Source organism: Serratia sp. Res13-Sevr-LER1-36-b, assembly GCF_015673035.1.
GTDB classification, from domain to species: Bacteria; Pseudomonadota; Gammaproteobacteria; order Enterobacterales; family Enterobacteriaceae; genus Chania; species Chania fonticola_C.
This window is the reverse complement of the sequence record NZ_JADACK010000013.1, coordinates 57,672-171,944: the sequence shown is the minus strand read 5'-3', so window position 1 is coordinate 171,944 and position 114,273 is coordinate 57,672. Positions and strand designations below refer to the sequence as shown.

Below are 114,273 nucleotides of genomic sequence, written 5' to 3'. Positions count from 1 at the left end.
CGATTATCTTTCTACGCAAAGCGGTAAAATCATTGCCTCACTGCTGTATCACCGCAAGCTGGACGAACAATGGCAGCAAGATGCCACTGCGCTGCGTGACGCGTTACGCGCAGACGGCTTCGATGTGCAGCTGATTGGCCGCGCCTCGAAGATGAAAATCATGCTGGATCAGGATTACGTCGACGAAGTGCTGCCGGTCGCTGGCCGCGAAATGATTTATCGCCAGGTTGAAAACAGCTTCACCCAGCCCAACGCAGCCATGAACGTGCAAATGCTGGAATGGGCGCTGGATGTGACCCAAGGTTCAAAAGGGGATCTGCTAGAACTGTATTGCGGTAACGGCAACTTCTCGCTGGCCTTGGCCCGCAACTTCGAGCGGGTGTTAGCCACTGAAATTGCCAAGCCTTCGGTGGCGGCGGCGCAGTACAACATCGCGGCCAATCATATCGACAACGTGCAGATTATCCGCATGGCGGCGGAGGATTTCACTCAGGCAATGAACGGCGCTCGCGAGTTCAACCGGTTAAAAGGGATCGATCTGAGCAGCTATAACTGTGAAACGATTTTCGTCGATCCGCCGCGCAGCGGGCTGGATGAGGAAACGGTGAAGATGGTGCAGACCTATCCACGCATCCTTTACATCTCCTGCAACCCGGAGACCCTGTGCGCCAATCTGGATACGCTACAGGCCACGCACAACATCACTCGCCTGGCTCTATTCGATCAGTTCCCATACACCCATCATATGGAATGTGGCGTATTACTCGAACGCCGTTGATCTAGACGGGCGCTGCGCCCTACATCGCGAGCTGGCTGCGGAGTATCCGCACCACTGTAAAAACAAAAAAGGCACTCCGCGGAGTGCCTTTTCTCGATGAAACCATTTTTAATGCTGAACAGTGACGGTATTGCGTTTCTTTAATTGGAAACCAATCCAGAGCACCAGCACCACGCAAACAATCGAGGGCAGGAAGTTCGAGCCGATCTGCGGATATTCCGCACGCACGATCGCGCTATATCCCAGGACGCCCAACAGGAAACAGCCGGCCGCCAGTTTTGGCATGCCATCCGGCATTGGCTGGTTCAGATAACGCTGATGCAGGCAATATACCGCCAACACCAAAGCAATCAACGGGAAGGCTGAAAACGACACCACCGAGCTGAACAGCGCGGCAAAGGAACCGTTTACGGACAGGCCGGCAATCAACGCCAGCAGTAAAGTACCATTCTCACGGCTTAGTTTTTCCATGACTTTCACCTTGTTATACGTGGGATACAGATGCTTTTTCTTGTTCGCGGCGATACCAGTAATAGGCTCCTTTGGAGATCATCCGCAGTTGCAACACTAACCTTTCTTCGAGCTGCCGCCGTTGTTCAATATCAATATCCAGCGCTTCCGCACCGGCACTGAAGACAATCGTCACCATAGCTTCCGCCTGCGCCTCGGTAAAGCTGCGAGGCATATGGTTTTCCAGCTCAAGGTAATCTGCCAGTTCGGCGATAAAATGTTGGATTTCCCGTGCTACCGCCGCACGAAATGCGGCCGAGGTGCCGGAACGTTCTCGCAGCAACAGCCGAAAGGCGTTGGGATTATTGCCGATAAACTCCATAAAGGTCGATACCGACGTGCGGATCACGCTGCCGCCTTTGGCAATACGCTGGCGTGCCTGGCGCATCAATTGGCGCAGCATCAGGCCACTTTCGTCAACCATGGTGAGTCCAAGCTCATCCACATCGCGAAAATGGCGATAGAAAGACGTGGGCGCGATGCCCGCCTCTCGTGAGACTTCACGCAGGCTCAGGCTGGCAAAACTGCGCTCGGCACTCAGTTGGCTGAAAGCCGCCTCAATGAGGGAACGACGAGTGCGTTCTTTTTGTTGTGCTCTGACGCCCATTTGCATATCCGGATGACTTCCCTTCTTCAGTCTAACGCCGCAGAACTGGCAATATAGCAAATTTATTGCAACAGCATTTATACAAACGCGCTTTGTCACAGTTCTAGGCCACACCGATTGTGCTTTGCCACAAAAAGGCTAATGGTAATTGGGCACGCAGCGCTATGATGTTAAGATACCGTTGTAAATTTGTATAAGAACAGGTCTCTCCTACATGCAACAACACTATCAATTTGATGCCATTATCATCGGCTCCGGCCCTGGTGGTGAAGGCGCAGCCATGGGTCTGGTGAAACAAGGTGCCCGCGTGGCCGTGATCGAACGGTACAATAACGTGGGCGGCGGCTGTACTCACTGGGGAACCATCCCCTCAAAAGCCCTCCGCCACGCTGTCAGCCGCATTATCGAATTCAACCAGAACCCGCTTTACAACAACTCCCGCACCCTTAGCGCCACCTTCCCTGACATTTTACGCCACGCCGACAGCGTGATTAACCAGCAAACGCGCATGCGCCAAGGGTTCTACGAGCGTAACCAGTGCAAGCTGTTCGCCGGTAACGCCAAGTTTATCGACGCCAACACCGTCAGCGTAAGCTATATGGATGGCACGCAGGATACCATCCGCGCCGACCATATCGTGATCGCCTGCGGTTCACGCCCTTATCATCCGAACGGCGTTGATTTTAACCACTCGCGCATTTATGACAGCGACTCCATCCTGGAGCTGAACCACGAGCCACGCCACGTGATTATCTACGGCGCCGGGGTGATTGGCTGCGAATATGCTTCTATCTTCCGTGGCTTGAACGTGAAGGTGGACTTGATCAACACCCGCGATCGGTTGCTGGCGTTCCTCGATCAGGAGATGTCAGATTCTCTGTCTTATCACTTCTGGAATAACGGCGTGGTGATCCGCCACAATGAAGAGTTCGAGAAGATCGAAGGCACCGACGATGGCGTGATTGTGCATCTGAAATCCGGCAAGAAAGTGAAGGCCGATTGCCTGCTGTACGCCAATGGCCGTACCGGTAACACCGATGCGCTTGGCCTGGAGAACGTGGGTCTGGAATCAGACAGCCGTGGCCTGCTGAAGGTCAACAGCATGTATCAGACCGCCGTATCCCACATTTATGCCGTAGGTGACGTGATCGGCTATCCGAGTCTGGCGTCTGCCGCTTATGACCAGGGACGCATCGCCGCTCAGGCCATCTCTTCTGGGGAAGCCAGCGGGCATCTGATCGAAGACATTCCAACGGGCATTTATACCATTCCAGAAATCAGCTCCGTCGGTAAAACCGAGCAGGAACTGACGGCAATGAAAGTGCCCTACGAAGTGGGCCGCGCCCAGTTCAAACACCTGGCCCGGGCGCAGATTGCCGGCATGAACGTGGGTAGCCTGAAGATCCTGTTCCACCGCGATACCTTGCAGATCCTGGGGATCCACTGCTTTGGTGAGCGTGCGGCAGAGATCATTCACATCGGTCAGGCGATCATGGAACAGAAAGGTGAAGGTAATACCATCGAGTATTTCGTCAATACCACCTTCAACTATCCGACCATGGCCGAAGCCTACCGCGTGGCAGCGCTAAACGGCTTAAACCGCCTGTTTTAAGTTCGCTTTCAGGTAGTTCTGCATGTGTTCGCGAATAGCCTCGGCCAACTGCTCATAGCGGCTACGCAGCGGGGAGCCGGGGCGATACACCAGAGCAATGGTGCGCTTCGGTTCCGGTTTGTAGCACTCCAGATAGCAGACGCCGTCACGCTCGCGTTCACGCGGTACTGCCAAGGCGGGCAACAGCGTTATCCCACTGCCTGCGGCAACCATATTACGCAGCGTTTCCAAACTGGTCGCGCGGAAGTGGGTATCCTCATCAGCACCGGCCTGGAAGCAAAAGCCCAGCGCCTGATCGCGTAAGCAGTGGCCATCTTCCAGCATCAGCAGTTTTTCACCCGCCAAATCGGCCATCGCCACGCGTTCGCGCTGCGCCCACGGATGGTCGGAATAGACAGCCAATTGCATCGGCTCATCGAACAAAGGCACTTCGATAAAGGCTTCGGTTTCTTTCACCAGGGCAAGAATAGCGCAGTCCAACTTGCCGCTGTCCAGCTGTGCCAACAGTTGATGGGTTTGTGCTTCGTGCAGGTACATTTCCAGCTTGGGAAAGGATTTATGCAGCGTCGGGATAATCTGCGGCAGCAGATAAGGCCCCACGGTAGGGATCAGGCCGATATGCAACGGCCCGGACATCGCCTCCCCCTGCTGGCTGGCCATTTCCTTCAAGACTTTGACTTCGCGTAGCACGGTGCGCGCCTGCTCCACCAGCAGTAAGCCTGCCTGCGTGAAAAGCACCTTACGGCTGGTCCGCTCGAGCAGCATCACGCCCAACTCGTCTTCCAGCTTGCGGATCTGTCCACTCAATGTTGGTTGACTGACATGGCATGAGTCGGCAGCACGCCGGAAGTGGCGGTGCTCGGCCAAGGCGACCAGATACTCTAAATCACGAATATTCATTGTTGTTTCCCTCCTGGCCATGATAGCTCATGGCGATAGATAAGATAGCAACGAGTGATTAGAACTATCAAGCCCCGCAGTGAATAATGTCCCCCAACGAAGCGCAACGGCGCCAACATAAAAAATTCATTTTTCTAATTAAGGGGTTAATTCATGTTTACCAGTCAAGAAGGCAAAAAAGTCCCTCAGGTTACCTTCCATACTCGCCAGGGCGACCAATGGATCGATGTCACCACGGATGACCTGTTTAAAGACAAAACCGTGATCCTGTTCTCCTTGCCGGGCGCGTTCACCCCAACCTGCTCATCAAGCCATTTGCCGCGCTATAACGAACTGTCTAGCGTGTTCAAGCAACACGGCGTTGACAGCATCCTGTGCGTCTCAGTGAACGACACCTTTGTGATGAACGCCTGGAAAGCCGATCAACACGCCGAAAATATTACCTTCGTGCCGGACGGCAACGGTGAATTCACCAAGGGCATGAACATGCTGGTTGAGAAAGCCGATCTGGGCTTTGGTCCACGTTCATGGCGCTACTCCATGCTGGTGCGTAACGGTGTGGTAGAAAAAATGTTCGTCGAACCAAACAAGCCGGGCGACCCGTTTGAAGTTTCTGACGCCGACACCATGCTGAAATACCTGGCACCGGAATTCCAAGTGCAGGAATCGGTTTCCCTGTTCACCAAACCGGGTTGCCCGTTCTGTGCCAAAGCCAAACAAATGCTGCAAGAGCGCGGGATCCAATATGAAGAAATCGTGTTGGGCCAAGACGCGACCACGGTCAGCCTGCGCGCTGTCAGCGGCCGCGCTACCGTGCCACAGGTGTTTATCGGTGGTCGCCACATCGGTGGTAGCGACGATCTGGAAAACTTCCTGTCAGCCTGAATGATAAAAATAAACCCGATGGGCCTCAGGCACGGTTCAACAATCTGTCGCCTGAAAAAACCAACGGCATAGCAGTAATGTGACTTTTGGCGGGTGCTAACCCGCCCTTTTTTTATTCCCTTCAGGAGCGGATATGAAACTGTTGAATGTCGACGTCGCCGTCATTGGCGGCGGCACAGCCGGACTAGGCGCTTACCGCGCAGCAAAACTTTCTACCCCGAGCGTGGTGATGATTGAGGGCGGACCTTTTGGCACGACCTGTGCCCGCGTTGGCTGTATGCCTTCCAAATTGCTGATTGCTGCGGCAGAAGCGGTGCATCAGATCGAACGGGCTCCAGGGTTTGGCATCCATCCTGCGGGAAAAACCACCATCAATGGCCGTGAAGTGATGGATCGCGTCAAACGCGAGCGCGATCGCTTCGTCGGTTTTGTACTGGAAGGGGTCGATAGCATCCCGGCCGCAGACAAAATTCAGGGCTATGCCCGCTTCATTGACGACAACACCTTGCAGGTTGACGAACATACGCGCATCGTCGCGCAGCGTATCGTAATTGCCACCGGCTCCCGCCCTAGCTGGCCTGCGCCGTGGAACGATCTGGGCGATCGCCTGATCGTCAATGACGATGTATTTAACTGGGATGATTTGCCGCAGTCCGTCGCGGTATTTGGCCCAGGAGTGATCGGTTTGGAACTGGGCCAGGCGCTGCATCGCCTTGGCGTTGCCACTAAAGTGTTCGGCGTTGGCGGCGCGGTTGGCCCGCTGACCGATAGCGTAGTGCGGGAATATGCTGCTAAAACGCTGGGTGAAGAGTTCTATCTCGACCCGGATGTCAAAGTAGACATCATGCAGCGCGAAGGCGACAAAGTGTTTATCCGCTACCAGGATCTGCACGGCCAAACGCAGGAAATGATGGTGGATTACGTGCTGGCCGCCACCGGCCGCCGCCCGAACGTCGACAAGCTGGGATTGGAAAATACCACCCTGGTGCTGGATGCCAAAGGCGTGCCACAGGCCGATCGCTTAACCATGCAAACCAGCGTGCCGCATATTTTCATCGCCGGGGATGCCAGTAACCAGTTGCCACTGCTGCACGAAGCCAGCGATCAGGCTCGTATTGCCGGGCACAATGCCGGCAGCTTCCCAGAAGTAACGCCAGGCCTGCGCCGTAGCGCGATTTCCGTGGTGTTCTCAGACCCGCAAATCGCCATGGTCGGCTCGACCTTCCGTGAACTGAACCAGAAATTCAGTGCCTGTGGCTGCTTTGAAGTGGGTGCCGTATCGTTCGAAAACCAGGGCCGTTCCCGGGTAATGCTACGCAATAAAGGCATCTTGCACGTCTATGGTGAGCAAGGGACTGGCCGCTTCCTGGGTGCTGAAATGATGGGGCCGGACGTGGAGCATATCGCCCATCTGCTGGCCTGGGCACATCAGCAGCAGATGACCATCGACCAAATGCTGGATATGCCGTTCTACCATCCGGTGATCGAAGAAGGGTTGCGTACCGCGCTACGCGATCTGCAAGCCAAGCTGAAGCTGGGTGAGTCTGAGGCAGAACGCTGCCAGCGTTGCCCTGGCGAATAAACCTTTCGCTATTGTGTCAGTCAGCACAACCGGGCCTCCGCGCCCGGTTTTTTGCGTATGGCATTCCAGCCTTGAATCCCCCTGCTTGCCGAGTTTTGGTTTTAGCGTCATTTTTATGCTCCTTTATCTTGAAATGATATCAATATTGATACTAATATGGGGCACTAAATGAAAGGACTCAGAGAAACCATTGACGATCTGCAACAGCGGCAAGCCAATATCAAATTCAACACATTGGTAAAGATCTGCACTTACTGTGTTTGGCCCACCTCGCTTGAACGGTGGTAGCCACAAGGTTTACAAGATGCCTTGGCCGGGGGATCCACGTGTGAACATTCAACGTGCAGATAGCGGGATGGCAAAGGGATATCAAGTCAAGCAGGTGATCAGCGCGCTGGCTAAACTGGAGGAAGAAAATGGAAAAACATGAGCATTACACTTACCGCATAACCTGGTCAGCGGAGGATAGCGAGTATGTCGGCCTCTGTACGGAGTTTCCCTCTCTGTCATGGCTGGCACCTACCCGTACCGCTGCGTTGGACGGTATTGAAAAGCTGGTGAGCGATGTGATTGCCGATATGCTCGCCCAGGGCGAAACGCCGCCAGAGGCAGTGGCAGAGAAAAACTTCAGTGGGAAACTGGTGCTGCGGATGACCCCGGAACAGCATCGCCGTCTGGCGATGAATGCTATGGATGAAGGCGTTAGCCTGAACCGTTATTTGTGCGCCCGATTGGCAGGATAAGGGCAGCATTGCGCTGCCCTCAAGCGTAGCTTAGAACAGGCGTTTTTTCGCCTCGGCGATCGCATAGGCAACCTGCTGTGGAGAAACGCCGCCCTTGGCCGCGCGCTTATCCAGGCAAGATTGCAGCGACAGGATCGGATAAACGTCGTCCCCAATCACGCTGTTGAACTTCTGCAAATCGCTCAGCGGCAGGTCTTCCAACGGCTTGCCCTGGCGGATCGCTTCCACTACTGCTTCACCCACAATGTGATGCGCTTCGCGGAACGGCACGCCTTTGGCAACCAGATAGTCGGCCAGTTCGGTGGCGTTGGCATAGCCTTGCTGTGCTGCTTCCTGGCAACGCGGGCGCTTCACCTGAATGCCGTCCAGCACCAATGCCGCCATCTGCAGGCAATCCATCCAGGTGTCGAGCGCGTCGAACAGCCCTTCTTTGTCTTCCTGCATGTCTTTGTTGTAAGCCAACGGCAGGCCTTTCAACGTCATCATCATGCCGGTCAAGGCCCCTTGCACACGGCCAGACTTGCCACGGATCAGCTCTAACGCGTCCGGGTTTTTCTTCTGTGGCATCAGGGATGAGCCTGAGGTCACGCGATCCGAAAGCTCGACAAACGCCGCTTCGCCGCTGTTGAAGAAGATCAGATCTTCGGCAAAGCGCGACAGGTGCACCATGCTGATGGCAGCATTGGACAGCAGCTCCAGCACGTGATCACGATCGGAGACGCTGTCCAGGCTGTTGCGCGTGGCAGAGGCAAAACCCAACCAGCCAGCCAGTTGTTCACGGTCGATCGGATAAGCAGTTCCGGCCAAGGCACCGCTACCCAGCGGGCTGACGTCCAGACGTTTCAACGTATCCTGCAGGCGGCTTTCATCACGCGCCAGCATCTCAACGTAAGCGAGGCACCAGTGGGCAAAAGTTACCGGCTGGGCACGCTGGAGGTGGGTGTAACCCGGCATCACCGCATCCTGATTGGCTTCGGCGGTTTCTACCAGCGCCTGTTGCAGCTGTACCAATGCCTGATGCAGTTCACTAACCTGATGTTTGCACCACAGTTTCAGATCGGTGGCTACCTGATCGTTACGGCTACGGCCGGTATGCAGCTTTTTACCCAGATCGCCGACTTTATCGATCAGCTTCTGCTCGACCCAGCTGTGAATATCTTCTGCGTCGCTGTTAACGATTGCCAGAGGATCGGCCTGCACTTCTTCCAGCAGCACGTTCAGTGCCTGCTCAAGCTGCTGTTGCTCTGCTGACGTCAGTACGTTGACGGTCACCAGCGCTTTTGACCAGGCGACGGAGCCCACAATATCCTGTTCCGCCAGGCGATAGTCGAAGCGCAGGGAATCATTTAACTGTTTGAACCGCTGATCCGCTGCCTGACTAAACCGTCCGCCCCAAAGTGCCATAATCTTGCTCCTGAATAAGTATGCGAAAGGGCGCAGCATGCTGCGCCCCTCAAATTGACGCTAAACCAACGACGTTACTTTTTCTTCTCGTTCAACGCGCGGATACGGGAAGAGAGCGAGAACAGACGGATAAAGCCACCCGCATGGCTGTGATCGTAAACTTCGTCTTCGCCAAAGGTCGCAAATTCTTCTGAGTACAGGCTGTTGGCCGATTTCTTCTGGATCGCCGTCACCTGGCCTTTATACAGTTGCAATACCACTTCGCCGTTAACTTCTTCCGCCAGCGCTTGTGCGGAAGCCTGAATGGAACGACGCAGCGGAGCAAACCAGCGGCCATCGTAGACCACGTAGGACATTTCCAGGCCCAACTGCTCACGCCATTTAAAGCTATCACGATCCAGTACCAACTGCTCGACCCCACGCAGCGCAGCGACCATAATGGTGCCTCCTGGGGTTTCATAGCAACCACGGGATTTGATGCCTACCAAGCGGTTTTCCACGATATCGATACGGCCCACGCCATGTTTGGCACCCAGCACGTTCAGGGTTTCCAGACATTTGTACGGGCTCATGGCTTCACCGTTAACGGCAACCACGCAGCCTTTCTCTACGGTGACGGTCACTTTTTCTGGCTTGTCCGGTGCTTCCAACGGATCGACAGTCCAGACCCAGCAATCTTTGTTTGGCGCATTCCACGGGCTTTCCAGCACGCCGCCTTCGGTAGAGATGTGCCAGGCGTTTTCGTCACGGCTGTAGATCTTCTCCAGCGAAGCGGTGGTTGGGATATTACGCACTTTCAGGTAATCCAGCAGGGCCTCACGGGAACGCAGGTTCCACTCACGCCAAGGCGCGACCACCTTCAGGTGCGGAGCCAATGCGGTATAGGTGGTTTCGAAACGCACCTGATCGTTGCCTTTACCGGTGGCCCCGTGGCACAGCGCATCGGCACCCACTTTCAGCGCCAGCTCAACCTGAGCCTTGGCAATGATCGGACGTGCCATTGAGGTACCCAGCAGGTAGCTGCCTTCGTACAGTGCGCCGGTCTGCAGCACCGGATAAACATAGTCACGGATAAACTCTTCACGCAGATCGACAACATGACACTCAGAGGCACCGGATTGCAGAGCTTTCTGCTCAACGCCTTCCAGATCGCCGCGCTCCTGGCCGATGTCTGCCACGAAGGCTACCACTTCACAGCCACCGTAGTTCTCTTTCAGCCACGGAATGATGGCCGAAGTATCCAGACCGCCGGAGTACGCCAGAACGATTTTCTTGATGCCTTTGTTTTGCATTGTGTTATTCCTTTTTAATTCTAAATTTAAGCGAGGATCCGGGTGCCAATCGACACACCATTAAACAGAGCAGGGAGCTTTTCGGCATTACGCCAGCTGGCGATATCTACCGGGCGGCCAAGGGTACGTGCAGCATCCAGCGCCGCATTGACCTTCACCACCATACCATCGGTAATGATGCCTTGAGCAATCAGTTGCTCGGCTTTTTGTGCGGTCATTTCCGCGATGCGCTGCCCTTTGCCGTCGAGAATACCGCTGACATCCGACAGCAAGATTAAATCCGCCCCCAGCGTGGCGGCCAGGGCCGTCGCAGCCTGATCGGCGTTCACGTTCATCAGTTGGCCTTCGGCAGTGATGCCGATGGAGCTGACCACCGGCAGGTAGCCAGCGCCCAACAAGGTATTGAGCAGCGCAGGCGTTCCTGGTACTGCGTGGCCCACGTGGCCCAACGCTGGGTCCAACTGAGTTACCGCAACACTGCCACCGTCCGCCAGGCTCAGGCCAACCGCATTAATTTTGTGCTTCACCGCCCAGGCCAGCAGGGTTTTATTGGCCGTTCCTGCCAGTGCGCCGGTGATGATGTCGATTTGATCGGCTGGAGTAACGCGCAGGCCGTTCTTCTTCACTACCGGCAGGGAGAGCTGTTTCATCAATTCATCCACCACGCAGCCGCCGCCGTGAACGATCACCAGCGGGCGCTGATGTTCCTGGCGATAGACATCCAGCGCGGTAAACAAACGCTCCAGCGCTTCTTCACTGTCCAGTAGCACGCCACCTAGTTTGATAATCAATGGATTCATTGCTGTTTACTCACGCTGATTTAAAGTAAGGATTGGGTTTCAGGGAAGCCGAAACGGATATTCAGACACTGCACCGCCTGAGCGGCTGCACCTTTCAACAGGTTGTCTTCTGCGGCTACGGCGATCAGATGCTCGCCCTGCACGGCAAAGCCGATATCGCAGAACGGCAGGCCCACCACGGATTTCAGTGCTGGCACCCCTTGGTCATACAACCGCACCAACGGTTTGTCGTCATACGCCGCATGGTAAGCCGCTGCCACGTCCTGCGCGGTGACGCCCTTGTTCAGGCGGCAGGTGATGGTTTCCAGAATACCCCGAGGGAAGTTACCCAAATGTGGCGTAAAGATAACTGGCACCCCAAGATGGGCAGAAATTTCTGGCTGATGACGATGATTGAACAGGCCATAAGGTTGCAGGCTGACTTCACAGAAACTGGTCGTGACGCTGGCTTTACGCCCTGCACCACTCACGCCGCTAACGGCGTTGATGACCGGCCATTGATCCAGGTTCAGTAATTGCTTGTCGAGCAGCGGTTTGAGCGCCAGCTGCGCAGCCGTTGGGTAGCAGCCCGGCACGGCAATCAACTGCGCCTGCTTGAGTTTTTCACTCTGCCACTCCGCCAGGCCGTAAACTGCCTGCGCCAGCCAGTCGGCATGCTGGTGTGTAAAACCATAATACTGTTGATAAAAATCAGCATCCTGCACGCGGAATGCGCCGGAGAGATCGAACACCACGCAACCCGCGGCCAGGAATGCTGGCGCGATGTCGTGGCTCACCTCATGGGCGGTCGCGAGGAAAACAACGTCGATGCCTTTGGCCGCTGCGGCAACGTCAACCAGCGGCTGTAATGGCAGATCGACGATGCCTTTTAATTGAGGGTGCAGCTCGGAAAGCAATTTTCCTGCATCTGCACTTTGCGCTGAAACCGCTAAAGCGGTTATGTTCATGTGTGGGTGGCGATTCAGGTAAGCCGTGAGCTCTGCTCCGGCATAACCGCTGGCACCAACAATCAGCGTATTCAACATGTGGCCTTTCACCTTCTTGGCTAGCAATCTAAGAGTCACGGCGACCCCGGTAGCAGGGCTTGGTCGCGTTGTTGCGCGGTTCACCCACGTGGTTGAGCGTGATGTTTTTATCAACATCCGGGTTACAGGTTCCCTTACGCTCTAGCTTACTGTATTTTTATTCAAAATAAATGCATGAATATTGATACTATCCTAACCAAAGGCTGTCAACAGTGAAGATGAAATTACCTCCATTTATTGAGCTGTACCGGGCGTTGATCGCCACTCCGTCGATCAGCGCCACCGATGGCGCCCTCGATCAGAGTAATGAAGCATTAATCAACTTGCTGGCTAGCTGGTTCAACGATTTGGGCTTTCGCGTCGACGTGCAGCCCGTGCCGGACACCCGCAACAAATTCAACCTGCTGGCCAGCCTCGGTGAAGGCAGCGGCGGCCTGCTGCTGGCGGGCCATACCGACACGGTGCCTTACGATCAGGGGCGCTGGACACGAGATCCCTTTACCCTGACCGAGCACGACAACAAGCTGTACGGGCTGGGGACCGCCGACATGAAGGGCTTCTTCGCCTTTATTCTGGATGCGGTACGCGATATCGATGCCAGTAAGCTGACCAAGCCGTTGTACATTCTGGCTACCGCCGATGAAGAAACGACGATGGCTGGCGCACGTTACTTTGCTGCCTCCAGCAAAATCCGCCCGGACTTTGCCATCATCGGCGAGCCAACCTCGCTGCAACCGGTGCGCGCGCATAAAGGCCATATCTCCAGTGCGATCCGCATCGTTGGTCAGTCGGGCCATTCGAGCGATCCGGCGCGCGGTGTCAATGCTATCGATCTGATGCATGAGTCGATTGGGCATCTGATGGAATTGCGCAAAACCCTACAGGAGCGCTACAACAACCCGGCGTTTGCGGTGCCTTACCCAACCATGAACTTTGGCCATATCAGCGGTGGCGATGCGGCCAACCGTATCTGTGCCTGCTGTGAACTGCATATGGATATCCGCCCGCTGCCGGGGATGACGCTGGATAACATCAACGAACTCCTGCACGAAGCGTTGGCACCGGTAAGCCAACGTTGGCCGGGCCGCTTGACGATCGATGAGCTACATCCGCCGATCCCTGGTTACGAATGCCCAACCGACCATCACATGGTGGCAGTGATTGAAAAACTGCTGGGTTCACGCACCGAAGTGGTCAACTACTGCACCGAAGCGCCGTTCGTCCAGGAAGTGTGCCCAACGCTGGTGCTCGGCCCAGGTTCGATCAACCAGGCGCATCAGCCGGATGAGTATCTGGATACCGCATTTATTGAGCCAACGCGTAAGCTGCTGGGTCAGTTGGTCGACCATTTCTGCCGGCAATAAACCTTAATAACAACAGGGGAATGGGTTACCATCCCCTACCTCTTAAGACGTAGTAATTTAAGCCGATAAGCCAGACTGATAACCGGCCGCGCGTAATTAAATTTCAGAAAATACGCCGAATTTGATGTTTTTTTGCTAAAAATAGTGTCAATTGATGATTGGACAGGCACGTGACCAGATAAAACCGGCAGGCTGCGACGGCACGTGAAATTTACTTACAAGATGAAAAATCACGTACTCATCGTGTTCAGGTCGTGGCGAAAAACACCGCGATCGGAGGATGATAAGTATGCAAAGAACTGGGTCAGGGATTATATGAACGAACAATATTCGGCAATGCGAAGTAATGTCAGTATGCTCGGCAAACTGCTAGGCGATACCATTAAAGAAGCGCTGGGCGAGCATATTCTCGATCGCGTTGAAACTATCCGTAAGCTTTCCAAATCTTCACGTGCCGGTAACGAGGCGCATCGTCAGGAGCTGCTCTCCACGCTGCAGAACCTGTCCAACGATGAGCTGCTGCCCGTTGCCCGCGCCTTCAGCCAATTCCTTAATCTGACCAACGTTGCCGAGCAATACCACAGCATCTCGCCACACGGCGAAGCGGCCAGCAACCCGGAAGCCTTGGCGCAGTTGTTTACCAAGCTGAAAGACAACAAGCTGGATAACAAACAGCTGCAAAAGGCGGTGGACGATCTTTCCATCGAGCTGGTCCTGACCGCTCACCCAACGGAAATCACCCGCCGCACCCTGATCCACAAGCTGGTTGAGGTGAACACCTGCCTGAGCCAGCTGGACCATAACGACCTGGCCGACTACGAGCGCAATAAAATCATGCGCCGTCTGCGCCAGCTGGTCGCGCAATCCTGGCATACCGACGAGATCCGCAAGAATCGCCCATCCCCGGTTGATGAAGCCAAATGGGGCTTTGCCGTGGTGGAAAACAGCCTGTGGGAAGGTGTACCGGCCTTCCTGCGCGAGTTCAACGAACAGTTGGAAAACTCCATCGATTACCGCCTACCGGTAGAAGCCGTGCCTATCCGCTTTACCTCCTGGATGGGCGGCGACCGCGACGGCAACCCGAACGTAACTGCTGAAATCACCCGTCACGTGCTGTTGCTGAGCCGCTGGAAGGCCTGCGATCTGTTTACCCGTGATATTCAGGTGCTGGTCTCCGAACTGTCGATGACCGAATGTACTCCTGAGCTGCGCGAACTTGCCGGCGGTGACGAAGTACAAGAACCTTATCGCGAACTGATGAAGCAATTGCGCAGCCAGTTGATGAGCTCCCAGGCCTATCTTGAAGGCCGCCTGAAGGGTGAACGCGTGCTGCGTCCGCACGACCTGCTGGAAAATAACGAGCAGTTGTGGGAACCGCTGTACGCCTGCTACCAATCTTTGGTGGCCTGTGGCATGAGCATTATCGCCAACGGCCAACTGCTGGACACGCTGCGCCGCGTACGCTGCTTTGGCGTGCCGCTGGTGCGTATCGACGTGCGCCAGGAAAGCACCCGCCATACCGAAGCCATTGCCGAACTGACCCGCTATCTGGGCCTGGGGGATTATGAGAGCTGGTCAGAAGCCGACAAACAGGCATTCCTGATCCGTGAGCTGAACTCCAAGCGTCCGCTGGTGCCACTGAAGTGGGAGCCGAGTGCAGACACTCAGGAAGTGCTGGAAACCTGCAAGGTGGTCGCCGAAGCGCCACAAGGTTCGATCGCCGCCTACGTCATTTCCATGGCTCGTACCCCGTCCGACGTCTTGGCCGTGCACCTGTTGTTGAAGGAGACTGGTTGCCCATTCGCGCTACCTGTGGCCCCACTGTTCGAAACCCTCGACGATCTGAACAACGCCGAAGACGTGATGACCCAGTTGCTGAACATCGACTGGTACCGCGGCTTTATTCAGGGCAAACAGATGGTCATGATCGGCTATTCCGACTCGGCAAAAGATGCTGGCGTGATGGCGGCCTCCTGGGCGCAATACCGTGCACAGGACGCCCTGATCAAAACCTGTGAGAAGGCCGGAGTAGCGCTGACGCTGTTCCATGGCCGTGGTGGCTCAATTGGCCGTGGTGGCGCACCTGCGCACGCCGCTCTGCTGTCCCAACCACCAGGCAGCCTGAAAGGTGGCCTGCGCGTGACCGAACAGGGCGAGATGATCCGCTTTAAATTCGGCCTGCCAGAAGTCACCATCAGCAGCCTGGCGCTGTACGCCGGTGCGGTGTTGGAAGCCAACCTGCTGCCACCACCGGAGCCTAAGCCAGAATGGCGCACGCTGATGGATGAACTGTCCGAAACCTCGTGCAACATGTATCGCGGTTACGTGCGTGAAAACCCTGAATTTGTACCTTACTTCCGCGCCGCTACGCCAGAGCAGGAACTGGGGAAACTGCCATTGGGTTCACGCCCGGCCAAACGCCGCCCGAACGGCGGTGTTGAAAGCCTGCGTGCCATTCCGTGGATCTTCGCTTGGACGCAGAACCGCCTGATGCTGCCAGCCTGGCTGGGTGCCGGAGCTGGCCTGCAGGAAGCGGTGAAAGCTGGCAAGCAGGACCAGTTGGAAGCCATGTGCCACAACTGGCCGTTCTTCTCTACCCGTATCGCGATGCTGGAGATGGTATACGCTAAAGCCGACCTGTGGCTGGCGGAATACTACGATCAGCGTCTGGTAGACAAGTCCCTGTGGCCGCTCGGCCAACAGCTGCGTGATCAATTGGCCAGCGATATCAAGGCGGTGCTGACCATTGCCAACGACGACCATCTGATGGAAGACCTGCCGTGGATCGCCGAATCTATCGCGTTGCGCAACGTCTACACCGACCCGCTAAACGTGTTGCAGGCTGAACTGCTGCACCGTTCACGTCAGCAGGAACACCCGGATGCCCGCGTTGAGCAGGCGCTGATGGTCACTATTGCTGGCGTGGCGGCCGGGATGCGCAACACCGGTTAATATTGCTTCATCATTTGCTGCAAGCACCGATGCGATCGGCATCGGTGCTTATTTCCCCCCGGTTATCCCCCGTTCCTAATCTGCGAATTTTGTCCCTGCGGTCACCCATTGCGGGTTATCAATACTATTATTGCTGACTCTCATTCTGAGTCCATGCTCCGTTTGGCCACACCTTTTGTGTTGATTACGCAAAGAATTCCGTCAGGATTACCGGTACTATTCGTTACTGGTGATAGACAAAGACCTTACCTTCTTGAAAATATCTTCACAGAAAGATATTTATCATGAAGATTGATGATGGCAGGGAAAGTAAATGGATGTAGCACTATTAATCAGCTTGGCAGTACTCGTCGTGGCCGGTTACGCCATTGCCAAGAACTACGACACCAAGCTGGTGTTGTTTAGCTCAGGGATCGTACTCATGTTGGCGGCAGCCACCTTGGGCTTGCCGATTTTGAGCGCCGGAACGGGGACGGGAACCGTCTGGTTGGATCCGTTAAAACAAATCGAGCTGGATTTCATCAAGCAGTTTAGCCGGGCGGGCATCATCATCATGGTGCTGTTCGGCTTTTCCGCTTATATGTCGCACATTGGCGCAAACGATGTCGCGGTTAAAATCATGTCAAAACCCATCGCGAAGATCCGCTCCCCCTATATTCTGGTGCCGATCGTATTCTGGATAGGGTCACTGTTGTCGTTGATTATTCCCAGCGCCGCCTCCCTCGCCGTGATTTTAATGGCCACGCTTTACCCCATTCTGCGCGTGGCAAACATGTCCTCACTCAGCGCCGCCGGGGTCATTGCCACCACCGCCACTATCGTGCCTACACCGCTGGGTGGCGATAATGTGGTGGCAGCCAAAATCCTGGGTTTCGAGCACGTGGTGGACTACGTCACCCTGCACCATGCCGTTATCTCACTGCCGGTGCTGGCCATTATCGGCATCGCGCACTATTTCTGGCAAAAGTACATGGATAAACGCCAGGGTGCAGCCGCGTTCACCGACGTCGATGAGAGTAAATTGGCCACCAACAGCCAGCTTCCTCCGGCTTACTACGCCCTGTTCCCACTAATCCCGTTACTCCTGATCGTGGTATTTGGCCTGTTCTTCCGCCAGATCAAAATCGGCCTGGTGGAAATTACCCTGTTCTCGTTTGCCCTGGCCTTTATTGTGGAACTGATCCGCAAGGGCGACCTGCGCGAGCAAATGAAAAACTCGTCGCTGTTCTTTACCGGCATGGGGCAAGGCTTCTCACAGGTAGTGGTGTTGATCGTGGCTGCCAGCACCCTGGTAGCCGGGTTGACCGCCATCGGGGCCATCGGCACCGTGGCCTCGCTGGTTAAAGAGGTCAATAACGCCGGGATCGGCCTGATGTTTATCTTCTCCGGCCTGACCGCGCTGATCACACTGATCAGCGGTAGCGGTAATGCGGTGTTCTACTCCTTTATCGAGCTTATTCCTTCGATAGCCACGCAGGCTCACGTCGATCCGGTGATGATTGCCCTGCCGATGCAACTGACCTCAAACCTTATCCGTGCGATGTCGCCAGTCTCTGCGGTGGTGATCATCGTGGCATCAGTAGTCAAAGTCAGCCCGATTGAGGTGGTCAAAAGAACCTCGGTGCCGTTGCTGGCCGGGTTTATCGCCACCCTGATTTTCACGCTGATCCGCTATTCGTTCTGAGGAGATGCCAATGAGCACTATCGCCAGCTATTTTGACCTTCAGCGCTAACGCCTGATCCATCCTGTATGGGAGATATTATGTCCTCTAGCTCTGCACCTATTGCCATGATCCTGGATACCGATCCCGGTATTGATGACGCCGTCGCGCTGGTTGCCGCGCTGTTTCATCCAAAAATCGACCTGCGCCTGGTGAGTACGGTGGCTGGCAACGTCAGCGTGGATAAAACCACCAACAATGCGCTACGCCTGCTGCATTTCCTGGGTGCATCCACGCCCGTAGCTCGCGGGGCAGCGGCTCCGCTGGTGCGTAAACTGGAGGATGCCAGCCATATTCACGGCAACTCCGGCCTGGATGGGTACGAGTTTGAAGAATCGACACGGCAGATCGTTGGCGGTCATGCCGTTGAAGTGATGCGCGACCTGCTTCTGGCCAGCAAGGAGCCGATAGTCTTGGTGCCGATTGGCCCGTTAACCAACATTGCCCTGTTGCTCACGCTCTACCCGGAATGTAAGCCATCTATCGCGCGGATCGTCATGATGGGAGGCTCCGCCAGCCGTGGCAACCATACGCCAAACGCGGAGTTTAATATCTACGTGGATCCCGAGGCCGCCAGCATGGTGTTTGCCAGCGGTATCCCGATTGTCATGTGCGGGCTGGACGTCACCAACCGGGCTACGCTCACCGCCGAGATGATCGCCAGCTTACCCATGCTGAACCGCACCGGGGCCATGCTGCATAGCCTGTTCCAACACTATCGGGGTGGGAGTATGAGCCGTGGGCTGAAAATGCATGACCTATGCGCTCTGGCCTATCTGGCAAACCCCGAGCTGTTTACCACTCAAGCCTGCCATGTAGCGGTAGAGACGCAAGGTGAGCTGACCAGAGGAACGACCTGCGTCGATCTGGCCAACCGTCTGAAACTGCCAGCCAATGCCGAGGTCTGTCTGGAAATCGATGTTGAAGGATTCCGGCGGTGGTTCCTGGAGATGCTCACGCACCCGGCCGTTCCCTGATGATGGCGCGGTTGCCGCAACGGCAACCGCTATCTATCAGCCAACCACTGCACCAGGACGCACGCCCAGGGTATGGCAGATGGCATAGCTCATTTCCGCACGGTTGAGCGTATAGAAGTGGAAATCTTTGACCCCTTCGCGGCTCAGGATCTTCACCATATCCATAGCGATATTGGCGCCGACCATCTTGCGGGTTTCCGCATCGTCATCCAGCCCGGCAAACATGCTGGTCATCCAGCTTGGCACCCGCACGTTGGTCATGGTGGCAAAGCGCTGGAGCTGTTTGAAGTTGGACACGGGCAGAATGCCCGGCACGATTTCTACGTCGATGCCAGCGGTCACACAGCGGTCACGAAAACGCAGATAGCTTTCTACGTCGAAGAAGAACTGGGTGATGGCACGGTTGGCACCGGCATCGATTTTACGTTTCAGGTTGATCAGGTCTGACTGGGCGCTTTTCGCTTCCGGATGCACTTCCGGGTAGGCCGCGACAGAAATATCAAAGTCGCCGACGTCTTTGAGCAGCGTGACCAGATCGGCCGCATACATTTCCGGCTTGCCACCGCCTGGCGGTAAATCACCGCGCAGCGCGACAATATGGCGGATACCGCTGTTCCAGTAATCGGTAGCGATCTCACGCAGCTGCGCCGGGCTGGCATCAATACAGGTCAGGTGAGGGGCCGCTTCCAGACCAGTACGCTCTTTGATCCCCTTGATGATGCTGTGGGTACGGTCGCGCTCACCCGAGTTGGCACCGTAGGTCACAGAAACAAACTTGGGTTTGAGGCTGCTCAGGCGATCGATCGACTGCCACAAGGTATCTTCCATCTCGCTGGTGCGCGGCGGGAAGAACTCGAACGACACGTTAATCTGGCCGTTTAACTCTGCCAGACTCTGATTCAGCGCTTCCCGCTGGTTTGCGTGATAAAAACTCATACCCTGTCCGCCTCTTATCGATCACTGTTTTGCTTCGTTATAATAAGCGTCTATACGTTTAGACGTCTAGATAGAAAATGCCGGATGTTGCCTGAAGAGTCAACAGGAAAGTGAGGGAGATACGATGATTAATCCTCACGCAAGATGAGAGAATTTCATGTTGAAGGATTGAACGGGGGGCAGCGCAGCGCCACCCCCGAGGTTAAAGCGAGGATTTAAAGCAGTTGTGCCAAGCGATTAAGGTCGGACTGGATGGCTCCAGCAGTCACGTCGCGACCGGCCCCTGGCCCACGGATGACCAGCGGGTTGTCGCGATACCAGCGGCTCTCGATGGCAAACACGTTGTCACAAGGCAGCAGCGAAGCCAGCGGATGTTCTGGCCTCACGGCCTCAACGCCAACGCGCGCTTTGCCATTGGCATCGAAACGCGCCACGTGGCGCAACACCAGGCCCATTTCGTTGGCCGCTTCGAAACGCTGTAGCATTTGCTGATTCAGCGCATCGCCGTTCTCGAAGAACTGATCGATGGAGCCTTGCTCCGCGCCTGCAGGCACCAGCGACTCCACCCGCACCTGGTTAGGTTCAATGTCATAACCCGCCTCACGCGCCAGGATCACCAGCTTACGCATCACGTCTTGTCCAGACAGGTCAACACGCGGATCCGGCTCCGTCAGCCCCTGCTGCCAGGCTTGATCCACCAGCTCGGTGAACGGCACCGTGCCGTCAAACTGCAGAAACAGCCAGGAAAGCGTGCCGGAGAAGATGCCGCTGATCGCCAGGATGCTGTCCCCGCTGTCGCGCAGATCGCGCACGGTATGGTTCACCGGTAGCCCGGCCCCCACGGTGGCGTTATACAGCCAGTGGCGGCCCGTTTTGGCAAACGCATCGCGGATCTGGCGGTAATTGGCGCTGCACGAGGCCCCCGCCAGCTTGTTGGCGCTGATCACATGGAAGCCATAGCTGGCAAAGTCCAGATATTGCTCCGCCAACTCCCCGCTGGCGGTGACGTCGAGCACCACCAGATCGTCGAACGGGTGCGCCCGCATCCACAGGAACAGCGACTCTTCGTCCAGTTCCTGGGCTTCATCCTCAAAGAACGCCAACGCGCGGCTGGCATCCAACCCTTCATAATTGAGCAGGCTGCGACGGCTATCCACCACCCCTGCCAGGCTAAACTCAAAGCCGCTGCGCGCAGAGATATTCTTCTGTTCGCGAGCAAACAGTTCCAGCCAGCGAGAACCAATATTGCCTTTGCCAAACAGCACCAGGCCAATACGCTTTTCCGCGCGGAACAACGTTTGGTGCAGGCCCTGGATCAGCAGACCGGTCGGCCCCTGACGCAGCACTGCCACCAGGCTGATGCCATCCTCGGCCTGCCAGATGAACTCCACCGGCTGGTCCTTTAACTGCTGATAGAAACGATGGCTATGCAGTGGATTCTTGCACACGCCCGCGCCCACCAACGCTACCAGCGCCAACCCTTCACGCAGTTGCAGTTCACCCGGTAATCCGGCCTCCTGCAAAATGCGCAACACGCTGCCCACCACTTCCGAGGTGTAGCACAGTTGGAGCAGGTTACGGTCAGGATGAACCCCTACGGCCAAGGGTTTGATCTGCGCGCGCTTGAGCACCAGATCCAACTCTTTCTGCGCCAGCTTGAAGTCATGCTGCGGCGCAACGCTGAGTTCGATCAGGCAGACATCATCGTGGCTGGTGACAATTTTGGCACCGGTGCCGGAAGCCAGCACGCGCTCGATACGGGTCGACCCCTGCTCAGGCTGATAGCTGCAACGCAGTTGCAGATCGATATCGCTGCCAGACACCGGCTGCAAGGTACGAGTATGCAGCACCGGAGCCGCCAGACGGGCCAGTTCGCTGGCCTCATCCAGACGCAACAGCGGCAATAGACAGGCATCTTTCACTTTGCGCGGATCGGCGCTGTAAACCCCGGCCACGTCGCTCCAGATGGTGACTCGCTCCACACCGGCCAATGCGCCAACCTGCGTGGCGGAATAGTCACTGCCGTTGCGCCCCAACAGCACGGTTTCACCGCTGTCATTACGCGAAATAAAGCCGGTCACTACCAGACGTTTGCCCGGATGTTGTGCCAGCAGTTGCTGCAATAACGGATAGGAACGGCCTTCGTCAACCTGCGGTTGCGCCGCGCGTTCGGCACGCAGGAAATCACGCGCGTCCAGCCATGCCGCCTGCATGTCCTGCTTGTTCAGCACCGCAGCCATCAGGCGGGCTGACCAGATCTCACCGTGCCCCACCACTTCGGCATACACCGCATCATCAACCTTGCCGTCCAGCAGGATCGCCAGGCGTTCAAGATCGTGGATAAATTCGGCAATCAGCGGTTCCGCCGTTTCTACAGGCAACAACCCGCCGATCAGCTCACTGTGATAACGGCGCAGCGTTTGCTGCACCTGATGCGCGGAAAGACGATCGCTCTGGCTGAGCTTCAGCCAGCCGATCAGTTGGTTGGTGGTGCTACCCGCCGCCGACACCACCATCATGTCACCCGGCTGGCTGTATTCGGCCATGATCCCGGCCACCCGCAGATAACACTTCACATCTGCCAGGCTGCTGCCGCCAAATTTGTGCAGTTGACGCCCGCTAACCGGCCCTGCTACCGCAATTGCATTCATGACTTACCTCGTAGCCGCCGCCTGGAAGGCTTGTTCCAGATCGGCAATCAAATCTTCGCTGTCTTCAATCCCCACGGAAACACGCAGCAGGCTTTCGGAAATCCCCGCTGCGGCACGCGCTTCTGGCGCCATACCGGCGTGAGTCATGGTTGCCGCATGTGAGATCAGGCTTTCTACACCACCCAGGGATTCCGCCAGCGTAAACAGCTCCAGAGCAGACAGGAAGCGGCGCAGCAGCGCTTCATCCCCATCCAGTTCAAAGCTGAGCATGGCACCGAACCCACGTTGCTGACGGCACGCAATCTCATGGCCAGGGTTTTCTGGCAAGGAAGGATGATACAGCTTTTTGACCAAGGGTTGCTGCTGTAAATAGCCGACAATCGCCTCGGCATTATGTTGTGCAGCCTTGATACGCGGCGACAGGGTACGCATCCCCCGCAATAACAAATAGCTATCGAATGCCGCGCCGGTGACGCCAATATTGTTGGCCCACCAGGCCAGCTCGACCGCCAGATCTTTATCTTTAGCGATCACCGCGCCCGCGACCACGTCGGAGTGGCCGTTGAGGTATTTGGTACAAGAGTGGACGACCAGATCGGCACCCAGTTCGATCGGCTGTTGCAGCGCCGGGCTGAGGAAGGTGTTGTCCACCACGGTCAGCGCACCAGCTTCGTGGGCCGCTTTACAGATGGCGGCAATATCCACCACGCGTAATAACGGGTTGCTTGGGCTTTCGATCAGCACCAACTTCGGCTTTTGAGCCAACGCATCGCGCAATGCGGCTTCATTCCCCTGATCGACAAACAGCACCCGATACGCCCCGCGTTTGCTCAGGCTATCGAACAGGCGGTAGCTGCCACCGTAGCAATCATGAGGGGCCACCAGCAGATCGCCCGGTTTGAGAAATACCGTGGTCACCAGATGGATCGCCGACATCCCGCTCCCGGTCATCACCGCACCCGCACCTCCTTCCAACTCTGCCAGCGCACGCTGCACGACATCACGCGTAGGGTTACCACGACGTGAGTAATCATGAGCTCGGGGCTGGTTGAAATCGGTGAAGTTATAGGTGCTGGAAAGATGGATCGGCGGGACGACACAGCCGTACTGTTCGTCATCATTCAGACCGCTACGTACGGCAATCGTGGCTGGTTTACGCGTCATAGGGTGGCTCGGCTCTCGGAAAGTGGGGGAATAAGGTCTAAAGATTAACCGCAGTGGATATAGACGTCAATACATCTGGACATCTAAACTTCTTTGCGTATAGATTGAGCAAAGGGACAATACCCGCTAAAATTATGGCGGTTTGTCATGACGATAAGATGTTAGCCCAATAATGCATAGGCATAGCCTATTAAATCATCAGATTCAGTGACCCTTATCGCGTAAAGTAGACATTTATTTAGTGAGCACAGTGAAGATCGGGCATAATTGGCCGGTTTTTAGAATTTTGTATTTTTCAGACAAATTTAAGGTGTCCCATGGCTGAGTGGAACGGCGAGTATGTCAGCCCTTACGCTGAACACGGTAAAAAGAGCGAGCAAGTCAAAAAAATCACGGTATCTATTCCGCTGAAGGTGCTGAAAATCCTGACGGATGAACGGACTCGTCGCCAGGTCAACAACCTGCGCCACGCCACCAACAGCGAACTGCTGTGTGAAGCATTCCTGCACGCCTTTACCGGCCAGCCGCTGCCGAACGATGAAGACCTGCGCAAAGAACGCAGCGATGAAATCCCGGAAGCCGCGAAAGTACTGATGCGAGAATTGGGTGTCGACCCTGATACCTGGGAATATTGATCCTGCCTGTACCGAAGGCAAAAACGAAAAAAGGCGCCCGAAGGCGCCTTTTTCATCTGACGATAAGAAAACTTATTTCTTAACGCCTGGTACGCTGAAACGCTTGTTGAAGCGGTCAACGCGGCCACCGGTAGCAACATCACGCTGCTTGCCAGTGTAGAACGGGTGGCATTCGCCACAAACGTCCAGGTTCAGATCGTGACCCACGGTAGAGCGGATTTTGATCACGTTACCGCAAGAGCAGTTTGCAGTAACTTCTTCGTATTTAGGGTGAATACCTTTTTTCATGGGAGAACCTCAGTTAAGGCCGTGTCGCTATCCAGCCCTGTTCCGCCAGACACCACACGTGGTTGATAATAGGTTTTGATATGGGATTATACCAAAGGCGGCAAATTATACAGAATAAAATGTAGCGCGCAATCGGATCCGTACATTTGCCAGCCTACCGTGTAAACTAGCCAACACTTTTTTCTACCTGGACAGCCACATGCCTGTTGTACACGTTGCTCTACCGGTTCCCCTTGCCCGCACCTTCGATTATCTGCTGCCCGCCGGCCTGCAGCCGGTCATCGGCGCGCGCGTCAGTGTGCCTTGGGGAAAGCAACGGGCGATAGGCATCATCACTGGCAGTAGCGAGAGCAGTGAACTGCCGCTGGAAAAGCTCAAGCCCATCGATAGCCTGCTGGATAACGACTCGCTGTTCACCACCAGCCTGTGGCGCATCCTGCTGTGGGCCAGCGATTACTACCATTACCCGATCGGTGAAGTGTTGTTCCATGCGCTCCCCATTCTGCTGCGTCAGGGTAAACCCGCAGAGGCAGCCCCGCTATGGCAATGGTTTGCTACCGAACAGGGGCGCGCAACCCCGCCGGAAAGCCTGAAGCGTGCGCCAAAGCAGCAACAGGCACTGGCGGCACTGCTGCAACGCCCGGTGTATCGCCATCAGGTCAGCGAACTGGAGCTGACGGAAAGCGCACTCCAGGCGCTGCGAGCCAAAGGCTTGATCGACCTGCGTTCGCAAACGGTGGCAACTCAGGACTGGCGGCCAGGCTTTGCCGTACTCGGTGAACGGCTGCGGCTCAACACCGAACAGGCCACCGCCGTGGGCGCGATCCGCAGTGAAGACGACCAGTTTGCCGCCTGGCTGCTGGCCGGGGTTACCGGATCCGGCAAGACCGAAGTTTATCTCAGCGTACTGGAAAATATCCTGGCGAAAGGTAAGCAGGCACTGGTGTTGGTACCAGAGATCGGCCTCACCCCGCAGACCATCGCTCGCTTTCGCGAACGCTTCAACGCGCCGGTAGAAGTCCTGCACTCCGGCCTGAACGACAGCGAACGGCTGGCCGTTTGGCTACGCGCACGCAGCGGTGAAGCCGCCATTGTGATTGGTACCCGTTCGGCGTTGTTCACCCCCTTCTCGCGCCTTGGGGTGATCATCATCGACGAAGAACACGACAGCTCCTATAAACAGCAGGAAGGCTGGCGCTATCACGCTCGCGATCTGGCGGTGTTCCGCGCTCACGCCGAAAACATCCCGCTGGTGATGGGCTCGGCGACACCGGCGCTGGAAACGCTGCACAACGTGCAGTTAGGCAAATACCGTCAGCTCAAACTGACCCAGCGGGCAGGCAATGCCAAACCGGCCAATCAGCATCTGATCGATTTGAAAGGCCTGCCGCTGAAGGTCGGGCTTTCTCAGCCCCTGCTGAAAAGCATGCAGCACCACTTGAAGAACGGCAACCAAGTGATCCTGTTCCTTAACCGTCGTGGCTATGCCCCCGCGCTGCTGTGCCATGAGTGTGGTTGGATCGCCGAATGCCAACGCTGCGACCATTACTATACGTTCCACCAGCATCAACGCCAGCTACGCTGCCACCACTGCGACAGCCAGCGCCCAGTGCCACATCAGTGCCCACAGTGCGGTACCACCAACCTGGTTTCCGTCGGCGTCGGTACCGAACAGTTGGAGAATGAACTGGCTCCCCTGTTCCCGGAAACCGCCATTACCCGTATCGATCGCGATACCACCAGCCGCAAGGGGTCACTGGAACAACATCTGGCCGATATTCACCGTGGCGGCCCGCGTATCCTGATCGGCACGCAAATGCTGGCCAAAGGCCACCACTTCCCGGATGTCACCCTGGTGGCGTTGCTCGACGTGGACGGCGCGCTATTCTCCGCCGATTTCCGTTCTGCCGAGCGTTTTGCCCAGCTCTATACTCAGGTTTCAGGCCGTGCCGGGCGGGCGGGCAAGCAGGGCGAGGTGCTGCTGCAAACCCATCACCCAGAGCACCCGCTACTGCAAATTCTGCTGCAACAGGGCTACGACGCCTTTGCCAAGCAAACCCTGGCCGAGCGTAACAGCGTCTTCCTGCCGCCCTACACCAGCCACATCATCGTGCGTTCGGAAGATCACGATAATCAGCAGGCACCGCTGTTCTTACAGCAGCTACGCAATCTGTTGGAAGCCAGCCCGCTGAAAGATGACTCTCTGTGGGTAATGGGCCCGGTTCCTGCCCTGCAACCCAAACGCGGCGGTCGCTTCCGCTGGCAACTGTTGTTGCAGCACCCATCCAGAAAACTGTTACAGCACCTGATAAAGAGCACGTTGCCATTGATTGGCACCCTGCCGCAGGCGCGTAAAGTCAAATGGACGTTAGACGTTGATCCCATTGATAGTTGATTAAGAAAAATCTTAACTCCACGGTTAAAAGCAAACGTTTACACCACAATTTGCGAGCGAACACGAAAAAACCTTCCTGCGTCACACTTTTCATGCAAATTAGGTAACAAAAGCGGCCCGTAATCTGTTTAGAATGTCGGTGAAGGCATTTTTTCAGCCAGGCAATGGAATGCTTGAATGTGGATGACGCTAAAAATAACACCACCACCACTGCATGCCAGAATTTGTGAGCAAACTGAAGTAACCGCGTTAGCCGGGTGCTGACGCAAGGAGAAAGGCGTTGGAACACAAGCAAGAATTACCCATGGCGACCATGAAAGACGTTGCCGAAATGGCCGGCGTTTCCACGGCAACCGTGTCGCGTGCGCTGATGAATCCGGAAAAGGTGTCAACGCCAACGCGCCAGAAAGTGGAACAGGCCGTGCTGGCCGTGGGTTACTCCCCTCATGCCCTGACACGCAATATCAAACGCAATGAATCCCGCACTATCCTGGTGATCGTCCCGGACATCTGCGATCCGTTTTTTGCCGACGTGATCCAGGGGATCGAGCAAACGGCAGCGCAGCAGGGTTACCTGGTGCTGATCGGCGACTGTGCGCAGCAGAACCAGCAGGAACGCACCTTCGTTAACCTGATCATCACCAAACAAATCGATGGCATGCTGCTGCTTGGCTCCAACCTGCCTTTCGACGCCAGCAAGGAAGAGCAACGCAACCTGCCGCCGATGGTGATGGCCAACGAGTTTGCACCGGAGTTGGAACTGCCAACGGTGCATATCGACAACCTGACCGCCGCGTTTGAAGCCGTACATTATCTACATCAGCTTGGCCATAAACAGATCGCCTGTATCGCCGGGCCAGAACAGATGCCGCTGAGCCATTATCGGTTGCAAGGCTACATTCAGGCGCTACGCCGTAATGGCATTACCGTCGAAAGCAGCTATATTACCCGGGGTGATTTCACCTACGAAGCTGGTGCACAGGCGTTAGCCTCGCTGATGGCACTGCCGAAACCGCCAACGGCGGTCTTTTGTCACAGCGACGTCATGGCGATCGGCGTATTGTCCCAGGCGAAAAAGCTGGGCTTGCGGGTACCGCAGGATCTGTCGATTGTCGGCTTTGACGATATCAAGCTGGCGCAGTATTGCGATCCGCCGCTGACCACCGTGGCGCAGCCCCGCTTCCAGATTGGCCAGCAGGCAATGTTGCTGCTGCTGGAACAGTTACATGGGCAAACCGTGAACAGCGGTTCCCGGTTACTGGACAGTGAATTGATCATCAGAGGCAGCACCGCGGCCCCTAAACGCTAGTCAAATATTTTTGGGTTAAGTAACATGGCTGACCCAGCGCCGGCCAAACCGGCGTAATGATCATTGTTGTGGTCATTTTGCCAGAACCGCTCCCCGGAGCCTGCCTACACCTACAGGGCAGTAAGCTGATGCAAAATGGCCGATAAAATAGCCAGAGGATAGGTTTTAACCTCATCACGACACAGCGGAATTATAGTGGCACAGAGAGACTATGTAGGCCGCGGGCGCTCAGGAGCAGCGCGGCGCAAGACCCCCAGCCGTAAAAAACGCAGTTCTCCAAAGGTATCCAAAACCGTGGTGGCGCTTGCCGTCGCCATTCTGGTTGTCTTTATCGGTGGTCTTTATTTCATTACCCACAATAAACCGGATGAAACGCCGATGTTGCCTACGCATGGCACACGCCCGGGCAATGGTCTGCCACCGAAGCCGGAAGAGCGTTGGCGTTACATCAAAGAGCTGGAGAACCGCCAGATCGGCGTCAAGACACCTACCGAGCCAACGGCCGGGGGAGAGGTCAATTCCAAAACTCAGTTGACCGACGAACAACGCCAATTGCTGGAGCAGATGCAGGCCGATATGCAGCAGCGCCCAACGCAGCTGTCTGAAGTGCCTTACAACGATCCTTCACAGTTGCGTAACGGTGGGCGGCAACAGCAGGTACAACCGCCGGTACAGCAGCAGATAGCACCACCAGCACAGCAACAGCAGGTCACTCAGCCTCGCAACCCGTTCAACAACGGCGCAGCACCCGTGCAGCAACAACCGGTACAGCAGCACCAACAACAAGTGCAGCAGCCGAAGCCACAGGTACAGCAACCCAAACCCCAGGCCGTGACTCCGCCAGTGCAGACTCGTCAGCCAGAAGTGAAACAAGAAGTAAAAACGGAAGCGGCCAAGCCGGAAACCAAGCCTGAGTCGAAGCAGAAATGGATGGTGCAATGTGGTTCGTTCCGCGCAGCCGATCAGGCCGAGTCGGTTCGGGCACAGTTGGCGTTTGAAGGGGTTGAAAGCCGAGTCACCGCAGGTGGTGGCTGGAATCGCGTGATGCTTGGCCCATACAGCAGCCGCGCCGCCGCAGACAAAACCCTGTCCCGCCTGAAGGGCATGGGCATGTCAAGTTGCATTCCCCTCTCCGTCGGGGGTTGAAAAGCGTCAATCTCCCCCCATCTATAGTCTCAATATGCCTCGTAGTCTCTGCCAACGCAGAGGCTGCGGGGACTTCTTTCCGTCCGCAACGAGGGTCTGCTCGTGACAACAATTGTAAGCGTACGCCGCAACGGCCAGGTAGTGATCGGTGGCGATGGCCAGGCCACACTGGGCAACACGGTAATGAAGGGCAACGTCAAAAAAGTCCGTCGCCTGTATAACGATAAAGTGATTGCCGGTTTCGCCGGGGGTACGGCTGACGCTTTTACCCTGTTCGAACTGTTCGAGCGCAAGCTGGAGATGCACCAGGGCCATCTGGTGAAAGCGGCCGTTGAGCTGGCAAAAGACTGGCGTACCGACCGCATGCTACGCAAGCTGGAAGCCCTGCTGGCGGTAGCCGATGAGACTTCCTCGCTGATCATCACCGGTAACGGTGACGTAATTCAGCCAGAAAATGATTTGATTGCGATCGGCTCCGGTGGCCCTTATGCCCAGTCGGCCGCACGTGCGCTGTTGGAAAATACCGAAATGAGCGCCCGCGAAATCGTGGAGAAATCCCTGACCATCGCCGGCGACATCTGTATTTACACCAACCATTGTCACACCATCGAAGAATTGCCTTCCAAAGCGTAAGGATCGAATACCATGTCTGAAATGACCCCGCGCGAGATCGTCAGCGAACTGGACAGCTACATCATCGGCCAAAACAAAGCCAAACGTGCTGTCGCCATTGCCCTGCGTAACCGCTGGCGCCGGATGCAGCTCAATGAGATGCTGCGTCACGAAGTGACCCCAAAAAATATTCTGATGATCGGCCCAACGGGCGTCGGTAAAACCGAGATCGCCCGTCGTCTGGCTAAACTGGCCAACGCTCCCTTCATCAAGGTAGAAGCCACCAAGTTCACCGAAGTGGGCTATGTGGGTAAGGAAGTAGACTCTATCATCCGCGATCTGACCGATGCCGCCGTGAAAATGGTGCGTCTGCAATCGATCGAGAAAAACCGCACCCGTGCGGAAGAGATGGCAGAAGAACGCATTCTTGACGTGCTGATCCCACCGGCCAAGAACAACTGGGGCCAGGCAGAAGAGCAGAATGAACCTTCTGCCGCTCGCCAGGCATTCCGTAAGAAACTGCGTGAAGGCCAGTTGGACGATAAAGAAATCGAAATCGATCTGGCTTCGGCCCCGATGGGCGTGGAGATCATGGCGCCTCCGGGCATGGAAGAGATGACCAACCAGTTGCAATCGATGTTCCAAAACCTCGGTGGGCAGAAACAGAAACCGCGTAAAGTGAAGATCAAGGAAGCCTTCAAGCTGCTGATCGAAGAAGAAGCGGCCAAGCTGGTCAACCCGGAAGAGCTGAAAGAGCAGGCGGTGGAAGCCGTTGAGCAGCACGGTATCGTGTTTATCGATGAGATCGACAAAATCTGTAAGCGCAGCGGCCAGAGCTCCGGCCCGGACGTGTCCCGCGAGGGCGTCCAACGCGACCTGCTGCCGCTGGTGGAAGGCTGTACAGTATCAACCAAGCACGGCATGGTGAAAACCGATCACATTCTGTTTATCGCCTCCGGCGCGTTCCAGACTGCCAGCCCTTCCGACCTGATCCCGGAACTGCAAGGCCGTCTGCCAATCCGCGTTGAGCTGCAAGCGCTGACCACGGAAGATTTTGAACGTATCCTGACCGAGCCAAGCGCGTCGCTTACCGAGCAGTACAAAGCGTTGATGGCCACCGAAGGCGTCACCATCGATTTCACCGCTGACGGTATCCGCCGCATCGCTGAAGCCGCCTGGCAGGTTAACGAAAGCACCGAAAACATCGGCGCACGTCGTCTGCACACCGTGCTGGAGCGTCTGATGGAAGATATTTCGTACGATGCGAGTGAAATTGGCGGCCAATCCATTACAATTGACGCGGAATACGTGCGCAATCACTTGGATGAACTGGTAGCGGATGAAGATCTGAGTCGTTTTATCCTATAATCGCTCTATCACTGTCCTGTCAGTTATCTTTGTGGGAGGCATTGCCTCCCACATTTATTTTTAACGGACACCGTCTTTTGACTTACTGAAGCGAAATATGAGCTCATCAACCACCACCACCCCGGCCAGAGCCTGGCTGGAAAGTTTACGACCACGAACACTGCCATTGGCCTTTGCCTCCATCGTTGTCGGTTCCGCGATCGCCGCCTGGCAGGGCAGCCTGAAGCCCGGCGTGGCGCTGTTGGCTCTGCTGACCGCAGGTCTGCTGCAGATCCTCTCCAACCTGGCCAACGATTACGGTGATGCGGTAAAAGGCAGCGATAAAGAAGACCGTATCGGTCCGTTGCGCGGCATGCAAAAGGGCATGATCACCCAAAGCCAGATGAAACGGGCCTTGATGCTGACGGTGGTGCTGATCGCCATTTCCGGTTGCTGGCTAATCGCCGTCGCCTGTGAAAAACCCAGCGATGTGGTGGGCTTCCTGGTGCTGGGCGGGCTAGCGATTGTCGCGGCCATTACCTACACCGTGGGCACCAAACCTTACGGTTATCTGGGGCTGGGGGATATTTCGGTATTGGTGTTTTTCGGCTGGCTCAGCGTGGCAGGCACTTACTATCTACAGACTCACACTTTCGATAGCATCGTGATGTTGCCAGCCACCGCCTGTGGCCTGCTCGCGGCGGCGGTGTTGAACATCAATAATCTGCGCGATATCGAAAGTGACCGCGCTAACGGCAAAAATACCCTGGCCGTCCGCCTTGGGCCACAGAATGCGCGCTATTACCACGCAACGCTGCTGATCGCCGCCGTGGTCTGCTTTGCCCTGTTTACCCTGCTTAACCTGCACAGCCTATGGGGCTGGCTGTTTGTGCTGGCCATCCCGTTTCTGTATCGCCACGGTATGCGTGTCTTACGTGACCCTACGGCCGTCGGTATGCGTCCGATGCTGGAACATATGGTCAAGGCCGCCTTGCTCGCCAACGTGCTGTTTGCGATTGGCGTGGTGCTCAGTTAGTTGAGACTTGCGTGGCAGAACGCATCCTGGCACTGATGATTTTGCCAACGGGGCGAATAAAGGGATATACTGGTTATTCCAGCGGCAAACAGACGTAAAATCCTATGAAATACGATACTTCCGAACTTTGCGATATCTATCAGGAAGAGGTCAACGTAGTTGAGCCTCTGTTCTCCAACTTTGGCGGGCGTACTTCATTTGGCGGGCAAATCACTACGGTGAAATGCTTCGAGGATAACGGCCTGCTGTTTGAACTGCTCGAAGAAAACGGCCGTGGCCGCGTGTTAGTGATCGACGGCGGCGGCTCGGTACGCCGTGCCCTGATCGACGCGGAGCTGGCCCGTCTGGCGACTCAGAACGAATGGGAAGGCATCGTGGTTTACGGTGCGGTGCGCCAGGTGGACGATCTGGAAGAACTGGACATCGGCATTCAGGCGATGGCAGCAATCCCGGTAGGAGCCACCAGCGAAGCGATAGGCGAAAGCGATATCCGCGTGAATTTTGGCGGTGTTACCTTCTTCTCTGGCGATCATCTCTATGCCGACAACACCGGCATCATCCTTTCTGAAGACCCGCTCGATATCGAGTAACCGCAGAAAATGACAAAGGGCGCCTGAGGCGCCCTTTTCGTTGGTGCTAATGGATCAGACTTCTTCCATTTTACCCAGCAAAGCGCGCAGGCGATCTTGCCACACGTGCTGCTCTTCTTTCAGCTGCTGGTTTTCACGGACCAGTGACTCGTGGTTACCCGCAGCGCTCTGAACTTCCTGAGACAGGGAATTGTTTTTCTCTTTCAGCTCTTCAATTTCCATCTGCAACAGCGTGATGGTATCGATCGCCTGCTGAACTTTTGCTTCCAGTTTTTCAAATACTTCAAATGACATTCTTCAGTCCCCTCATGATAGCAAGGCGTACATCCATAAGTAGCGCCGCAACCTTAGCTGCAGCGACTGCGAATATGCTCGCGTAACCAACAGGCCCAGCGCCTGTCTCGATAAAACCTTTCCCGCAATAAAAACGATTGTAAGTAGCCAGCCCCCCAGTGTCTAGCAACATACCGACCCAACGCGCACTCTGTTGCAATTTTCCTACCCTGGCTATCGGTCAAAGCTGAAAGTCGCCGCTGCCCAACGGCAGGGTTGTTAACAAATAGAGACAAAATAACTGGTCAGATCACCGTTTTATGGCGCAGAAAGAACACCGAACAACGCGAATTCGCTCAATTTTATGACGAAGTACACACATTTTGATTTCGCTATTTCTCGTTTATGCTCGTTAACGATAAATTTACATCACATCCTCAACCGATAAGAGGACGTGAAGAAAAACTCTGTAGCTCAAGGCCAAAACGCCAACGCGCCAAGCCTAGATAACCTATAACCGTCGTCTGCAGGACAATAATATTATGAGCCAAACCATCAGTCCGACCTTAAAAGGCCAGTGCATCGCTGAATTCCTCGGCACCGGTCTGTTGATTTTCTTTGGCGTAGGCTGTGTTGCAGCGCTGAAACTGGCAGGTGCCAGCTTCGGCCAATGGGAAATCAGCATCATTTGGGGCCTGGGGGTGGCGATGGCCATCTATCTGACCGCCGCCATTTCCGGTGCTCACCTGAACCCGGCCGTCACGCTCGCGCTGTGGCTGTTCGCCTGCTTTGATGGACGCAAAGTACTCCCTTACATCGTTGCGCAGATTGCGGGTGCCTTTTGCGCGGCAGCACTGGTCTACGGGCTGTATTACAGTCTGTTCTTCGATTTTGAAGCCGCCCACCAGATGGTGCGTGGCAGCAACGAAAGCCTCGAATTGGCCGGCATTTTCTCGACCTATCCCAACGCGCATATCTCCGTTGGCCAGGCCTTCCTGGTAGAAACTGTGATCACCGCCATCCTGATGTGCCTGATCCTGGCGCTGACCGACGACGGCAACGGCATTCCACGCGGCCCGCTGGCACCGCTGTTGATCGGTATTCTGATTGCCGTCATCGGTGCCTCTATGGGACCATTAACCGGCTTTGCACTGAACCCGGCGCGTGACTTTGGCCCGAAAGTGTTCGCCTATCTGGCAGGCTGGGGCAACGTGGCCTTCACCGGCGCTCGCGACATCCCTTACTTCCTGGTGCCTATCTTCGGCCCTATCGTCGGTGCAGGTTTGGGCGCCTTTGGTTATCGTGCGCTGATCGGTCGCCATCTGCCTTGTGACGTTTGCTTCGAGGAAGAGCAACCCGCCCCTAAACCAGAACAACGTAAAGCGTGATTGGCACGGCTTTAAACGGTTAACTACAGTAGGACTCAAAATTATGACAACCGAAAAAAAATACATTGTCGCCCTCGACCAGGGAACCACCAGTTCGCGTGCCGTAGTGCTCGATCACGATGCCAATATTGTTGCGGTTTCACAGCGTGAATTTACGCAGATCTATCCGAAGGCCGGCTGGGTAGAACACGACCCGATGGAAATCTGGTCCTCACAAAGTTCCACCTTGGTCGAAGTGCTGGCCAAGGCCGATATCAGTTCTGATCAAATCGCCGGGATCGGCATTACCAACCAGCGTGAAACCACCATCGTCTGGGAAAAAGAGACCGGTAAGCCTATTTATAACGCGATCGTCTGGCAGTGCCGTCGCACCGCCGACATCTGTGAAAAGCTCAAGCGTGATGGCCTGGAAGAGTATATCCGCCACAATACCGGCCTGGTGGTTGACCCTTACTTCTCCGGTACCAAGGTCAAATGGATCCTCGACCACGTCGAAGGCGCGCGCGAACGTGCCAAGCGCGGTGAACTGCTGTTTGGTACCGTCGACACCTGGCTGGTGTGGAAGATGACCCAAGGGCGGGTTCACGTGACCGACTACACCAACGCCTCGCGTACCATGATGTTCAACATCCACGAGCTGGACTGGGACGATCGTATGCTGGAAGCGCTGGATATCCCACGCGCCATGCTGCCAAAAGTCCGTCCTTCTTCCGAAGTGTATGGCCAGACCAACATCGGGGGTAAAGGCGGGACACGTATTCCTATCGCCGGGATCGCCGGTGACCAGCAGGCGGCGCTGTATGGCCAACTCTGCGTCCAGCCGGGTATGGCGAAAAACACCTACGGCACCGGCTGCTTCCTGTTGATGAATACCGGCAAAGAAGCAGTGCGTTCCAACCACGGCCTGCTGACCACCATCGCCTGCGGCCCACGTGGGGAAGTTAACTATGCGCTGGAAGGTGCGGTGTTTATCGGCGGTGCCTCTATCCAGTGGCTGCGCGACGAGCTGAAACTGATCAGCGATGCCGCCGACTCCGAATACTTCGCCACCAAGGTCAAAGACAGCAATGGCGTCTACGTGGTACCCGCCTTTACCGGCCTGGGTGCCCCCTACTGGGACCCGTATGCCCGTGGCGCCATCTTCGGCCTGACCCGCGGCGTCAACAGCAACCACATCATCCGCGCCACGCTGGAGTCTATCGCCTACCAGACACGCGACGTGCTGGATGCCATGCAGGCCGATGCCAATACCCGCCTGCAATCGCTGCGTGTGGACGGTGGTGCGGTAGCCAACAACTTCCTGATGCAGTTCCAGTCCGATATCCTCGGTACCCGTGTCGAGCGTCCTGAGGTGCGTGAAGTGACAGCATTGGGCGCGGCCTATCTGGCCGGGCTGGCGATTGGCTACTGGAGCGATCTGGATGAGTTGAAGAGCAAAGCTGCCATCGAACGTGAATTCCGTCCGGGTATCGAAACTACCGAGCGTAACTTCCGCTACAGCGGCTGGAAAAAGGCCGTGGCTCGTGCGCAGGCCTGGGAAGATCACGACTGATACGTATTACCCTGCAACAGCGCTGCCTACGGGCAGCGTTTTTTTTTGCCTCGCCCTGCCGCCTCCCCACTGTGGTAAACTTTGCCGATATTTTCTTCCCTTTTCCCACTGACAGGTTTGCCATGAAACGTGAATTAGCCATCGAATTTTCCCGCGTTACCGAAGCCGCCGCACTTGCGGGTTATAAATGGTTGGGACGCGGCGACAAAAACGCCGCTGACGGTGCCGCCGTCAATGCCATGCGCATTATGCTCAACAGGGTGGATATCGATGGCCGGATCGTGATCGGTGAAGGTGAGATTGATGAAGCCCCGATGCTGTATATCGGCGAAAACGTCGGCACCGGGCTGGGCGATGCGGTGGATATCGCCGTCGATCCCATCGAAGGCACGCGCATGACCGCAATGGGACAATCCAATGCGCTGGCGGTCCTGGCGGTAGGCGATCGCGGCACCTTCCTGCACGCTCCTGATATGTACATGGAAAAACTGGTCGTCGGCCCGCAGGCGCGTGGGGTGATCGATCTCAACTTGCCGCTAGCCACCAACCTGAACAACATCGCGGCCCGGCTAGGTAAGCCACTGACTGAGCTAACGGTGATCACGTTGGCTAAACCGCGCCACGATGCAGTGATCGCAGAAATGCAGCAGCTCGGAGTGAAGGTTTTCGCTATTCCCGACGGTGATGTCGCCGCGTCGATCCTGACCTGTATGCCGGAAAGCGAAGTGGATGTGATGTACGGCATCGGTGGCGCACCGGAAGGCGTGATCTCCGCTGCGGTGATCCGTGCGCTGGATGGCGATATGCAAGCCCGCCTGCTGGCTCGTCATCAGGTCAAAGGGGATAACGAAGATAATCGCCGTATCGGCGAGCAGGAGCTGGCCCGCTGTAAAGAAATGGGCATCGAAGCCGGTAAGGTGTTGGTGCTGGATGAAATGGCGCGCAACGATAACGTGATCTTTGCCGCGACGGGCATCACCAAGGGCGATCTGCTGGAGGGCATCAGCCGCAAAGGTAATATTGCCACCACCGAAACCCTGTTAATCCGGGGTAAATCGCGCACTATCCGCCGCATCCGTTCGACCCACTATCTGGATCGCAAAGACGCAGCGCTGCACGAATTCCTGCTTTAACGCCTAGGGGGCGCAGAGCGCGCCCCGTCTCTATCAGGCGGTATGTCCCTGATGCTGCATACGGCTCGATAGCGGCCACCAGCACAGCAAAATCAGCAACGCCATGGCAAACATCAGCAAGCCAAGGCTGAACTGCCCAGTTTGCGGCAGCATGGCTGACAGCCAGGTCGCCAGGCCAGACCCCATATTCTGCATACCACCCACCAGGGCACCCGCCGCCCCGGCCAGGTAAGGGAATGGCTCCATCGCACCGGTGGTCGCCAGGGGGAAGAGCATCCCGGCACCAAAGAAGAACAACGCCGCAGGCACGATCAGCGTCCAGATATTCATTACCCCGAACCAGCCAGGGATCCACATCATCAGCCCAGCCAACAGGCAACTGATCACCGAATGCCACATCAGGCTGTGGAAGGTTTTTCCGTCACGCCCGGCATACCAGGCACCAAAGAACGCTGCCGGGATCGGCAGGATAAACAGGATACTGACGGTCAACCCGCTCAGGCCCAACACTCCCCCCATCAACACGCCACAGCTGGCTTCAAAGACGGCAATGCCAGCCAGAGCACCGATCAACATCACCAGATAACAGCTGAAAGTGCCATCCGCCAGCAGTTGGCGGAAGCTGGAGAACATGCGGCGTTTTTCCGTCTGCTGCGGCCGGGTTTCCGGCAACCAACGGAACATGGCAAACGCTACACCGGCGCACAACACCAGCAGGAAGCCATAACAAGCCCGCCAGCCAAACATCATCGCCAATCCCCCGCCAATCACCGGAGCCAACAGCGGGCTGACCAGTATGCCCATATTCAACAGGCTATTGGCATAACGTAATGAAGTACCTGCATACAGATCGCGCGGCATGGTTCTAGCCATCACGCCCGCCACGCCGGTGCCCATCCCTTGAACCGCGCTGGCAGCCACCAACATCGATAGGCTGTTTGCCAGCAAAGCGCCCAAGGCACCGAGCAGGAAAATCATCATGCCAGCCAGGATCACCGGGCGGCGGCCAATGCGATCGGAAAGCGGCCCGTAGATCAATTGCGAGAAGCCATAGGTCAACAGATAAGCCGCCATAACGCGCTGCACGGCGCCGGAGGGCACCGAGAGATCGCGGGCAATATCGGCGATAATCGGCACATAAATGGTTTGTGCCATCTGACCGACGGCAACCAGCAGGATCAGCATCACCAGCAGGTGGAAGTTCTCAACTTTTCTCATTATCTTCATTAACTTATTCAGTCTTACGACACTCAACCCCGCCCAATACACCAGGGGGGAACCACAGAGCAGCTTCTCAGCGTCGCATAAGCTAACAAATCTGATTTTTTTAGCGAGTTTCGGGCAAATATAGATCGCCGTCACACTGGCACCTATCGCTACCAGTCTCGTAAATCAAACTGTACGTATCTGTTGTCATAACGGGAAAGAGTTAAAAATGATAAACTTGCATCAGATTAGCTTTAACACTTAATCGATAATTATTTCCATCAACTTGAAATAAGATACCGCCACAGGGATTTGGGTTTTATGAAAACACCAGAGCTGATTTTATTGCAGTTAAAAACCTTGGGTCCTCATTCTGCCAAAATGCTGGCAGAGCGGCTGGAAATCACGCCGATGGGGATCCGCCAGCATCTGCAATCCCTTGAACAACGTGAGCTGGTTTGCTACGAGGAAACGCGCGCCAAAGTAGGCCGCCCGACGCGTTACTGGTCTTTGACCCAACAGGGCCATGCCCAGTTTGCCGACGGACACGATCGGCTTTCGGCGATCCTGCTGGAGTCAGCACATGAGCTGTTCGGTGCCGAAGGCATAGAAAAGCTGATCCGTGCTCGCGAGGATAAACTCTATCACCGGTACGCCGATGAGCTGGCAGAGGAAGAAGACCATCTCAGCAAGCTCAACCGCCTGGTTAACCTACGCCAGCGTGACGGCTACATGGCGGAACTGTTGGAAAGCCCGCAGGGAATGTTGCTGGTGGAAAACCACTGTCCGATCGGCGTGGCGGCCCATACTTGCAGCAACCTGTGCAACTCCGAACTGCAGCTGTTCCATCGCCTGTTTGGTAAAGGCTACCGGATAGAACGTACCGCGCATGCCATCTCCGGCTCACGACATTGTGCTTATTTGATCCGACCACGGGAGCGTTAAAAGTATGGCTGAATGGGTTAATGGCAAAGTGACAGGGGTACAACATTGGACCGATGGCTTGTTCAGCATCACGGTCAATGCCCCGATCGACAGTTTCACCGCCGGGCAGTTTGCCAAGCTGTCACTAGAAATAGGCGGAGAGCGCGTTCAGCGCGCCTATTCTTATGTTAATGCCCCCAGCGATCCTAACCTGGAGTTTTATCTGGTCACAGTGCCAGAAGGAAAACTCAGCCCAAGCCTCCATCAGTTGCAGCCCGGAGCGGAGGTGATGGTCACCAAAGAAGCCGCCGGATTCTTTGTGCTCGAAGAAGTGCCAGACTGCGACACCTTATGGATGCTGGCGACCGGCACCGCCATCGGCCCTTATCTGTCGATCCTGCAAGAAGGCAAAGATCTGGATCGCTTCAACAACCTTGTACTGGTGCACGCCGCACGATTTGCCCGCGATCTCAGCTACCTGCCGCTGATGCAGCAGCTGCAACAGCGTTTTAACGGCAAACTACGCATTCAAACCGTGGTCAGCCGCGAAGAGGTGGCTGGCTCATTGACCGGGCGCGTTCCGGCTCTGCTGGAGGACGGGCGGCTGGAAGCGGCGGTTGGTTTGACCTTGGATGCCGAAACCAGCCATGTGATGCTGTGCGGCAACCCGCAGATGGTGCGAGATACCCAGCAAACGCTGAAAGAGAAATATCAGATGCGCAAACATCTGCGCCGCAAGCCGGGCCATATCACCAGCGAGCATTACTGGTAGTTCAGCGGAATTTTACCGGTTCGGCCTCTGGCCCGAATCGGTTATCCCCTGGGGTGCCAAGAAAAGCCCCCAGATCGATCGCCATCATCACCACAATCAGCGTCGGAATAAAACGCCCCACGCCCCACTGCCAGACCGGCGCCAACATCTGCCAGTTACCAGCCGCCAATATCCACGCCAGGATCAACAGCAACGCCCACCAGCCCTTTTTATTACGATCGTGCAGGCGCTTGACCAGCACCGCCGCCGTTGGCCACAGCAGCGCCACGATACAAAAGGCGATGGTTTGGATCGCCACCACATCGTAGTTGGCCAGCGTGAAAGCCACCGCCATCAGCACCACCCAGACTGCCATCCAGATCCAGAAGTCGCGCCGCCCGATGCGGCCCTTAAAGGAAAAACACCATTGCTGTAAGCTCATCGATTCATGCACTCTTGGCCTGCCCATATTCTGCGCCGCAGTGTAACATAGGCCATACCGGGTTGAGCTAGCCCCGGCAAAACGCAGACCATCGCACCGCCTTGCGTCAGCAAACGACAATCACGAGGAATTTTTGACAATTCACCCAGGTTATCGTTTTAATCGGAGTCATCTTTGTTACCGATGCCGTATACCATGCTGAAAAAAATCATCGTTATAGCCTGCCTGTATTTCCCTATCGGCAGTGCTTGGGCCGATCCACCGGATACGCCTACCGAAGCTCCGGCGAACGCGCCCTATTTACTGGCTGGCGCGCCCACCTTCGATCTGACGGTGGTGCAATTTCGCGAAAAATACAACCGCGACAACCCAACGCTGCCAATTGGTGAGTTTCGCGTCGTCCCCTCCAGAGAGGATGACTCTCCTTTGCTGACCCGCGCGGCCAGCAAGATTAACGAAAACCTGTACGCCTCTACCGCGCTGGAAAAAGGCACCGGTAAGATTAAAACCATGCAAATTACCCATTTGCTGTTGCAGGATGGCGAAGAAAAAGCGGCCAAAGCCATTGCGGTGAACTACATGGCGGCCCTGAGCCGTCAGTTTGAACCGGCACTCACCGTGGAAGAAAGCATCATCAAGGTGAACAACCTGCTGGAAAAAGGCAAAGGTTCCTACTTCTACCAGCAACAGGTCGGGGCAATACGCTATGTGGTGGCAGATAACGGCGATAAGGGGATAACCTTCGCCGTTGAACCGATTAAGCTAACGCTATCTGAACCCTGATACCCCAGCAATTAATGACAAAAAGCAAAGCCTTTGCACTGATTCATCTCTATACTGTTGGGCAGGTAAACTGCCTGTCCGGCAGTTGTCATTTAGACTCTCGCGTCCCCTTTTTGGAGGAAAACACATGCGTCATCCATTAGTAATGGGTAACTGGAAGCTTAACGGCAGCGTTCACATGGTTAACGAACTGATCGCCGCCTTGCGTAAAGAACTGAGCAGCGTTGACGGTTGTGGCGTTGCCATCGCACCTCCAGTCATGTATCTGGATCTGGCCAAGCACGAACTGGGTGGCAGCCGCATCGCTCTGGGCGCACAGAACGTCGACATCAACCTGTCTGGCGCCTTCACCGGTGAAGTTTCTGCCACCATGCTCAAAGACGTCGGTGCTGAATACATCATCATCGGCCACTCAGAGCGCCGTACCTATCACAAAGAAACCGACGCAGCGATCGCAGAGAAATTTGCCGTGCTGAAAGCCGCTGGCCTGATCCCAGTGCTGTGCATCGGTGAAACCGAAGCAGAAAACGAAGCGGGTAAAACCGAAGAAGTTTGTGCGCGCCAGATCGACGCCGTGCTGAAAACCCAGGGCGCTGAAGCGTTCAAAGGCACCGTCATCGCTTATGAGCCAGTGTGGGCTATCGGTACCGGTAAATCTGCCACCCCAGCGCAAGCTCAGGCAGTGCACAAATTTATCCGTGACCACATCGCCAAGCAAGACGCTGCGGTAGCAGCCGAAGTGATCATCCAGTACGGCGGCTCCGTGAACGATAAAAACGCCGCAGAGCTGTTTGCTCAGCCAGACATCGACGGCGCGCTGGTTGGCGGCGCATCACTGAAAGCAGACGCTTTCGCCGTGATCGTCAAAGCCGCTGCCCAAGCGAAAAAAGCCTGATTTCATCCGGCCTGAAATAACAAAACCCCGGTTTTCCGGGGTTTTTTATAGCCAAAAATTGGCGATCAGCGCTTGCTGATTTCGTCAAAGATCCCGCCGGTAGCAAAGTGCACCTTCTGCGCTTCAGTCCAACCGCCAAAAGTATCATCCACGGTGAACAGCTTCAGTTTTGGGAACTGCTCGGCGAATTTGGCTGCAACGGCTGCATCACGCGGACGGTAGTAGTTGTTGGCCGCAATGGTCTGACCTTCCGGGGAATACAGATACTTCAGATAAGCCGTGGCCACATCACGGGTGCCGCGTTTATCAACGACCTTGTCCACCACCGATACCGTCGGTTCGGCCAGAATGGATTCGCTCGGAGTAATGATTTCAAATTTGTCTTTACCCAGCTCTTTCTCTGCCAGCAAGGCTTCGTTTTCCCAAGCGATCAGCACATCACCGATACCGCGCTCAACGAAGGTATTGGTTGCGCCACGTGCGCCGGAATCCAGCACTTCCACATTGCGGTACAGCTCTTTAACGAACTCCTGAGCCTTGGCTTTATCACCACCGTTTTGGTGCAGAGCATAACCCCAGGCAGCCAGATAGTTCCAACGGGCACCGCCAGAGGTTTTCGGGTTCGGTGTAATAACCGACACGCCGGGCTTCACCAGATCAGCCCAATCATGGATCTGTTTTGGGTTACCTTTACGCACCAGGAAAACGATGGTTGAGGTATAAGGTGCTGAGTTGTCTGGCAGGCGCTTGATCCACGCTTTATCAATACGACCACGTTCGGCAATCGCGTCCACGTCGTATGCCAGCGCCAGCGTGACCACATCCGCCTCGATGCCGTTAATCACCGAGGTCGCCTGCTTGCCGGAACCGCCGTGTGACTGACGCACGGTAACCTTATCGCCGGTCTGCTGCTGCCAATACTGACCAAACGCCGTGTTATATTCCTGGTAGAACTCACGCGTTGGATCGTATGAGACGTTCAGCAATTGAATATCTTTCGCCATGGCACCCGATGCCAACAGCAGTAAAGTCAGACCCACACCCCATTTTTGCATTGCCGTTCCCCCAGAAAATGACGCAACCTCAAACGGTTGATTTAGCATCAAAGCCTGCCAGAAACTTCCCTCACAATTAAAGAATAAAAAATGTGGTACTAGACCATTCTGGAATATAGCGGCTACAGGCAAAAAAAAGCCTCCAAAATGGAGGCTCCAGATTGATAACCAAGTGGAATGGCATCAGGGGCAGATTAGTACAGCTTTTTCGCCGTTTCCAACCAGTCACCTTTGAACGGACGCTTCATGTTTTCGATCGCGTCAACGATGTCATGGTGCACCATCTTCTCGTTCTGGATCCCTACGCAGCGGCCACCGTAACCTTGCAGCAGCAGGTCGATGGAGTACGCGCCCATGCGGGAAGCCAGAATACGGTCGTAGGCAACCGGTGAACCACCACGCTGGATGTGGCCCAATACGGTAGCACGGGTTTCACGCTTGGTTTCCTGCTCGATATGGCGCGCCAGTTCGTCGATATCACAGATATGCTCGGTGATCGCCACGATGGCGTGCTTTTTACCTTTGGCGATACCGGCTTTGATTTCATTAACCAGATCGTCACGGCTGAATTCGATTTCCGGCAGGACGATAAATTCACAACCGCCGGCAATGGCCGCCGCCAGGGTCAGGTCGCCACAGTAACGCCCCATCACTTCCACGATAGAGATGCGTTGGTGTGATGAAGAGGTATCGCGCAGGCGGTCAATTGCTTCAACCACGGTTTCCAACGCGGTGAAGTAACCGATGGTGTAGTCGGTGCCTGCAACGTCGTTATCGATGGTGCCAGGCAAACCGATGCATGGGAAACCCTCTTCAGTCAGGCGCTTCGCCCCCATATAGGAGCCGTCACCGCCGATGACCACCAGCGCATCAATGCCGCGGTTTTTCAGGTTTTCAATCGCCTTGGCGCGCACGCTGTCATCCCTGAACTCTGGAAAACGCGCAGAACCCAGGAAGGTACCGCCACGATTGATCATATCAGATACGCTATAGCGGTCTAATTGCTCCATGCGATCTTCGTACAAACCAAGGTAGCCATCGTAAATACCAAATACTTCCAGACCTTCTGTGAGCGCAGCACGCACAACGCCACGAATGGCAGCGTTCATACCTGGGGCGTCACCGCCACTCGTCAGTACACCGATTTTCTTGATCATGACTACCTCTGAACTGTAGATGCAATTTCTTAAGAATTCTGTATTCGCCGACTCACCGGGTATCTCTCCAACGGCGCAAAACCAGCTTTACGGCTTTTATTGCTGGATATTATAACAAAAACACCCAGCTGAATTGATTCAGGTCACGCAACATCAAGGAAAAAACTTCACATGGCACGGCGTGCTAACACCGTGATTTCTCAATCCACCCAACATTGACCTATGTCTGTTGATTATAGTTCCCAATGCCCCTGTCGGCCCTGAGGAACAACAGAACAGGGATCCTGGTGAATTATCACGTCGGCCCCAGGGAAACGATGCAACAATGCCTGCTCCACCTGTTCTGCCAGAATATGCGCCTGCATCAACGGCAGGGTGTCTTCCATTTCCAAATGCAACTGGATAAACCGCGTTGGCCCAGACTGCCGCGTACGCAGATCGTGCGCACCTTTCACACCCGGCCACGACGATACCACATCGATAATTGCCTGACGCTCTTCATCCGGCAAGGCGCGATCCAGCAGGGACTGCACCGCCTCGTATCCCATACGCAGCGCGCTGTAGAGAATATAAACCCCAATGCCCAGGGCAAACAGCGCGTCCGCACGGTGAAATCCGTACCAGCTTAGCCCAAGTGCTATCAAAATAGCACCATTCATCATCACATCTGACTGATAATGCAGCATATCGGCCCGTACCGCCTGGCTGCGTGTTTTTCTGACCACCCAGCGCTGATAGGTCACCAGGATGAGAGTGCTAATCAACGCAATGATGGTCACTGCTATCCCTATACCCGGCGAATTCAGGGGCTGCGGGGAATACAGATGCTGGAAGCCGGTCAAGAACAGGAACAGGGCAGAACCGGAGATAAACATGCTTTGCGCCAGCGCCGCCAGCGACTCGGCCTTGCCATGGCCAAAGGTGTGCTCTTCATCAGCCGGCTGCAACGAGTAGCGCACCACCAGCAGGTTGGTTAACGATGCGGCAATATCCACCAACGAATCCACTAAAGCTGCCAACAGGCTGACCGATCCAGTGAGATACCAGGCAACGATCTTGATCAACAGGAGAACGGAGGCCATTCCGGTGGCGGCTAAAGCAGCGGACTGCACCAGCCGCGCATATTGCTGTTCCATAAAAAACCCCAACCAAAGTTTATGGGCTTTAGTATAACGGAATGCGGGGTAAAAAAAGTCCCGCCATCATGGCGGGATGCTTGTCAGCTAAGCAAAAAAATCTGGCAAAACGTGCAGTAATGTCGCTCTCCCTAGATAAGTATTCATAAGGTATCCAGGTTAGAAGGCGCGTCCACAGAGTGTCCACACTCAACGGTTTTTGAAAATCCGCAGCCTTCTAGAATAGATTTAATTCATTGTTTTTTAAGTGAATTTATTTTATGGAAATAAAAAAAACCCCCTCATCATGAGGGGGAAGACAGGGATGGTGTCTATGGCAAGGAAAAACAGGGGATTACTCAGTCATACTCAACTTCTGGGCAGAAGTTTGCTGCAAACCAGAAATCTGTTGCTTCATCAGCTGCACACGCTGCTGATGCTTCTGGTCTAAAACACTTTTTTGCTCTGGCGTCAGCAGGTTATACATTTGGTTGCGTACCCGGGCCATTTCGACCTGGCGCTTAACCTGTTCCTGAGCCATTTTTTCCGCCTGGGCCTGCACGGCGGCTTCATCAAATTTATCTGCGGTGACCAGCTTATGCATGGTTTCCACTTCGTCTACATTAACACCAGGCAGATCGTAACGGGCCTGGCGCATCAAATCGCGCATTTGCTGGCGTTGCTGTTCGGTCAAGCGAACGCCGTCGAACATGTGATTCTGGCCAAGCGCTCTCAACAGTGCATCATTAGCAGGAGGTTGGACAGTTTCCGGTGTAGTATCAGCAGCAAAGGCAACGGTAGAACCTAATGCCAAAATTGATGCCATAACTACTGCGGTCACCTTAACCATTTTTACTCCTCGAGCTTTCTCACTTTGCGAATCAACGAGGAGCAGTGTATCGCTGCACCTGCAAACATGCGTCAGGGCATGTAAAACTACGTAAAGTCATGGAATAGCAACAGTTGATGACGTATTTTGCGTCAGGAGGTAAATCACATATGCACAAAATTCTGTTAGTTGACGACGACCGCGAGCTCACCTCGCTACTGAAAGAACTGCTTGAAATGGAAGGCTTTAACATCGTCGTGGCTCACGACGGTGAACAGGCGTTGTCGTTACTGGACAGCTCCATCGATCTGCTGTTGCTCGATATCATGATGCCGAAGAAAAACGGTATCGATACGCTGAAAGAATTGCGCCAGCACCACCAGACGCCGGTGATCATGCTAACCGCTCGCGGCAGCGAATTGGACCGGGTCCTTGGCCTGGAACTGGGTGCGGACGACTATCTGGCAAAACCCTTTAACGATCGCGAACTGGTTGCCCGCATCCGGGCCATTCTGCGCCGTTCCAACTGGAGCGAACAGCAGCAGAATGTGGATACCAGCGCACCTACGCTGGACGTTGACGGCCTGCAACTGAACCCCGGCCGCCAGGAAGCCAGCTTCGATGGGCAAGTGCTGGATCTGACAGGCACCGAATTTACCCTGCTATATTTGCTGGCACAGCATCTCGGCCAGGTAGTGTCTCGTGAACTCCTCAGCCAGGAAGTGCTGGGCAAACGCCTGACGCCGTTCGATCGCGCCATTGATATGCATATCTCCAACCTGCGGCGCAAACTGCCGGACCGCAAAGATGGGCATCCTTGGTTCAAAACCCTGCGCGGACGGGGCTATCTGATGGTATCTGCAGCATGATCAACAGCTTGACGGCACGCATCTTCGCCATTTTCTGGTTCACATTGGCCCTGGTGCTGATGTTGGTGTTGATGGTGCCCAAACTCGACTCCCGCCAAATGACCACGCTGCTGGAAAGCGAACAGCGGCAGGGGTTGATGCTGGAACAGCATGTCGAAGCCGAACTGCAAAACGATCCGGCCAACGACCTGATGTGGTGGCGCCGCCTGTTCCGCGCCATCGAAAAATGGGCACCGCCGGGCCAGCGCCTGTTGTTGGTGACCAGCGAAGGGCGAGTGATCGGCGCGCAGCGCAACGAAATGCAGATCGTGCGTAACTTTATCGGCCAGTCGGACAACTCCGACCAACCGCAAAAGAAAAAATATGGCCGCGTCGAGCTGGTTGGCCCGTTCTCGGTGCGCGATGGTGAAGACAACTACCAGCTGTACCTGATCCGCCCGGCCAATAGCTCGCAGTCTGATTTTATCAACCTGATGTTCGACCGGCCGCTGTTGCTGCTGATCGTCACCATGTTGATCAGTGCCCCGCTGTTGCTGTGGCTTGCCTGGAGTCTGGCCAAACCGGCACGTAAGTTGAAAAACGCCGCCGATGATGTAGCACGTGGCAACCTTAAGCAACACCCTGAACTGGAAGCCGGGCCGCAGGAATTCCTTGCCACCGGGGCCAGTTTCAACCAGATGATCAGCGCGCTCGAAAGGATGATGACGGCCCAGCAACGGCTGATCTCCGATATCTCCCACGAATTGCGCACCCCGTTAACGCGTCTACAGCTGGCAACCGCCCTGATGCGCCGCCGCCACGGTGAAGGCCATGAACTGGCGCGTATCGAAACCGAAGCCCAACGGCTGGATTCGATGATTAACGATCTGCTGTTGCTATCCCGTGGCCAACAGAAAAGCGAGCTGGTGCGCGAACTGCTGAAGGCCAACGAACTGTGGGCCGACGTGCTGGACAACGCCAGTTTCGAAGCCGAACAGATGGGCAAACAGCTGGAGGTCACCTCCCCTCCTGGCCCATGGACGATTTACGGCAACGCAGGTGCCCTGGACAGTGCGCTGGAGAATATTGTGCGTAATGCCCTGCGTTATTCCAATACGCGCATCGCGGTGGCATTCAGCGCCGATAATCAGGGGATCACCATCGTGGTGGACGATGATGGCCCAGGCGTCAGCCCAGAAGATCGTGAACAGATTTTCCGGCCGTTCTACCGCACCGATGAAGCACGCGATCGTCAATCCGGCGGCACCGGGCTGGGCTTGGCCATCGTCGAATCCGCCGTCAATCAGCATCGCGGCTGGGTAAAAGCGGAAGACAGCCCGCTGGGTGGCCTGCGTCTGGTGTTGTGGTTGCCGCTGCATCAGCGTTAATCGCCAGCACCCAAAGATTTTGCTATTCTGCGCCCCTCGTCATGAGGGGCTTTTTACATGCTGAATATCGTTTTATTTGAACCTGAAATTCCGCCGAACACCGGCAACATCATTCGCCTGTGTGCCAACACCGGTTTCCAACTGCATCTGATCGAACCTATGGGCTTCCCGTGGGACGACAAACGCCTGCGCCGTGCCGGGTTGGATTATCATGAATTTGCCTGCATCAAGCGCCATGCCGACTATGCCGCCTTCCTCGCCAGCGAAAATCCACAGCGGCTGTTTGCCCTGACCACCAAAGGCACACCGGCGCATAGCGCTGTCAGCTATCAGGCTGGGGACTATCTGCTGTTTGGCCCGGAAACCCGTGGCCTGCCCGCCAGCATTCTGGATGCGTTGCCCGCACAGCAGAAGATCCGTATTCCCATGCAGGCCCAAAGCCGCAGCATGAATCTGTCCAATGCCGTCTCAGTGGTGGTTTACGAAGCCTGGCGCCAACTGGATTATGCGGGCGCACTGCTTAAAGAGTGACCCCTATTGGGCGATCGCCTGCCAGCCAGACATCGCCCGATCGCCGCCCTGCCAAATTTGTGATCGTCAACACCTGCACCCGCTGAATTTTGCCATGCTCTCCCGGCAACCGGCAGCCAACCGAAGGTTCCTTCCCTAGTGTCTCTTTAGACTCCCTGTTCATCCGTGGTCTCTGCGCTCTACGTCACCACGCCAACAACAACAAGGATAACAAGATGAACAACGCCATTCTGCTAGGGATACTCTGGCACCTGGTCGGGGCGGCCAGTGCGGCCTGCTTCTACGCGCCATTCAAACAGGTCAAAAACTGGTCTTGGGAAACCATGTGGTCGATCGGCGGTTTCGTTTCCTGGCTGATCCTGCCTTGGGCCATCAGCTATATGCTGCTGCCCGATTTTTGGCAGTATTACAGCTCATTCAGCGCCGCCACCCTGCTACCGGTGTTCCTGTTTGGTGCCATGTGGGGGATCGGTAATATCAACTATGGCCTGACCATGCGCTATCTCGGGATGTCGATGGGGATTGGTATCGCCATCGGCATCACGTTGATCATTGGCACATTGATGACACCGCTGTTGCAGGGCCGCTTTGAACTACTGTTCGGCACTGCAGGTGGCCGCCTGTCGCTGGTTGGGGTATTTGTAGCGTTGGTCGGCGTGGTGATCGTCAGCTATGCCGGTTTGCTGAAAGAGCGGGCCATGGGCATCCGCGCCGAGGAGTTCAGCCTCAAGAAGGGACTGGCGCTGGCGGTGATGTGCGGCATTTTCTCCGCCGGGATGTCCTTCGCCATGGACGCGGCCAAACCGATGCATGAAGCCGCCGGAGCACTGGGCATCGACCCGTTGTATGTTGCCCTGCCAAGCTATGTGGTGATTATGGGCGGCGGCGCGTTGATCAACCTGGGCTACTGCCTGATCCGCCTGGCCACCTTGAAAAATATCTCGGTGAAAGCCGATTTCTCACTGCCGAAAAAGCTGCTGGTCGCCAACGTGCTGTTCTCGATGCTGGCCGGGCTGATGTGGTATCTGCAATTCTTCTTCTACGCCTGGGGCCACGCCAAGATCCCGGCACAATACGACTACATGAGCTGGATGCTGCACATGAGTTTCTACGTACTGTGCGGCGGCATCGTCGGGCTACTGCTGAAAGAGTGGAAATGCGGGACCAGAAAGCCGGTGGCAGTGCTGTGCCTAGGTTGCCTGGTGATTATACTGGCTGCCAACATCGTTGGCTTGGGCATGGCATCTTGAGGAGCGAAAGATGAATAGTCCGTTGAATATTTTGCTGTTTGGTATCGGGCTTGACACTTACTGGCCGCAGTTTAACGGCCTTAAGCCCCGCCTTGAAGGTTACCTCGAACAGATCGCCGAACGCCTTTCCAGCGGCCATCGGGTTCAGCGTGGCGGGCTGGTGGATTCGGTCACTGCCGCCGATGCGTTGCTGGCAGAGGCTCGCCACCAGCCGGTAGACGTGGTGGTGCTTTACATCAGCACCTACGCGCTGAGTGCCACCGTATTACCGCTGGTGCAAGCCTTGGGTAAACCGGTGTTGGTATTAGCCTTGCAGCCAGAGGTCGGTTTGCCCTACCAGAAAATACGCGCCATGGCAGATCGCGGCGATCGCACCGGCGAATGGCTTGCCCATTGCCAGGCGTGTAGCGCTCCCGAATTGGCCAACGTGTTTAATCGCGCCGGGATCGAGTACCAACTGCTGGTGGGGGCATTACAGGGCGATCCGCAGGTCTGGCAGGAGTTGGACAACTGGCTGACCGCTTTCGCGTTGCGTAATGCGTTACGCACCACGCAGATCGGCCTGCTCGGCCACTATTACGACGGGATGATCGACGTCTACAGCAATCTGACCAACCTTTCCGCACGGCTTGGTGTGCGTTTCAAACCGCTGGAAATGTGCGAGCTGAACGCTCTGCGCCAACAAAGTACCACAGCGCAAATCCAGCTTAAGCGGGATGAAATGCACAACGCCTTTGTGGTGGACGAGCTCTGTTCAGAGGCCGAATTGCAACGCGCTGCGCATACCGCCTGCGCGCTGGATCGGCTGGTAGAACGGCATGGGCTAGGCGCAATGGCCTATTACTACGAAGGGCAAAACGGCAATGATTACGAGAATATCGTTACGTCGGTGATTGCAGGTAACACCCTGCTGACCCAAAAAGGCATCCCGGTCGCCGGTGAGTACGAAGTCAAAAACGCGATCGCCATGAAAATCCTCGCCCTGCTGGGAGCTGGTGGATCCTTCTCCGAACCTTACGGCATCGAATTCGAGGATGACGCTGTGCTATGGGGCCACGATGGGCCTGCGCATCCGCTGATGGCAGAGGGTGATGTACGCCTGGTGCCGCTGCCGGTGTATCACGGCAAGCCTGGATGTGGCGTTTCGATTCAGATGTCGGTGAAAAACGGCCCGGTCACCTTCTTGTCTGTGGTTGAGGAACGTAACGGCGACGTCGTGTTGCAGTATGCCGAAGGGCTTTCGGTGGCGGGGGAAACGCTGGATATCGGCAATACCAACAGCCGCTACCGTTTCAGCCTGGATGCCAGAACCTTTACCCGTGAGTGGTCATTGGCTGGCCCTGCCCACCACTGCGCTATCGGCATTGGCCACCAGGGCGATCAGTTGGAAAAGCTCGCTCAAGTGCTGCATATCCGCACGAACCGGATCGCCTAGCCTCTAGGCGATAAACCGTTGGCGATACTCGCGCGGGGTCATTCCGGCCTCGCGCGTGAACACTACGGAAAAATAGTTGCTGTCTTCAAACCCGCATCGGGCGGCAATATCGCTGATGCGGTATTCGCTGCGGCGTAGCAGACGCTTGGCCTGGCATAAACGGATCTGGCGCAGATAGTGGTTGATTGTCATGCCGGTTTGCTGGCGGAACAGCAGCTTCAGCGCCCGCTCGGTCAACTGATGCTGCTGACAAAAAGCCGGCAGATCAAAGTCGCCGTCGATGCCGCTCTGCAGCGCCGCCATCAACAAATCCAACTGTTCCCCGTCCGGCAACATATGCACGCAGTCCACCGCATAGCGATAGCGTTTGAGCACGATCGCCAATTGCAGCAACAAAGCCTCCGTCAACTGGATTGATAACGAATCGGTTTTACGGCTCTCCTGCGAAAGCTGGGCGATAATCGGCCGGGCCTGCGCCATGCCTTGGGTAGAGAGCCGCCAGTAGCGCTCGCTGGAGGTATCAAACGGCGGCAGCAGGCTTTCCCACTGGGCATTCAATCGCAGACGCTCTGGGCAATAGATGACGTTATCCAGCACCAGATCGTGTACCGACTCGTAGCTGTGGCAATCGCTGGCACGGATATAAAAAATATCCCCGCAGGTGATCCGGTAAGGGCGATCGTTCAGCACGTGTAGGCCATTGCCACGCCAAACGATCACAATCTCGCAAAACTGGTGAGTATGCGTGGCAAATCCCATCTGAGGATAGCGCTCCGCCACGGCCACCGGCATCTGTACCGAGGGCAGATAATCGCGGCTCTCTAACAGTAACGTCTCCCTCATCTCACACCTTTCCTGGTTGGTACGACTGGGCATTATTGCCGAACACGCGGCGAGGAAAATTGATGCAGTCGTGATTTTCACGCCGCTAGCGCATACCACGTAGCGCACGGGGTGGGCAGGTAAACTCACGCTTGAACAGGGTCGAAAAATGGTTGCTGTCGCCGAAACCGCAGCGAAAAGCGATATCGGTGATGCTGCTATCGCTGTGGCACAGCATATGGCGAGCCTGTAGCAAACGCAGGTGGGTCAGGTAGCGCTGTGGCGTCATGTTGGTGTGCTGTTTCAGCTGCCGGTGCAGCGTACGCAGCGGGATGGCAAAGCGATCGGCCAGTTCGGACCATTCGATCGATTCAGCATAGTGGCCCTGGAGCCAGTCCAACAGCTGATGCAAACGCCCCTCCTGATCGTCCCCCTGCCGGGCCAGACAGCCCTGCCACAGCTGCACCAACAGCTGCATAAAGACGCTTTCATGCAGCGCTATCTCTTCTGGCCGCTCACCTGCAGGTGCCGCCACGAGCTGCGCAATCAACCCCTTGACCTGTTGCAACACCTGCTGGCTGATGCGCCAATGGGCCGGGTAGACACCATCGGCCTCGCGCGGCAGGAACTGCTCCACGCCGGAGACAAAGCGGAAGGCGTCCGGCGCCCGGAACAGAATATTGGTCAGGATCAGGCCGTCGGTCTGTTCAAACAGGTGGCGATCGTGATCGCGCACAAAACAGACGCAACCGCTGTTAAGGGTATAGGGGTTGCCATTAAACACATGCACCCCTGCCCCCTGTTCGACAATCACAATTTCGTAAAAATCATGATGATGTTCTGGAAAAGCCTGCTGCGGTTCGCGGGGTTCGATCACCACGGGCGCGCTGCAGGAAGGGAAAAAATCACTACTGTGCAATAGGTTCATCTTGCCCCCAGAGCTTTGGCGCGGCGGGATTACCGCGCAACGTCGGTAATCGATAGTAAGAGAAGCGCCCGGCAACAAACCTTAAGGTTTTGACCGAAAAGCGCGCTAAAGCTGCGCGTTTTTTAAGAAAGCCGTAGCAATGTTGAGAAATGCGTACAAGGTCACAACCGGGCGAAAACCGGCTCGAGTCGCAAACTGTGAGCTACTTCACCTTTACCTTTGCCATTTTGCCAATCCCCCTCAGGCGTTGGCAGTGGCGAGAAGGCCCAGGCAGCGGCAACTTCCTACACTGCTCGCATCAAGCAATCACGGGCTTTCTCTCATGACTATTCGCAATACTGTCGCCATCGATCTTGGAGCCTCCAGTGGACGAGTGATGCTGGCGAGCTATCAACCGCAACAGCAACAACTCCAGTTGCGTGAAGTCAGCCGCTTCACCAACCGTTTGCAGCACCGGGCCGGGCAAGACTGTTGGGATCTGGATGCGCTGGAAGGCAATATCCGCCAGGCACTCTTACAGCTTGATGCCGAAGGCATTCACCTTGATAGCATCGGCATAGATACCTGGGGTGTCGATTTTGTACTGTTGGATGCGCAAGGTGAGCGGGTCGGCCAGGCCGTATCCTACCGTGATGCCCGCACTCAGGGGCTGATGGCAACAGCCCAGCAGGATCTGGGCCGCAGTAATATTTACCAACGCACCGGCATTCAATTCCTGCCTTTCAATACGCTGTACCAGCTGCGTGCCCTGCGCGAACAGCAGCCAGAACTGTTAGATCGCGTGGCTCACCTGCTGCTGATCCCAGATTACCTGCACTTTCGCCTGACGGGGGAACTGAACTGGGAATACACCAATGCCAGCACCACCCAGCTCCTGAATATTGAAAGCGATCAATGGGATGAGGAACTGTTGGCCTGGGCCGGGGTACCTGCCAGCTGGTTTGGCAAACCAACGCCACCAGGCAACCGCGTGGGCTATTGGACCAGCCCCAGCGGCCAGCAGATCCCGGTGATTGCCGTGGCAACGCACGACACCGCCAGCGCGGTACTTGCAACGCCATTGCAAGATGCCAATGCCGCCTATCTCAGCTCCGGCACCTGGTCGCTGATGGGCATCGAAAGCCCAATCCCGGTGGTTCACCCGGCATCATTGGCGGCCAATATCACCAATGAGGGCGGCGCAACGGGCTATCGCGTGCTGAAAAACATCATGGGCCTTTGGCTGCTGCAACGCGCAACGCAGGAATTGAACATCAGCGATCTGCCAGCCCTGATCGCTCAGGCGGCCCAACAGCCAGCCTGTCGTTCATTAGTTAACCCCAATGACGATCGTTTTATCAACCCAGCCAACATGTGCCAAACCATTCAGGACAGCTGCCGCGAGCGCGGGATGCCGGTGCCGGAAACCGCAGCCCAACTGGTGCGCTGCATCTTCGACAGCCTCGCCATGCTCTACCGCCAGGTCGCACAGGAGTTGGCGACGATGCACGGCCGCCCACTCAGCCATCTGCATATCGTCGGCGGCGGCAGCCAGAACCATTTTCTTAATCAGCTGTGTGCCGATGCCTGCGGGCTGGCCATCAGCGCCGGGCCAATCGAAGCCTCCACCCTGGGCAACGTCGGCTGCCAGTTGATGGCCTTGGACGCCGTCAGCGACATTGGACAATTCCGCCGCATCGTGGCACAGAACTTCCCACTACAACACTTTACCCCTCGCGACAATCCAGACTTTGCCGCCCACTGGTCGCAATTTCAGTCGTTGAGTCAATTACCTAAGGAACTTTGCATATGAAAAGCTCGATCGATCAAGCTTGGGAACTGGCAAAACAGCGCTTTGCTGCCGTTGGCGTGGACGTTGAAGCCGCTATCAACGCTATGGAGAGCCTGCCAGTGTCAATGCACTGCTGGCAAGGAGATGACGTGGCCGGGTTCGAAAATCCGGAAGGCTCCCTGACCGGCGGCATTCAGGCCACCGGCAACTACCCGGGCAAAGCGCGCAACGCCAAAGAGCTGCGGGCCGATCTGGAACAGGCACTGGCGCTGATCCCTGGCCCAAAACGCTTGAACCTGCACGCGATCTATCTGGAGTCTGATACCCCGGTAGCCCGTAACAAAATTGAACCACGCCATTTTAAAAACTGGGTGGAGTGGGCCAAACAGCACCAGTTGGGGCTGGATTTCAACCCGTCATGCTTCTCGCACCCGCTGAGCGCCGACGGTTTTACGCTGTCACATGCCAACCCGGAAATCCGTCAGTTCTGGATTGAGCATTGCCAGGCTAGCCGCCGCGTCTCGGCCTATTTTGGCGAACAGCTCGGTACGCCTTCGGTGATGAACATCTGGATCCCGGACGGTATGAAAGATACGCCGATCGATCGCCTGGCACCGCGCCAACGTCTGATGAGCGCGCTGGACGAAGTGATTAGCGAAAAACTCGACCCGGCACACCATATCGACGCGGTGGAAAGCAAGCTGTTCGGCATTGGCGCAGAGAGCTACACCGTGGGTTCCAACGAGTTTTATCTCGGCTATGCCACCAGCCGCCAGACCGCACTCTGTCTGGATGCGGGCCACTTCCACCCAACCGAAGTGATCTCCGACAAGATCTCCAGCGCCATGCTGTATGTACCACGCCTGCTGCTGCACGTGAGTCGCCCGGTACGCTGGGACAGTGACCACGTAGTGCTGCTGGACGACGAAACGCAGGCGATTGCCGGTGAGATCGTGCGCAACAACCTGTTCAACCGCGTCCACATCGGCCTGGACTTCTTCGACGCCTCCATCAACCGCATCGCCGCCTGGGTGATCGGTACCCGCAACATGAAGAAAGCCCTGCTGCGTGCGCTGCTGGAGCCGACCGAGATGCTGCGCAAGATCGAAGAGAGCGGCGATTACACCGCCCGCCTGGCCTTGCTGGAAGAACAGAAATGCCTGCCATGGCAAGCCGTGTGGGAAACCTACTGCCAGCGTAACGATGTCCCGGCCGATGCCAGCTGGCTCAACAACGTACGCAACTACGAACAACAGATCCTCAGCCAACGTTAAGGGTAGCGCAATGCAACAGATAGTTTCCTCCTGGTTCGTCCAGGGCATGATCAAAGCCACCAGCGACATGTGGCTAAAAGGCTGGGATGAACGCAACGGCGGCAACGTCAGCCTGCGGCTTTTGGCGGAAGATGTTGAGCCTTTCCGTAGCGATTTTGTGGCCGATCCGCGTTGCGTAGAGCTAACGCAACCGGCAACCGAACTGGCCAACTGCTGGTTCCTGGTCACCGGTTCAGGCAAGTTCTTCCGCAACGTGCAGTTGGCGCCGCAAGAGAATCTGGTGCTGTTGCAACTGAACCACAACGGCACCGCATACCACATCCACTGGGGGCTTTCTCAGGGAGGTTTTCCTACCTCGGAACTGGCGGCGCATTTCCAGTCGCACATCGTGCGCATGAACGTCACCTCTGGCCGTGATCGCGTCATCATGCACTGCCATGCCACCAACCTGATCGCCCTAAGCTTTGTGCAGGAATTGGACAACGCCAGCTTCACCCGCCTGTTGTGGGAAGGCAGCACCGAGTGCCTGGTGGTGTTCCCAGACGGCATAGGCATCGTTCCCTGGATGGTGCCAGGAACCGACGGCATCGGCACCCAGACCGCCGAACAGATGCAGGAACACAGCCTGGTACTGTGGCCGTTCCATGGCATTTTCGGCTCTGGCCCAACGCTGGACGACGCTTTCGGCCTGATCGACACCGCAGAAAAATCGGCCGAGATCATGGTGAAAGTGCTGTCGATGGGTGGCAAGAAGCAAACCATTTCCGGCAGCCAACTGACGGCGCTGGCCAAGCGTTTCGGCGTAACGCCACTGGCCGCCGCGCTCAAGGATTGAGACATCGGTGCCCTGCGTCCGCTACGGCGGGCGCATCACAACGGTTTCTCATTTCAGGAGCAATATCATGAGTTTCATGCTGGCATTACCGAAAATCAGTTTGCACGGCTGCGGCGCCATTGAAGATATGGTCAAGCTGCTGGCACAGAAGCAATGGGGTAAGGCGCTGATCGTCACCGACGGTCAGTTGGTTGAACTCGGCCTGCTGGAAGGGCTATTCAACGCCATGCAGCAGCATGCTCTGCCTTATGCCATGTTCAATGAGGTATTTCCCAACCCTACCGAAGGACTGGTGCAGCAAGGCTGGCAAGCGTTCAAACAGCAGCAGTGCGACTATCTGATTGCCTTCGGCGGCGGCAGCCCAATCGATACCGCCAAGGCGATCAAAATCCTCACCGGCAACCCTGGCCCCTCTACCGCCTATTCCGGCGTTGGCAAAGTCAAACATCCGGGCGTAGCTTTGGTGGCGATCAATACCACTGCAGGCACCGCAGCCGAGATGACCAGCAACGCGGTGATCATCGACAGCCTGCGCCACGTCAAAGAAGTGATCATCGACACCAACATCATTCCTGACATCGCCGTGGACGACCCGCAGGTGATGTTGGATATTCCCGCCAGCGTGACTGCCGCCACCGGTATGGATGCGCTGACCCACGCGGTGGAAGCCTATGTTTCCGTGGACGCTCACCCGCTGACCGATCACTCGGCGCTGGAAGCCATCCGCCTGATTAGCACCTGGCTACCTGCCGCGGTAGATGACGGCAAAAACCTGCAAGCGCGGGAAATGATGGCCTATGGGCAATACCTGGCGGGGATGGCCTTCAACAGCGCCGGGCTTGGCCTGGTGCACGCATTGGCTCACCAGCCAGGCGCGACCCACAATCTGCCACACGGCGTTTGCAATGCCATCCTGCTGCCGGTAATCGAAGAGTTTAACCGCCCGAATGCCGTGGCTCGCTTTGCCCGTATTGCGCAGGCAATGGGGGCAGACACGCAAGGCATGAACGAAGAACAGGCCAGCCATCTGGCGATAGCCGCCATTCGCGCGCTTTCGCTGCGCGTGGGCATCCCGACAGGCTTCTCGACCCTGGGTATCAAGGAAGCCGATATCGAAGGCTGGTTGGATAAAGCGCTGGCTGACCCATGTGCCCCTTGCAACCCACGCACGGCAGATCGCGAACAGGTTCGTGCACTGTATTTAGCCGCGCTGTGATCCTTAAGGAAAATCTATGATCCGTAAAGCTTTTGTGATGCAGGTAAACCCGGACAAGCACGCCGAATACCAGCGACGTCACAGTCCGATCTGGCCAGAGCTGGAACAGGTGCTGAAGGAGCACGGCGCACACCACTATTCCATCTTCCTGGACGAAGCACGCCACCTGCTGTTTGGCTATGTGGAGATTGAGTCAGAAGAACGTTGGGATGCAGTGGCCAACACCGCCGTCTGCCAGCGCTGGTGGCAGCATATGGGCGACGTGATGCCAAGCAATCCTGATCATAGCCCGGTCAGCTCACCGCTACGTGAAGTGTTTTATCTAGAATAATCAACAGGCGACGGTTAAACCCCGTCGCCTTATTATTAACGCCGTACTATTTTTTACTATAAATAATAAACGAGGTTCTTTGGCCGATTTTATCGTACAGCGAACGGGCAGAGGAGTTGAACTCCTGGGTCATCCAGTAAACGCGGCTTGACTCTCTCACTTCCGCCTGTTGATAAGCTTCAGTAAATAAGCTCTCCGCCACGTTTTGTCCCCGCGCGCTTTTATCAACGAACAGATCCTCAATATAGCAATAGTTTTTATCGCTCCACGTCGAGGCGTGATAAACCAAATGCATAAAGCCGAGGATCTGCCCCTGATCGTTAACGGCGACCAGGCCGACCAAATCCTGTTTTTGGCACAGGCGGATAAAGGTTTTTTCGGTAATTTCGGCGCTGACATCGGCACGATAAAAGTGCAGATATTGCTGCCACAGATGTTCCCAACCCGCTCTATCTGAAGCGATTATGTCCCTAATGGTAACGCCATTTTTAGTCATCAACATAGTCCTGCCCCTGCATGTTCAAAGTGGCGCAAGTATAGGCGATGCCATAGGGCGGGGTTAATGGACCAATCCGCTATAGACACCGGACCATTTCAGCGGCTAAGTATCCATCTCGTTTAAACAGCGCGTTAGCAACTGGGAAAAATGCTCGACGTTATAGGCTATCTCAATAGGATCCAGAGCCGCGAAACCCAGCAGCCAACCAGATAAGGGAATATCTGCAGTACAAAACTCGGAAAGGCTTTTCAGGGTTAAATTATACTGGGCAGCGCGATGGGCAACCTCTTGCTCAAGTTGTTTACTTTCCGCCAGGCAGAGTATTTGCAAGCCGCAGTTAGGTACAATAACCTTCACCTTTAAGCCGCAGTGCTTGTTGATCTCATTAATAAACAGCGCCGCACGGGATGAATATATTTTCTTCATCGTCAGGACATGTTCTCGGTAATGTCCCTGCATAATAAATTTTGCCAACGTTCGCTGAGCGATCCCCGAAACCTGGCTGTCCGTATTCGCCCGCGCGGTAGTCATGGGTTTTACCAGCGCTTCTGGCAGTACCATATAAGCCACATGCAGATCCGGGAACAGGGTTTTACTGAAAGTGCCCATATAAATGGTGCGCTGATGGGGGTCTAACCCCTGCAAACAGGCCGTCGCAATGCCTTGGTAGTGGAACTCGCTGTCGTAGTCATCTTCAATGATCCACATATCCCGAACTTTTGCCGCCTCAATCAATGCCAACCGCCTGGCCAGCGAAAGTGCTCGACCGGTCGGATATTGGTTGGAAGGGGTGACATAGACAAATCTGGCATTAGCCTGCGAGCGAATGATTTCATCGGTGCAAATCCCCTGTTCATCAACGGCAATCGGGATCGGCTTGAGCTGCGCCGCCTGGAAGGCTTTAATCGCACCGGTATACCCCGGATTTTCGATAAAGACGCTATCGCCAGCATCTGCCAGGACCTGCGCACATAAAGACAGCGACTGCTGCGTACTGCTCACAATCAGAATTCGATCGGCCTGCGCCTTCACGCCCCGCTCGGCCAGCAGGAAATCGCAAATGGCCTCCCGCAGGTGAATATTGCCCTGCAAGTTACTGCCTGCCGAGATAGACAACCCCTCTTCTTTGACGGTTTGCTGATATAACCTGAGCCAGGTATGGATCGGAAAATTGCGGGTTTCAGGCATGCCGGGGCCAAATGCCCGCTGCTGGGGCAGGTTGCCTGATTCAGGCCTGGTATGCTGTGACGATCTCCGGCTCAATGTGACCTGGCTGCCGGAAGGTGCAGCTGAGTGCTCACTAGTCAGACCCAGCAAAGGTTGCTGCCTTTGCGCAACAAAGCTTCCCCGACCCACCTCTCTGCAGACGTATCCCTCGGTTTCCAGCGCCGTATAACAGTTCTCAATGGTCCCTCGGGATAACTGCAGTGAGGCTGCCAACGCACGGCTGGCCGGTAAACGTTGCCCCGTGATGAACTCACCCTGCTGGATCATCGTCTTGAACGCAGCGGCCAGCGCCGTAGTTAATGAAACTTCGGGGACTGTTTGCTTGGCGAGGTTTTTTTGCAGCAAGAGAGTCTGGAGCTGCTTTTCGGTCAGGCGGTTCAAGGCGCAGCTCCACTGAGAGAAAAACATAAGGTGTAAGCGACAAACCGCCGTGTGATATTGCCATCACACGGCGTTTTACATGGGATTTGGGGATATTACGACTGAGGAATTACTCAGATACCGTCGCCATACTCAAACCCGTGATTGGCACCGTTGAAGTACTGATCCATATCCATCGATGGCGTATCGCTTTCCGGGCGGCCAACAATACGTGCGGGCACGCCTGCGGCGGTGGTATGTGGTGGCACGGGCTGTAGCACCACGGAACCGGCACCAATCTTGGCCCCTTTCCCCACTTCGATATTGCCGAGGATTTTAGCCCCCGCGCCAATCATCACACCTTCGCGGATTTTAGGGTGGCGATCGCCGCTGGTTTTACCCGTCCCGCCCAGGGTTACCGACTGCAGGATAGAGACGTTATTCTCCACCACGGCGGTTTCACCGATCACAATGCCGGTGGCGTGGTCGAGCATGATGCCGCAGCCGATGGTGGCCGCCGGGTGGATATCCACCCCAAAGGCGACCGAGATTTGATTTTGCAGATAGATCGCCAATGCCTGGCGGCCCTGCATCCACAACCAATGGCCGATGCGGTACGCCTGCAAGGCATGGAAACCTTTCAGGTATAGCAGCGGCGTTGAATATTTATCTACTGCGGGGTCACGCAACCGCACCGCCAGAATATCGCGGGCCGCTGAGACGATCATTTGTGCGTCGGAACGATAGGCATCTTCCACCACCTCACGCACGGCAATCGCCGGCATGATCGGATTGGCCAGTTTGTTCGCCAGAATGTAGCTGAGCGCGCTGCCCAGATTTTCATGCTTGAGCAAGGTCGCGTGGAAAAAGCTAGCCAGCATCGGTTCACAATCTGCCAGTGCTCTCGCCTCTGATTTAATGCTGCTCCAGACCTGTTCTAACTCTTCTGACGACATCGCTTCCTCTCTGCCAAAACAGACTACCCCGCCTGATCCCGGCAGGGTAACCTAATCAAATTGTCGCGGCGCGATACATTGCTGTACCGCAGCCAAGGTCAAGCACTGTGCTTTTCGTCTTTCTTGGTGCGCCCAAGCAGAGTCAACGCTGCCTCACGGGCATTTTTATCACAGTACAGCACCTGATAGATCTGTTCGGTGATCGGCATTTCTACGCCAAAGCGCTGCGCCAGTGCCAATACCTCTTTGGTATTGCGATAGCCTTCAACCACCTGGCCGATGCTATCCTGCGCTTCCTGTACGCCCTTGCCTTGCCCCAGCATAATACCGAAACGACGGTTGCGCGATTGATTATCCGTGCAGGTCAACACCAGATCGCCCAACCCAGCCATGCCCATAAAGGTGGAAGGATCGGCTCCCAATGCCGAGCCGAGACGGCTCATTTCCGCCAGGCCACGAGTGATCAATGCGGTACGCGCGTTGGCACCAAAACCGATACCGTCAGACATACCGGCACCGATGGCAATCACGTTTTTCACCGCGCCGCCCAGCTGTACCCCAATGAAATCCGGGTTGCTGTAGACGCGGAAGCTTTTGCCACAGTGCAGCAGCTGCTGTAAATCTTCGGCAAACTGCTCGTCGGTGGCTGCCAAAGCGATCGCCGTTGGCAATCCGGCCGCCAGCTCTTTGGCAAACGTTGGCCCAGAAACGACCGCCAGTGGGATGGTATCCCCCAGCGCTTCGCGAGCCACGTCTTGCAATAGCCGCCCCGTTTCTGCTTCCAGACCTTTGGTCGCCCATACGATGCGGGCATCTGGGCGCAGATGAGGTTTCAACTGACGCAATACGTCACCAAACACGTGGCTAGGCACCACCACCAGCACATCACGGCTGGCCGCTAATGCACGAGCAAGATCGGTTTCAAGCAACAGGGTATCGGGGAAAGGGACGCCGGGAAGGAACGCCTGATTGCAACGATCGCGCTGCATAATCTGGATCTGCTCGGGGTTATGCCCCCACAGCACTACCGGGTGGCCGTTACGCGCCAGCGTAATGGCTAAAGCGGTGCCGTACGAGCCGGCACCGATTACAGTCATTGAAGCATTGACGGTATTCATCAGGCATCCTGATGAGGTTCAGCGCTTTCGCCTTCCGCCTGCTGCTGCAAATAGCTCATGAACAGCGCGTCAAAGTTTACCGGTGCCAGGTTCAACTGCGGGAAGGTACCGCGAGAAACCAGGCTGGTGATGCACTCACGCGCGTACGGGAACAGGATGTTCGGGCAGTATGCACCCAGGCAATGTGCCAGTTGCGTGCCTTCGATACCGGAGATGGAGAAGATACCTGCCTGCTGAACTTCACACAGGAATGCGGTTTCTTCACCCAGAGAGGCGGTAACGGTGACGCGCAGTACCACTTCGTAGACGTCGTCTGCCAGGTGGCTGGAAGCCGTATCCAGATCGAGCTTAACTTCTGGCTGCCATTCTTGCTGGAATACCTGCGGAGCGTTTGGCGCTTCGAATGAGATATCCTTGGTGTAAATGCGTTGGATCTGGAAAGCCATCTCTGTGCTGTTTTGTTCTGACATGTGTGTAATACCCTTGGTTAACTATCCTTAGAGACACTCAGTGGTTGCAATACCCACATCTTGGCAGTGGGACCGCCGCTGGTTTACAGCAGCGGATCCAGCCCACCGCGAGCATCAAGTGCATGTAAATCATCACAGCCGCCAATATGTTGGCCATCGATGAAAATCTGAGGCACGGTGGTTCGCCCACTGCGCGCAATCATTGCTTCGCGCTTGACGTTATCACCATCGATGGCAATCTCGCTAAACGCAGCTCCCTTGCTGTTCAGCAGCGCCTTGGCGCGATGACAGAACGGGCAGGTTGCCTTGGTGTAGATCTCAATGTTAGCCATGGAAACCCCTTCAATCACACTAAAATTTACTTGCCACGTGCCAACGGCAGGTTTTCCCCACTCCAGCCGGCAATGCCGTCTTTCAGGGTATAGACCTGTTCAAACCCGGCTTTGCTCAGGTTTTCTGCGGGTTCGCGTGAGGTGGTGCCATTGGCACAGACCACGATGACCGGCTGGGCCTTGTGTTTATCCAGTTCGCCGAAGCTGCCGGTTTTGATCTCGCTCGCCGTCAGGTTGATCGCGTTGGCGATATGGCCTCTGCGGAAATCATCACGGGTACGGGTATCTACTACTACCGCATCTTCTTTATTGATCAAGCGAGTAGCTTCACCGCGGGCGATCTCTTTAACCTTGGAAAAACGGCTCTTGAAGGTCATGACGATCACGGCAGCCAGCAGACCGACCCAGGCCAGACTAAGTATGGGGTGCCGGCTAACAAATTGCATAATTTCTTGCAGCATGGGGTGTAACAACTCCCGTCAGTTAAGGGAAAAATAAGTCAAGGTTTCAGAGTATACCTGCCGAATGCGTCAAATACAGCCAATAAGCAAACGGGAATGCAGAAACTGCGGAGTACACTGGAAAATTACCGTCATGACGTTGAGAAAGTCGAGGCTGTTCACCGCATCTTTGATCTCTTTGGGCTCTTTTTAGTCGGCCACATTGTAGTATCATCAGGTTCCAGAGGGTGAATAGCCATCATTCCAGTGCCAATGGGCTGATGGCTATTCACAACTTAAAACGATCATAAAGAGGTTACTGCAATGTCGAGCAAGAAAAAGCCCATGGTACTGGTGATCCTGGACGGCTACGGCCATCGGGAAGAGCAACAGGACAACGCGATCCTGAACGCCAAAACGCCGGTCATGGACCGTCTGTGGCAACAACAGCCACATACCCTGATTGCCGCTTCCGGTCTGGATGTCGGCCTGCCTGATGGCCAGATGGGTAACTCGGAAGTCGGTCACGTGAACCTCGGCGCAGGCCGCATCGTGTATCAGGACCTGACCCGCCTGGATAAAGAGATCAAAGACGGTGACTTCTTCACCAACGCAACGCTGACCAGCGCCGTCGACAAGGCCGTGAAGGCAGGCAAAGCGGTACATATCATGGGCCTGATGTCTCCTGGTGGCGTCCACAGCCATGAAGAACATATCCTGGCGATGATCAAACTGGCCGCACAACGCGGAGCCAAAGCCGTTTACCTGCATGCCTTCCTGGATGGACGCGACACTCCACCGCGCAGTGCTGAAAATTCACTGAAACGTTTCAGTGACGAATTTGCCACGCTGGGTGCCGGACGTATCGCCACGGTGATCGGCCGTTACTATGCGATGGATCGTGATAATCGTTGGGACCGCGTACAGTTGGCCTACGATCTGATGACCCAGGCCAAAGGCGAATTCACCGCCGACAACGCCGTAGCCGCGCTGCAGGCTGCCTATGCCCGTGGCGAAAACGACGAGTTCGTTAAACCGACCGTGATCCAGGCAGCGGGCGAAGCCAGCGCCGAAATGAACGACGGCGACGCGTTAATCTTCATGAACTTCCGTGCCGACCGTGCGCGCCAGATCACCCGCGCCTTCGTCAATGCCGATTTCGACGGCTTCCCACGTAGCAAAGTGGTCAAGTTTGGTGATTTTGTCATGCTGACCGAATACGCCGCCGACATCAAAACCGCCTGTGCCTATCCGCCAGCCTCACTGGCCAACACCTTCGGTGAGTGGCTGATGAAGCATGACAAAACCCAACTGCGCATTTCGGAAACCGAAAAATACGCTCACGTTACCTTCTTCTATAACGGCGGCGTCGAAGAACCGTTCAAAGGTGAAGACCGTATTCTGATCAACTCGCCAAAAGTGGCCACCTACGATTTACAGCCAGAGATGAGCTCCGCCGAGCTGACCGAAAAGCTGCTGGCAGCCATCCACAGCGGTAAATATGACGCCATCATCTGTAACTACCCGAACGGCGACATGGTTGGCCACACCGGTGTCTATGATGCAGCCGTCAAAGCGGTAGAAACCCTGGATAACTGTATTGAGCAGGTAGTAGAAGCGGTGAAAGCCGTTGACGGCCAACTGCTGGTCACCGCCGATCACGGTAACGCCGAGCAAATGCGCGATCCGGCTACCGGCCAGGCGCACACCGCCCATACCAGCTTGCCAGTGCCGTTGATCTACATCGGTAAACCCGCCAAAGCGGTAGAAGGTGGCAAACTGTCCGACATCGCTCCAACCATGCTGTCACTGATGGGAATGGAAATCCCGCAAGAGATGACTGGTAAGCCGCTGTTCATCGTGGAATAATCCTTTCCCATGAGGGAGAAGGCGAATTTTGCACTATCAAGGGTAACCCGAAGCGCAAACTCAGGCAGCCAACCGCTGCCTGAACGCTCCGCGCCACGGAAGTTAACCACTATCTGCGCCAGCGTGTTTTTCGCTGGCGCATTGCTGTTGCCATTCACCGGCAACGCCGCGGAAGATAACAAATCCCAGCTCAAAGACATTCAGCAGAGCATCGCTGAAAAAGAAAAAGCGGTTAAACAACAGCAACAACAGCGCAGTTCGCTGCAAAATCAGCTCAAACTCCAGGAAAAGACCATCGCGCAAGCCAGCCGTTCGCTGCGTGATACCCAAGGTACGCTCGACATACTGAGCAAAGACATTTCCGGGCTGAACACCTCCATCGCCAAGCTTCAAAAACAGCAGTCCACCCAGCAGGAAATCCTCGCCAAACAGCTCGATGCCGCCTTCCGTCAGGGGCAACACAGCGCCTTGCAGCTGGTGCTCAGCGGTGAAGAAACCCAGCGCAGTGAACGCATGCTGGCCTATTTTGGCTATCTGAACGAAGCGCGCCAGCAGTCCATTGAACAGCTCAAGCAGACCCGCAAGCAATTGGCAGAGCAAAAGAGCTCGCTGGTAGCTAAACAGGGTCAGCAGAAATCCTTGCTTGGCGAGCAGCAAACCCAGCAGCAAAAACTGGAACAGGCGCGCATCGCCCGTAAAAAAACCCTGACCGCGTTAGAAGCCTCGTTGGAAAAAGATCAGCAGCGGCTGGTGGAACTGCGCCAGAACGAAACCCGTCTACGCGATCAGATCGCCCGTGCCGAACGTGAAGCCCGCGCCCGAGCCGAACGCGAAGCGCGTGAAGCGGCCAAGGTGCGTGAGCAGGTCAAAGTCAAAGAACAGCAGGCGAAGAAAACCGGCACCAGCTATAAACCAAGCGAAGGTGAGCGTTCACTGATGGCGCGAACCGGCGGTTTAGGCCAGCCTGCGGGGCAAGCCGTATGGCCGGTGCGTGGTCGCATAGAACATCGCTTTGGCGAGCAACTGCAAGGTGAGTTACGCTGGAAAGGCATGGTGATTTCTGCGGCCGAAGGCAGCGAAGTGAAAGCCATTGCCGATGGCCGCGTGCTGCTGGCCGACTGGCTGCAAGGCTATGGCCTGGTGGTCGTGGTCGAACACGGTAAGGGCGATATGAGCCTGTATGGTTACAACCAGAGCGCTTTGGTTAGCGTCGGAGCGCAGGTGCGTGCCGGTCAGCCTATTGCCCTGGTCGGCACCAGCGGTGGTCAGGGAACGCCATCGCTCTATTTCGAAATCCGTCGCCAGGGTCAGGCCGTTAACCCACAGCCGTGGTTGGGAAGATAGATTTGTACTATAGCAAAACGCGTACTGCCCTGTTGTTGAGTACGCTGCTGTGCGTTAGCGCAGCACAGGCAGGCAAGCTCTCTATCGTGATCGATGACGTGGGTTATCGCCCACATGAAGAAAATGCCGTACTGCAAATGCCGACGGCGATCTCCGTTGCCGTGCTGCCCAATGCGCCTCACGCCCATCTGATGGCCACCAAAGCCCATAGCCAGGGGCGCGAAGTGCTGATCCACATGCCTATGGCTCCGCTCAGCAAACAGCCGCTGGAGCGCGATACCTTACAACCCTCCATGAGCAGTGAAGAAGTGCAGCGTATCATCCGTAATGCGGTGAATAACGTGCCTTTTGCGGTGGGTATGAATAACCATATGGGCAGCGCCATGACCTCCAGCCTACCGGGCATGCAAAAGGTCATGCAGGCGCTGGAAAGCTACCATCTCTATTTTCTCGACAGCATGACCATCGGCAACAGCCAGGCCACGCATGCGGCAGCGGGCACCGGCGTGAAGGTGATCAAACGCAAGGTGTTCCTCGACGATACGGCCAACCCGGACGATATCCGCCGCCAGTTTAATCGTGCCGTCGAATTGGCGCGCCGCAACGGATCGGCCATCGCCATCGGCCATCCGCGCCCGGCAACGGTAAAAGTGCTGCAACAGATGCTGGCTACGCTGCCCTCCGACATCGTACTGGTGAAACCCAGCTCGCTGCTCAATGAACCGCAGCAGAGCGCAAGCGGCTATGTGCCGCCATCCAAGCCACACAAACCGCAGCCGAAAAATCCGTTCACCGGTGGCATCAAGCAGTGCAAAGTTAAATTGCCGAAGGAAGGCATGAATGCCAGCCATGCGCTGGGCATCATTGCAGAAAGCGTGGCGCAGTCACCGGTCGTGGTGGTGATCAAACGCCATTGGCAGCACTGGATGGGGTCAGAGCCAACCAAGCCATAAGATAAAAGGCGGGGCTTACGCTCCGCCTTTCATTAATGATGTAGCCAAGGGGGCACCGTATGCCGTGCCCGCTTAGCCAATCACATCAATCCCAGCTCAACACCACTTTCCCCGACTGCCCGGAACGCATGGCGTCAAAGCCCTGCTGGAACTCGTCAATCGAGAAACGGTGGGTGATGATCGGCGTCAGATCCAGACCGGATTGGATTAGGGCCGCCATCTTGTACCAGGTTTCGAACATTTCGCGGCCGTAGATCCCTTTGATAAACAGCCCCTTGAAGATCACCTGGGTCCAGTCAATCGACATATCCGATGGTGGGATCCCCAGCATCGCAATACGGCCGCCGTGGTTCATGGCATTGAGCAACGAACGGAACGCCGGTGGCGCGCCGGACATTTCCAGGCCCACGTCAAACCCTTCGGTCATGCCCAACTCGGCCATTACGTCCGTCAGGTTTTCTTTGCTGACGTTTACCGCACGGGTCACACCCATCTTGCGCGCCAGCTCCAGGCGATATTCGTTCACGTCGGTGATCACCACGTGGCGTGCACCAACGTGTTTACATACCGCAGCGGCCATAATGCCGATCGGGCCTGCACCAGACACCAGCACGTCTTCCCCAACCAGATCGAAGGAAAGCGCGGTATGCACGGCGTTGCCAAACGGGTCAAAGATCGAGGCCAGTTCGTCCGAGATATTGTCCGGGATTTTGAAAGCGTTAAACGCCGGGATCACCAGATATTCGGCAAATGATCCTGGGCGGTTTACGCCCACGCCGGTGGTGTTGCGGCACAGATGCGTACGGCCACCGCGGCAGTTACGGCAGTGGCCACAGGTGATGTGCCCTTCGCCAGAAACGCGATCGCCGATGCTGAAACCTTTGACTTCCTGGCCGATGGCGACCACTTCGCCCACATATTCGTGGCCCACGACCATCGGTACCGGAATGGTTTTCTGCGACCATTCGTCCCAGTTATAGATATGCACATCAGTACCGCAGATAGCGGTTTTGCGGATCTTAATCATGACATCGTTGTGGCCCAGCTCAGGCTGAGGCACATCGGTCATCCAAATACCTTCTTCCGCTTTCAGTTTTGCTAATGCTTTCATCGAATTACCTTATGCAATAACGCCAAGCGTCTTACCGATGCGGATAAACGCCTCAACGGCACGTTCAATCTGCTCCGGTGAGTGATCGGCTGACATCTGGGTGCGGATACGTGCCTGACCTTTTGGCACCACCGGGTAGAAGAAACCAGTAACGTAGATGCCTTCCTTAAGCAGTGCGTTGGCGAAATCCTGCGCCAGTTTTGCTTCACCCAACATCACCGGGATGATGGCGTGATCGGCCCCGGCAAGCGTAAAGCCCGCTGCGGTCATTTTTTCGCGGAACAGGCTGGCATTGGCCCACAGGCGATCGCGCAGGGCGTCCCCGTCTTCGAGCAGTTCCAACACTTTGATCGAGGCTGCCACAATGGCCGGAGCCAGCGAGTTGGAGAACAGATAAGGGCGTGAACGCTGACGCAACCACTCCACCACCTCTTTTTTGCCAGCGGTATAGCCGCCGGAAGCGCCGCCCAACGCCTTACCCAAAGTGCCGGTGATGATATCGACGCGGTCCATCACTTCGCAGTATTCGTGCGTCCCGCGCCCGTTAGCGCCGACAAACCCCACCGCGTGGGAATCATCGACCATCACCAGCGCATCGTATTGGTCCGCCAGATCGCACACGCCCTTCAGGTTGGCGATCACGCCGTCCATGGAGAACACCCCGTCGGTGGCGATCATGATGTGGCGGGCACCGTCTGCCTTGGCCTGCTGCAGTTGCTCGGCCAGTTGGCCCATATCGTTGTTGGCATAGCGGTAGCGCTTGGCCTTGCACAGGCGCACGCCGTCGATGATTGAGGCATGGTTCAGCGCGTCTGAAATAATGGCGTCTTCCGGGCCCAACAGGGTTTCAAACAGGCCACCGTTGGCGTCAAAACAAGAGGAGTAGAGGATCGCATCTTCCATTCCCAGGAAATCGGCCAACTTTTGTTCCAGTTGCTTATGGTTATCCTGTGTACCACAGATAAAACGCACCGACGCCATGCCGAAGCCGTGGCTGTCCATCCCGGCCTTTGCCGCCGCGATCAGCTCCGGGTGGTTAGCCAGCCCGAGATAGTTATTGGCGCAGAAGTTGATCACCTGGCGACCATCGGCCACCGAGATATCGGCCTGCTGGGCAGAAGTGATAATGCGCTCTTGTTTAAACAGCCCTTCGGCACGAGTGGTAGCAAGCTGCTGTTCCAGCTGCTGGTAAAAAGACGCAGACATTCGGTCATCTCCAGGATAGGGGCATTTTCGGCATATTTTACTGCTTTGCCAGCAAACTGACGACATTCCACCGCAGAGAATCTGAAAATTGCAGCAGATATCACGGCAAACCGGCGCATCATGTAACGGCACGGGATATTAAGAGCCGTACCGATGTTCCCAATGGCATGAAATGCTATTATAGGCAGCATATAGGGTGGGGCATTGTGCACCACCGGGAAGAACACAGGGGTAAACCCAATGATTATCGTCACTGGCGGCGCTGGCATGATTGGCAGCAACATCATCAAGGCACTGAATGAAAACGGATATCGCGATATCCTGGTGGTGGATAACCTGAAAGATGGCACCAAATTCGTTAACCTGGTCGACCTTGATATCGCTGACTATGTCGATAAAGAAGACTTTATCGCCAGCATCATGGCCGGTGACGATCTGGGTGACATCGACGCCATTTTCCACGAGGGTGCCTGCTCCTCCACCACCGAGTGGGATGGCAAATACATGATGGATAACAACTATCAGTATTCCAAAGACATCCTGCATTACTGCCTGGATCGTCAGATCCCGTTCCTGTATGCCTCTTCTGCCGCCACCTACGGCGGCCGCACCGATAACTTTATCGAAGAGCGTCAGTTTGAGCAGCCGCTGAACGTTTACGGTTACTCCAAATTCCTGTTCGACCAATACGTGCGCGAGATCCTGCCAGAAGCAGATTCGCAGGTGTGTGGCTTCCGTTATTTCAACGTTTACGGCCCGCGTGAAGGCCATAAAGGCAGCATGGCCAGCGTTGCATTCCACCTGAACAACCAAATCAACCGCGGCGAAAATCCAAAACTGTTCGCTGGCAGCGAGAACTTCAAGCGCGATTTCATCTACGTCGGCGACGTGGCGGCGGTCAACCTGTGGTTCTGGAAGAACGGCGTATCCGGCATCTTCAACTGCGGTACCGGCCGTGCGGAAACCTTCCAAGCCGTGGCCGATGCGGTAGTGGAATACCATCAGTCCGGTGCCGTGGAATACATTGAGTTCCCAGAAAAGCTGAAAGGCCGCTACCAGGCTTACACTCAGGCCGATCAAACCAAGCTGCGCGCGGCCGGTTATGACGCACCGTTCAAAACCGTGGCCGAAGGCGTGAAAGAATACATGGCCTGGTTGAATCGTCCCGCTTAAGCGCTGAAGGAAGTTACTCACGGTATGAAAATACTGGTCATTGGCCCTTCGTGGGTTGGCGATATGATGATGTCGCAAAGTCTCTACCGCACCCTGAAGGCCGAGTACCCGTCGGCAGAAATCGATGTGATGGCACCTGCCTGGTGCCGTCCCCTGCTGGCGCGGATGCCCGAAGTCAACCAGGCGTTGGCAATGCCGCTGGGCCATGGTGCCCTGGCATTGGGCGAACGCCGCCGTCTTGGCCATGCGCTACGCGCTAATGGCTATGACCGTGCCTATGTGCTGCCCAACTCATTCAAGTCTGCCCTGGTGCCCTTCTTTGCCAACGTGCCACAGCGTACCGGCTGGCGCGGCGAGATGCGCTACGGCCTGCTCAACGATCTCCGCGTACTGGATAAAGCGGCATTCCCGTTGATGGTGCAGCGCTACGTCGCGCTGGCCTACGATAAGCAGCGGATGCAGCGCGCTGAAGATCTGCCGCAGCCGATACTCTGGCCGCAGTTGCAGGTCAGTGACGAAGAGATTGCCGAAACCACTTCGGCGTTTAATCTCACCGACCACCGGCCCATTATCGGTTTTTGCCCAGGCGCCGAATTTGGCCCGGCCAAACGCTGGCCGCATTACCATTACGCCACGCTGGCACAGATGCTGATCGATGCAGGCTATCAAATCGCCCTGTTTGGTTCGGCCAAAGACCACGAGGCCGGTGAGCAGATCCGTGCCGCATTGGCAGAAAAATCTCGCGATTTCTGCTTCAACCTGGCCGGAGAAACCCAGCTCGAACAGGCAGTGATCCTGTTGGCCTCCTGCCGGGCCGTAGTCAGTAACGATTCCGGCTTGATGCACGTTGCAGCGGCGTTGAACAAACCGCTGATAGCCTTGTACGGCCCGAGCAGCCCGGATTTCACCCCACCGCTGTCTCATCAGGCCAAGGTGATCCGCCTGATCAGTGGCTATCACAAGGTACGCAAAGGCGATGCCGACCAGGGTTATCACCAGAGCCTGATCGACATCCAGCCACAGCAGGTGTTAGACGCGCTGACGCCGTTACTAGCCGCCAGCGAGGAATAATCATGCAGGTGCTGATCGTAAAGACCTCTTCGATGGGGGATGTGCTCCATACGCTGCCGGCCTTGACCGACGCGATGCAGGCCATCCCCGGTATCCGCTTCGATTGGGTGGTGGAAGAGGGGTTTAGCCAGATCCCTACCTGGCATCCGGCGGTGGATCGCGTGATCCCGGTGGCCATTCGCCGCTGGCGTAAAAACTGGTTCGGCAGTGAAGCGCGCCAGCAGCGCTGTGATTTCAAGCGCCAGGTCCAGGAGCGCAACTATGACCTTGTGATCGACGCCCAGGGCCTGATCAAGAGCGCGGCGTTGGTGACTCGTATCGCGCACGGCAGCAAACACGGCCTGGACTGCAAAAGCGTCCGTGAGCCTTTTGCCAGCTGGTTCTATAATCATCGCCATGAGGTCGACAAGCAGCAACATGCGGTGGAACGCATTCGCGAGCTGTTCGCCAAGAGCCTGGGGTATGCAAAGCCGCAGAGCACGGGTGATTACGCCATTGCCGCTCGGTTTCTCAGCTCCCCTCCTGCCGATGCCGGGCAATATCTGGTTTTCCTGCACGCCACTACGCGGGATGAAAAACACTGGCCGGAGGCAAACTGGCGAGAACTGATCGCGCTGATCGCTCCGAGCGGAATAAACATCAAGCTACCTTGGGGTGCTGAGCACGAACGCCAACGCGCTTTACGGCTGGCAGAAGGGTTTGAACACGTTGAAGTGTTGCCCAAGCTCAGTCTGCAACAGGTTGCCGAAGTGCTGGCTGGGGCCAAAGCCGTGGTGTCGGTAGATACCGGGCTCAGCCACCTGACCGCCGCGCTGGATCGCCCGAATATCACCCTGTTCGGCCCGACCGATCCGGGGCTGATTGGGGGTTACGGGCAGAATCAGCATGCCTGTCGTCCTAAGACAGTGGATCGTATGGCAGACATTAGCGCCGAACAGGTAATGGGGTTGTTAGCACCGATTCTGGCCAACGAGGATGCTTGGTAACATGACCACGCAAAATATTTTGCTCAGCATTATTATTGCCGCGCACAACAGCGGCAGCTATCTGCGTGAAACATTGCAGAGCCTGCTCGACGCTCTGGGGGAAAGCATCGCAAAGTGTGAAATCATTCTGGTCAATGATGCTTCCAGCGATAACACCGAAGCATTGCTTTGCGAATTCGCCCAAGCAGTACCTCAAGCGCGTTATTTTAGCGTCGAATTCAAAAACATCGGCAAGGTGCGTAATTTCGCCATTGTAAACAGCCAGGGTGAATACGTCACCATGCTCGACAGCGACGACCTGCTTAAAAGCGGTTCTCTTAACGAAATCACTATTTTCCTCGAGGAGAATAAACCCGATCTACTGTTGACCAAACTACATGAAGTTCGTGAAATTAGCAGTATTGATAAAAATTGGAAAGGGTTACAGACAGAGGTCTTGACCCAGGACGAAGCGATAACGCGTTTCCTTATCCATAAGGATTTCCAAGCGCATTTGATTGGCCAGTTCATCAAACGTATTCTGCTTCAGAATAACCCTATTCCAAACTTTACCTGCTACGAAGATTTTTATATTTTTCCGCAGGTCCTTACACAATCCAAGAATATTGTTTTCTCCCGTGAGGGGCATTATCTTTATATAAAACGGAACACCAGTTTATCGAACTCACCTTCGGCAGAAAAGATACATAACCTTTTTGTGTGTACAGAGAGAATGGATACGCTTTTTGGCAAAAAATTCCATGAATTGGTACTATGCCACTGGCTAGATATTGAGTTGAAACAAAAAAATTGGATTACCCTGAGTATACAATTAGACTTACTGAAGGCAAAAGTGCGTGAAACTCGTAGCCTCAGTTTTTTTATCAACCCAGCAGTCAGGTTTAGCTATAAAAGAAAAGCGGTGAAATTATTATGGAAAAAATAGGAAAAAGATTGTACTTCTCAAGTTTTATACTGACTATTTTATCTATTGTTTTTACATTGATTATTACTGCTAGGCAGCGGGAGCTCTTCTATTTTTCTTTCTATGTGGCCATGTTTGGCCTTTTCTTCGAAAGGAAAAACATCCGCTGGCCAAAGATGGATATTTCCTATTCTATTATCCTGATAGGTTTGGTGAAAATCATCTGGACGCTGGTACTTTATCGCCATATGCAAGACTATGGTCTGGGGAATACACAACTGGATGCTGGCAAAAAACTGCTAGTTGGAGGGGTGTTGATTTTCTATATATCGCATTTCTCACACTATCTAGCCACAATCAATTATCGCCAATATTTGCTGGCTGGATTTTCCCTGGCGTTTATTTTAGCCACAGGTTTCGGCATCTATCAAGTTTATCACGGTATCGATCGCATTGATCTGAGTACCAACCGCGCAACCATCGCCGCTTATATCTACTCGGCACTGTCAATTTTACTTATCTATCTTTTGATCAAACTAAAACACAGTACGGGCTATCATATTGCAACAGTGGCGATCATTATTATGTCCTTCCTGATCGTGGTTATGACAGGAACCCGTGCCGCAATACTCTCGCATCTATTACTCATTCTGCTGACGATGCTGTTCCATTTCCGTAAAATCCACCTTAAACCGCTGTTGGTCGTCGTAGCCTTGGTTGGCGTCGTGGGCATGGCATCCTATAGCAAATATATCAAACCCAAGATAGAGCAAACCAGCACTGAGATTATGTTGTACCAGAAAGGAGACGATTTCTCATCGCTAGGTTCACGCTTCTCATTATGGAGTGTTGGGTTAAAGATATTTGTACAGCATCCTTACGGCAATACCGTTGAGGCACGCCATACGCAAGCAGCGGAAATCATCGTCAACGACCCGAAGAACCAAACGGCTATGGTTTATATCGACTCACATCTGCATGATGAGTTACTGGAAGCCGCCTCGCTGCAGGGTATTGTTGGTTTGCTGGCCGTGCTATTTTTCTATGGGTACATTATCACGCTGTCGTTGATGCAAAAAAATACCCCGCTCTTGATGATCGGGTGTTGCATGATTATTTATGGTTTATCAGACGTTTTGTTAATCAGTTCAGAATCACTACTGTTCTATATGGCATGTATCGCGCTGTTTGCAAAAAATAATCCATCGGTAGCAAGCCGATAAAAAATGTCACCCGGCTAGGAACGCTAACCGGGTGACATTTTACTTGGCATGGTAATTCAACAGAATACTGTCCAGAGCCTGTTTGAAATTCAGGTAATAACTTTCGTCGTAGAATTTGGTAATAGAGTGCTTAATCTGCGGTTGATCGATCATAATCTCACCGTCAACCAATGCCTGCATGATCTCCGTCAACCCAGCCAACCGATTGACGGCATATAGCTGGCCGTTAATACCATCAATAACATCAGCCGGGCCGGTTGGACAATCCGAACTAACGCAATACACTCCGTGAGCCATAGCCTCCAGCAAGGTCATTGGTAACCCTTCAAATGCCGAAGTCAGGAGCAATGCCTTCAGATCGCCGATATTCGCCTTAATATAACACCAGGGCTGAGCTTGCCAACCATGCCATAAAATCCGAGATGCAATACCCAGCCCTTCTGCATAGCTCTGGCATCGGGCCAAATCCTCACCGCCCCCTACCACGTGCAATCGCCAATCTCCCCGAAGCCCTACCAACGATTCCAATAGGTCTTTCAACCGTTTTTGCCCTTCAAAAATAACACGGCCAATATAGATGAAATTGGCCGATGCATGACTTAATGGGATCGTATCTTCTGTCTTCTCTACCGGATTAAATACAGTATAAATATCCCTCTCTTTTACCCCAAGTTCCCGCACCTGTTGATTAATACCCTGGCTGATCACCAAGTGAGCATCGGCCTTCAGGATATATGCATATTTGTATAGATCGTACAATGAGAAATGCAGCCAGGAAACGATGGGATATCGGCCCAGACACAGCTTTCTGGCAACATTGGCGATATAACAGGAAAGGGTATCCAGGGCAATGACCACATCTGGCTTATGCCTGCGCAAAAACCCTGAAAGAGCAAAGGCAAAATGCAACCGCCTTAGCTTGGTATTATGCACGGTAGAGGAAACCATCTGGGCACTTAATCCTGCATACCAAGTTTCATCTACCTCCCCTTTCTCATTGAAGAAGATAAAATCAACCTTGCTACCGGGATTATTTTCCGTAATAAGCTTAACCAACCTTTTACAGACCGTTTCCATACCACCGTAACCACCCAAGGCATATCCTGCGATGACAATATTCATTTCAACCTTTCGCTGTACATAGAGCTATTCTGCTTGACGGAATAATGTGCATTTTTTCTATTATGGCATACACATGCGCCACAGGAATAATCGATAGCGGCTGTTCAGGGTACATCTCCAACGCATTATCACAGCTACACGAAAGATCGATTACCTGATGTAATTCTTTATTCTGATAAGGGCCAGTAAATTTTGGATTAGCAGTGACAAACAAGCTGACGGTGGGCACTTTCAGCGCCACGGCCAAGTGCAAAGGGCCAGTATCGCCGGTCACCAACACGTCCAGAGAATCGATCACTCCGAGCAACTGCGTCAGCGAGGTTTTACCGACATAGTCAATCACCCGTGATCGTTGACTGTTGTCCAGACTTAATAGTAACGTATTCACCAAGTCGTGATCGGCCTGAGAGCCGATGATCACTACATCAATATTATCCCCATCATGATCAATCAGCCGCTTGGCCAGTTCGGTAAAATAGCCAGCAGGCCAGCAACGTTCACGGGTTGAAGCCCCCATATTGAACCCTACCCGTATCCGTCCAGTAGGCTTGGTTAACCTTTCGAAGGAACAAGGGATTTCCATCTCAATAGAAGAAGTGTCTCCTCCCAGGTATTGCATTAAATTCAACTTTCTCTGGATCAGGTGGCCACTAAAGTTCAGTGAGCAACTCGTTACCCAAGAATTTAGCCCCTTGGGTAAAGTAAGATAATTGTCTCTGAGGATATATTGGCAGCCAGCCAAAACTGCACTGACAATATCGTAAGGTAGATGGGCATGTAGAATCACGGCCAATTCTGGCTTGCGTTTACGAAGTTCACATACCACTTTCAGCATGTCCCGGAATTTGTTGTTCCAGAAAATCACCTCGTCAAAGCAGGCGTAATCTTTCACCATGCCATAATTAACCGTACCCGCTACCAACGTAATATGAGCCTCTGGATATCGTTGACGCAGTGCTCGCATAGCCGGGGTATTAAACATGAAATCCCCCAGTGCTGTTGTGGAATACACCACTATCCGAGTGAACGGATAGTCTGCACGTAACAACTCTTTTGGTTTCATGTTACCAAACAGGGCGTTGTATACATATAAAAACCAATGAGCATACTTCATCTTTCTGATTTTCATGTAATTAACCAGCTTTCATCTGCTGTTTATAGTATTCAGCCAAGGTCATGCCAACCGTGCGCTGTTGCAACCAGGCAAACAGCTGCTCCAAATCGCGATATAACGCGTCAATATCCTGCTCGGTCTTGAACGTTGGGCTACCTCCCGGCATAAACTCGGAGGAGTGCAGCATAAATTCGACGTAATCGTGCCCCTGCGCCAGAGAGCGTTCGACCACCAGCTTCATCTTGTCCAGATTGTTACCGGAAGGCCGTAGCCAATGCACCGACGGCGAACGCTTTTTACCCCGCAGGCTGTCATAGCCCTGCTTCACCGCATTCATCAACGCCGAATGTTTATACTGAATGCTCATTGGCACTTCCAACAGCGTGGAATCACCGGGTTTGGCGATATTGGCCGGATCGATAAAATAGGCCTGCGAGGGGAAATGGCGATAGTCGGTCCCGCCGTTACCCTGCGGATTGCCGGGCGAATACTGCCAGTTCACTCGCGGGGTGACGGAACAATCGACCTGATAGCCATATTCCAGCAGCAATGAGGCATAAAACTCATTAAACGCCCAGCGCCCGGCACGGTGGCTGAGCATCTTGGTCTGGAAGGTATCTTCCAGCAGCTTGGTCATATGATCGACCTTGGCGCGAATTTGGTCGGCCGGGTATTCGATCAGATAGGGTTTATGCCGCCAGTCATCATCGGTGAGCGGCGTCAGCGGTGGGCTGTTCCAGGCGTGCAGGTGCATGCCCACTTCGCCGGTGCCGCGTGCTATCACGTCGCGGGCAAATTCAACGTACTGTGTATCCACCGCCATTTCATAGTTGGTCAGATAAACCGGCTTGCAGGCATATTTTTCACATAGCGCCTGAAAGCGCGGCAAAAAACGCGTGTTCTCGGTCGAAATGCGGTCGTGGTTTTGCCACAGATTATCGCCTTCGGTATCAATCGTGATAAGAAACGCCGGTTTAGTCATACATTGGGAACCTGATAGTCACAGATTGACATTATGTTACGCAGCCCGATCCCTCAGGGCAAACGACTTTATTGCCTCGTTTGGACAACATTGAGCCGTAATTGTCACCCTACGCCACTATTTTTTTCTGCGCAGGCAAGAAAACCGAGCAACAGTAGCCACATGCAATCGGGTCATTTAGAATCAAAGATTGGTTTCCCTGAAAGCGACTGACTATGAACGACGCGCCAGCCCCTGTTTCTGCCACGCCCATACAGCGTATTCTGATCGTCAAGCTGCGCCATCATGGCGATATGCTGCTGACCACTCCGGTCATCAATACGCTGCGGCAGAACTATCCCGATGCTCAGATCGACATCCTGCTGTACAAAGAAACGCAGGAGATGTTGGCGAGCAACCCGGCGCTGTCGCAAATCTTTGTCATCGATCGCCAGTGGAAAAAACAGGGCACCAAGGCACACTTGGGCCACGAACTGCATCTGATCCGTCAGTTGCAGGCACAACGCTACGATCTGGTGGTCAACCTGGCCGACCAGTGGCGCAGCGCGTTGATTACTCGCCTCACCGGTGCGCGCATTCGTCTGGGGTTCGATTTCCCCAAGCGCCGTGGTTTTCTGTGGCGCTATTGCCACACTCAGTTGGTGCCGGTAGCCGGGCACGAGCATCTGCACACCGTTGAACAAAACCTCTCTCTGCTGCAACCTCTGGGTTTACCTGAGCAAAATCAGCAGGTCACCATGAGCTACAGCCCACAAGATTGGCAGGCCAGCCACCAGCTTTTGCAACAAAATGGCGTCACCGGAAGCTATATCGTGGTACAACCCACTTCGCGCTGGTTCTTTAAATGCTGGAGCGAAGAAAAAATGGCGGCCACCATCAGCGCATTGCAGGCCGAAGGGCACCAGTTGGTGATCACCTCGGGGCCAGATGCCAAAGAGCAGGACATGGTGGCGCAAATACTGAAACAGTGCCCACAGCAAGGGGTGGTTTCTCTGGCCGGGCAGTTGACCCTGCGTCAGCTGGCGGCGTTGATCGACCATGCCAAACTGTTTATCGGGGTGGACTCTGTCCCCATGCATATGGCGGCGGCATTACAGACGCCCTGCGTAGCGCTGTTCGGGCCATCCAAGCTGGTATTCTGGCGCCCCTGGCAAGTTATCGGTCAGGTCATTTGGGCCGGGGACTACGGCAGCCTGCCGGACCCGGATGCCATCAATACCGGCACCGATGAGCGCTACCTGGACCTTATTCCTACAGACGTGGTGATTGCAGCCGCGCGGAGCACGCTTGCATGAAAGCATTTCGCCTGGCGATTGTCCGCCAAAAATACCGCCCGGACGGCGGGGCAGAACGTTTCGTTTCCCGTGCCCTGGAGGCGCTGGAACAACAAGATCTGGATCTGAACGTCATCACCCGCGAGTGGCAGGGGGACGTCAATCCGAACTGGCACATCCACCTGTGCAACCCGATGAAGTTCGGGCGCATCAGCCGCGAACGCGGCTTTGCCGAAGCAGCTCGGGCCCTGTGGCAGAAAGAGAGCTTCGATCTGGTGCAAAGCCATGAACGCATCCCTGGCTGTGATATCTATCGCGCCGGTGACGGCGTCCATCGCCGCTGGCTGCTGCAACGGGCACGCCTGTTGCCGGAGTGGCGGCGCAAATGGCTGTTCTCCAACCGCTATCACCGCTATGTGATGTGTGCCGAACGCGCCATGTATGCCGCGCCAGAGCTGAAAGCGGTGATTTGCAATGCCGAGATGATCAAACGGGAAATCATCGCCGATTTCGGCGTGCCTGCCGATAAAATCACGGTGATCTACAATGCCATCGACAATCAGAAGTTTTTACCGGCGAACGAGCAACAGCGGCAGCAGTTGCGGGCGCAATATCAGCTGCCACAGCAGGCGCACTGCCTGATCTTTGTCGGTTCAGGCTTTGAACGTAAAGGATTGGCAGCCGCAATTCGCGCCGTAGCCGCCACCGACAGCTACCTACTGGTGGTGGGCAAGGATAAAGCTGAAAAGCGTTACCGTTCACTGGCACAAAAGCTGGGTTGTGATGACCGGGTGCGCTTCATGGGCGTGCAGAAACAGACGTTGCCGTTCTATCAGGCCGCCGACGCCCTGTTGCTACCAACGTTGTACGACCCGTTCCCTAACGTGATATTGGAAGCCATGTCATGCGGGCTGCCGGTGATCACCAGCACCACCTGCGGTGGCGCTGAGTTCATCACTCCAGGGCAAAACGGCTTCGTCTGCGATGCATTGGACGTCAGCGCCCTCACCGAGGCTATCGTTGCACTGCCACGGCAAGCCTTGGGTTCGAGCATGGGAGAGGCCGCGCGGCTGCGTATCATGTCTGCCACGCCAGCACACCTCTCAGAACAGCTCATCTCGTTGTATAACCGACTGCTGGACTAACTTATGCGTATTCTGATGATTATCGACGGCCTGCCGGGCGGCGGAGCAGAAAAGGTGGTACTGACCCTGTGCCAGGGCATGCAGCAGTTGGGGCATGATGTCAGCCTGATCTCATTGCGGGACGTCTGCAACTACCCGATCCCCACCGGCATTGATTATCAGGTGCTCAGCGACAACTGTCGATCGCCTTGGCGTAAGCTGACCGAGCTGGCACGCCGCGCCGCGATGTTGGATCGCGCGGTTACCTCCAACGAGCAGCAGCACGGCCGTTACGACCTGGTGTTCTCCAACCTGCATAAGACCGATCGTATCGTCAGTCATAGCAAAGTGCTGGACAGCACTCGGCTGTGGTTCTGCATTCACGGCATTCTGTCCACCTCCTACCTCGGCCACCGTACCGGCCTCGATCGCTGGCTGAAACGCCGCAAGGTCGCGGGCGTCTACCAGCGGCAGAATATCGTTGCCGTCTCGCAGGCGGTAGGCAACGATCTCCAGCAAAATCTGGGGATTACTCCTAACCAGCTGGCGGTGATCAACAACCCGTTCGATATCGCCGCCATCGAACAGCAGGCGGCAGAGCCTTGTAAACTGGCAGGCAAAGACTATCTGGTCCACGTGGGCCGTTTTCATCCACATAAACGCCACGACCGCTTGCTGAAAGCCTACGCACTGTCTGGTATCCAGGCACCTTTGGCACTGGTGGGTGCTGGCAATGAAGCGCAAATCAACGAGACCAAACGCCTTGCCACAGAGTTAAACATTAGCGATCGCGTGCTGTTCCTCGGTTTTCAGGCCAATCCCTATCCCCTGATCAAACACGCCGCGATGCTGGTGCTCAGTTCAGACAGTGAAGGGTTCGGTAACGTGCTGGTTGAAGCCTTGCTGTGCGACACGCCGGTCGTCAGCACCCGCTGCCCTGGCGGGCCTGAGGAAATTCTGGAAAAGGCGGGGTTGACCCGTGCTCTGGCGGAATTAAATGAAGCCTCACTGGCGGAGAAAATGGCAGAGATTTATGCTCAGCCGCCGGTCATTAATCACCAGCAACTGCTGAGTTATGGCCTAGAGCCTATTTGCCAACAGTATCTGGCGTTAAAGAAATAAGTCCAGGCAGGTTTACCCTGCCTGGTTGTTAATTAATTCAAGGCCTGTATTTCTTGCCACACCTCATCGACGGTAACATCGACGCAATCACCCGATTCGGTTTGCAGGATCCGATATTGCCCGCTCCACGGATGCCAAGACTCTTTATCCGTATCGCCAAAGAAGACCACCATGCTTTTATTCAATGCCGCGGCCAGATGCATCTGGCCACCGTCGCTGCACAGCACCCTGTCGCATAACTCGAAACCGGCCAACAGTTCGCGTACCGAGGCCGTTGGGTAAAGTGCTACCCTTTCATTCTGGCACCCAGCCAACAGTTGTTCCGCCCGCTTTTGATCGCCGATATCATCAGGCGTCAGCGTCCCCTGCGGGGACCAGAAGATCAGCACGCCGGTGGTAGGATCGGCAATCAGGCGGTTGATGATTTCTGCATAGCGCTCAATGGGCCACCGCCGTTTCGGGCTGCGGCTGCTGATGTGCACGGCAAACACCCGCTCAACCGGGGGCAGCAGGCTGTGTAAACGTTGCTGCGCTTGCTGCTGTTCTTCCGCAGTGAGGAAGACCTTCACCGGAGGAATGGCAATGGAGCGGTCGGTGATGGCAGACAGGTAGCTGAACGTGTGTTCCACCTGATGCTTGCCGTGAAAATCCGCCGCGCGGAAAGGGTGATGAATTTCACTGGTACCAAGATCTGCGCCGATAATATTTTTAACCCCGGCCATTTTTGCCAGACGCAGACTATATTTGCACGGCACCGGATTAGCCAGAATAGCTGCATCAAACTTAATTTTTCTCAGCTGTAAAAATATCATCAGCCGTTCAAAATATACCCCAAGAGTGGTCTCATTCTTGGCCTTGTGTTTGGCCTTCTTATAAACAAACACCTTGGTGAGATGCGGGTTATTTTTCACCACATCCTGGCTGACTTTATTGATAAGCAGATAGAGGTTGGCGTCAGGGTAAGCGGTTTTCACCCCTTCAATCAGCGGGGTAGTGCACACGAGATCGCCAATATTGTCGCGGCGGATAATTAAAATATTCTTCATTACAAACCTATCGGCGACATCTCTCGCCTGTTGTCCCAACCTGACACCGAGCCACCAAGTTAGCGCCTTTCCCTTCCGGTTATGGTACTATTCTGGATAACCCATATAAATGAAATTGATAGAATGCTGCTCCGTTTATATCAGGTACTACTCTACCTTATCCAACCCCTGATCTGGCTCCGCTTACTGCTGCGCAGCCGCAAAGCACCAGCCTACCGTAAACGCTGGGCGGAACGCTATGGTTTCTGCGCCGGGAAAGTAGTATCGGGCGGCATTATGCTGCATTCCGTTTCTGTTGGCGAAACCCTGGCGGCGATCCCTCTGGTTCGCGCCCTGCGCCATCGTTACCCTTACTTGCCGATTACTGTGACCACAATGACGCCAACGGGTTCCGAACGGGTGCAGTCCGCTTTCGGTAAAGATGTGCATCATGTCTACCTGCCTTACGATCTGCCAGGTTCGATGCGCCGTTTCCTCGACCAGGTGGATCCCAAGTTGGTGATCATCATGGAAACCGAGCTGTGGCCCAACCTGATTAACGCCCTGCATCAGCGCCAAATTCCGCTGGTGATTGCCAACGCGCGCCTTTCCGCCCGCTCAGCGGCTGGCTACAAGAAAATCGGTGGTTTTATCCGTGATATCCTGCGCCGCATTACCCTGATCGCTGCGCAAAATCAGGAAGACGGCGAGCGCTTTATCGAACTGGGCCTGAAGCGTTCTCAGCTGACCGTCACCGGCAGCCTGAAGTTCGATATCTCCGTAACGCCAGAGCTGGCGGCCAGAGCCGTTACGCTACGCCGCCAATGGGCACCACGCCGCCCGGTATGGATCGCCACCAGCACTCACGAAGGTGAAGAAACCATTCTGCTGGAAGCCCACCGCCGGTTGCTGGAAAAACACCCCGACCTATTACTTATCCTGGTACCGCGCCACCCAGAACGCTTCCCAACCGCCAAAGAACTGACGCAAAAAGCGGGCTTCAGCTACACCACCCGCAGCAGCGGCGAAATCCCTTCCAGCAGCACGCAGGTCGTGATTGGCGATACCATGGGTGAACTGATGCTGCTGTACGGCATTGCCGATCTGGCCTTCGTCGGTGGCAGCCTGGTTGAGCGCGGGGGGCATAACCCCCTGGAAGCAGCCGCCCATGCCATTCCGGTGCTGATGGGCCCACATACGTTCAACTTCAAAGATATCTGCGCCAAACTCTCCGAAGCGGGCGGGATGATCACCATCAGCGATGTCGATTCCTTGGTGAAAGAGATAGAAACGCTGCTGACCGATGAAGATTATCGCCGCTATTACGGCCGCCACGCGGTTGAAGTGTTGTATCAGAACCAGGGTGCGTTGCAACGCCTGCTGCAGCTGTTGGAGCCACACCTGCCGCCACGGAGCCACTGAATGAGCCACCGTAACAGCCTGTCGGTAGTGATGATCGCCAAAAACGAAGCCGAGTTGCTAAGCGAATGCCTGCAATCGGTCGCCTGGGCTGATGAAATCATCGTGCTCGACTCCGGCAGTAGCGACGGCTCTGTCGCTTTGGCGGAAAGTCTGGGTGCCAAGGTGTTTACCCATACCGACTGGCAAGGCTTCGGCAAGCAACGACAGAAGGCACAAAGCTACGCCACTCAGGATTACGTGCTGATGATCGACGCCGACGAGCGCGTCACGCCAGAATTGCGCCACTCCATCGAGCAGGTTTTAGCCAACGCCGACGATAACGTCGTCTACAGCCTGGGCCGCCGTAACCTGTTTCTTGGCCGCTTTATGCGCCACAGCGGCTGGTATCCCGATCGGGTCAACCGGCTGTATGCCAATCAGCGCTATTGCTATAACGACGATCTGGTCCATGAATCCCTCAACACCGGCGGCGCAAAAGTCGTACCGCTGCAAGGCGATCTGCTACACCTGACCTGCCGTGACTTTTTTGCCTTCCAGCGCAAACAGCTGCATTACGCCGAGCAGTGGGCAATCCAACGCCACCAGGCCGGTAAGCGCTGCGGTTATCTGTCGATCCTCACCCACACGCTAGGGGCGTTCTGCAAAACCTGGCTGCTGCGGGCCGGTTTCCTCGACGGCAAACAGGGCTTGCTGTTAGCCGTGGTCAACGCGCAATATACCTTCAATAAATATGCCGCACTGTGGGCATTGGGCCGCAACTATTCAGAGAAGTGAACCATGAGCAGCAAAGCCATCTACCCAGGTACCTTCGATCCACTGACCAACGGCCATCTGGATCTGGTCACCCGAGCCTCACTGATGTTTGATCACGTGATCCTGGCCATTGCCGCCAGCTCAAGCAAAAAACCGCTGTTTTCGCTGGAAGAACGCGTTGCCCTGGCCACGCAGGTGACCTCTCATCTGGATAACGTCGAGGTGTTGGGGTTCAGCGAGTTGATGGCGCACTTCGCCGCCCATCAGAACGCCAATATTCTGATACGCGGCCTGCGGGCGGTGTCCGACTTTGAATATGAATTGCAGCTGGCGAACATGAACCGCCATCTGATGCCAACGTTGGAAAGCGTGTTTCTGATGCCTTCCGAGCAGTGGTCATTTATCTCTTCTTCCTTGGTAAAGGAAGTGGCACGTCATGGCGGCGACATCGCACCATTCTTGCCGGATGTCGTCACCAAAGCGCTGATGGAAAAGCTCGCCGCGCAGTAATCAGTGCTGGCAGCGGCGGCAGAAGAAGGTGCTGCGCTGCCCGTGTTTGGCGCTCTCGATCGGTGTGCCACAGGCGCGGCAGGGTTCACCTGCCCGGCCATAGACCTGCAGTTCCTGCGCAAAATACCCCGGCTTACCATCCGACTGCAGGAAGTCACGCAGCGTTGTTCCCCCTTGTTCAATTGAACGCAGCAGCACCGCCTTGATGGTTTCGGCCAGCAGATCCGCCTGAGCCTTGCTCAAGGATCCCGCCTGACGATCCGGCAGGATCCCGGCGGTAAACAGCGATTCGCTGGCATAGATATTCCCCACGCCAACCACCAGCTTGTTATCCATCAACCAAGGCTTGATCAGCGTGCGCTTGTTACGGGATTTTTCGTACAGGTAGGTGCCATTGAACTCTTCACCCAGCGGTTCCGGGCCAAGATGAGCCAATACGTTGCTGGCGGCCAGATCGTCACACCACAGCCAGGCACCAAAGCGGCGCGGGTCGGTGTAGCGCAGGATAAAACCGTTGCTCATCACCAGATCGACGTGGTCATGCTTACCTGGCTCGGTTTCCTCTGCCAGCATACGTAAGCTGCCAGACATCCCCAGATGTACGATAATCCAGCCATGGTCCAACTCGATCAGCAAATACTTGGCACGGCGCTGTACGCTGCGTACCGGCCGATCGCTCAGCGCCAGGATCTGCTCGGAGACCGGCCAACGCAGGCGAGCGTTACGCACCACCGCGTACTGGATGTTGTGGCCAACAAGATAAGGCTCAATACCGCGGCGGCTGGTTTCGACTTCTGGTAATTCAGGCATGACTGGCTCCCTCTCCGTTTGCTACCCCTATAAAATGAAAAAACCCGGCCTAGGCCGGGTTTTCATTAATCCACTAAAATTATTTAATTTTAGCTTCTTTGTAGATCACGTGTTGACGGACAACTGGATCGAATTTCTTCAGTTCCAATTTTTCCGGCTTAGTACGCTTGTTCTTCGTGGTGGTATAGAAGTGACCAGTACCAGCAGAAGAAACCAGCTTGATCTTCTCGCGAACACCTTTAGCCATGATGCAGTTCCTTAATACTTCTCACCACGGGCACGCAGATCGGCCAAGACCGTCTCAATACCCTTCTTATCGATAACACGCATACCTTTAGCAGATACACGCAGAGTTACAAAGCGCTTCTCAGCCTCAACCCAAAAACGGTGTGAGTGCAGGTTAGGCAGAAAACGGCGTTTGGTCGCGTTCATTGCGTGGGAACGGTTGTTACCGCTCACCGGGCGCTTGCCAGTAACTTGGCAGACTCGTGACATGTCTTATTCTCCAAAAATCAAATCAGCTCGAGCTTCGTATAGGGTATGGCCGCCTCGTCAGGCTTTTAGAGCCCATCTCAGCAAACTTCATACTGAGGAGACTCTCGTCATCAGGTCAGAAACCTCACATCAGGTTGGAAACCTGCTGAGATAGGCTCTTAACGCCAAACCCAAGATTCTCAAAGGTGGCGTAGTATACGCTCTGAAGCGTAAGTGCTCAAGTCCCGAACAGCTAAAGATCCCTCAAGGATCGCGAAAAAGTTGCTTATAGCCATCCGCGCTCGGCAAAAGAGACGCATTCACCCCGGCCTATCACCAAATGATCGAGCACTCGGATCTCCAATAATCGGCAAGCATTAACCACTTGCTCGGTTATCAAACGGTCGGCGTGACTGGGTTCAGCCTTACCCGAAGGGTGATTATGCGCCAGAATGAGGGCTGCTGCATTAGCCTTCAACGCCGCACGCACAATTTCTCTTGGGTGGACAACGACGCTGTTGATGGTACCAGCAAACATCTCCTGATGGCGAATAACCCGGTGCTGATTGTCTAAAAACAACACTAAAAACACCTCTCGCTCATGGTGAGCCAGCAAACTGTGCAGGTAATGCTGGGTAATTTTCGGGTTCAGCAGCGCGTTTTCCAACAAATGGGGGCCGGAAAACAGCCGGAAGGCTAATTCGGAAATTGCCTGCAGCTGCGCATAGGTGGCAATCCCCAACCCTTTCTGACTATGAAATTGTTCGTAGTCCGCCGAAACCAGGTGATACAGCGAACCAAAGTGCGTCAGCAACTGTTCGGCCCGCTGTGAGACGTGAACCCCAGGTAGCCCGGTTCGCAAGAAAATTGCCAACAGCTCCCTATCGGAGAGCGCCGCTGCGCCATCACGCATCAATTTTTCCCTGGGTGCCAAAGCCCCAGGCCATAACGACATATCCTGATTGCTCATTGCCACCTCCCTGCCTGCTACAGCAGCATGTCACGGGGAATTTCATCGTGCGACAGGTGATTGATAATATTGCGAAGTGTTACGAAAACCCGCATGTAACTGGCTGCATACACAGCAGAATCGCTCCACCTGGCGGCGGTTATGCTAAAATGTTCGCCTCTTTCGGATTTCAATCGGACAATCATGATGACGGGACTTTCCGGCAAACATATTGTGCTTGGCATCAGTGGCGGTATTGCCGCTTACAAATGCCCTGAGCTGGTGCGCCGCCTGCGCGACAGAGGCGCCGAGGTAAGAGTGGTGATGACCAGCGCTGCCAAAGCCTTCATTACCCCACTGACGCTGCAGGCCGTTTCCGGCTATCCGGTTTTCGACGATCTGCTGGATCCCGCAGCAGAAGCCGCCATGGGCCATATTGAATTGGGCAAATGGGCCGATCTGGTGATCCTGGCCCCGGCCACCGCCGATCTGCTGGCCCGCGTTGCCGCCGGCATGGCCAACGATTTGCTGACCACGGTCTGCCTGGCTACCGATGCCCCGATCGCGGCAGCACCGGCCATGAACCAACAGATGTACCGCGCTGCCGCTACTCAGGCCAATCTACAGACCCTACAAGGGCGTGGTGTGCTGCTGTGGGGGCCAGACAGCGGGAGCCAGGCCTGTGGTGATATCGGGCCTGGCCGCATGCTGGATCCGTTGGCGATAGTGGAACGGGCTAACGCTCATTTCTCTGCGCCGCAGGATCTGCAACATTTAAAGATTATGATCACCGCGGGCCCCACCCGTGAGGCACTGGATCCGGTGCGTTTCGTCAGCAACCACAGCTCCGGCAAGATGGGTTTTGCTATCGCCAAGGCCGCCGCCGCTCGCGGTGCGCAAGTCACGTTGGTCGCCGGGCCGGTCAGCCTGCCTACACCGCCTTGGGTAACCCGTGTGGATGTCGTCAGCGCGCTGGAAATGGAGCAAGCGGTACAACAGCACGCCGCGCAGCAGAACATCTTTATCTCCTGCGCCGCCGTGGCGGATTACCGGGCAGAACAGATTGCCGATGAGAAAATCAAAAAGCAGGGTGATGAAATCATCCTCAAGATGATCAAGAATCCGGATATTGTCGCGGGCGTTGCCGCAATGAGCAAAAATCGTCCCTTTGTCGTCGGGTTTGCGGCTGAAACCCAGAATGTGGAAGAATATGCGCGACAAAAACTACTGCGTAAAAAACTGGATTTAATCTGCGCTAACGATGTATCGCTTGCAGAGCACGGTTTTAACAGTGATACCAATGCCCTGCATCTTTTTTGGCAGGATGGAGACAAGCGCCTGCCGCATAGCGACAAGGCACTCCTTGGCCAACGTTTACTAGACGAGATAGTCAGCCGTTATGATGAAAAAAATCGACGTTAAGATCCTTGACCCACGTATCGGTCAAGATTTCCCATTGCCAACCTATGCCACCCCAGGCTCTGCCGGGCTTGATCTGCGCGCCTGTCTGGACAGCGCGGTTGAGTTGGCACCAGGCGAAACCACCCTGCTGCCTACCGGCCTGGCTATCCACATCGCCGATACCGGTCTTGCTGCAGTGATCCTGCCGCGCTCCGGTCTGGGCCATAAACACGGCGTAGTGCTGGGTAACCTGGTTGGCCTGATCGATTCCGATTATCAGGGCCAGCTGATGGTGTCCGTATGGAACCGTGGCCAGAAATCCTTCACTATCGAGCCGGGTGAACGCATCGCGCAGATGGTATTTGTGCCGGTAGTGCAAGCCGAGTTTAATCTGGTGGAAGAGTTCGATAGCAGCGAACGGGGTACCGGTGGTTTTGGCCACTCTGGTCGCCAATAGAACCTGCCCGTAACCGTACGATTTACAGGGATGGCGCCTGCAACCGCGCCGCTGCAATGTGGCACGGTTGGTCTGGCAATTGAGAGTAACGCACGGAGAATAAGGGTCTGAAAGACCTGTTAGCCATTACACCGTACAACAGCGATCTTATAAGCCGCACAGAGTTTACTCTGCAACGGCCGGTGCGCGGGTTTTCGCAAATCTATACCCGAAGAGATTGAGGGGATAAGCCGTTTTAGCAAGGGTCTAATCAAACATGGCAGAAAAAGAAAATACCAAAAGGAATCGGCGTGAGGAGATATTGCAGGCGTTAGCCCAGATGCTGGAATCCAGCGACGGCAGCCAGCGCATTACCACAGCCAAGCTTGCCGCAAACGTTGGTGTCTCTGAGGCTGCCCTTTATCGGCATTTCCCCAGCAAGACGCGGATGTTTGATAGCCTGATCGAGTTTATTGAAGATAGCCTGATAACGCGCATCAACCTGATCTTGCAGGATGAAAAAGAGACGTTCAACCGCCTACGCCTTATTGTGTTGTTGGTACTGGGGTTTGCAGAGCGCAACCCAGGCCTGACCAGGATCATGACAGGCCACGCGCTGATGTTTGAGCAAGATCGCCTTCAGGGCAGGATCAACCAGTTGTTCGAGCGTATTGAAGCGCAACTGCGTCAGGTGTTGAAGGAGCGTAAGCTCCGGGAAGGAAAGGGCTTTATCGTCGATGAGACCTTGCTGGCCAGCCAGATCCTGGCCTTCTGTGAAGGGATGCTGTCGCGCTATATTCGCTCTGAATTCCGCTACCGCCCAACGCAGGATTTCGATGCCCGCTGGCCGCTATTAGCGGCACAACTACAGTAACAAATATCGCCGGGTTCAACCCGGCGCTATTATTTTAAACCCCGTACTGCTCGCGATAGGCTCGCACTGCCACCAGGCTTTCGGCCATTTCCGGCTGCTCTTCCAGATAAGCAATCAGCTCCTTGAGCGTAATAATCGAGATCACTTTGCAGTGATAATCACGCTCCACTTCCTGGATCGCAGAAATGTCGGCACGGCCACGCTCCTGACGATCGAGAGAAATCAGCACACCAGCCAGGCTGGCGTTATGGGCACTGATAATTTCCATCGATTCGCGGATGGCCGTCCCGGCGGTGATCACATCATCCACCAGCATCACGCGGCCCTGCAACGGGCTGCCTACCAGCGTGCCGCCTTCGCCATGTTCCTTGGCTTCCTTACGGTTGAAGCAATAAGGCACATCGAGATTGTGATGTTCTGCCAATGCCACTGCGGTGGTGGTCGCGATCGGGATACCTTTGTAGGCTGGGCCAAACAGCAGATCGAACTCGATGCCGGAATCCACCAGCGCTTCGGCATAAAAACGCCCTAACAGCGCCAGATCACGCCCGGTATTAAACAGGCCGGCATTGAAGAAATAGGGGCTGGTACGGCCGGATTTCAGGGTGAACTCGCCGAATTTCAATACCTGCTTGCGGAGCGCAAACTCGATAAACTGGCGCTGGTAGGCTTTCATTACTGCTTCTCCTAATTTGGTCGGTAACTTTAGTTCTATTGCAGCCCGATTTCCGGGCATAAAAAAGGCGACTGCTTGGTCGCCTTTAAAAATCAGTCTGCCAGCGCCGCTTTCTGCGCCTGGAAGATGGTTTCGATGCCCCCTCGGGCCAGCGCCAGTAGCGCCAGTAGCTCATCGTGGCTGAACGGCTCACCCTCGGCGGTGCCTTGCACCTCGATCATGCGGCCATCCTCCATCATCACCACGTTCATATCGGTTTCTGCGGCGGAATCTTCCACATACTCCAGATCGCACAGCGCTTCGCCGCCAACGATGCCGACAGAAACCGCCGCCACCAGCCCCTTCATCGGGTTGGCTTTCAGTTTACCGGCGGCAACCAGCGCATTCAGCGCATCGGCCAGTGCCACACAGGCTCCGGAGATAGAAGCGGTACGGGTACCGCCATCGGCTTGCAGCACATCGCAGTCCAGAGTGATGGTGAACTCACCGAGCTTTTTCAGATCCACCGCGGCACGCAGTGAACGAGCGATCAGGCGCTGGATCTCCAACGTACGGCCACCCTGCTTGCCTTTGGCCGCTTCGCGGGCATTACGGCTGTGGGTCGAACGCGGCAACATGCCGTATTCTGCGGTGATCCACCCTTGCCCCTGGCCTTTCAAAAAGCGCGGAACGCCCTCTTCTACCGTGGCGGTGCACAAAACTTTGGTATCGCCAAACTCAACCAGCACTGAACCTTCAGCGTGTTTCGTGTAGTGACGGGTCAGTGTCAGGGGGCGAACTTGTTGTGGTGCTCTGCCTGCAGGACGCATGGGCTCTCTCCGGCTTCTTATTAACGTTTGGCTGCGCATTATACGGGCTTCGTGACGTTATGCCTATCCTGCCCGCAGGTGCAACGCTATAATCGTTCCATCTTTTCCTATTTACGGGTACGCACAATGATCCGCAGCATGACCGCCTACGCCCGGCGTGAAATCAAGGGTGAATGGGGCAGCGCAGCTTGGGAGCTGCGTTCCGTTAACCAACGCTATTTAGAAACCTACATCCGCCTGCCTGAGCAGTTCCGCAGCCTTGAGCCAGTGATCCGCGAGCGTATCCGTGGCCGCCTGACGCGCGGCAAAGTGGAGTGCAACCTGCGCTTTGAGCTCGACCCAAGCGCGCAAAGCTCGATGATCCTGAACGAAAAACTGGCCAAGCAGCTGGTTGAAGCCGCCAACTGGGTCAAAATGCAGAGCGACGAAGGGGAAATCGATCCAATCGACGTCCTGCGCTGGCCGGGCGTGATGTCCGCTCAGGAACAGGATCTGGACCTCATCAGCAACGAACTGATGCAGGCGCTGGAAGGCGCACTGGATGATTTCATCGTGGCACGCGAAAGCGAAGGCACCGCGCTGAAAGCCCTGATCGAGCAACGCCTCGACGGCGTGAGCGCCGAAGTGATCAAAGTACGCGCCCAGATGCCTAATATCCTGCAATGGCAGCGCGAACGTTTGGTCAGCAAGCTGGAAGAAGCCCAGGTGCAGTTGGAAAACACTCGCCTGGAGCAGGAGCTGGTGCTGATGGCACAGCGTATCGACGTCGCCGAAGAGCTGGATCGCCTGGAAGCGCACGTCAAAGAGACGCACAACATCCTGAAGAAGAAAGAAGCCGTTGGCCGTCGCCTCGACTTTATGATGCAGGAATTCAACCGCGAATCGAATACGCTGGCGTCCAAGTCGATCAATGCCGAAGTGACTACCTCAGCCATTGAGCTGAAGGTACTGATTGAGCAGATGCGCGAGCAAATTCAGAATATCGAGTAAGTTTTAAGCGTCATCATTGAACAGAGAGCCCGCATAACCGCGGGCTTTTTAATATCACCAATCGAGGTGTTCCTATGTCCAAATATGCGCAGGCAGCCGTTGATACGGTAAGAAAAAACCAGGAAAAATCATCACTCGATATGCGTCAAGAATGAGAGAAAACGATGATGGAGTTGAAGGCTAGCCCAATACCCGCGCCGCATCACCATCCTCCGCAATAACCCCATCGGCCAAACGGATCACACGCGGAAAGTACGTTTCAACAAAAGCATAATCATGGCTGATGGCCAGCACGGTGGTGCCTTGCGAACGGCAAACCGCTAACCAGCGGGTAAATACCCCCAACCAATAGTTATCAAAGTCACGGCTGGGTTCGTCCAACAGCAGCAGAGGCGGCGCAACGGCAGCGAGACTAGCAACGGCTACCATACGCCGCTGCCCGGCATGTAAATCCAATGGATGGGCATCCGCTACATCCGTTAGCTCACAAAGCGTCAGCGTTTGGGCAACTCGCTGCTCCAGAATCTCGCCACGCATGCCCTGATGGCGTAAGCCAAAGGCGATCTCATCGCGTACCCGGTTGCGAAATATCTGCCGTTCCGCTTCCTGAAATAATACTCCCAGCAACGGCGCACGCTGTGCCGCTTTAAGGGTGGCAATATTTCGCCCCTGTAAGAGAACCTTGCCGCCGGTCGGTTTTAGCAACCCGGCCATCAGGCGTAATAACGTGGATTTCCCGGCGCCGTTATCCCCGATCAGGGCCACCCATTCCCCTGCCTCAATGGTGAGATCCAAACCGTTAATGACGGGTTCGCTCACGCCTGGCCACTGATATTTCAGCGATTCAATCGTTAGCATAATGAAAGCCTGCCTTGCTCCAGTGCCCAGGTTTGCAGGCAATAAGCAGCAACCTTGGTGAGCGACCGTTCAAACAGCAAAATCACGCACTGCTGCTGGTTAGCGTAAGTGGCCAGCTGTTGTAACAGCTTGGTGGTAGCATCGGGGGTCAGACGGCTAAAGGCTTCATCCAGTAATAACAACCTAGGGCACATCGCTAATGCACAGGCCAGCACCACTCGCTGCGCTTCGCCGCCAGAGAGCGTGGCCGGGTGACGATGGCGTAAAGCGTGGCAATCGGTGAACGTCAGCGCCTGTTCGATACGCGCCATGATCTCGGCTTCATCCAGGCACAGATTCTCCGGCCCGAAGGCGATCTCCTCTTCGACCGTGAAGGTACAGCCGGAGAGTTGCAACTGGGGTGCCTGTTGAATGAGCTGCACCTGCTGCGCCATTTCAACCAGCGGGCGCGAACCTATTTCATCACCGAGGACCTGTCCTAGCCCCTGTAATGTGCCGGGTAAAAAATCGGGGAAACAGCCTGCCAGCAGTTGGGCAAGCGTGGTTTTTCCGCTGCCATTCCCACCGCTAATGCCATATAAACCTGGAACCTCGCAATGTAGATCGATGTTTTCCAACTGCCAGATACTACCTTGAGGAATAAAGCTCAGCGCATTCAGTGCCACAACCACAGCCAGGCTCCTATTTCCAATGCCGCCACCAACAGCAAGCCATAGCGCACGCTACGTTGCAGCGGGCTGTCGCTCGGTGCCCACAGCGTTGTGCGTCTGGGATGCAGCCGAAAAGCGCGCATATCCAGCGCCGTGCTGCGCGCGGTCAAATCATTCAACGCACTGTGGGTTAACGGGATAACCAATGCCGGAATGTAGCGCAACCGTTGATACCAATAACCGTCTAGCGGTACGCCTCGCGCCAGCTGTGCCTGGTAAATCGCGGCCAGTTGCGCGCGCAGCTGTTCGGCAACCAGCAACGGCCCAGCAAACAGGTAGGCCAGCCCGAGCGGCAAACGGCTGGCAAACAGAGCGCGAATAACACGCTGTGGCGGCACGTATTGCAGCCAGATTTGCCCAAAACTTAGCAACGCCAACAAGCGTAGCCAGAGCGCGGCAGCGTTGAGCATTTCGCTATCATCACGCGCCTCACCCCGTAGCCACCACGCCAGCCAACCGCTATGCACCAACCATAATCCACCCGCCATGGGTAACATGATCCACGCCACATAGTGCCAACGATGCCTTGTACTTTTCATCAGGATCAGCAACAGAAAGCTCACCAGGCTATAGGCTAGCAACGGATAACCAAACGGCATCAGCAAGCTGCTGGTACCCAGCACCACCCAAAGAGCCAGCGAGGTAAACGGGTGCATTAACGCACGGCGGCCATTGCAGGGAAATTACGCAGGGTTCGCTGCGACATATTACGCACCAATAGCCAGACGATGATGGCAACCAGCACTTTATCTATCAGGTTAATCCCCAGCACGGTCATTGCGACGGATTCGATCAGGTTGCTGCCCATCGAATGCACATAGGCGACAAAGAAGTCTGCACCACTGCCAGTGACCCCAGCGAAGAGATAGGTACGGATCGGCACGGCAACTATCGTTACGGCCAAGGTGATCACCACTCCGCTTAAGATCACTTTCGGTAATGTCCTGAACCAGCCGATACTCGCCAATAGGCCAGCCACCAAACCAATCACCATCGCCACCGGAGCGAATGCCGCCGCTATCGGGCCAGTGAGCAGGCCCCAGATCAGGTTGGTCAATAAACCGGTCAACATGCCGATAATCGGCCCGGCGAGGATTGCACTCAGCAAGGTACCGATAGAATCGAGAAAAATAGGCAGCTTCAACATCGATACCAACTGCCCGCCGATCATGTTGATAGCTATTGAAATCACCATCAACACCAACGTCTGACTCGATAACCCATTACGTGCCATAACAACCTCACTCAACTAGTAGGAAAATTAGCGTTGCTCGACGTTTAATTCGTCATAGCCCGAAAGCGCGCAAGGTTGTCGGTTAAATACGACATCGTTCAATTCCCCAATCACCAATTCGAGCGTGGTGCGCACGGTGCAGCCCGCCATTACATGGCCGCCAGTCATATGGCCATGCTCATCGGCCACCGCCAGATGCAGATGCTCGCCTCCGGCCTCCAACGTGCCAATCAGTGAGACCACTTCAAATTTTCCGCTCAATAACGTGGTGTCTTCGCCCCCGGCATAACGCAAAGCCACGTCGCTCAAGCTACCGACGCAACCGCTGATCCAGGCCGCAAGCAATTCCTGCTGCCGGATAAAATCACGTAGTGCAGCCAGCAAGTCTTGTTGCGGTAACAGACGCAAGGCATAAAACCGTGCCGTAGACGGCGTTGATGTCTCCACGATAAGATCCTTTACCCCAGTGGGTTTGGTGATACGGAAAATAGGGAAATGGCGTCAGGAAGGTAGGATGCTGCATGAGGGTTGTGACTCCAAATAACTCCGAACCTCGGACGTTATGCAGCATGATAGAGATTGATACGGCCGATGTATGTGACATAGGTCAGTAAAAGCGGCGGAGCTGGTATGCTGGTCAAAAGCTAAATTGGAATGGGTCTGACACTGATGCCAAAAATAAAAAGCCAGGAAACTCTGGTACGCGAGCGTAAGCGCTGGGCAGCGCTGGCGATCTTGGTGGCGGCCATTGTTGGCAGCTACCTGTGGTGGAAACAAGGGACACTGCGATACGAAGAGTGGAGCCCTAACCAGCAGTATGTGGTGCGCTATTATAAAACCTTCGAGTTTATACCGCGTTTCACCATGCCTGGCGATGGAGGGCATTACTCCGGCTACATGCGGGTTTATGACAAAAACGGCAAGCAGCTCTACGAAGAGTATTCCGACCTGCTCGACTTTGTCGAAGGCCCCTTCTGGGCAAAAGAAGGCGTCTATTGGATGGGTAACGACAATCAGGACATCGTTCGCCTACCCACCTCGCCGGTAGATTGAAGCTAGCGGACAAGTGGCCTCCAGAAGGGAGGCTTAACCCGGTCAGCTATAGGCGGCGGCCTGCTCTTCGGTGATCAGCTCCATCTTTTCAAGCTGAACCGCAATGCCGCGCAGTGAACGCCCAAGCTCCACGCTTAACGCCTCTATCGTTTTGCCACCGCTGTAGCCTTCCTCCAATAGCTTCCTGTCGTCTTCCGACCAGGGGAAATTGAAGTTAGCGGGCCTACCCTCGGCAATATTTTTCTGCCGCCGCTCCTCGGGCGATAACTTTGCCTTTTTCACCCGTTCTCGCTCGGCGTAAAACTCATCCGCCAGGGCAAACAGCATCCGGATCGTCTCTGGGGAATGAACCAGCGAGGTGTGATTCAAAAACTCCCCCGTTTCTGGGTTAATCCCCCTCGCCAACGCACGCAACGTCAGGTAGGTCTGCATCATGATTTCCGTCCTTAAAAAATCTATCCGTCATTCTCGCGGCTAGTTCCCCACCTATTGTTGCTTGCAAAACGAACTATTCAACGATTCGATCGGATCGCGTATTAACTTTGCGAAGCAAATTCCAAATTAACTCTATTTCTTGCAAGAAAATAACCACTTAAAAACCATACCCATTCGGAAATGGATAAGTAAATGTCGTCGATAATTCTCCCGGCAATCAGTGAAACAGGTTTGTCTACAATATTCACAGATAGTTTTCACTTGAAATTAATAATTTAAATTAACCACTTACCGAATTTCAGCTGATGGCGGTAAATTAAGGATTACTCCCCGCACCGCTGGCTACTTATTAAGGAGTATTTTCCCGCTAACTCTCCCTTATGTTGATTTCCCTCAATAACGCTTGGGTTATTACTGTTAGTTTGCCATGACTAAAAAACCACTGATAAGCATTAGGGAAAGCAATGGACGTCAATCGCAGACAGTTTTTTAAAATCTGCGCTGGCGGGATGGCTGGGACCACGGTGGCAGCATTAGGCTTCGCGCCAAAGGCTGCGTTAGCGGAAACGCGCAACTACAAATTATTGCGCGCCAAAGAAACCCGCAACACCTGTACCTACTGTTCCGTAGGCTGCGGTTTATTGATGTATAGCCTGGGCGATGGGGCAAAAAATGCCAAATCGACGATTTTCCATATCGAAGGCGACGCGGACCACCCGGTAAACCGCGGGGCACTGTGCCCGAAAGGCGCCGGCCTGCTGGACTATATCCACAGCGATAGCCGCCTGCGTTACCCTGAGTATCGCGCGCCGGGTTCAGATAAATGGCAGCGTATCAGTTGGAATGAGGCCTTTGACCGCATTGCCAGGCTGATGAAAAATGACCGGGATGCCAACTTCGAAGCCACCAACGCCGCTGGCGTGACGGTAAACCGTTGGCTCTCCACCGGGATGTTATGCGCCTCTGCGGCCAGTAACGAAACCGGCATGCTGACACAAAAGTTTGTCCGATCGCTGGGCATGCTGGCAGTTGATAACCAAGCGCGTGTCTGACACGGACCAACGGTAGCAAGTCTTGCTCCAACATTTGGTCGCGGTGCGATGACCAACCACTGGGTTGATATCAAAAACGCCAACGTTGTGATGGTGATGGGCGGCAACGCCGCTGAAGCGCATCCGGTGGGATTCCGCTGGGCGATGGAAGCCAAAAACAACAACGACGCCACGTTAATCGTCGTCGATCCCCGCTTTACCCGTACCGCTTCGGTCGCCGATATCTACGCGCCGATCCGCTCCGGCACCGACATTACCTTCCTGTCGGGCGTGTTGCTGTACCTGATTTCCAACAACAAGATCAACGCTGAATACGTCAAGCATTACACCAACGCCAACCTGTTGGTCCGGGATGACTTTACGTTTGAAGACGGGTTGTTCAGCGGTTATGACGAAAACAAACGTCAGTACGACAAAACCACCTGGAACTACCAGTTTGGTGAAGATGGCTATGCCTTGCGTGATGATACGCTCCAGCATCCGCGTTGCGTCTGGAACCTGCTGAAAGCACACGTTAGCCGCTACACGCCAGAAGTGGTGGAAAACATCTGCGGCACCCCGAAGGAAGATTTCCTGAAAGTGTGTGAAGTCCTGGCTTCCACCAGCGCAGCAGACCGAACCACCACCTTCCTGTACGCCCTGGGCTGGACCCAGCACACGGTCGGCGCGCAGAACATCCGCACCATGGCGATGATCCAGTTGTTGCTCGGCAACATGGGCATGGCGGGTGGTGGCATCAACGCCCTGCGCGGTCACTCCAACATTCAGGGATTGACCGACATTGGCCTGCTGTCCACCAGCCTGCCGGGCTACCTGACGCTACCTTCGGATAAACAGACCGATCTGGCGACCTATTTAGCCGCCAATACGCCAAAGGCCACCTTGCCTGGCCAGGTTAACTATTGGAACAATTACCCCAAATTCTTCGTCAGCCTGATGAAGAGCTTCTACGGCGACGCTGCCCAGAAAGAGAATAACTGGGGCTTTGATTGGTTGCCGAAGTGGGATCAGTCCTACGACGTCATGAAGTACTTCCAGATGATGGATCAGAATAAGGTCAACGGCTATATCTGCCAGGGCTTTAACCCGGTCGCCTCCTTCCCGGACAAGAATCAGGTGGTCGCCTCGCTGGCCAAGCTGAAGTATCTGGTGATCATCGACCCGTTGGTCACGGAAACCTCCAATTTCTGGCAAAACCACGGCGAGATGAACGATGTCGATACCGCATCGATCCAAACCGAAGTGTTCCGGCTGCCATCGACCTGCTTTGCCGAAGAAGACGGCTCGATCGCCAACTCCGGCCGCTGGCTGCAATGGCACTGGAAAGGCGGCGATGCCCCTGGTGAAGCGATTACCGACGGCGAGATCCTGGCCGGTCTGTACCATCGCCTGCGCCAGATGTATGGCAGTGAAGGCGGCAAAGGTGTCGAACCGTTACTGAAGATGGGCTGGCACTATGAACGGCCAGATCACCCTGAATCCGAGGAAGTAGCCAAAGACAGCAACGGCTACGCGCTGGAAGATCTGTATGACGCCAACGGCAATCTGCTGGTGAAAAAGGGCCAGTTGCTGGACTCCTTCGCGATGCTGCGCGATGACGGCAGCACGGCTTCAGCCTGCTGGATCTATACCGGCAGTTGGACCAGCAAGGGTAACCAGATGGCCAACCGTGATAACAGCGATCCGTCAGGTTTGGGCAACACGCTGGGCTGGGCCTGGGCATGGCCGCTGAACCGTCGCATTATCTACAACCGCGCCTCTGCCGACCCAATGGGTAAACCGTGGGATCCGCAACGCATGCTGATTGAATGGAACGGAACCAAATGGGTCGGGAATGATATTCCAGACTACAACACCGCCGCCCCGGGCAGCGGCGTTGGGCCGTTCATCATGCAACCGGAAGGGCTTGGCAGGCTGTTTGCGCTCGACAAAATGGCCGAAGGGCCGTTCCCGGAACACTACGAGCCGTTTGAAACGCCGTTGGGCACCAACCCACTGCATCCAAACGTGATCTCCAACCCGGCAGCCCGTCTCTATCCGTCCGACGCCAAGCGCATGGGTGACAAATCCGAGTTCCCTTACGTCGGTACCACCTATCGTCTGACCGAGCATTTCCACACCTGGACCAAGCACGCGCGCCTTAACGCGATCATGCAGCCGGAACAGTTCGTGGAAATCAGTGAACGTCTGGCGAAGGAAAAAGGGATTGAGCAAGGCGATACCGTCAAGGTCAGCAGCAAACGCGGCTTTATCAAGGCAAAAGCCGTGGTGACCCGCCGTCTGCAAACCCTGAAGGTTAACGGGCAGGATGTCGACACCATCGGTATTCCACTGCATTGGGGCTTTGAAGGGGCAGCCCGCAAAGGCTATCTGGCCAACACCCTGACGCCGTTTGTCGGCGATGCCAACTCGCAAACGCCGGAATACAAGGCGTTTCTGGTTAACGTGGAAAAGGTGTAAGGAGCCGAATTTATGTCCATGCAATCCCAAGACATTATCAAACGTTCGGCCACCAACACCCTGACACCGCCTCCACAAGCGCGTGACTACAAGGTTGAGGTCGCCAAGCTGATTGACGTTTCCACCTGCATTGGTTGCAAGGCCTGTCAGGTGGCCTGTTCCGAATGGAACGACATTCGCGATGAAGTGGGCCACTGCGTCGGGGTTTATGACAATCCCGCCGATCTGAGTGCCAAATCCTGGACGCTGATGCGTTTCTCGGAAGTGGAGCAGAACGGCAAGCTGGAATGGCTGATCCGCAAGGATGGCTGCATGCATTGCGCAGATCCAGGTTGCCTGAAGGCCTGCCCGTCTGCTGGCGCGATTATCCAATATGCCAACGGCATCGTGGATTTTCAGTCCGAGCACTGCATCGGCTGTGGTTACTGCATCAGCGGCTGCCCGTTCAACATTCCACGACTGAACCCGCAAGACAACCGGGCGTACAAATGTACCCTGTGCGTTGACCGCGTCAGCGTGGGCCAGGAACCGGCCTGTGTGAAGACTTGCCCGACAGGTGCTATCCACTTTGGCACCAAGGCAGAAATGCTGGACGTGGCACAAGAGCGGGTCGAAAAGCTGAAGAAACGCGGCTTTGAGCATGCGGGCGTGTATAACCCGCAAGGTGTTGGCGGCACCCACGTGATGTACGTACTGCACCATGCCGATAACCCCGAGCTGTACCACAATCTGCCAAAAGACCCGCATATCGATCTGTCGATCGGGCTGTGGAAAAGCGTGCTCAAACCCTTATCCGTGGCAGGCTTTATCGCCACCTTTGCCGGTTTGATTTACCACTACATCGGCATTGGCCCGAACAAGGAAGTGGATGATGAAGACGAGGAGGACCATCATGAGCAAAAGTAAAATGATCGTTCGCACCAAGTTTATCGACCGGGCCTGTCACTGGACGGTAGTCATCTGCTTCTTCCTGGTGTCGCTGTCCGGCATTGCGCTGTTCTTCCCAACGCTACAATGGCTGACCGAGACCTTTGGTACGCCGCAGATGGGCCGTATCCTGCATCCTTTCTTTGGCGTGCTGATCTTTATCGCGCTGATGTTTATGTTCTTCCGCTTTGTGAAGCATAACATCCCCGAGAAAGAGGACTTGCCGTGGGTCAAAGGCATCGTGGAAGTGTTGAAGGGCAATGAGCATAAGGTTGCTGACGTCGGCAAATATAATGCCGGCCAGAAGATGATGTTCTGGAGCATCATGAGCATGATTTTCGTGCTGTTGATCACCGGCATTATCATTTGGCGCCCTTATTTCGCCCACAACTTCCCGATCCCGGTGATCCGCTATGCGCTGTTGATCCACGCCGCGTCGGCGATCGTCCTGATCCACGCCATTCTGATCCATATGTATATGGCATTCTGGGTGAAAGGCTCGATCAAAGGCATGATTGAAGGCAAGGTCAGCCGCCGCTGGGCGAAGAAGCATCACCCCCGCTGGTACCGTAAGGTCGAGGCTGAAGAGCAGAAAGACGAGCGGTAACCCGTTGAAATTCGCCCCTTCGAATGAGGGGGCGATTATCTCCTCAAGCTACCACTGAACCATCAAAGATCTGCTGCATGCTTTCGATCAGGCTCAGCAATTCACTATTGGCCCCAGGCTTCCACAGTGCCACCATCGGGTGCATCAACCCCTGTTTCCCCAATTCCGTATCGAGCCGCTCTACCTGCGGCAAGTGCTGCATGTTCAGATGCGTTGGCAGGAATGCCCATCCCAGCCCGGCGGTTAACAACGTTTGCAGCAACGCTGGTTCATTGACGACCTGAATGCGATCGGCGATTTGCAGGCGCTTCGCCATCGGCTCGGGCAGGTCATAAAAGGGAATAAGTTGGGTGCTGGATGCCAGCGACAGCAAGGTGACCGGGCTACCTGCGGGGAAAAAACCCTCGCGAGCATAGGCGGCCAGCTCAATAGCCCCCAGGGCTCGCCACTTAAATTTTTCGCCAATCGAGCGGTTGATCGCCTGATAAACGCCAATATCCGCCACCTCCTCTGCCAACGCCAGCTCACCCTCGCCACGCTCCATCATCAGCAAGTCAAGCTGAATGCCGCGCTGGCCCAAAAACATCGCCAGTTCCGTTAAAAAAACGCGCGGAGTAAACGGGTCATAGCACAGCGTCAGTTTCTGCCGCACCTGCTGCGGAATATGCTGGGCCAGCAAGCTAAGGGCCTCTGCCTCCTGCAAAAACAGCCGAGCTTGCCGGTAAAGGCGTTGTCCCGCCTCGGTCAGTTGTAATGGGCGGGTACGGCGATCGCACAGTGAATAGCCTAGATCCAACTCCAGATTTTCGATCAGTTCACTGACGGTAGTGCGATCCTTCCCCAACCGCTTGGCGGCCTGGGTGAGATTGCCGGTCTCGCAAACGCTGGCGAAAGCTTCAATCTGCGCCAACGAAAAACCTATCTTCCCCATCTCTCCTCCACAAAATCGCGGGGGATTTCCCCCCGTTCATCCACTCTACGATATGAGTTCGCGGGCTTACCATTATTTTGTTCACCTCATTCAGGTAAGGAAAAAACCATGAAAAAATTCACACACAGCGTATCAGCCCTACTGGTAGGTGCTGCACTCAGCGTCAGCCTGACAACCGGGGCACAAGCCTGCACCCGCGCCTTTATGAATATGTATCCGGGCTATATGGTTAGCGCCCGTAATCTGGATTTCTTCGGGCCGGTAGACCCCTCACTGGTGATCACGCCACGCGGGATTGCGCATAACGGTGGGGATGCGAAGAACGCCGCCCAGTGGCAAACCCAATACGGCAGCGTCGTGGTTTACGCCGATGGCGTGTTCCCAATGGACGGTATGAATGAAAAGGGGCTAGCGGGCCATACGCTGTTTTATATGAACGGCAACCAGGTGCAGCAGGACAATCAGGACAAGCCGGTGATCGAAAGCCGCGCCTGGTTGAGCTATATCCTGGATAATTACGCCACCGTTGAGGAAGCGGTTAAAGCCATCCGTAGCGATGTGCGCCTGGCCGCCGCCCATATGCCTATCGATTACGCTTCGGATACCAAACACATCGCGATCGAAGACGTTAGTGGTGACTCGGCCATCATCGAGATCGATAACGGCAAAGTGAACATCTATCACGACAAAAATTATCGGGTGATGACCAATCCCCCTTCTTACGACCAACAACTCAAAAACCTGGCCAAGTACCAGAATGCCAAGCGCAGCGAGATCCCTGGTGGCTTGGAAGCGGATGAGCGCCTGGTGCGCGCCAGCTATGATTTGAAAAATCTGCCGCAGCCGGACAATAAAAACCAGGCACAGGGCTTCATCTTATCGGTGCTTAATAATGTGGCTTACCCGATCGGCTCACCAGCAGAGCCAAGCGAACAAAAGGTCACCGACATGTATGCCAAATACAGCAAGCGCCCGGACCAAAACAAAGGCATCGGGACTTACTGGACGGCGATTTCAGATCTGAGCCATGCGGAGTATCACTTCAAGTCGGCCTTTGCGGCCTCGCAGGTTTGGGTTCCGCTGCATGACATCAACTTCAGCCAAGGGCAGCCGGTGCGTAAGATCGCCCATCTTAACGACTATGCCCAGCAGGGTTGGGAAGGTAACGTGTTAACCCAGGCGAAATAGCGCTCAATCCCCCATTTCAATAGGGGTAATTTCACGATCAAACGCTGCTGGCCGCCGATGGCCAGCAATAATCTGAACGCATAGCTCTCGCCTAAAGTATTTTGTTCTAATCGTCATGCGGGTAATGAAAGGCACCACAGCCTGTGGCTAAATAGCGCTTTCCTAGCCTGTATGTCGTTCGGAGTTTTTATGTCGCAAATTTTGTAATTTATTTTTGTCTTAGTGCTTATTGCAACTCTCGATTTTTAGCCTCACGATATTTATGTTCTTTTGCAATAAAATGAAGGGACATATCCTGTGGAAAACAGGTAACCATTCCATCCCTGTCGATCAACAGCTATCTCCATTCTCATGTCTTTTTCTAAATAAAAGACAGGCAAAATATCCTTTAAATCAGGCATTAAGGCGTCATCGGCTGGTGTTTTGACAGTTAATGTTGATTTTACATGCAATAAATGCCCCGTTTTGTGCATAATAAAATAGGTTTTGCGGCTCACATTGTATTGACGTTTCTCTTTCTCTAGCTGGCCTTTGATTACCACAAAACCATTATCCCCGTTTAAAAAATATGTCATTACCAGCGAAATTGCACTATCTTCTTTCTTGACAATGAGCGTTGTATCGCACGAAAAGTGCGCATCACGCCAATAACCAACGCCTGTAAACAACCATTTCCCTAGCATTATGCATGTAATAGCAATGGCTGATGCATATATAAATAAAAAAAACGTTTTTTTAATCACGATTGATTCTCTATATAGTAATTGGAGATACAATCATTTCGGCTTAGATACGAAAATTCATCCCGACACTTTATAACGGAAACCCTGGGTATGAACTGAAAAGTTGAGAAATAGACTACTTCGCCACCTTGACAACTGACCGGATTTTTAGCATTAAACTTATAAAAGTCATCTTCTGTGCTTCTATTTTCATTAATATTAACCCGACAACCATTTATATTGCCAATATTATGAAACATTGATGAATAGCTCTCCGAAAGAAATATCCCCCCTCCGACGAACAACGATATGAATGCAAGTATGCCAAAGGCAAAATGCATTATTCGCTTACTTCTTAATGATTCTGGATGATGCGTTAAAACTTGGGTTTGTACTGGTATCTCTTCAACTGGGCGAGCAGATACTTGATCTTGTGATGAAATAGTTGAGATGTTGGCCTGAACGTCTTGTACGTCTTGTACGTCTTGTACGCCTTGGACTTCTTGGGCTTCTTGGGCTTCTTGGGCTTCTTGAGCAACCTGAACGCCACTAGATAACGGTATAATTTTAATAGAACTCGGTATCAATAAACCTTTTCTGGGGACTGTTTTGATCACTTCGCAATCAATACCACATTGCCTGAGCCCTTTACGCAGAGTGAGGATATTCTGATAGTACGTATTGTCACTGACATGAAGCCCATATTGCTCCCACCCTATTTGCATGAGAGTGCCCTTAGTGATGAGGACTCCATGATTTTTTATCAGGTGGAGAAAACATTCAGAAGCTGAGACAAGGATAGGGAACTCAACTCCATTACTAATTGATTTAAAGATATTTTCCATGGGACAAAAGATAACAGCATCCGCGATCACAAAGCATGATGATGTCTCCTGGTCGCTGGTCTTAATGACGTTATCCATTACATTACCTCCATTAAATAATGTGAATATTATGACATTAAGCTACGACTCTCGCTTTGATCTGTGTCTAAGAATTTTCTGTAAGACCAATAAATGAGCAGGCCACCACCTTAAATTAACACTGTGCTTAGTAAGGTAATTTCGCGATGAATTATTATTTACTGATTAGTATCAATTAGTTATGGTTTCTTTGGTGATCAATGGTTTCAACTATGACGAAGATTGGCAATTTTCACAGAACTAATACCTCAGTCGCATTAATTACTTGATGCCATGGTGTTATTTTAACATTTTCATTATCAACATGGGGAGGAAAGTCATTTAAGTCGCATTAACCCCTTGATATTTTGTTATAATTTTAACATTGTGGCTATCGACATTAATATCAGAATTTTCGAGTCGGTAGCGTCTTCAAGGATGGTATTCTCAGTACGCCCATAAAGAAACAATTTAGCTTAACACAATCTTTATCCTTAAATATCATATTGTTAGAGTCGTAAATTAAGAACCTCTATGTTGGTACGCAGGGGTTGAATCATTAACATCATTACCCACCAGAACCCAAAAAAAGCTTATTAATTTTTATTGAGTTTACTTTATTCTTAGAATAGCTAACATTGAAGTCAGATAATTCTTACCAACAACGCAAAGAGACACAACTTCTCATTTGCTAGTTTATCTTAGCCTTATTTTCTATACATATAGAACTTAAGAATTATAAGAGAGATGAGATTAATATCATGAGTGAATTTAACTGCCTGCCTGAGGTAGATGGGCTACATGGAACCATTATGGATAATGGAGCAATCAAATTATCTTATGATTCCCCTGTCAAAAATATTAACTATTATATAGTCACAGACAATATGTACTTTAGTCTAGGTGTCGTAAAGTATATTGAAAACACCATCAGTAAGATAGCACCAGGAAAACTAAACGCTGGTATTTCCATCCAGTGCTATCTCTCTGGAAAAGTACTCTCTGTTTATGAAGATATTCATAGAAACGCTTACTTAAGAAAAACCTCACACGTCATTATTGCAGACAAAGACTTTTTACATATGCTAGGGCTTGGGGTAAATGAAGAGATTTCACGATCTGTCTCTTTCATATCAAGCGAGGATTGTAATTTAAGCTATTTTGACAAAATGCTAAACTCACATAACTCTGATCATTCTCAACAATTCCGGGTACGTGAACACTCCTCATTCTGGAGTCTAAACCAGAGAGAGAAGCGTATATGCTTTTATCTATATAATGGTTTTACTCCATCTTTTATAGGCTCATTGCTGGGGATTCACTCTAAAACTGTCAGCTACTATCGCATGAGAATAATGAAAAAAATAGGATGTGAACGAAAAGGAGATTTTAATAAAGCGTTGATTAATTATTATAGGTATAGATTATGCCGACTCTAGTTTATTATACTTAGGATTTATTTAACCAGAAAACATTGAGAATAATTTCAGATGTAACTAATTAGAGAACATATTTTATTACTCAACCGATACATTCCTAAAACTATAACTAACTCTCAGTTATATGCACGCCAGGTGTTTTTTAATTCTTGCTAAAAACCTGATGATTGCCAGTTAATCTTTTGAAGGAGGCCGTAACGGATAACGTAGCGGTCTCTTTTTTTACCTCTTCCGGATAATTCTTCCCTGACTATCCGCTAGCACGAAGTCTGAAGGCCCCTCCAGAATATCTTCCATTACCCGTCCAGGGTTATCCCAACAGTATCTGCTCAGCTGGCTTCTCAGATCAGTGCAGACAGTACGCCATTTGTACGGTTTTTCCTTTGTCCCTGTGAGATACAGAGTATTCCGCACAAAAGGTTCTCATCCTGCCTCACCTGTTTACAGTCTCTAAAACATAACTTTTTAAAACCACCCTGAAAAAGTATTAAATCAATTGAGTGACGCATTATCGTTAACAAAAAATAAAATCATAACCATCTGTTTTAATTGGATAAATGTTATTTGAGCTTGTTTTGGGTGAACGCGATATAAATTCCCCCTATAGTCCTTCTGCCCAATCAGGTTAAGTGGATTTGTGGTGAAGTGAGTGTAGTCACCTATAAAGGCCAGGAACATTAGGGCAGGAAAATACTTTTTTATATGAAAGTAGAAAATCACAAAGGAGAAATTAGGTGAAATTAAATATTTTAGCACTGGTCGTTGCTGCCGGTTTTATGTCTAATGCATTTGCTGTTGCTACTGAAGCAGGTAAAGGTCAGATCAAATTCACAGGTTCAATCATTGAAGCGCCTTGTTCAATTACCCCAGGCACCTCTAACCAGAACATTGAGTTGGGTCAGGTTTCTGCAACTGCTTTGAAAGATGGTGGGAAATCAACTCCTGTTACTTTCCAAATCGACCTTGAGAAATGTGATATAGCTGGTATTACAAAAGGCGTAACCGCAACCTTTACTGGTCCAGCATCAGCAAGTAATACAGACCTGCTGGGTATTACTGGTTCTGCGAAAGGTGCAAGTATCGTTCTGACCGATGGCGCGGGCACTCCAATTAAGTTTGGTACTCCTACTTCTCCACAACTGATTATGGGCGGAAGCAATACCTTAGCATTCTCTGCTTATCTTCAGGGTGATACCGATCCGACTGCTGTTATTACCCCAGGTGAATTCACCTCTATCGCTAACTACGCGCTTGCTTACGAATAATAATTCAGATAAGTAACTTTAATACAGGCACGTTAAGTATTTACTTTTCGTGTCTGCTTAAAGCGAGAATAAATCGTGAAAAAAACCATATTCTTTCTACTTTTATGTCTCGACCTTATTTTTATTAATCCTGTTGTTGGCAAAGATGCTGGCCATGGAAGATTGAATATGCGTGGCAGCATTATCGAAAGCGCCTGCACTATTGATATGAACAGCTTAAATCAAACTGTAGATTTAGGTGTGATCACAGTCGGCGAATTAGAGAGAAATGGGCGTAGTACGAGCGTTCCATTTAGCATCAATTTGATTAACTGCACGTTGGAAAAGTTAAACCCAAACGCAAGCAATTGGCGGTATTTTGAAATTACATTTGATGGAGAAAATCACAATGGTCTCTTCATTAATAAAGGCTCAAGTCAGGGCGTAGGTGTCGCCCTTTCTGATGAAAAATTCAAACCTTCCTTACCCGGGATTCCATTATCTCAACACTTACTAAGCGAGGGTGGAATCAGTATTAAGTACTATTTAGCCTTGACGCACGATGCTGGAATAATAAAAGCAGGCGATTTTAATACGTCTATAAAATACAAGATAGATTATTTTTAATTGATGGTGGCAAGGATGTCAAAAAAAATACTAAAATTATCAAAAAGTGGAATCGCATGCATAGTTGTGCTTGCCTTTTTGGGGCAGATTAACGTGTATGCGGCTGAAGAAACTCAGTTTAACACTGACATCCTTGATACGAATGATAAAAAAAATCTTGATCTTTCGGTATTCGCTGTCGCTGGTTATATCATGCCGGGCGTCTATCGCATGGCTGTTATTCTGAATCAGAAGAAAATCACAGACTTAGATACGCTTTATTATTCGACTCCTGAAGATGAAAAATCCAGCTTTCCTTGCTTAACGAAAGAGCTTGTCGCACAACTTGGTTTAAAGGAAGGATATCTTAGTAATCTCAAGTGGCAACCAGGGAGCAACAAAGATGAGGTTTGTCTTGTTATTCCTGCTGATGATGGCTGGAAAATAACCTCTGAACTGCCAACTTCAACATTAAACCTGAGCATCCCTCAGGCTTTCTTAGAATACACGGCACCGAACTGGGATCCACCTTCACGCTGGGATAATGGCGTATTTGGTGCATTGTTCGATTATAATACAAATTTCACTACTATACGTCCACGCCATAGTAGTCAGAATAACAGCATGAGTGGAAACGGGACTGCAGGTGTTAACTTTGGCCCTTGGCGCGCTCGGGCAGACTGGCAGGCTCAGATAGATAATAAATCTGCTGGAAGTAGCCATAGCAACCGTTTTGACTGGACAAGATATTATATTTATCGCCCGATAAAAAGTTTGAAGGCACGTTTATCTCTTGGTGAAAACTTCGTGAACTCCGATATTTTTGATAGTTTTCGGTTTACCGGAGTCTCATTGCGCAGTGACGATAGTATGTTGCCACCTAATCTGCGCGGGTATGCGCCTGAAATTACCGGTGTTGCCAAGACAAACGCTAAGGTCACCGTCAGGCAACAAGGGGCGGTACTCTATCAGACTCAGGTCGCGCCTGGTCCATTTAAGATCCAAGATCTTAACGATGCCGTAAACGGTCAGCTTGACGTTGAAGTAGAAGAGCAAGATGGTTCAAACCAGAAGTTCAGCGTACAAACATCAGATATTCCTTATCTGACGCGGCCGGGAACGTTGCGTTATATGGTATCGGCCGGGCGTCCTACTGATTTTCGTCATCGCAGCCAGGGGCCTTTATTCTCAATGGGAGAGTTTTCGTGGGGTGTGGCTAATGGCTGGTCACTTTACGGAGGAAACACGGTTAATAATGATTATCAGGCTTTAGCGGTCGGTATCGGTCGCGATCTGATGTTATTTGGTGCTTTATCTTTGGATGCAACGCATTCTCGTGCAAAGCTTCCGCAAACTGAGACTTTGCAGGGTAACTCCTATCGGTTGAGTTATTCAAAGCGTTTTGATGAGTTTAATAGTCAGGTAACTTTTGCCGGATATCGCTTCTCAGAGCGAGACTATTTAAGTATGGCCGATTATCTGAATGCAAGACAGTCCGATTATCGTCGTGCAGGCACAAAAGAAATGTATACTGTGAGCTTTAATCAGCAATTTACAGGTATTGGCGCCAGCCTATTTGTAGATTACAACCACCGTACCTATTGGAATAGCTCAGTGGATGATCGCTATAATATTGCATTGGCGAAATATCTTGATATTGCTAACGTGAAAAACATTAATATTTCCGTCAACGCATATCGCAGTAAATTTAATAACTCAAATGATGATGGTGTTTATTTATCCCTGTCAGTTCCCTGGGGAGATCATGGTTCAATCGGCTTAAACAGCTCCCGTTACAAAGGGGGGAGTAGCAATCAAGTGAGCTATTTCTCAACGCTTAATGATTTCGATAGCTACCAGATCAGCGTTGGTAAAAATGGCGCTCAAAACGCCGCCAGCGGTTTTTATAGTCATGCGGGCGATAATGTACAAGTGAATGCCAATGCCAGCTATCAGGAGTTAGGATTTACTTCTGCGGGGATCGGGTTACAAGGTGGACTGACGGCTACGATGAAAGGTGGTGCACTACACCGTATTAACACTCCTGGCTCTGCACGAGTCATGGTTGATACCGATGGGGTGAGTGATGTTCCGGTGCGCGGTTTTGGTGCCGTGGCGCGCTCAAATATATTTGGCAAAGCCGTCGTGTCGGATGTAAACAACTATTATAGAAATCAACTGAGTATCGACGTTAATAAGCTGAGTGATAATGCCGAAGCCATAAATACCGTAGAGCAGATAACGTTAACGGAAGGTGCTATAGGTTATCGTCATTTTAGTATTGTTCAGGGTGAAAAAGCGCTTATATACATTAGGTTGCCTGATGGGTCTTCCCCACCCTTTGGTGCAACAGTGCTGAATAAAGATAACAGAGAAGTAGGAATTGTGAATGATGATGGCAGCGTTTACTTAAGTGGTATCCAGGCTTCAGCCATTATGCAATTGCGTTGGAATGGTGCTGAACAATGTCAGATTTCATTCCCAACAAATCTCGTTAATGAAAAATTGCAAAACATTCTTTTACCCTGTATTTTTTTGAATGAAAAAAAATCAAATTAATTTATTACGGAGTTCTTTAATGAAATTTCTAAAAAACGGACTTTTTTCCACCGTGACTATTTTGGGCCTTTTCACCGCACATACGGTAAGTGCCGCGATCGCATTAGACCGCACAAGAGTCATATTTAATGGTGATGACAAATCGGTCAGCCTTAATGTCAGCAATGAGAATACAAAATTACCTTATTTAGTTCAGGCATGGATAGAAGATAGTAAGGGTAATAAAATTAATGGCCCTCTTACTATCGTGCCTCCTCTGCAACGCGTAGAACCAGGCTCTAAAAGTCAGATAAAATTACAGTCTTTGCCGGCTATTGATAGTCTGCCTAAAGATCGTGAATCATTATTTTATTTCAATATGAGAGAAATTCCGCCACGCAGCGACAAACCAAATACGTTGCAAATTGCATTGCAAACAAAAATTAAACTCTTTTACCGGCCAGCAGAAATTGTTCAGCCTGAAACATCAAGGTCTGCACCCTGGCAGGAAAGTGTCGTAATGGTTCGTGAAGGGCAACGCTATAAGTTAACTAACCCAACACCCTATTATGTGACGTTTGTCGATGCTGGAAGCACTGTTAGTAACAGTGAGAGTGAATTCCGCCCGTTAATGCTGGCACCTCTTTCATCAGATTACCTTAACGTCAGCGCTAGCAAGTTAGGGGCATCGCCAGTACTGACATATGTCAATGACTATGGCGGTCATCCCAAACTTGTTTTCCACTGCGAGGGCTCAAGCTGTAAAGCGACGCCTGTAAAAGAGTAAGCACCATCATTAGGTTGGAAGGTCACATGCTAAAAATCGCTGCTCGTGTAAGCTTACTTCTCATGGCAATAAATTTCG

Annotated in this window: 111 protein-coding genes (2 of these 111 running past the window's edge); 63 read left to right on the top strand and 48 right to left on the bottom strand. The window is 54.1% G+C overall.

Translation table 11 applies throughout. The features are described from left to right. Positions 1-778, top strand: partial view of a tRNA (uridine(54)-C5)-methyltransferase TrmA gene (gene trmA, locus IMQ33_RS08760; RefSeq protein WP_098929459.1) — the 3' portion only. Its footprint begins 323 nt before the window's first position; the window shows 778 of its 1,101 coding nt (coding positions 324-1,101); its start codon lies off the left edge, out of view; the stop codon is at positions 776-778. Positions 779-886: 108 nt separating this feature from the next. On the opposite strand, the gene IMQ33_RS08755 is transcribed toward trmA, so the two are convergent. Continuing rightward, positions 887-1,249 carry a YijD family membrane protein gene (locus tag IMQ33_RS08755; RefSeq protein WP_021807207.1) on the bottom strand — a complete coding sequence of 121 codons (363 nt, stop codon included), beginning with the start codon at positions 1,247-1,249 and terminating at the stop codon, positions 887-889. A 13-nt stretch (positions 1,250-1,262) separates the two neighbouring features. Next, complete coding sequence (gene fabR / locus IMQ33_RS08750; RefSeq protein ID WP_024482854.1) at positions 1,263-1,895, bottom strand: HTH-type transcriptional repressor FabR; 633 nt, start codon at positions 1,893-1,895, stop codon at positions 1,263-1,265. 214 nt (positions 1,896-2,109) lie between these two features. On the opposite strand from fabR, the gene sthA reads away from it, so the two are divergent. After that, entirely contained in the window at positions 2,110-3,507 is a 1,398-nt protein-coding gene (sthA, locus tag IMQ33_RS08745) for a Si-specific NAD(P)(+) transhydrogenase (RefSeq protein WP_021807209.1), read from the top strand. Here sthA and oxyR read toward each other — a convergent pair. Then, a complete protein-coding gene (oxyR, locus tag IMQ33_RS08740) occupies positions 3,490-4,407 on the bottom strand; it encodes a DNA-binding transcriptional regulator OxyR (protein ID WP_024527923.1) in 918 nt (305 codons plus the stop codon). The two genes, sthA and oxyR, sit on opposite strands and share 18 nt — an antisense overlap. Before the next feature lie 153 nt (positions 4,408-4,560). On the opposite strand from oxyR, the gene IMQ33_RS08735 reads away from it, so the two are divergent. The 3 genes from IMQ33_RS08735 (at position 4,561) to IMQ33_RS08720 (ending at position 7,617) form a co-directional block, all read left to right on the top strand. Continuing rightward, positions 4,561-5,292, top strand: a complete 732-nt coding sequence (locus IMQ33_RS08735) for a glutathione peroxidase (protein ID WP_024482856.1) — start codon at positions 4,561-4,563, stop codon at positions 5,290-5,292. 133 nt (positions 5,293-5,425) lie between these two features. After that, entirely contained in the window at positions 5,426-6,874 is a 1,449-nt protein-coding gene (locus IMQ33_RS08730) for a dihydrolipoyl dehydrogenase (RefSeq protein WP_024527922.1), read from the top strand. 416 nt (positions 6,875-7,290) lie between these two features. Next, entirely contained in the window at positions 7,291-7,617 is a 327-nt protein-coding gene (locus IMQ33_RS08720; protein ID WP_065683806.1) for a type II toxin-antitoxin system HicB family antitoxin, read from the top strand. A gap of 30 nt (positions 7,618-7,647) precedes the next feature. Here IMQ33_RS08720 and argH read toward each other — a convergent pair whose 3' ends face one another. The 4 genes from argH to argC form a co-directional block, all read right to left on the bottom strand. Beyond that, positions 7,648-9,021: an argininosuccinate lyase gene (gene argH / locus IMQ33_RS08715; protein ID WP_024527920.1), complete on the bottom strand. Its 1,374-nt coding sequence runs from the start codon at positions 9,019-9,021 to the stop codon at positions 7,648-7,650. Positions 9,022-9,095: 74 nt separating this feature from the next. Beyond that, positions 9,096-10,313 (bottom strand): argininosuccinate synthase, encoded by a 1,218-nt coding sequence (locus IMQ33_RS08710; protein WP_196061747.1) that lies wholly within the window; start codon positions 10,311-10,313, stop codon positions 9,096-9,098. 26 nt (positions 10,314-10,339) lie between these two features. Further along, positions 10,340-11,113 carry an acetylglutamate kinase gene (argB, locus tag IMQ33_RS08705; protein WP_021181908.1) on the bottom strand — a complete coding sequence of 258 codons (774 nt, stop codon included), beginning with the start codon at positions 11,111-11,113 and terminating at the stop codon, positions 10,340-10,342. Between the two features lie 20 nt (positions 11,114-11,133). Beyond that, positions 11,134-12,138 (bottom strand): N-acetyl-gamma-glutamyl-phosphate reductase, encoded by a 1,005-nt coding sequence (gene argC, locus IMQ33_RS08700; protein WP_024482861.1) that lies wholly within the window; start codon positions 12,136-12,138, stop codon positions 11,134-11,136. Between the two features lie 218 nt (positions 12,139-12,356). Here argC and argE point away from each other — a divergent pair, with 218 nt between their 5' ends. From argE to rihC, 4 genes are all read left to right on the top strand, one after another. Further along, complete coding sequence (gene argE, locus IMQ33_RS08695) at positions 12,357-13,502, top strand: acetylornithine deacetylase (protein WP_196061746.1); 1,146 nt, start codon at positions 12,357-12,359, stop codon at positions 13,500-13,502. A 315-nt stretch (positions 13,503-13,817) separates the two neighbouring features. Then, positions 13,818-16,454, top strand: coding sequence for a phosphoenolpyruvate carboxylase (ppc, locus tag IMQ33_RS08690; RefSeq protein ID WP_024482863.1), 2,637 nt, complete (start codon positions 13,818-13,820; stop codon positions 16,452-16,454). 313 nt (positions 16,455-16,767) lie between these two features. Beyond that, the gene (dcuC, locus tag IMQ33_RS08685; protein WP_065683803.1) at positions 16,768-18,138 is read left to right on the top strand and encodes a C4-dicarboxylate transporter DcuC; all 1,371 of its coding nucleotides are present in this window, start codon (positions 16,768-16,770) and stop codon (positions 18,136-18,138) included. A gap of 78 nt (positions 18,139-18,216) precedes the next feature. Beyond that, positions 18,217-19,152, top strand: coding sequence for a ribonucleoside hydrolase RihC (gene rihC, locus IMQ33_RS08680; RefSeq protein ID WP_196061745.1), 936 nt, complete (start codon positions 18,217-18,219; stop codon positions 19,150-19,152). Between the two features lie 36 nt (positions 19,153-19,188). Here rihC and metF read toward each other — a convergent pair whose 3' ends face one another. The 3 genes from metF to metB all read right to left on the bottom strand — a co-directional run bounded on the left by metF (position 19,189) and on the right by metB (position 23,903). Beyond that, positions 19,189-20,088, bottom strand: a complete 900-nt coding sequence (gene metF / locus IMQ33_RS08675) for a methylenetetrahydrofolate reductase (RefSeq protein ID WP_024527913.1) — start codon at positions 20,086-20,088, stop codon at positions 19,189-19,191. Between the two features lie 215 nt (positions 20,089-20,303). Next, on the bottom strand, positions 20,304-22,739 hold the full coding sequence (locus IMQ33_RS08670; RefSeq protein ID WP_196061744.1) for a bifunctional aspartate kinase/homoserine dehydrogenase II: 2,436 nt from the start codon (positions 22,737-22,739) through the stop codon (positions 20,304-20,306). A gap of 3 nt (positions 22,740-22,742) precedes the next feature. Continuing rightward, positions 22,743-23,903 (bottom strand): cystathionine gamma-synthase, encoded by a 1,161-nt coding sequence (gene metB, locus IMQ33_RS08665; protein WP_021181896.1) that lies wholly within the window; start codon positions 23,901-23,903, stop codon positions 22,743-22,745. A 317-nt stretch (positions 23,904-24,220) separates the two neighbouring features. Between metB and metJ the strand changes: the two genes are divergently transcribed. Then, entirely contained in the window at positions 24,221-24,538 is a 318-nt protein-coding gene (metJ, locus tag IMQ33_RS08660; protein ID WP_006317756.1) for a met regulon transcriptional regulator MetJ, read from the top strand. A 72-nt stretch (positions 24,539-24,610) separates the two neighbouring features. Here metJ and rpmE read toward each other — a convergent pair whose 3' ends face one another. Next, on the bottom strand, positions 24,611-24,826 hold the full coding sequence (rpmE, locus tag IMQ33_RS08655) for a 50S ribosomal protein L31 (RefSeq protein ID WP_021181895.1): 216 nt from the start codon (positions 24,824-24,826) through the stop codon (positions 24,611-24,613). Between the two features lie 199 nt (positions 24,827-25,025). Here rpmE and priA point away from each other — a divergent pair, with 199 nt between their 5' ends. From priA to rraA, 7 genes are all read left to right on the top strand, one after another. Next, complete coding sequence (priA, locus tag IMQ33_RS08650; RefSeq protein ID WP_074029941.1) at positions 25,026-27,221, top strand: primosomal protein N'; 2,196 nt, start codon at positions 25,026-25,028, stop codon at positions 27,219-27,221. 280 nt (positions 27,222-27,501) lie between these two features. After that, the gene (cytR, locus tag IMQ33_RS08645) at positions 27,502-28,530 is read left to right on the top strand and encodes a DNA-binding transcriptional regulator CytR (RefSeq protein ID WP_024482873.1); all 1,029 of its coding nucleotides are present in this window, start codon (positions 27,502-27,504) and stop codon (positions 28,528-28,530) included. A gap of 195 nt (positions 28,531-28,725) precedes the next feature. Then, a complete protein-coding gene (gene ftsN / locus IMQ33_RS08640) occupies positions 28,726-29,676 on the top strand; it encodes a cell division protein FtsN (RefSeq protein WP_065683799.1) in 951 nt (316 codons plus the stop codon). Between the two features lie 102 nt (positions 29,677-29,778). Beyond that, complete coding sequence (hslV, locus tag IMQ33_RS08635) at positions 29,779-30,309, top strand: ATP-dependent protease subunit HslV (protein ID WP_024527908.1); 531 nt, start codon at positions 29,779-29,781, stop codon at positions 30,307-30,309. Positions 30,310-30,321: 12 nt separating this feature from the next. Then, positions 30,322-31,656: an HslU--HslV peptidase ATPase subunit gene (hslU, locus tag IMQ33_RS08630; protein ID WP_024482876.1), complete on the top strand. Its 1,335-nt coding sequence runs from the start codon at positions 30,322-30,324 to the stop codon at positions 31,654-31,656. 97 nt (positions 31,657-31,753) lie between these two features. Then, positions 31,754-32,671 carry a 1,4-dihydroxy-2-naphthoate polyprenyltransferase gene (locus IMQ33_RS08625; protein WP_065683798.1) on the top strand — a complete coding sequence of 306 codons (918 nt, stop codon included), beginning with the start codon at positions 31,754-31,756 and terminating at the stop codon, positions 32,669-32,671. Between the two features lie 104 nt (positions 32,672-32,775). Next, positions 32,776-33,261, top strand: a complete 486-nt coding sequence (gene rraA / locus IMQ33_RS08620; RefSeq protein ID WP_021181888.1) for a ribonuclease E activity regulator RraA — start codon at positions 32,776-32,778, stop codon at positions 33,259-33,261. A 54-nt stretch (positions 33,262-33,315) separates the two neighbouring features. Here rraA and zapB read toward each other — a convergent pair whose 3' ends face one another. Continuing rightward, entirely contained in the window at positions 33,316-33,555 is a 240-nt protein-coding gene (gene zapB, locus IMQ33_RS08615; protein WP_021181887.1) for a septal ring assembly protein ZapB, read from the bottom strand. 521 nt (positions 33,556-34,076) lie between these two features. On the opposite strand from zapB, the gene IMQ33_RS08610 reads away from it, so the two are divergent. From IMQ33_RS08610 to glpX, 3 genes are all read left to right on the top strand, one after another. Further along, complete coding sequence (locus tag IMQ33_RS08610) at positions 34,077-34,922, top strand: MIP/aquaporin family protein (protein ID WP_059199388.1); 846 nt, start codon at positions 34,077-34,079, stop codon at positions 34,920-34,922. Between the two features lie 43 nt (positions 34,923-34,965). Then, entirely contained in the window at positions 34,966-36,474 is a 1,509-nt protein-coding gene (glpK, locus tag IMQ33_RS08605; RefSeq protein ID WP_065683797.1) for a glycerol kinase GlpK, read from the top strand. 122 nt (positions 36,475-36,596) lie between these two features. Then, the gene (gene glpX / locus IMQ33_RS08600; protein WP_065683796.1) at positions 36,597-37,607 is read left to right on the top strand and encodes a class II fructose-bisphosphatase; all 1,011 of its coding nucleotides are present in this window, start codon (positions 36,597-36,599) and stop codon (positions 37,605-37,607) included. A 33-nt stretch (positions 37,608-37,640) separates the two neighbouring features. Here glpX and emrD read toward each other — a convergent pair whose 3' ends face one another. After that, entirely contained in the window at positions 37,641-38,825 is a 1,185-nt protein-coding gene (gene emrD / locus IMQ33_RS08595; protein WP_065683795.1) for a multidrug efflux MFS transporter EmrD, read from the bottom strand. Positions 38,826-39,134: 309 nt separating this feature from the next. Here emrD and IMQ33_RS08590 point away from each other — a divergent pair, with 309 nt between their 5' ends. Both IMQ33_RS08590 and fpr read left to right on the top strand, forming a co-directional pair. Continuing rightward, on the top strand, positions 39,135-39,758 hold the full coding sequence (locus tag IMQ33_RS08590) for a metalloregulator ArsR/SmtB family transcription factor (RefSeq protein ID WP_021807227.1): 624 nt from the start codon (positions 39,135-39,137) through the stop codon (positions 39,756-39,758). A 4-nt stretch (positions 39,759-39,762) separates the two neighbouring features. Beyond that, positions 39,763-40,509 (top strand): ferredoxin--NADP(+) reductase, encoded by a 747-nt coding sequence (gene fpr / locus IMQ33_RS08585; RefSeq protein ID WP_021807228.1) that lies wholly within the window; start codon positions 39,763-39,765, stop codon positions 40,507-40,509. A 1-nt stretch (position 40,510) separates the two neighbouring features. Here fpr and IMQ33_RS08580 read toward each other — a convergent pair whose 3' ends face one another. Continuing rightward, the gene (locus IMQ33_RS08580) at positions 40,511-40,930 is read right to left on the bottom strand and encodes a DUF805 domain-containing protein (protein WP_021181880.1); all 420 of its coding nucleotides are present in this window, start codon (positions 40,928-40,930) and stop codon (positions 40,511-40,513) included. A gap of 195 nt (positions 40,931-41,125) precedes the next feature. On the opposite strand from IMQ33_RS08580, the gene IMQ33_RS08575 reads away from it, so the two are divergent. Both IMQ33_RS08575 and tpiA read left to right on the top strand, forming a co-directional pair. Continuing rightward, positions 41,126-41,713 carry a DUF1454 family protein gene (locus IMQ33_RS08575; protein WP_161711637.1) on the top strand — a complete coding sequence of 196 codons (588 nt, stop codon included), beginning with the start codon at positions 41,126-41,128 and terminating at the stop codon, positions 41,711-41,713. 127 nt (positions 41,714-41,840) lie between these two features. Then, positions 41,841-42,608, top strand: a complete 768-nt coding sequence (gene tpiA / locus IMQ33_RS08570; protein ID WP_024482884.1) for a triose-phosphate isomerase — start codon at positions 41,841-41,843, stop codon at positions 42,606-42,608. A 65-nt stretch (positions 42,609-42,673) separates the two neighbouring features. On the opposite strand, the gene IMQ33_RS08565 is transcribed toward tpiA, so the two are convergent. The 4 genes from IMQ33_RS08565 to cpxP form a co-directional block, all read right to left on the bottom strand. Beyond that, positions 42,674-43,663 carry a sulfate ABC transporter substrate-binding protein gene (locus tag IMQ33_RS08565; protein ID WP_065683793.1) on the bottom strand — a complete coding sequence of 330 codons (990 nt, stop codon included), beginning with the start codon at positions 43,661-43,663 and terminating at the stop codon, positions 42,674-42,676. A gap of 194 nt (positions 43,664-43,857) precedes the next feature. Continuing rightward, a complete protein-coding gene (pfkA, locus tag IMQ33_RS08560) occupies positions 43,858-44,820 on the bottom strand; it encodes a 6-phosphofructokinase (protein WP_024527901.1) in 963 nt (320 codons plus the stop codon). A 233-nt stretch (positions 44,821-45,053) separates the two neighbouring features. Further along, entirely contained in the window at positions 45,054-45,956 is a 903-nt protein-coding gene (fieF, locus tag IMQ33_RS08555) for a CDF family cation-efflux transporter FieF (protein WP_065683792.1), read from the bottom strand. Positions 45,957-46,290: 334 nt separating this feature from the next. After that, a complete protein-coding gene (cpxP, locus tag IMQ33_RS08550) occupies positions 46,291-46,785 on the bottom strand; it encodes a cell-envelope stress modulator CpxP (RefSeq protein WP_196061743.1) in 495 nt (164 codons plus the stop codon). Positions 46,786-46,934: 149 nt separating this feature from the next. Between cpxP and cpxR the strand changes: the two genes are divergently transcribed. The 5 genes from cpxR to IMQ33_RS08525 all read left to right on the top strand — a co-directional run bounded on the left by cpxR (position 46,935) and on the right by IMQ33_RS08525 (position 52,216). Then, positions 46,935-47,633 carry an envelope stress response regulator transcription factor CpxR gene (gene cpxR, locus IMQ33_RS08545; protein WP_021181873.1) on the top strand — a complete coding sequence of 233 codons (699 nt, stop codon included), beginning with the start codon at positions 46,935-46,937 and terminating at the stop codon, positions 47,631-47,633. Further along, positions 47,630-49,000 carry an envelope stress sensor histidine kinase CpxA gene (gene cpxA, locus IMQ33_RS08540; protein WP_024482888.1) on the top strand — a complete coding sequence of 457 codons (1,371 nt, stop codon included), beginning with the start codon at positions 47,630-47,632 and terminating at the stop codon, positions 48,998-49,000. Before cpxR ends, cpxA begins: the two co-directional genes overlap by 4 nt. Before the next feature lie 57 nt (positions 49,001-49,057). Further along, the gene (trmL, locus tag IMQ33_RS08535) at positions 49,058-49,531 is read left to right on the top strand and encodes a tRNA (uridine(34)/cytosine(34)/5-carboxymethylaminomethyluridine(34)-2'-O)-methyltransferase TrmL (RefSeq protein WP_098929443.1); all 474 of its coding nucleotides are present in this window, start codon (positions 49,058-49,060) and stop codon (positions 49,529-49,531) included. A gap of 215 nt (positions 49,532-49,746) precedes the next feature. Continuing rightward, positions 49,747-50,781, top strand: coding sequence for an L-rhamnose/proton symporter RhaT (gene rhaT, locus IMQ33_RS08530; RefSeq protein WP_196061742.1), 1,035 nt, complete (start codon positions 49,747-49,749; stop codon positions 50,779-50,781). A gap of 10 nt (positions 50,782-50,791) precedes the next feature. Then, positions 50,792-52,216 (top strand): L-fucose/L-arabinose isomerase family protein, encoded by a 1,425-nt coding sequence (locus tag IMQ33_RS08525; protein ID WP_065683757.1) that lies wholly within the window; start codon positions 50,792-50,794, stop codon positions 52,214-52,216. 3 nt (positions 52,217-52,219) lie between these two features. Here the strand turns inward: IMQ33_RS08525 and rhaR are convergent, their stop codons facing one another. Beyond that, complete coding sequence (gene rhaR / locus IMQ33_RS08520; protein ID WP_071683737.1) at positions 52,220-53,059, bottom strand: HTH-type transcriptional activator RhaR; 840 nt, start codon at positions 53,057-53,059, stop codon at positions 52,220-52,222. Between the two features lie 85 nt (positions 53,060-53,144). After that, the gene (gene rhaS, locus IMQ33_RS08515; protein ID WP_065683755.1) at positions 53,145-53,966 is read right to left on the bottom strand and encodes an HTH-type transcriptional activator RhaS; all 822 of its coding nucleotides are present in this window, start codon (positions 53,964-53,966) and stop codon (positions 53,145-53,147) included. Between the two features lie 376 nt (positions 53,967-54,342). Here rhaS and rhaB point away from each other — a divergent pair, with 376 nt between their 5' ends. The 5 genes from rhaB to rhaM all read left to right on the top strand — a co-directional run bounded on the left by rhaB (position 54,343) and on the right by rhaM (position 59,393). Continuing rightward, positions 54,343-55,758 (top strand): rhamnulokinase, encoded by a 1,416-nt coding sequence (rhaB, locus tag IMQ33_RS08510; RefSeq protein WP_230326675.1) that lies wholly within the window; start codon positions 54,343-54,345, stop codon positions 55,756-55,758. Beyond that, positions 55,755-57,011 (top strand): L-rhamnose isomerase, encoded by a 1,257-nt coding sequence (locus tag IMQ33_RS08505; RefSeq protein WP_161738560.1) that lies wholly within the window; start codon positions 55,755-55,757, stop codon positions 57,009-57,011. Before rhaB ends, IMQ33_RS08505 begins: the two co-directional genes overlap by 4 nt. 10 nt (positions 57,012-57,021) lie before the next feature. Further along, entirely contained in the window at positions 57,022-57,846 is an 825-nt protein-coding gene (gene rhaD, locus IMQ33_RS08500) for a rhamnulose-1-phosphate aldolase (RefSeq protein ID WP_065683752.1), read from the top strand. A gap of 67 nt (positions 57,847-57,913) precedes the next feature. Then, entirely contained in the window at positions 57,914-59,062 is a 1,149-nt protein-coding gene (gene fucO, locus IMQ33_RS08495; RefSeq protein ID WP_196061740.1) for a lactaldehyde reductase, read from the top strand. A gap of 16 nt (positions 59,063-59,078) precedes the next feature. After that, positions 59,079-59,393, top strand: coding sequence for an L-rhamnose mutarotase (gene rhaM, locus IMQ33_RS08490; RefSeq protein ID WP_098929436.1), 315 nt, complete (start codon positions 59,079-59,081; stop codon positions 59,391-59,393). A 46-nt stretch (positions 59,394-59,439) separates the two neighbouring features. On the opposite strand, the gene IMQ33_RS08485 is transcribed toward rhaM, so the two are convergent. The 7 genes from IMQ33_RS08485 to IMQ33_RS08455 form a co-directional block, all read right to left on the bottom strand. Continuing rightward, complete coding sequence (locus IMQ33_RS08485) at positions 59,440-59,895, bottom strand: GNAT family N-acetyltransferase (RefSeq protein WP_024527889.1); 456 nt, start codon at positions 59,893-59,895, stop codon at positions 59,440-59,442. A 99-nt stretch (positions 59,896-59,994) separates the two neighbouring features. After that, a complete protein-coding gene (locus IMQ33_RS08480; RefSeq protein WP_196061739.1) occupies positions 59,995-61,500 on the bottom strand; it encodes a PLP-dependent aminotransferase family protein in 1,506 nt (501 codons plus the stop codon). Between the two features lie 113 nt (positions 61,501-61,613). Next, positions 61,614-62,435 carry a serine O-acetyltransferase gene (gene cysE / locus IMQ33_RS08475; protein WP_021181867.1) on the bottom strand — a complete coding sequence of 274 codons (822 nt, stop codon included), beginning with the start codon at positions 62,433-62,435 and terminating at the stop codon, positions 61,614-61,616. A gap of 98 nt (positions 62,436-62,533) precedes the next feature. Continuing rightward, complete coding sequence (gene gpsA, locus IMQ33_RS08470; RefSeq protein ID WP_024482901.1) at positions 62,534-63,553, bottom strand: NAD(P)H-dependent glycerol-3-phosphate dehydrogenase; 1,020 nt, start codon at positions 63,551-63,553, stop codon at positions 62,534-62,536. Next, positions 63,553-64,023, bottom strand: a complete 471-nt coding sequence (secB, locus tag IMQ33_RS08465; protein WP_021181865.1) for a protein-export chaperone SecB — start codon at positions 64,021-64,023, stop codon at positions 63,553-63,555. Before secB ends, gpsA begins: the two co-directional genes overlap by 1 nt. A gap of 83 nt (positions 64,024-64,106) precedes the next feature. Then, on the bottom strand, positions 64,107-64,355 hold the full coding sequence (gene grxC, locus IMQ33_RS08460; RefSeq protein WP_024482902.1) for a glutaredoxin 3: 249 nt from the start codon (positions 64,353-64,355) through the stop codon (positions 64,107-64,109). Between the two features lie 26 nt (positions 64,356-64,381). After that, positions 64,382-64,816, bottom strand: coding sequence for a rhodanese-like domain-containing protein (locus tag IMQ33_RS08455; protein WP_021807259.1), 435 nt, complete (start codon positions 64,814-64,816; stop codon positions 64,382-64,384). Positions 64,817-65,119: 303 nt separating this feature from the next. Between IMQ33_RS08455 and gpmM the strand changes: the two genes are divergently transcribed. The 3 genes from gpmM to IMQ33_RS08440 are packed head-to-tail and all read left to right on the top strand — an operon-like array spanning position 65,120 to position 68,961. After that, positions 65,120-66,664 carry a 2,3-bisphosphoglycerate-independent phosphoglycerate mutase gene (gene gpmM / locus IMQ33_RS08450; protein ID WP_074029864.1) on the top strand — a complete coding sequence of 515 codons (1,545 nt, stop codon included), beginning with the start codon at positions 65,120-65,122 and terminating at the stop codon, positions 66,662-66,664. A gap of 9 nt (positions 66,665-66,673) precedes the next feature. Beyond that, the gene (gene envC / locus IMQ33_RS08445; protein ID WP_024527886.1) at positions 66,674-68,008 is read left to right on the top strand and encodes a murein hydrolase activator EnvC; all 1,335 of its coding nucleotides are present in this window, start codon (positions 66,674-66,676) and stop codon (positions 68,006-68,008) included. Positions 68,009-68,010: 2 nt separating this feature from the next. Continuing rightward, positions 68,011-68,961: a divergent polysaccharide deacetylase family protein gene (locus tag IMQ33_RS08440; protein WP_196061738.1), complete on the top strand. Its 951-nt coding sequence runs from the start codon at positions 68,011-68,013 to the stop codon at positions 68,959-68,961. Between the two features lie 85 nt (positions 68,962-69,046). On the opposite strand, the gene tdh is transcribed toward IMQ33_RS08440, so the two are convergent. Further along, positions 69,047-70,072 (bottom strand): L-threonine 3-dehydrogenase, encoded by a 1,026-nt coding sequence (gene tdh / locus IMQ33_RS08435; RefSeq protein WP_021181859.1) that lies wholly within the window; start codon positions 70,070-70,072, stop codon positions 69,047-69,049. Between the two features lie 9 nt (positions 70,073-70,081). Next, a complete protein-coding gene (kbl, locus tag IMQ33_RS08430; RefSeq protein WP_024527884.1) occupies positions 70,082-71,278 on the bottom strand; it encodes a glycine C-acetyltransferase in 1,197 nt (398 codons plus the stop codon). A gap of 240 nt (positions 71,279-71,518) precedes the next feature. On the opposite strand from kbl, the gene rfaD reads away from it, so the two are divergent. From rfaD to IMQ33_RS08405, 5 genes are read left to right on the top strand one after another with little or no spacing between them, the layout of a single operon-like run. Beyond that, complete coding sequence (rfaD, locus tag IMQ33_RS08425; protein ID WP_021807264.1) at positions 71,519-72,451, top strand: ADP-glyceromanno-heptose 6-epimerase; 933 nt, start codon at positions 71,519-71,521, stop codon at positions 72,449-72,451. 24 nt (positions 72,452-72,475) lie between these two features. After that, positions 72,476-73,522 (top strand): ADP-heptose--LPS heptosyltransferase RfaF, encoded by a 1,047-nt coding sequence (rfaF, locus tag IMQ33_RS08420; RefSeq protein WP_173408508.1) that lies wholly within the window; start codon positions 72,476-72,478, stop codon positions 73,520-73,522. A gap of 2 nt (positions 73,523-73,524) precedes the next feature. Beyond that, positions 73,525-74,508 carry a lipopolysaccharide heptosyltransferase RfaC gene (gene rfaC / locus IMQ33_RS08415; protein WP_196061737.1) on the top strand — a complete coding sequence of 328 codons (984 nt, stop codon included), beginning with the start codon at positions 73,525-73,527 and terminating at the stop codon, positions 74,506-74,508. A 1-nt stretch (position 74,509) separates the two neighbouring features. Then, positions 74,510-75,433, top strand: coding sequence for a glycosyltransferase family A protein (locus IMQ33_RS08410; RefSeq protein WP_196061736.1), 924 nt, complete (start codon positions 74,510-74,512; stop codon positions 75,431-75,433). Then, positions 75,421-76,635 carry an O-antigen ligase gene (locus IMQ33_RS08405; RefSeq protein WP_196061735.1) on the top strand — a complete coding sequence of 405 codons (1,215 nt, stop codon included), beginning with the start codon at positions 75,421-75,423 and terminating at the stop codon, positions 76,633-76,635. Before IMQ33_RS08410 ends, IMQ33_RS08405 begins: the two co-directional genes overlap by 13 nt. 39 nt (positions 76,636-76,674) lie before the next feature. On the opposite strand, the gene IMQ33_RS08400 is transcribed toward IMQ33_RS08405, so the two are convergent. The 3 genes from IMQ33_RS08400 to IMQ33_RS08390 are packed head-to-tail and all read right to left on the bottom strand — an operon-like array spanning position 76,675 to position 79,853. Further along, positions 76,675-77,757 carry a glycosyltransferase gene (locus tag IMQ33_RS08400; RefSeq protein ID WP_196061734.1) on the bottom strand — a complete coding sequence of 361 codons (1,083 nt, stop codon included), beginning with the start codon at positions 77,755-77,757 and terminating at the stop codon, positions 76,675-76,677. 1 nt (position 77,758) lies between these two features. Beyond that, entirely contained in the window at positions 77,759-78,886 is a 1,128-nt protein-coding gene (locus IMQ33_RS08395; RefSeq protein WP_196061733.1) for a glycosyltransferase family 9 protein, read from the bottom strand. A 4-nt stretch (positions 78,887-78,890) separates the two neighbouring features. Next, positions 78,891-79,853 carry a polysaccharide deacetylase family protein gene (locus tag IMQ33_RS08390; protein ID WP_196061732.1) on the bottom strand — a complete coding sequence of 321 codons (963 nt, stop codon included), beginning with the start codon at positions 79,851-79,853 and terminating at the stop codon, positions 78,891-78,893. Between the two features lie 215 nt (positions 79,854-80,068). Here IMQ33_RS08390 and rfaQ point away from each other — a divergent pair, with 215 nt between their 5' ends. Genes rfaQ through IMQ33_RS08375 form a run of 3 tightly spaced genes read left to right on the top strand, consistent with a single transcriptional unit; the run spans position 80,069 to position 83,373 of the window. Then, a complete protein-coding gene (rfaQ, locus tag IMQ33_RS08385; protein WP_024527877.1) occupies positions 80,069-81,148 on the top strand; it encodes a putative lipopolysaccharide heptosyltransferase III in 1,080 nt (359 codons plus the stop codon). Then, entirely contained in the window at positions 81,145-82,272 is a 1,128-nt protein-coding gene (locus IMQ33_RS08380; protein WP_161711613.1) for a glycosyltransferase family 4 protein, read from the top strand. The genes rfaQ and IMQ33_RS08380 overlap by 4 nt, the downstream gene beginning before the upstream one ends. A gap of 3 nt (positions 82,273-82,275) precedes the next feature. Beyond that, entirely contained in the window at positions 82,276-83,373 is a 1,098-nt protein-coding gene (locus tag IMQ33_RS08375; protein WP_196061731.1) for a glycosyltransferase, read from the top strand. Between the two features lie 32 nt (positions 83,374-83,405). Here the strand turns inward: IMQ33_RS08375 and IMQ33_RS08370 are convergent, their stop codons facing one another. Next, positions 83,406-84,419 carry a glycosyltransferase family 9 protein gene (locus IMQ33_RS08370; protein WP_021807274.1) on the bottom strand — a complete coding sequence of 338 codons (1,014 nt, stop codon included), beginning with the start codon at positions 84,417-84,419 and terminating at the stop codon, positions 83,406-83,408. Between the two features lie 123 nt (positions 84,420-84,542). Between IMQ33_RS08370 and waaA the strand changes: the two genes are divergently transcribed. From waaA to coaD, 3 genes are read left to right on the top strand one after another with little or no spacing between them, the layout of a single operon-like run. Then, a complete protein-coding gene (gene waaA, locus IMQ33_RS08365) occupies positions 84,543-85,820 on the top strand; it encodes a lipid IV(A) 3-deoxy-D-manno-octulosonic acid transferase (protein ID WP_024527873.1) in 1,278 nt (425 codons plus the stop codon). Beyond that, positions 85,821-86,594 carry a glycosyltransferase family 2 protein gene (locus tag IMQ33_RS08360; RefSeq protein ID WP_196061730.1) on the top strand — a complete coding sequence of 258 codons (774 nt, stop codon included), beginning with the start codon at positions 85,821-85,823 and terminating at the stop codon, positions 86,592-86,594. It abuts the gene before it with no gap. A 3-nt stretch (positions 86,595-86,597) separates the two neighbouring features. Continuing rightward, positions 86,598-87,083, top strand: coding sequence for a pantetheine-phosphate adenylyltransferase (coaD, locus tag IMQ33_RS08355; protein WP_098929413.1), 486 nt, complete (start codon positions 86,598-86,600; stop codon positions 87,081-87,083). Here the strand turns inward: coaD and mutM are convergent, their stop codons facing one another. From mutM to radC, 4 genes are all read right to left on the bottom strand, one after another. Continuing rightward, positions 87,084-87,893: a bifunctional DNA-formamidopyrimidine glycosylase/DNA-(apurinic or apyrimidinic site) lyase gene (gene mutM / locus IMQ33_RS08350; RefSeq protein WP_196061729.1), complete on the bottom strand. Its 810-nt coding sequence runs from the start codon at positions 87,891-87,893 to the stop codon at positions 87,084-87,086. It lies immediately after the preceding gene. Between the two features lie 79 nt (positions 87,894-87,972). Next, a complete protein-coding gene (rpmG, locus tag IMQ33_RS08345) occupies positions 87,973-88,140 on the bottom strand; it encodes a 50S ribosomal protein L33 (RefSeq protein ID WP_004392084.1) in 168 nt (55 codons plus the stop codon). Between the two features lie 11 nt (positions 88,141-88,151). Continuing rightward, entirely contained in the window at positions 88,152-88,388 is a 237-nt protein-coding gene (gene rpmB / locus IMQ33_RS08340) for a 50S ribosomal protein L28 (protein ID WP_004931195.1), read from the bottom strand. A gap of 265 nt (positions 88,389-88,653) precedes the next feature. Further along, positions 88,654-89,337: a DNA repair protein RadC gene (radC, locus tag IMQ33_RS08335; protein ID WP_024527869.1), complete on the bottom strand. Its 684-nt coding sequence runs from the start codon at positions 89,335-89,337 to the stop codon at positions 88,654-88,656. A gap of 183 nt (positions 89,338-89,520) precedes the next feature. Here radC and coaBC point away from each other — a divergent pair, with 183 nt between their 5' ends. The 3 genes from coaBC (at position 89,521) to slmA (ending at position 92,027) form a co-directional block, all read left to right on the top strand. Further along, positions 89,521-90,738 carry a bifunctional phosphopantothenoylcysteine decarboxylase/phosphopantothenate--cysteine ligase CoaBC gene (coaBC, locus tag IMQ33_RS08330; RefSeq protein WP_186529173.1) on the top strand — a complete coding sequence of 406 codons (1,218 nt, stop codon included), beginning with the start codon at positions 89,521-89,523 and terminating at the stop codon, positions 90,736-90,738. Continuing rightward, positions 90,716-91,174, top strand: coding sequence for a dUTP diphosphatase (gene dut, locus IMQ33_RS08325; protein ID WP_039996197.1), 459 nt, complete (start codon positions 90,716-90,718; stop codon positions 91,172-91,174). The genes coaBC and dut overlap by 23 nt, the downstream gene beginning before the upstream one ends. Before the next feature lie 256 nt (positions 91,175-91,430). Then, entirely contained in the window at positions 91,431-92,027 is a 597-nt protein-coding gene (gene slmA / locus IMQ33_RS08320; RefSeq protein WP_021181838.1) for a nucleoid occlusion factor SlmA, read from the top strand. A gap of 34 nt (positions 92,028-92,061) precedes the next feature. Here the strand turns inward: slmA and pyrE are convergent, their stop codons facing one another. Together pyrE and rph are read right to left on the bottom strand one after the other, a co-directional pair. Beyond that, positions 92,062-92,703, bottom strand: coding sequence for an orotate phosphoribosyltransferase (gene pyrE, locus IMQ33_RS08315; RefSeq protein ID WP_024482926.1), 642 nt, complete (start codon positions 92,701-92,703; stop codon positions 92,062-92,064). A gap of 92 nt (positions 92,704-92,795) precedes the next feature. Beyond that, complete coding sequence (gene rph, locus IMQ33_RS08310) at positions 92,796-93,512, bottom strand: ribonuclease PH (RefSeq protein WP_037376445.1); 717 nt, start codon at positions 93,510-93,512, stop codon at positions 92,796-92,798. 126 nt (positions 93,513-93,638) lie between these two features. Between rph and IMQ33_RS08305 the strand changes: the two genes are divergently transcribed. Then, entirely contained in the window at positions 93,639-94,502 is an 864-nt protein-coding gene (locus tag IMQ33_RS08305) for a YicC/YloC family endoribonuclease (RefSeq protein WP_021181835.1), read from the top strand. 180 nt (positions 94,503-94,682) lie between these two features. On the opposite strand, the gene IMQ33_RS08300 is transcribed toward IMQ33_RS08305, so the two are convergent. Genes IMQ33_RS08300 through IMQ33_RS08280 form a run of 5 tightly spaced genes read right to left on the bottom strand, consistent with a single transcriptional unit; the run spans position 94,683 to position 97,754 of the window. Then, on the bottom strand, positions 94,683-95,360 hold the full coding sequence (locus IMQ33_RS08300) for an energy-coupling factor ABC transporter ATP-binding protein (protein ID WP_196061728.1): 678 nt from the start codon (positions 95,358-95,360) through the stop codon (positions 94,683-94,685). Next, entirely contained in the window at positions 95,354-96,031 is a 678-nt protein-coding gene (locus IMQ33_RS08295) for an energy-coupling factor ABC transporter ATP-binding protein (protein WP_370571871.1), read from the bottom strand. The genes IMQ33_RS08300 and IMQ33_RS08295 overlap by 7 nt, the downstream gene beginning before the upstream one ends. Next, positions 96,016-96,726, bottom strand: a complete 711-nt coding sequence (locus IMQ33_RS08290; protein ID WP_196061727.1) for an energy-coupling factor transporter transmembrane component T — start codon at positions 96,724-96,726, stop codon at positions 96,016-96,018. Before IMQ33_RS08290 ends, IMQ33_RS08295 begins: the two co-directional genes overlap by 16 nt. Continuing rightward, a complete protein-coding gene (locus tag IMQ33_RS08285) occupies positions 96,726-97,304 on the bottom strand; it encodes an ECF transporter S component (RefSeq protein ID WP_021807285.1) in 579 nt (192 codons plus the stop codon). Before IMQ33_RS08285 ends, IMQ33_RS08290 begins: the two co-directional genes overlap by 1 nt. A gap of 27 nt (positions 97,305-97,331) precedes the next feature. After that, complete coding sequence (locus IMQ33_RS08280) at positions 97,332-97,754, bottom strand: PPC domain-containing DNA-binding protein (protein WP_186529291.1); 423 nt, start codon at positions 97,752-97,754, stop codon at positions 97,332-97,334. A gap of 219 nt (positions 97,755-97,973) precedes the next feature. Here IMQ33_RS08280 and IMQ33_RS08275 point away from each other — a divergent pair, with 219 nt between their 5' ends. Next, complete coding sequence (locus IMQ33_RS08275) at positions 97,974-98,357, top strand: hypothetical protein (RefSeq protein ID WP_196061726.1); 384 nt, start codon at positions 97,974-97,976, stop codon at positions 98,355-98,357. A 42-nt stretch (positions 98,358-98,399) separates the two neighbouring features. Here the strand turns inward: IMQ33_RS08275 and IMQ33_RS08270 are convergent, their stop codons facing one another. After that, positions 98,400-98,789 (bottom strand): hypothetical protein, encoded by a 390-nt coding sequence (locus IMQ33_RS08270; RefSeq protein WP_196061749.1) that lies wholly within the window; start codon positions 98,787-98,789, stop codon positions 98,400-98,402. A gap of 467 nt (positions 98,790-99,256) precedes the next feature. On the opposite strand from IMQ33_RS08270, the gene fdnG reads away from it, so the two are divergent. Genes fdnG through fdnI form a run of 3 tightly spaced genes read left to right on the top strand, consistent with a single transcriptional unit; the run spans position 99,257 to position 103,838 of the window. Continuing rightward, positions 99,257-102,304, top strand: a complete 3,048-nt coding sequence (gene fdnG, locus IMQ33_RS08265) for a formate dehydrogenase-N subunit alpha (protein WP_196061725.1) — start codon at positions 99,257-99,259, stop codon at positions 102,302-102,304. Positions 102,305-102,316: 12 nt separating this feature from the next. Continuing rightward, positions 102,317-103,210, top strand: a complete 894-nt coding sequence (gene fdxH / locus IMQ33_RS08260; RefSeq protein ID WP_024527856.1) for a formate dehydrogenase subunit beta — start codon at positions 102,317-102,319, stop codon at positions 103,208-103,210. Further along, the gene (gene fdnI, locus IMQ33_RS08255) at positions 103,197-103,838 is read left to right on the top strand and encodes a formate dehydrogenase-N subunit gamma (RefSeq protein ID WP_024527855.1); all 642 of its coding nucleotides are present in this window, start codon (positions 103,197-103,199) and stop codon (positions 103,836-103,838) included. The genes fdxH and fdnI overlap by 14 nt, the downstream gene beginning before the upstream one ends. A gap of 43 nt (positions 103,839-103,881) precedes the next feature. On the opposite strand, the gene IMQ33_RS08250 is transcribed toward fdnI, so the two are convergent. Next, entirely contained in the window at positions 103,882-104,769 is an 888-nt protein-coding gene (locus IMQ33_RS08250) for a LysR family transcriptional regulator (RefSeq protein ID WP_024527854.1), read from the bottom strand. A gap of 108 nt (positions 104,770-104,877) precedes the next feature. Between IMQ33_RS08250 and IMQ33_RS08245 the strand changes: the two genes are divergently transcribed. Beyond that, positions 104,878-105,957, top strand: a complete 1,080-nt coding sequence (locus IMQ33_RS08245) for a linear amide C-N hydrolase (protein WP_196061724.1) — start codon at positions 104,878-104,880, stop codon at positions 105,955-105,957. Positions 105,958-106,217: 260 nt separating this feature from the next. Here IMQ33_RS08245 and IMQ33_RS08240 read toward each other — a convergent pair whose 3' ends face one another. Both IMQ33_RS08240 and IMQ33_RS08235 read right to left on the bottom strand, forming a co-directional pair. Further along, positions 106,218-106,700 (bottom strand): hypothetical protein, encoded by a 483-nt coding sequence (locus IMQ33_RS08240; RefSeq protein WP_098929398.1) that lies wholly within the window; start codon positions 106,698-106,700, stop codon positions 106,218-106,220. Next, a complete protein-coding gene (locus IMQ33_RS08235; protein ID WP_196061723.1) occupies positions 106,697-107,602 on the bottom strand; it encodes a hypothetical protein in 906 nt (301 codons plus the stop codon). Before IMQ33_RS08235 ends, IMQ33_RS08240 begins: the two co-directional genes overlap by 4 nt. 740 nt (positions 107,603-108,342) lie before the next feature. Here IMQ33_RS08235 and IMQ33_RS08230 point away from each other — a divergent pair. The 6 genes from IMQ33_RS08230 to IMQ33_RS08205 all read left to right on the top strand — a co-directional run. Then, the gene (locus IMQ33_RS08230; RefSeq protein WP_081375779.1) at positions 108,343-109,020 is read left to right on the top strand and encodes a LuxR C-terminal-related transcriptional regulator; all 678 of its coding nucleotides are present in this window, start codon (positions 108,343-108,345) and stop codon (positions 109,018-109,020) included. Between the two features lie 734 nt (positions 109,021-109,754). Beyond that, a complete protein-coding gene (locus IMQ33_RS08225; RefSeq protein WP_196061722.1) occupies positions 109,755-110,285 on the top strand; it encodes a fimbrial protein in 531 nt (176 codons plus the stop codon). Between the two features lie 75 nt (positions 110,286-110,360). Beyond that, entirely contained in the window at positions 110,361-110,891 is a 531-nt protein-coding gene (locus tag IMQ33_RS08220) for a fimbrial protein (protein ID WP_196061721.1), read from the top strand. Between the two features lie 15 nt (positions 110,892-110,906). Beyond that, complete coding sequence (locus tag IMQ33_RS08215; protein ID WP_230326669.1) at positions 110,907-113,429, top strand: outer membrane usher protein; 2,523 nt, start codon at positions 110,907-110,909, stop codon at positions 113,427-113,429. 19 nt (positions 113,430-113,448) lie between these two features. Continuing rightward, entirely contained in the window at positions 113,449-114,195 is a 747-nt protein-coding gene (locus IMQ33_RS08210; RefSeq protein ID WP_186580539.1) for a fimbria/pilus periplasmic chaperone, read from the top strand. A 26-nt stretch (positions 114,196-114,221) separates the two neighbouring features. Continuing rightward, positions 114,222-114,273, top strand: partial view of a fimbrial protein gene (locus IMQ33_RS08205; protein WP_024527844.1) — the 5' portion only. The gene runs 536 nt beyond the window's last position; 52 of the gene's 588 nt are visible here — the first part of the coding sequence; the start codon lies at positions 114,222-114,224; the stop codon falls past the right edge of the window.

What these genes read in the sequence shown, in the direction of transcription:
- IMQ33_RS08395 (WP_196061733.1), bottom strand. Translation starts at nt 78,886, where the DNA reads ATGAAAATCAGAAAGATGAAGTATGCTCATTGGTTTTTATATGTATAC.
- IMQ33_RS08405 (WP_196061735.1), top strand. Translation starts at nt 75,421, where the DNA reads ATGGAAAAAATAGGAAAAAGATTGTACTTCTCAAGTTTTATACTGACT.
- coaD (WP_098929413.1), top strand. Translation starts at nt 86,598, where the DNA reads ATGAGCAGCAAAGCCATCTACCCAGGTACCTTCGATCCACTGACCAAC.
- zapB (WP_021181887.1), bottom strand. Translation starts at nt 33,555, where the DNA reads ATGTCATTTGAAGTATTTGAAAAACTGGAAGCAAAAGTTCAGCAGGCG.
- fucO (WP_196061740.1), top strand. Translation starts at nt 57,914, where the DNA reads ATGAGTTTCATGCTGGCATTACCGAAAATCAGTTTGCACGGCTGCGGC.
- IMQ33_RS08230 (WP_081375779.1), top strand. Translation starts at nt 108,343, where the DNA reads ATGAGTGAATTTAACTGCCTGCCTGAGGTAGATGGGCTACATGGAACC.
- argH (WP_024527920.1), bottom strand. Translation starts at nt 9,021, where the DNA reads ATGGCACTTTGGGGCGGACGGTTTAGTCAGGCAGCGGATCAGCGGTTC.
- fdxH (WP_024527856.1), top strand. Translation starts at nt 102,317, where the DNA reads ATGTCCATGCAATCCCAAGACATTATCAAACGTTCGGCCACCAACACC.
- envC (WP_024527886.1), top strand. Translation starts at nt 66,674, where the DNA reads ATGAGGGAGAAGGCGAATTTTGCACTATCAAGGGTAACCCGAAGCGCA.
- tpiA (WP_024482884.1), top strand. Translation starts at nt 41,841, where the DNA reads ATGCGTCATCCATTAGTAATGGGTAACTGGAAGCTTAACGGCAGCGTT.
- sthA (WP_021807209.1), top strand. Translation starts at nt 2,110, where the DNA reads ATGCAACAACACTATCAATTTGATGCCATTATCATCGGCTCCGGCCCT.
- trmL (WP_098929443.1), top strand. Translation starts at nt 49,058, where the DNA reads ATGCTGAATATCGTTTTATTTGAACCTGAAATTCCGCCGAACACCGGC.
- IMQ33_RS08290 (WP_196061727.1), bottom strand. Translation starts at nt 96,726, where the DNA reads ATGCACCCGTTTACCTCGCTGGCTCTTTGGGTGGTGCTGGGTACCAGC.
- IMQ33_RS08580 (WP_021181880.1), bottom strand. Translation starts at nt 40,930, where the DNA reads ATGAGCTTACAGCAATGGTGTTTTTCCTTTAAGGGCCGCATCGGGCGG.
- emrD (WP_065683795.1), bottom strand. Translation starts at nt 38,825, where the DNA reads ATGAGAAAAGTTGAGAACTTCCACCTGCTGGTGATGCTGATCCTGCTG.
- argC (WP_024482861.1), bottom strand. Translation starts at nt 12,138, where the DNA reads ATGTTGAATACGCTGATTGTTGGTGCCAGCGGTTATGCCGGAGCAGAG.
- rpmE (WP_021181895.1), bottom strand. Translation starts at nt 24,826, where the DNA reads ATGAAAAAAGGTATTCACCCTAAATACGAAGAAGTTACTGCAAACTGC.
- IMQ33_RS08270 (WP_196061749.1), bottom strand. Translation starts at nt 98,789, where the DNA reads ATGCAGACCTACCTGACGTTGCGTGCGTTGGCGAGGGGGATTAACCCA.
- IMQ33_RS08525 (WP_065683757.1), top strand. Translation starts at nt 50,792, where the DNA reads ATGAATAGTCCGTTGAATATTTTGCTGTTTGGTATCGGGCTTGACACT.
- IMQ33_RS08305 (WP_021181835.1), top strand. Translation starts at nt 93,639, where the DNA reads ATGATCCGCAGCATGACCGCCTACGCCCGGCGTGAAATCAAGGGTGAA.
- tdh (WP_021181859.1), bottom strand. Translation starts at nt 70,072, where the DNA reads ATGAAAGCATTAGCAAAACTGAAAGCGGAAGAAGGTATTTGGATGACC.
- IMQ33_RS08250 (WP_024527854.1), bottom strand. Translation starts at nt 104,769, where the DNA reads ATGGGGAAGATAGGTTTTTCGTTGGCGCAGATTGAAGCTTTCGCCAGC.
- IMQ33_RS08625 (WP_065683798.1), top strand. Translation starts at nt 31,754, where the DNA reads ATGAGCTCATCAACCACCACCACCCCGGCCAGAGCCTGGCTGGAAAGT.
- fpr (WP_021807228.1), top strand. Translation starts at nt 39,763, where the DNA reads ATGGCTGAATGGGTTAATGGCAAAGTGACAGGGGTACAACATTGGACC.
- rfaC (WP_196061737.1), top strand. Translation starts at nt 73,525, where the DNA reads ATGCAGGTGCTGATCGTAAAGACCTCTTCGATGGGGGATGTGCTCCAT.
- pfkA (WP_024527901.1), bottom strand. Translation starts at nt 44,820, where the DNA reads ATGATCAAGAAAATCGGTGTACTGACGAGTGGCGGTGACGCCCCAGGT.
- IMQ33_RS08710 (WP_196061747.1), bottom strand. Translation starts at nt 10,313, where the DNA reads ATGCAAAACAAAGGCATCAAGAAAATCGTTCTGGCGTACTCCGGCGGT.
- fabR (WP_024482854.1), bottom strand. Translation starts at nt 1,895, where the DNA reads ATGGGCGTCAGAGCACAACAAAAAGAACGCACTCGTCGTTCCCTCATT.
- IMQ33_RS08390 (WP_196061732.1), bottom strand. Translation starts at nt 79,853, where the DNA reads ATGACTAAACCGGCGTTTCTTATCACGATTGATACCGAAGGCGATAAT.
- IMQ33_RS08370 (WP_021807274.1), bottom strand. Translation starts at nt 84,419, where the DNA reads ATGAAGAATATTTTAATTATCCGCCGCGACAATATTGGCGATCTCGTG.
- rfaF (WP_173408508.1), top strand. Translation starts at nt 72,476, where the DNA reads ATGAAAATACTGGTCATTGGCCCTTCGTGGGTTGGCGATATGATGATG.
- coaBC (WP_186529173.1), top strand. Translation starts at nt 89,521, where the DNA reads ATGATGACGGGACTTTCCGGCAAACATATTGTGCTTGGCATCAGTGGC.
- IMQ33_RS08610 (WP_059199388.1), top strand. Translation starts at nt 34,077, where the DNA reads ATGAGCCAAACCATCAGTCCGACCTTAAAAGGCCAGTGCATCGCTGAA.
- priA (WP_074029941.1), top strand. Translation starts at nt 25,026, where the DNA reads ATGCCTGTTGTACACGTTGCTCTACCGGTTCCCCTTGCCCGCACCTTC.
- slmA (WP_021181838.1), top strand. Translation starts at nt 91,431, where the DNA reads ATGGCAGAAAAAGAAAATACCAAAAGGAATCGGCGTGAGGAGATATTG.
- IMQ33_RS08210 (WP_186580539.1), top strand. Translation starts at nt 113,449, where the DNA reads ATGAAATTTCTAAAAAACGGACTTTTTTCCACCGTGACTATTTTGGGC.
- waaA (WP_024527873.1), top strand. Translation starts at nt 84,543, where the DNA reads ATGCTGCTCCGTTTATATCAGGTACTACTCTACCTTATCCAACCCCTG.
- IMQ33_RS08375 (WP_196061731.1), top strand. Translation starts at nt 82,276, where the DNA reads ATGCGTATTCTGATGATTATCGACGGCCTGCCGGGCGGCGGAGCAGAA.
- rpmB (WP_004931195.1), bottom strand. Translation starts at nt 88,388, where the DNA reads ATGTCACGAGTCTGCCAAGTTACTGGCAAGCGCCCGGTGAGCGGTAAC.
- rhaT (WP_196061742.1), top strand. Translation starts at nt 49,747, where the DNA reads ATGAACAACGCCATTCTGCTAGGGATACTCTGGCACCTGGTCGGGGCG.
- IMQ33_RS08670 (WP_196061744.1), bottom strand. Translation starts at nt 22,739, where the DNA reads ATGAATGCAATTGCGGTAGCAGGGCCGGTTAGCGGGCGTCAACTGCAC.
- dcuC (WP_065683803.1), top strand. Translation starts at nt 16,768, where the DNA reads ATGGATGTAGCACTATTAATCAGCTTGGCAGTACTCGTCGTGGCCGGT.
- pyrE (WP_024482926.1), bottom strand. Translation starts at nt 92,703, where the DNA reads ATGAAAGCCTACCAGCGCCAGTTTATCGAGTTTGCGCTCCGCAAGCAG.
- metJ (WP_006317756.1), top strand. Translation starts at nt 24,221, where the DNA reads ATGGCTGAGTGGAACGGCGAGTATGTCAGCCCTTACGCTGAACACGGT.
- IMQ33_RS08575 (WP_161711637.1), top strand. Translation starts at nt 41,126, where the DNA reads ATGCTGAAAAAAATCATCGTTATAGCCTGCCTGTATTTCCCTATCGGC.
- IMQ33_RS08380 (WP_161711613.1), top strand. Translation starts at nt 81,145, where the DNA reads ATGAAAGCATTTCGCCTGGCGATTGTCCGCCAAAAATACCGCCCGGAC.
- IMQ33_RS08285 (WP_021807285.1), bottom strand. Translation starts at nt 97,304, where the DNA reads ATGGCACGTAATGGGTTATCGAGTCAGACGTTGGTGTTGATGGTGATT.
- IMQ33_RS08275 (WP_196061726.1), top strand. Translation starts at nt 97,974, where the DNA reads ATGCCAAAAATAAAAAGCCAGGAAACTCTGGTACGCGAGCGTAAGCGC.
- rhaB (WP_230326675.1), top strand. Translation starts at nt 54,343, where the DNA reads ATGCTGGCGAGCTATCAACCGCAACAGCAACAACTCCAGTTGCGTGAA.
- IMQ33_RS08505 (WP_161738560.1), top strand. Translation starts at nt 55,755, where the DNA reads ATGAAAAGCTCGATCGATCAAGCTTGGGAACTGGCAAAACAGCGCTTT.
- rfaD (WP_021807264.1), top strand. Translation starts at nt 71,519, where the DNA reads ATGATTATCGTCACTGGCGGCGCTGGCATGATTGGCAGCAACATCATC.
- IMQ33_RS08455 (WP_021807259.1), bottom strand. Translation starts at nt 64,816, where the DNA reads ATGCTGCAAGAAATTATGCAATTTGTTAGCCGGCACCCCATACTTAGT.
- gpmM (WP_074029864.1), top strand. Translation starts at nt 65,120, where the DNA reads ATGTCGAGCAAGAAAAAGCCCATGGTACTGGTGATCCTGGACGGCTAC.
- fdnI (WP_024527855.1), top strand. Translation starts at nt 103,197, where the DNA reads ATGAGCAAAAGTAAAATGATCGTTCGCACCAAGTTTATCGACCGGGCC.
- rraA (WP_021181888.1), top strand. Translation starts at nt 32,776, where the DNA reads ATGAAATACGATACTTCCGAACTTTGCGATATCTATCAGGAAGAGGTC.
- rihC (WP_196061745.1), top strand. Translation starts at nt 18,217, where the DNA reads ATGTCCTCTAGCTCTGCACCTATTGCCATGATCCTGGATACCGATCCC.
- rph (WP_037376445.1), bottom strand. Translation starts at nt 93,512, where the DNA reads ATGCGTCCTGCAGGCAGAGCACCACAACAAGTTCGCCCCCTGACACTG.
- IMQ33_RS08735 (WP_024482856.1), top strand. Translation starts at nt 4,561, where the DNA reads ATGTTTACCAGTCAAGAAGGCAAAAAAGTCCCTCAGGTTACCTTCCAT.
- rhaS (WP_065683755.1), bottom strand. Translation starts at nt 53,966, where the DNA reads ATGAACCTATTGCACAGTAGTGATTTTTTCCCTTCCTGCAGCGCGCCC.
- radC (WP_024527869.1), bottom strand. Translation starts at nt 89,337, where the DNA reads ATGAGCAATCAGGATATGTCGTTATGGCCTGGGGCTTTGGCACCCAGG.
- IMQ33_RS08730 (WP_024527922.1), top strand. Translation starts at nt 5,426, where the DNA reads ATGAAACTGTTGAATGTCGACGTCGCCGTCATTGGCGGCGGCACAGCC.
- dut (WP_039996197.1), top strand. Translation starts at nt 90,716, where the DNA reads ATGATGAAAAAAATCGACGTTAAGATCCTTGACCCACGTATCGGTCAA.
- oxyR (WP_024527923.1), bottom strand. Translation starts at nt 4,407, where the DNA reads ATGAATATTCGTGATTTAGAGTATCTGGTCGCCTTGGCCGAGCACCGC.
- rhaM (WP_098929436.1), top strand. Translation starts at nt 59,079, where the DNA reads ATGATCCGTAAAGCTTTTGTGATGCAGGTAAACCCGGACAAGCACGCC.
- argE (WP_196061746.1), top strand. Translation starts at nt 12,357, where the DNA reads ATGAAATTACCTCCATTTATTGAGCTGTACCGGGCGTTGATCGCCACT.
- gpsA (WP_024482901.1), bottom strand. Translation starts at nt 63,553, where the DNA reads ATGAATACCGTCAATGCTTCAATGACTGTAATCGGTGCCGGCTCGTAC.
- IMQ33_RS08485 (WP_024527889.1), bottom strand. Translation starts at nt 59,895, where the DNA reads ATGTTGATGACTAAAAATGGCGTTACCATTAGGGACATAATCGCTTCA.
- argB (WP_021181908.1), bottom strand. Translation starts at nt 11,113, where the DNA reads ATGAATCCATTGATTATCAAACTAGGTGGCGTGCTACTGGACAGTGAA.
- grxC (WP_024482902.1), bottom strand. Translation starts at nt 64,355, where the DNA reads ATGGCTAACATTGAGATCTACACCAAGGCAACCTGCCCGTTCTGTCAT.
- metF (WP_024527913.1), bottom strand. Translation starts at nt 20,088, where the DNA reads ATGAGTTTTTATCACGCAAACCAGCGGGAAGCGCTGAATCAGAGTCTG.
- fieF (WP_065683792.1), bottom strand. Translation starts at nt 45,956, where the DNA reads ATGGAACAGCAATATGCGCGGCTGGTGCAGTCCGCTGCTTTAGCCGCC.
- glpK (WP_065683797.1), top strand. Translation starts at nt 34,966, where the DNA reads ATGACAACCGAAAAAAAATACATTGTCGCCCTCGACCAGGGAACCACC.
- mutM (WP_196061729.1), bottom strand. Translation starts at nt 87,893, where the DNA reads ATGCCTGAATTACCAGAAGTCGAAACCAGCCGCCGCGGTATTGAGCCT.
- cysE (WP_021181867.1), bottom strand. Translation starts at nt 62,435, where the DNA reads ATGTCGTCAGAAGAGTTAGAACAGGTCTGGAGCAGCATTAAATCAGAG.
- hslU (WP_024482876.1), top strand. Translation starts at nt 30,322, where the DNA reads ATGTCTGAAATGACCCCGCGCGAGATCGTCAGCGAACTGGACAGCTAC.
- IMQ33_RS08410 (WP_196061736.1), top strand. Translation starts at nt 74,510, where the DNA reads ATGACCACGCAAAATATTTTGCTCAGCATTATTATTGCCGCGCACAAC.
- kbl (WP_024527884.1), bottom strand. Translation starts at nt 71,278, where the DNA reads ATGTCTGCGTCTTTTTACCAGCAGCTGGAACAGCAGCTTGCTACCACT.
- cpxP (WP_196061743.1), bottom strand. Translation starts at nt 46,785, where the DNA reads ATGGTTAAGGTGACCGCAGTAGTTATGGCATCAATTTTGGCATTAGGT.
- IMQ33_RS08300 (WP_196061728.1), bottom strand. Translation starts at nt 95,360, where the DNA reads ATGCTAACGATTGAATCGCTGAAATATCAGTGGCCAGGCGTGAGCGAA.
- metB (WP_021181896.1), bottom strand. Translation starts at nt 23,903, where the DNA reads ATGACGCGTAAACCAGCCACGATTGCCGTACGTAGCGGTCTGAATGAT.
- IMQ33_RS08565 (WP_065683793.1), bottom strand. Translation starts at nt 43,663, where the DNA reads ATGCAAAAATGGGGTGTGGGTCTGACTTTACTGCTGTTGGCATCGGGT.
- rfaQ (WP_024527877.1), top strand. Translation starts at nt 80,069, where the DNA reads ATGAACGACGCGCCAGCCCCTGTTTCTGCCACGCCCATACAGCGTATT.
- cpxA (WP_024482888.1), top strand. Translation starts at nt 47,630, where the DNA reads ATGATCAACAGCTTGACGGCACGCATCTTCGCCATTTTCTGGTTCACA.
- IMQ33_RS08755 (WP_021807207.1), bottom strand. Translation starts at nt 1,249, where the DNA reads ATGGAAAAACTAAGCCGTGAGAATGGTACTTTACTGCTGGCGTTGATT.
- ppc (WP_024482863.1), top strand. Translation starts at nt 13,818, where the DNA reads ATGAACGAACAATATTCGGCAATGCGAAGTAATGTCAGTATGCTCGGC.
- IMQ33_RS08215 (WP_230326669.1), top strand. Translation starts at nt 110,907, where the DNA reads ATGTCAAAAAAAATACTAAAATTATCAAAAAGTGGAATCGCATGCATA.
- IMQ33_RS08720 (WP_065683806.1), top strand. Translation starts at nt 7,291, where the DNA reads ATGGAAAAACATGAGCATTACACTTACCGCATAACCTGGTCAGCGGAG.
- rpmG (WP_004392084.1), bottom strand. Translation starts at nt 88,140, where the DNA reads ATGGCTAAAGGTGTTCGCGAGAAGATCAAGCTGGTTTCTTCTGCTGGT.
- IMQ33_RS08245 (WP_196061724.1), top strand. Translation starts at nt 104,878, where the DNA reads ATGAAAAAATTCACACACAGCGTATCAGCCCTACTGGTAGGTGCTGCA.
- IMQ33_RS08400 (WP_196061734.1), bottom strand. Translation starts at nt 77,757, where the DNA reads ATGAATATTGTCATCGCAGGATATGCCTTGGGTGGTTACGGTGGTATG.
- IMQ33_RS08590 (WP_021807227.1), top strand. Translation starts at nt 39,135, where the DNA reads ATGAAAACACCAGAGCTGATTTTATTGCAGTTAAAAACCTTGGGTCCT.
- rhaR (WP_071683737.1), bottom strand. Translation starts at nt 53,059, where the DNA reads ATGAGGGAGACGTTACTGTTAGAGAGCCGCGATTATCTGCCCTCGGTA.
- cpxR (WP_021181873.1), top strand. Translation starts at nt 46,935, where the DNA reads ATGCACAAAATTCTGTTAGTTGACGACGACCGCGAGCTCACCTCGCTA.
- glpX (WP_065683796.1), top strand. Translation starts at nt 36,597, where the DNA reads ATGAAACGTGAATTAGCCATCGAATTTTCCCGCGTTACCGAAGCCGCC.
- secB (WP_021181865.1), bottom strand. Translation starts at nt 64,023, where the DNA reads ATGTCAGAACAAAACAGCACAGAGATGGCTTTCCAGATCCAACGCATT.
- rhaD (WP_065683752.1), top strand. Translation starts at nt 57,022, where the DNA reads ATGCAACAGATAGTTTCCTCCTGGTTCGTCCAGGGCATGATCAAAGCC.
- IMQ33_RS08235 (WP_196061723.1), bottom strand. Translation starts at nt 107,602, where the DNA reads ATGGATAACGTCATTAAGACCAGCGACCAGGAGACATCATCATGCTTT.
- IMQ33_RS08360 (WP_196061730.1), top strand. Translation starts at nt 85,821, where the DNA reads ATGAGCCACCGTAACAGCCTGTCGGTAGTGATGATCGCCAAAAACGAA.